Raw genomic sequence first — 83,779 nt, forward strand, 5'->3', positions numbered from 1 at the left:
TCTTGTGATGATGTAGAATTAAATATCAAAAGGGGAAGTAAATTAGAATTTAGATTGACTTATGATGATAGTAAAGAAATAGAAGCTATTGTTTGTATTATTCCAGGCGGTGCTGAAGATATGAATAACTATATTTATGTCGATGATTACTTGGCTAGAAATTATAATGTTGCTATTATTAATATTAACTATCATTGCATAGGAAATAGACCTCATTTGGGTTCTAGTTTTTATTTAGATGATATAGATAAAATTATTTTGGATACTAGCTTAAAAACTATCAATTTAAACCATATAAATGTTTTTGATATAAATTCTTATGAAAATCTAAATAATGCTTTTATAAGAATAGATCAAGAAATTCAAAAATTAAAATTAAATCAAAAACTAAATCAAAACTATAAATTAAGAACGCATGTAAGCTTTTTACCATCTAAAAATGAATATCAAAATTTTGGCATAATGCAAGCTATGGATATTTTAAATGCTATTTTTTATATAAAAGAAAATTCTCCATTTAAACTAATGGGGGGGGGTATTAGAACGATTTTGTTTGGAAATTCATATGGCGGATATTTAGCAAATTTATGTGCAAAAATAGCTCCTTGGAGTATTGATTTTATATTAGATAATTCTTCTTTTGTTAATTTGTTTGGAAATATTTTTAGACTTATAGGTTTTGGAAAAGAAATCGATTTTACTAGATATCATGGAACATATGATGATACTTTATTTAAAAATATATTTTTATATTTAAGTGATAAAACTTATTGGAATAATAATAAATTTTCAAAAAAATATTTTTCAAATGCTAGAAAAATCATAAGAGAACCATTAAACAAAGAACATCTAATAATACAAAGCTTATACCCAAATCCAAAATATATTTTATATCATAGTATTTTTGATGAAAGATCTCCTTTTGAAAATAAGGAAAATTTTGTACATATTTTAAAAGAATTAAATTTTAAAGTAGAATTTTTCGCTGTTTCACAAGTTGATAATAAGTTTATTAAAAATTTAAATCATGGAATGGGATTGAGCACAAAATTATTTTTTAAAAAACATTTATTGCAAATATTAAAAGAACCTTTGCAAGATAAAATTTGCAAGAAGGAAGTCTCATATAAATGTGATGAGCTAGTGTATACTTTCAAAGAAGAAAATCATCAAATTATTTTAAATATAACAAATTGAATATATTAAATATTTATATTTAAAAAAGTAATTTTTAAGTAGAATTGTTTTTTAAAAGAAATATTTAAAAAAAGAGATAAGATAATATCATGGCAAAAAAACAACTCTCCTTAACAAGACTTAGTTTTCCTATATTTTGGGATTTGCTTTCTAAGTATTTAACTGTGATTATCAATACCGCTATGGTGTCGCATTATTCTAATTTTCTTGTTGGTGCTATGGGCGCTGGAAATCAAATTTTAGATCTTTTTATCACTATTTTTTCATTTTTAAGTGTGGGTTGTAGTGTGCTGATCGCACAAGCAATTGGTGCAAAAGATCATGTTTTAGCAAGAAAAGTGATTCATCAAAGTTTGTTCTTAAATGCACTTTTAGGCTTTGTATGCGGTGTGCTTATTTTATGGCATGGGGAGTATTTGCTTTATCTTTTAAAAATTCCACAAGAATTGCTCAAAGATAGCGAAATTTACTTACATATGCTTGCAATTTGTTTGTTTTTTGATGCCATAGGTATTGTTTTAGCTGCTATTGTAAGGGTTTATAATATGGCTTATTGGGTCATGTTTATAGGTTTTTTGATGGATATAGTGGTGATTTGTGGAAATTATTATGTTTTGCATTATACAAAATCAGAACTTTTTGGAGTAGGGCTTAGCAATATTTTTGCGCGTATTGTTGCTATAGTGGCTTTACTTGTGATACTTTTTTACAAGCTTAAAATTCATCTTAAAATCAAAGAAATGATAAAACTTGAAAAAGAGGTATTAAAAAAGGTTTTAAATATAGGTGGATTTTCAGCAGGGGAAAATCTTTTGTGGATAGTTCAATACACTATAGCCTTTGCTTTTGTAGCAAGCTTAGGTGAGGCGAGTTTGAGTGTGCAAACGATTTATTTTCAAATTTCAATGCTTATTATGCTTATAGGACAAGCTATAAGCATAGCTAATGAAATCATAATAGGTAAATTAGTCGGTGCTAGATATGAAAATATCGCTTATAAACATACTTGGCGTGCTTTATATTTTAGTGTAATAGCGAGTGCTTTAGTGGCGTTTTTAAACTATCTTTGTCAAGATTTTACTATGCAAATTTTAGGACTTAAAGAAGAGCTAAAAAATTTAATGATACCTTTATTTGCTCTTTCAATCTTTCTTGAAATTTCACGAACTTTTAATATAGTTATGGTAAATTCCTTGCGCGCAAGTGGCGATGCTAAGTTTCCATTTTTTAGCGGACTTGTTTTTATGATGGGGGTATCTTTGCCTGTGGGTTATGTGCTTTGTTTTCATTTTAATCTTGGAATTTTAGGGGTTTGGATAGGATTTTGTGCGGATGAGTTTTTGCGTGGAATGGTAAATTCATACAGATGGAAAAGCAAAAAATGGCAAGGCAAAGCTCTAGTTTAAAATCATTTATTTATAAAGATGAGTGCTATTTTTATTCTAAAAAACGCATAAAAACTTTAAGATTAAGGCTCAATGAAAGGGGTGAATTTGTTCTTAGCATTCCTTATTTTTGCACCTTTAAAAGTGTTTATGAGTTTTTAGATAAATCAAGTTCTTGGATGAATGAGGCAAAAAAAAGATTTGAAAAAAAAGCCTTAAAGGATGATGAGTTAATTTTTTTAGCTAAAAAATATAAAATTATTTTTGATGAAAATGTCAAAAAAGCTTATTTTGATAAAGATAAAATAATTTGTCAAAATAAAGCAAAATTAGATTTATTTTTAAGACAAAATGCTAAAAAGATTTTTACTTTTTATCTTAAAAAATGGAGTAAAAAAACAGGTTTATTTTACATGCATTTAAGCATTAAAAATATGAAAACGCGTTGGGGTTCATGTAATCACAATAAAGCTTATGTTAATTTAAATTTAAAACTCATTCAAAAGAGTTTAAATGCTATTGAATATGTGGTTTTGCATGAAATATGCCACTTAAAATTCCCCAATCACAGCAAAGAATTTTACGATTTTATTGAGTATTTTATGAGTGATTTTAGGCAAAGAGAGAAAGAATTTTTAAGTTAAAAATGTTATATTTATAGTTTATTTTTCAAAAAAGGCATAATATGACTTTGGATTTTGATTTTATTTATAATGCGGATAATGATATTTTTGAATATTTATTGCGTTTTTATGCGAAAAATTACAATTATATCCTTAGTAAAGAAGAAAATACTTATCATTTTTCTATCGATGCAGATGAAGAAAATTTAAAGACTTTTTGTGATTCTTTGAATTTCATGAGTTATAGCGTTTTTTTGAAAAAATTTGATGTAAAAGCGGGGCAGGGTTTTAGCCCTTGTATACCAGAAGATAAAGAATTTTCGAAATTTTCTTATATTACGCATTTAAATTCTAATGCTTATCAAGAAAAAAAACTTTTAAACAAAAATGAATGGGGTGTGTTTTGTGAGTGTGAATTTTCAAGCAATTTATCAGAATTTGAAAAAATCAATGAAGAAAATTTCAATACTTTTTTAAATCTTGCTTTTGATTTGTTAAGTCAAGAAAAAAAGATTTATTTAAAAGATAAAAATGGCATTTATGAATTTTCTTTGTTTAAGAACGAATTTATAGGAGATTTTTTACTTCCTTGTGATATTAAAGCTATAAATTCAGTTTTTGTTTGTTCAAATGAAAATTTAAAACTTCTTGCAAGTTTGGAAAAACCTTTGATGAAGCTAAGGCTTAATGCTATGTTTAGAAAAAATCACAATCTTGATTTTAATGATTTTAAAATCAGACTTGCTAGGGATTTGTTTTGTTTTGCTTTAGGTTTAAAACTTTTTGAAAATGAATATAAATTTTTAAGCGTAAAAAAGATAGAAGAATATCAAAAAGATTTTTATATCAGTGCTTTAGATGAGCAAGTGGTGGTTTTGGAAGGCTTTGAATTTATCAATGCTAAGGCAAGAGAGCTTATTTTTTCTAAAGAAGATAAAAATATGGCGAGAATTTCTTATCTTATAAGCCGTTATAAAGAAAAGGCTTTTATTTTAGAGCTAAGTAAAGATGATGAAGATATTTTGCTTATCAACAAAGAGCTTAATTTGCTTAAACTTTGCTTACCAAAACACAGCAAAGAGCTTTATGAAGAGATCAAAAAAGATGAAATTGGTGCAAGGCTTTTAGAAAATTTTAGCAAGGAATTTCCTCTTTTAGATGAAAATTTTGAGCTTCAAAACAATTTTTATTCCTTGTTTGGCTTAGTAGGAAGAGTGCTAAATTTGGGTAAAAATTTACAAGAGAGTGCTAGCGAGCTTTTAAAAATCGCTGATGAGTCAAAAATGCCTCGTGGAGTAAAGATTGATTATCGTTTGAAAGAAGATAAAAGTTTTGATTATACAAGAACTTTAAGATCTGCTATGAGTTTTATGTTAGCAGGTGTAGATAGTGCTAATATCGCTTATGGAGCGGTTGAGAGTTTGGCTTATTTCTTGCGTGATACTTATGATGAATTAAGAGAGAAAAAGCAAAGTGACTTAGCGCTTATAAGTGGCTCTTTGTTTGAACATAAATCTTTACTTAAAAATACTTTAAAACATCTTAAAAATTGTCAGTTAAGCGATGTGCCACTTAGGATATAAGATCAAAATTTCAGGTCTAGTTCAAGGGGTGGGTTTTCGCCCCTTAGTTTATGAACTAGCTTTGAAATCAAAGCTTTTTGGAGAGGTAAGAAATGATGGTTTTGGGGTAGAAATTATTCTTGCTTGCACTCAAAAAGAATGTCAAAATTTCATAGAAAATTTAAAAAATCATCTCCCGCCTTTAGCAAGAATAGATCAGCTTATAATCACGCAAATTTCTATTTCAAACTATGAAAATTTTAGCATCACTCCTTCTTTAGAGAATACAAAAAGCACGCCTATGTTAAGTGATTTTGCACTTTGTAAAGAGTGTAAAAAAGAATTTTTTGATGAAAAAAATCCGCGTTTTTTATATCCTTTTATCACTTGTACGCATTGTGGGCCAAGATTTAGCATCATTAAAAATCTCCCTTATGATAGGTGCAATACCACAATGGAAGCATTGAAAATGTGTGAGTTTTGTAAAAGTGAGTATGAAGATCCTAAAAATAGGCGTTTTCATGCCCAGCCTATAAGTTGCCCTCAGTGTAAAATCGATGTTTTTTTAAAAAATAAAAAGGGTGAAATTCTAGCTCAAGATGATGAAGCTTTTAAGACCTGTGCTAAGCTTTTAAAGCAAGGAAAAATTTTAGCTATCAAAGGCATGGGGGGATTTCATTTGATGTGCGATGCCTTTAATCTTGAAGCTATAAAGGAGCTAAGACTTAGAAAAAACCGCCCCAAAAAACCCTTTGCCTTAATGTGTAGAGATATGAGCGATGCTAAAGAGCTTTGTTTTGTGGATGAAGAGGAAGAAAAACTGCTTGGTTCTATTTTAGCTCCTATCGTGATTTTAAAAGCTAAAAAAGCCTTTTCTTTAATCGCTCCTGATGTGGATAAACTCGGCATTATGTTAGCCTATACTCCACTGCATCTTTTACTTTTTAGATATTTTGATGGGGTTTTAGTAGCAACAAGTGCAAATTTAAGTGGTGAAAGTATTATTAAAGATGAGGATAATTTGCTTAAAAAGCTTGGCAATGTTTTTGATTTTTATCTAGACTATGCAAGAGAAATTCACAATCCAAGCGATGATAGCATTGCTCAAGTTGTAAATGGAAAAACTATGTTTTTACGCACTTCAAGAGGTTTAAATCCGACTTATTTGGAAATTAAAAGCGATAAAAAAGGAGTTTTTTTAGCTTTGGGTGCGGAACTTAAAAATGAATTTGTGATTTTTTATGAAAATAAACTTTTAATTTCTCCTTATATAGGGGATTTGAAAAGTCTTGATGTGCATGAGAGATTTTTTAAACTTTTAGAATTTTTTAAACAAAATTATGATTTGAAATTTGATGCGATTTTGTGCGATAAACACCCGCATTTTAGCTATGCAAAAGAATTTGAAGAAAGGATTAAAATTTCTCATCATTATGCGCATTTTTGTGCGGCTTATTTTGAATACGAAGAAAATTTTGCAAAAGATGAAAAGGCTTTAGCTTTTATTTGTGATGGAACAGGTTATGGCGAAGATGGCAAAATTTGGGGTGGAGAAGTTTTTGTAGGAAATTTAAAAGAATATGAAAGAATTGCACATTTTGAAAATTTCACTCTTATAAATAGTGATATTAAAAATATACAAAATTTGGCTCTAAGTCTTATTTTTCATTATGATTTAGAAGATAAGGCTAAGGAGTTTTTAGCAAAAATTCCAAAAATCAAACTTGAAAATCTTAAAAAAATTTATTCTCAATCTAACTTACAAACAAGCTCTTTAGGACGCATTATCGATGCTTTTGGAAGTATTGTTTTTAACTTAGAAAAAAGTTCTTATGAAGCCCAAGTTGGCTTAATGTGTGAAGCTTTTTATGATAAAAATCTTGATTTTTCTTATAAGCTTTTTATAGAAAAAGGGCAGGCTAATTTTAAAAATTTAATCCTAGGGGCTTTACAAGATGAAAAAACTAAGGCAATTACAGGTATGTTTAATGCCTTAGCAAATTTTATCATAGATTTTAGCAAAGATTATGATTTAAAAGTGCTTTTAAGTGGAGGAGTTTTTCAAAACAAAACCTTGCTTGAAATTTTAAAAGCTAAAAATTTTGATTTTTTTGTACCTTTAAAATATCCTTGCAATGATAGCTCCATAGCCTTAGGACAAATGGTACATTTTTTAAATTTAGAAAAATAAAGCAAATATTCTAAAAACTCATAATTTTTTAATGCTTTTAAGGTTAAAATGAAACAAAAAATATAAAGGAAAGAAAATGTGTAAAGATTGCGGCTGTTCTATAAATTCAAGCCATACGCATGATCATCATCATGATCACCACCATGAAAATCCAAGCTTAAAAGAAAGTAAAACCATAGAAGTGATTTCTAAAATTTTAAGCAAAAATGATGAAGAAGCTAAGCACAATAGGGCACATTTTAATGAAGCCAACACGCTTTGTATCAATTTAATGAGTTCTCCAGGTAGTGGAAAAACTACGCTTTTAGAAAGCACGATCAAGGCTTTGAAAAATGAGCTTAAAATCGCTGTGATTGAAGGGGATTTGGAAACCAATAATGACGCTATAAGAGTAAAAAATGCTGGAGCTTTGGCGTATCAAATCACTACAGGACAAAGCTGTCATTTGGACGCTTTTATGGTGCATGAGGCTTTGCATCATTTAGCCATTGATGATGTGGATTTGCTTTTTATAGAAAATGTTGGAAATTTAGTCTGTCCTGCAAGTTATGATTTAGGAGAGCATTTAAATGTGGTTTTGCTTTCTGTTACCGAAGGAAGCGATAAACCGCAAAAATATCCTGTGATGTTTAAAAAGGCTGATATAGTTTTAATCACAAAGGCAGATTTAGCTCATCATTTTGATTTTGATGTTAAAGAGGCGACTAGGTTGATTAAAGAATTAAATCCTAGAGCAGATATTATCACCCTTGATGCAAAAAATGGCACCAATATGGAGCTTTGGTATAAGGTGCTTAAACTTAAAAAGGAGCTTTTTTAATGTGTTTGTCTATACCTTCTGAAATTTTAGAAATCGATGAGTTAAACAATGCTTTAGTACAAACTTTAGGTGTTAAAAGAAAAGTGAATTTGGATTTGATCGATGAGCCTTTGCAAAAGGGTGATTATGTTTTAATCCATGTAGGTGTTGCCATGGAAAAAATCGACAAAGAAGCCGCTTTAGAAAGTATAAAAACCTATCAAGAAATAGTAGAGAAGATGAATAGCGGCGAGATCAAAAGCGATGAAGGGGATATGGGTTTAAATGAATTTCATCGATGAATTTAGAGATAAAGACAATATTTTAGCCTTAAAAAAGCTTATAGAACAAGAACTTAAAAATCCTATTAATATCATGGAAATTTGCGGTGGGCATACGCATAGTATCATGAAATATGCTTTGCCTTCTATTTTGCCAAAGGAAATTAACTTTATCCATGGGCCAGGATGTCCTGTTTGTGTTATGCCAAGAGTTCGCATTGATACAGCTATTAAGCTAGCCTCCATGAAAGATACGATTTTTTGTACTTTAGGGGATCTTTTAAGGGTGCCTGGAAGTGAAATTTCTTTACTGGATTTAAGAGCTAAAGGGGCTGATGTTAGAGCGCTTTATTCTCCGCTTGAGGTTTTGGAAATTGCTAAGCAAAATTTAAACAAAAATATCATCTTTTTTGCTATAGGTTTTGAAACCACTACGCCTATGAGTGCTTTACTTCTTCAAAAGCTTATAGAAGAAAAAATAAATAATGTCTTTTTTCATATCAATCATATCACGGTTCCAGCACCTGTGGAAGCGATCATGAATGATGAAAATGTAAAAATCAATGCCTTTTTAGGCCCTTCTCATGTGAGTGTGATAACAGGTTATGGTATTTATGAGCCTTTAGCAGCAAAATTTAAAACCCCTATAGCGGTGAGTGGTTTTGAGCCAGTTGATATTTTAGAAAGTGTGTTAAATATCATAAAACAAAGCAATGAAGGCACTTTTAAAGTGTATAATCAATACAAAAGAGCCGTAAGCAAAGAAGGCAATGTTAAAGCACAAAATTTAGTAAAAAAATACTTTAGGGTGTGTGATTTTGAATTCCGTGGCTTAGGACTTATTAAAGATGGGGGCTTGGAGCTAAAAGAAGAATTTAGTGCTTATGATGCGAGTAAAAAATTTGATTGTACGGTGCAAAGTAAAAATGAAAGCAAAGCCTGTATTTGTGGGCAAATTTTAAGAGGTTTGGCCAAGCCTCATGATTGTAAAGTTTTTGGCAAGGCTTGTACGCCAAGAAGTCCTATAGGAAGTTGTATGGTTTCTGGCGAGGGTGCTTGTGCAGCGTATTATAAATACTCAAAGGTGAATGTATGAAAAATATTTCCTTAGCCCACGGAGGTGGTGGAGAAGAGATGAACGAGCTTTTAACTAAGCTTTTTAAGATCTTTGATAATGAAATTTTAAACGCAAATAATGATGCAGCGATTTTAGGAAATTTGGCTTTAAGCACGGATTCTTTTGTTTTAAGTCCGATTTTTTTAGATGAAGAGGTTAATATAGGTAAACTTTGTGTTTGTGGTTCTATTAACGATGTTTTGATGGTGGGTGCTAAGCCAAAATATCTAAGTTTAGGGCTTATCTTAGAAGAAGGTTTTGAGCTAGAAAAATTAGAACGCATTTTAAAAAGCATTAAAGAAGAATGTGAAAAATGCGGAGTTATGTTAGTTTGTGGCGATACTAAAGTCGTTCCTAAGGGTAAGGCAGATGAAATTTATATCAACACTACAGCCTTAGGTGAAATTATTTCTAAAAAAGAAAGTAAAAATATCAAAGCAGGGCTTAGCATACTTCTTTCAGGCGATATAGGAAGGCATGGAGCTAGTGTTTTAATCAAAAGAAATGAGTTAGAAGCTGATATTAAAAGTGATTGTAAGGCTTTGGATAAAGAGGTTTTAGAGCTTTTAGAAAAAGATATAAAGGTTGTAGCTATGAGAGATGCTACTCGTGGGGGACTTAGTGCGGTTTTAAATGAGTGGGCAAAGCAAAGTGGAAATGATCTTTTGATCTTTGAAGAAAAAATCATCATTCAAGATGAGGTTTTAGGACTTTGTGAACTTTTTGGTTACGAAGCGTATGAGCTTGCCAATGAAGGCACTTTCATACTTTGCGTGGAAAAAGAAGATGAGTTAAAAGCCTTGGAAATTCTAAAAAAATACAATGTAAATGCGAGTATTATAGGAGAAGTTTTAGAAGAGAAAAAAGCACGCGTGATCTTACAAAACGCTTATGGGGCAAAACGCTTTTTAGAAAGCCCTAAAGGCGAACTTTTACCAAGAATTTGCTAATGCACGAATTAAGTATAGTAGAATCTTTAATCGAACTTTGTGAAGAAAATGCCTTAAACAATAAGGCTTGCAATGTACAAGAAATTTATGTAAAAATCGGGCGTTTAAGCGGTATAGAAGTGGATCTTTTTAAACGTTGTTTTGAAACTTTTAAAGAAAACTCAAATATTTGTAAAAATGCTAAACTTTTTATAGAACTTGCCCCACTTGAAATTTTATGCTTAAAATGTGATCAAGCAAGCATTTTAGAAGAAAATGTTTTTAAGTGTCCTAAATGCGAAAGTATAGAATACAAAATCACACAAGGTGAGGATTTACACCTTATGCGACTTGTGATGGAGTGAAAGTAAAATCAATAAATGATTTTACTTTCTGCTTTCAAATGCTTTGATAATATCTGCTTTATATTGATAAATATCTTCTAATTTTTCTATATTATAACTTGCTCCATCCGGAAAACTAATAGATTTTTTGCTTGTATTAAAATATAATCTACATATCCACTTAGTAACTTTGCCTTGATATAAAATACTAAAATAGCTTAAAGTATCTTTGTAACTTACATCTTCAAGATTGGCGCTGACACTAGCAAGAATTGATTTTACTATATAGAAACCTTGTAATTCTTCTTCTGTTGTGACAATATCTTTACTTTCATCAATTTGCTCATCATTTTCATCATCGTTTATGTTTTGAAGATTGTTTTTAATACTTGTGATTTTTTCATAAGCTAAATCATTAATAATTTCTTTAAAAGATTTTTTAATGTAATTTTTGAATTCTTCTAAAACAGCACTAGTCATTCTTTTTTCTGTCATTTGTTTAGCAAAAAAACTTGTAAATTCATCGCTTGGATTTTCTATTTCACTTTTAAAAATTTCTTGTATACTTCGGTAATATTTTTTCTCCATAGCAATGCTTAGAATTTCATCTAAATTTAAGTCAGTGCAAATAAAACGTTTTAGATCTTTAATATCTCTAGGTTTAAGTTTTTCAAGATTAACAACTAAAAATGGTATTTTATCCATAAGATTTTGTTGTTCAATATCTGTAAAAAATCTATATTCAATACCATTGGTAAGAATGGCAAATTTAATACTAGGATTAGTGTTAAAATATCTTACAAGCTGATTGTTATGATTATCTAAATTTTCAGTATGGTTTTTAGCTTCAATTAAAATAAAAGGTTTTGAATCTTTGAAAATAGCATAATCCACTTTTTAGCCTTTTTTAGTTCCTATATCTGCTGTATATTCTGGCACAACAATACTAGGGTTAAAAACATCATAACCCAATGTTTTTAAAAAGGGCATTATAAAAGTCATTTTTGTAGCTTCTTCAGTATTGACAAGTGTTTTGCGTTCAGCTATTGTTTCAACGATGGCATTTAATTGATTTTCAAAATCCATTTTCACTCCTTTTGTCTTTAATAAAAGTATTATAGCAACATTTTTTAGTTTTATAATAAAAAAAGTGATTTTAATTTTTATAATTTTACTATTTAGCTTTTCAAAATCCTTGCAAGTTTAAGCAAATTTGAAATCAAAAATTCTTTTTTTACGAGCTTAGAATTGGTTTTAAGCTCGTATTCGCATTTAAGCAAAAGGTTAAAAATTTCTTTATAATGTTTGATTTTTAAGCTAAAAGCTTGTTCGTTTAAATTTTGTGCTACTTGAGGCGGAGGAGTATAACCTAAGAGTTCTTTAAAATCCACTTTCCCATAAATTTTAGCATAAAGAGCAATTTTAAAAAGACGGTAAAAGGCAGAACTTAAAGAGTTAATCAAAGCAATTTCATTAAAATTATCCAAAATCTTCTCAAGCTCATTTTTAAAATCGGCTCTTTTTAAAATCTTTTCAAAGAAGCTTTCAAAACTTCCTATGTTTAAGCTATAACAATATTGCTCTATGGTTTTTTCATCCACTCTTAAGCCGCTGAATTTATTAAGCTCGCTAGCAGCAAGATACAAATTCTCATCAAAGCTTGTAAAAAGGGTAAATAAAGCATTTTGAGTGATTTCTATATGGAGTTGTTTTGCTTTTATGCTTAAAAGCTCTATCCCTTCTCTTGCGTTATTGGCCTTGAAAAAACGCACAAAATTAGGAGAAAAGATTTTTTCTATATCGCTTTGTTTAGAGCTTTCATCGTAAAGTTCTAAAAGTAAGAAATTGTCTTTATTATTTTTACAAAGCTCAACTAAAACTTTAAGTTCTTTTGTGGGAATTTTTTTAGAAGTTTTGATTTCTAAAAGCTTTTTTTCGCTAAAAAGCGAACCTCCGCTTAGAAAATCACTTGCACGAGTAAAGCTGTATTCTTCAAAAAATAATTTTAAAATTTCATCCGCTTGGTATTTTTCCTTGATAAAATCAGCATAAAGCTCACTTTGAAAATTATCAGCTCCATAAAGAAAGAAAAAATTATCAATTTGATTTTTGGAAAGTAAATTTTGAAGTTCTTTTCTATACATTACTTTCCTTTCTAAGTCTTTGGGTGATTTTTGCATAAATTTTTGCCATGATGATGTCAGCTTCTAAAATTTGCACTTCTACGCTTTCTAGTAAATTTACCCGCGTATCATAAAGGATGATATCAGCTCCTTTGATCTCATCATCAAGTTTTGCTATACAAATTCCATCATTTTGCACTATTAGGGCTTTAAATTTTTTGCCTATATTTTTAGCTGCCCATCTCGCAAATTTTCTATCCATAAAATCATAAGCGACTTTATCAGTCTCTCTTTCAAGCACGCTAAGGTTTTCGCAAGTGCTTTGTATATTTAAAAGTAGGTAATTAAAAAGTTTTTCATCTTTTTTTTGTTTAGCTTTTAAAAGTCTATGTAAGATAAGATCAGAATACCTGCGTATAGGACTTGTAAAATGTGAGTATTTGTCAAAACCTAAACCAAAATGCCCCCCGTTTTCGCTAGAATACTCTGCCTTTTTTTGAGCTTTAATGATGAGTTTATCCACTTCCGCTCTTAAGCCAAGCTCATCGGCTAAAGCTTGTATATCGCGTATAAGCTCAGGCAGGTTAGGTTTTAGTTTTACATCGATTCCAAGCTCTAAAAGTTCATTTAAAAGTCTATCTATCTTTTTCATATCTGCACTAGAGTGATTTCTAAAAACACCTACATCGATGAGTTTTGCTGCGGCTTTATTGGCTAAAAGCATACAATCTTCGATCAAATTATGCGAAGGCGTGTCTTTTTCAAAAACTGTGCTTTTTAGACTTAAGTTTTCATCTAGATTCATTCTTAATTCTTCGGTGCGAAATTCAAAGGCATTTTTAAGACGCATTTTGCGTAAATTTTTTGTGATTTCAAAAAGCTCATAAAGCCATGAAAGCTCTTTTAAATCAGGTTTTTGTATCAAAATTTCATCAACTTCATCATAATTAAAACGGCGTTTTGAGTTGATAATACCTTCAAAAAGTTCTTCTTTTATGACTTTATTTTCATGATCGAGTGTGATTTTAAAACAATACGCTAAGCGATCTAAATGAGGCTTTAAAGAACAGATATTTTCACTCAAAGGACGAGGTAGCATAGGTATAGCAATATGTGGAAAATAAATAGAAAATCCACGATTTCTTGCTTCTTTATCTATAGCGCTATAAGCATAAACATACTCGCTCACATCGGCGATTGCGACATAGAGTTCGCGTTTTTGAGTGTCAAAATAAATCGCATCATCAAAATCTTTTGCATGTATAGGATCTATGGTGCAAAAAGGCAAAGTTCTTAGATCTAAGCGATTTTCATACATGCTTGCATCAACGCTATCTCCATTAGCTAGAGCTTCTTTGATACAAGCATCGCTAAATTCGTTATTTTTATTAAAAAGAGCTAAGGAGATTTTTTCATCTACGCTTTCATCATCGATGTGCCCTAAAACTTCTATGATGTTGTTATCTTGATTTTCTATTTTTAAAATTGTCCCTAAAGGTAGTGCTTTTAGAGATTTTTGCGAGGCTTTTAAGGCGGTGCTTAATCCTGTTTTGATATTCATCCCAAGCACGGCTTCGCCGTATCTTTTGGTGATAACAAGTGAGGTTTCATTAGCTCTTTTTAAAACCAAAACCACTTTAGCACTAGGGCGTTTTTTCTTTAAGGGGAGTAATTTAGCAGCAACGATATCTTTGTAATTTGCTCCTTTTAAATTTTTATTTTCTATAAGCAAATCTTTTTTAAAACTCTCATCAAAACACTGTAAAAATCCTGTGCCCTTGCTCGAAATATCAAGGGTTCCAAAAACATAGCCATTATTAAGATAGTATCTATTTTTGTGTTCTTTGATGATGTTATTAGCTAGAAGCTCTCTTAGAATTTGTTTAAATTCATTGCTAACTTCATGAGCACTTATGCCGTAATTAAGATTGTTTAAAAATTCTTTCACTGCTTTACTTTATGTAAATTTTCTTGAGAATTCTTGCATAAAGTTTATAAAAAAAATATGAAATTTAAAACTTTATTGTTATAATAAGCTCTTTAATTTTGAATTTATTAAGGAGTAAAATAATGGCTGTTACAGTTTATTATGACAAAGACTGTGATTTAAGTTTGATTAAATCAAAAAAAGTGGCAATTATAGGCTTTGGATCTCAAGGACATGCTCATGCTATGAATTTAAGAGACAATGGGGTTAATGTTGTCATCGGGCTTCGTGAAGATGGGGCAAGTTTTTCTAAAGCAAAAAGTGCAGGTTTTGAAGTGATGAGCGTAAGCGAAGCTTCGAAAGTAGCAGATGTGATTATGATTTTAGCTCCTGATGAAATTCAAGCAGATATTTTTAATGTCGAAATAAAACCAAATTTAAGTGAAGGCAAGGCTATAGCTTTTGCACACGGTTTTAATATCCATTATGGTCAAATTGTTGTTCCAAAAGGTGTAGATGTTATCATGATAGCACCTAAAGCACCAGGTCATACAGTAAGAAATGAATTTACTCTAGGTGGTGGCACTCCTTGTTTGATAGCGATTCATCAAGATGAGAGCAAAAATGCTAAAAATTTAGCCTTAAGTTATGCAAGTGCGATCGGGGGTGGACGTACAGGTATTATAGAAACAACCTTTAAAGCCGAAACAGAAACAGATCTTTTTGGTGAGCAAGCTGTGCTTTGTGGTGGACTTAGTGCTTTGATCCAAGCAGGATTTGAAACTTTAGTTGAAGCAGGATATGAGCCTGAAATGGCTTATTTTGAGTGTTTACATGAGATAAAACTTATCGTAGATTTGATCTATCAAGGTGGAATTGCAGATATGCGTTATTCTATTTCAAACACTGCAGAATATGGCGATTATATCACAGGACCAAAAATTATCACTGAAGAAACTAAAAAAGCTATGAAGGGCGTTTTAAAAGATATACAAGATGGAAATTTTGCTAAAGATTTTATTTTAGAACGCCGTGCAGGTTTTGCAAGAATGCATGCAGAACGCAAAAATATGAACAATTCTTTAATCGAGCAAACAGGCCGCAATTTACGCGCAATGATGCCTTGGATTAGTGCTAAAAAATTAATCGATAAAGATAAGAACTAAAATTGTCAAAAAAACTGATTCAAATCAAGCGTTATTTAATCATCGCTATACTTTTTTTAATATGCGTGATTTTATTTTTGGGAATTTTGATTCAATATCAAGATTCTCAAAATGCATTAAAATTCGCTCAAAATTCTAGTAAAAATATAACAATAGAACCCAAGCAAGAAAATATATCCAATGAAAATCATTTGGGTATTTTTAAAGAAATTCCTTATAAAGACGAAAATGATAATTTTCAAGAAAACAATCAAAGCATTTTAGAAGAGCAAATAAAAGATTTAAATTTAAGTAGTATTATAGATGGAAATTTAAGCAAAATAGATGAAAATTTAAGCCTTGTAGTAGAACAAAATTTAAGCAAGGAAGAAAATCTTACAAAAGATATGAATTTAAGTAAAACAAAACAAGCCCGCCTTGCTATCATTATAGATGATATGGCGAACATAAGTCAAGTTAGGGCTTTACAGGCATTAAAACTCAAACTTATCCCTTCATTTTTTCCACCCGATAAAAATCATATCGATACCCCAAAACTTGCTCTAAAATTTGATTTTTATATGGTGCATTTGCCTTTAGCGGCGATGAATTATACTAAGCCTGAGCTTGATACCTTAAATCCAAGCGATAGTGAAAAGCGTATTTTTAAAAAAATACAACAAGTGAAAAAAGATTTTAAAGATTTAAAATTTATCAACAATCATACAGGAAGCTTATTTACAAGTGATGAAAAAGCAATGAAAAAACTTTATAAAGCCTTTGAAAAAGAAGAATTGATTTTTGTAGATTCTAAAACCATAGCAAGCTCTAAAGCGCCTAAAGTGGCTAAGGCTTTGGGGCAAATTTATATACAAAGAGATGTGTTTTTAGACAATCGCGATGATGTTGCTTATATCAAAAATCAACTCATAGAAGCGGTAAGGCTTGCTAAGCAAAAAGGCTTTGCGATAGCTATAGGACATCCTAGAAAAAATACTTTTAAAGCCTTAGAGCAAAGCAAAGATTTGCTTAAAAGTGTTGAGTTAGTGTATTTAAGTGAGATTTATGCAAAGTGAACTACCAAGCGCTTATCTAGAGCTTTTTAAAGAGTTGAAAAATCTTCCTAAAAAACTTTATTATAAAGGAAATTTAAAACTCTTAGAACAAAGAAAGATAGCCATTATAGGCTCTAGGCGTATGAGCACTTACACTAAAAATTGCGTTTTTGAGCTTTCAAATTTGCTTAAAAATTCAAAGATAAGTGTTGTAAGCGGAGGTGCTTTGGGTGTTGATATCAGTGCAAGTATGGCGGCTATGCCAAGCACTATAGGGGTTTTTGCCAATGGTCTTGATGAAATTTATCCTAGAAGCAATGAAAAAATTATAAAACAAATTTATGAAAATGCTTTGGCTTTAAGCGAAAACGAATCCTACTATAAGCCTAAGCCTTATGATTTTTTACTTAGAAATAGGCTGATTGTCGCTTTGAGTGAAGCCGTTGTTGTTGCGCAAGCAGATTTGCAAAGCGGCTCCATGCAAAGTGCAAGACTTGCTTTGGAGCTTAATAAACCTTTATATGTTTTACCCCAACGCAAAAATGAAAGCGATGGGACAAATTTACTCTTACAAGAAAAAAATGCGAATTTGCTTTTAGATTTTAAAGAATTTGCAAGTTGTTTTGGGGTTATAGAAGAAGAAAAGGATGAATTTTTAGACTTTTGTAGACAGGGCGTAAGCGTGGATGAGGCAACTCAAATTTATGGAGAAAAAGTCTATGAGTACGAGCTTGAAGGAAAAATTTCCATAGAAGGTCTTTTTATAAGGGTTTTGGTATGAGAGCTTTGGCCTTAGATGTGGGTTTAAAGCGTATAGGCGTGGCGCTTTGTATAGATAAAATCGCCATTCCTTTAGAAGGTATAATCAGAAAAAACCGCAACCAAGCTGCAAATGAAGTTAAAAATTTACTTCAAATTCATGATATTTCTTTATTGATTGTAGGTATTCCTAAGGGAGGATCGAGCGAAGAAGAAATGACAAGGCGTATCAAGCATTTTGTATCTTTGCTTGAATTCGATAAAGAAATTCGCTTTGTAGATGAAAGCGGAACAAGTAAAGAAGCTTTAGGATATGGTGTGGCTAATACACGCAAAAAAGATGCCAAGCTAGACTCTTTAGCAGCTTTAATCATGATAAAGGATTATTTTGGAATATAATCTAGCCGGTATTTATAATGATAAAGAACTTGAAAATCTTAAAAATTCTTTTAAATTGCCCAAAAAAATATGCTGTTTTATAAATCGCCTAAAATGTGATAATTTAACACTTGAAAGAGAATTTCAAGATTTGAATTTAGAGTATGAAAAGCTTAATGAGTACTGCTATCTTTTTAAGGCTTGTGATAAAAGTATTTTAAGCTCTATGCAAGCTTTTAATGAATTTAAATTTTATATACAAAATTATGCTTCTTATTTGTGCGCTTTAAATTTGGATGTAAAGGCAGGGCAGAGTGTTTTAGATATGTGTGCAGCACCTGGTGGAAAAAGTATCAATCTTGCTAATTTTATGCAAAATGAAGGTTATCTAGCTTGCAATGAAGCAAGTAAAGATAGGTTTTTTACCTTGCAAAAGAATTTGAAAAATTATGGAGTAAAAGCTCGAGTTTTTATGAAAGATGGTAAAAATATAGGAAATTTATGCCCTTTAAAATTTGATAAAATTTTACTTGATACACCTTGTTCTACTTTAGCAAAAATGGGTTTAGAATTAGAAAAAAGTTCTAAAGAGATTAAAAACATAGCTAAACTTCAAAAAAAACTTTTACATTCTGCACTCAAGGCTTTAAAAGTAGGTGGAGAGCTTGTTTATAGTACTTGCACTTTTACCAAAGAGGAAAATGAAGAAGTGATAGAAAATGCTTTAAAAAGTGATTTTGATATAGAGCTTTTGGATATAAATTTAGAAAATGCTTTGGCAAAAAATGGGCAAAGTAGCGAATTTGAAGCGATTTCTAAATGTAAACGCATTTTACCTTGTGAAGAATACGACGGATTTTTTATTGCTAAATTAAGGAAAAATTGATTTTAATTCTTTAAGGCTAAGTTCGCATAGAAGCTAAAATTTTATTATATATTAAAATTATTCACATCTTCAAGTAAATTCACAAAAAAACTTAAAAAACAATAAATGTTTTTTTGGAAAATTTAAAACTTAAAGTCCTATTTTTAGGGCTTTGAAAAGAAAATCACATCGTGAAAAGCCTGTGAATAAAAAATAAATTTTTTAAAACTTAAAAAGATAATTTCACTCGTAATTTCTAATTTTTTCTAGCTTAGGTGCTATAACAAAACGACAATAGCTTTGATTGGGATTGTGTATAAAATAATGCTGATGATAATCTTCTGCTTTGTAATATTTTTGAAGTTTATAAATTTGTGTGACAATCGGAAGTGAAAAATTAACTTGTTCTTTTTTTATAAAATCTTCTATGGTATTTTTATCGCTTTGGTTTTCATAAAAAATTGCCGAACGATATTGAATTCCTATATCAGCTCCTTGTTTGTCAAAGCTAGTTGGATCATGAATTTTAAAAAATAAGCTTAAGATTTGTTCTAAGGAAATTTTGGCTTCATTGTAAATGATTTTAACCACTTCTATATTGCCATCGCCATTACAAACACTTTCATAGCTAGGATTGTCATTTCCACCTGTGTAGCCTACTTCAGTGTGTATAATGCCTTCAAAATTTTCAAAAGCAGCTTCTACACACCAAAAACATCCACCACCTAAAATGATATTTTTCATAAAGAATTTCCTTAAAGATTTAGCCTATAAAAGGCTAAATAAAGAATTTATTTGTAGTTTTTAATCGCTTTTTCTAAAATTTCAACAGCAGCTTTTTCATCTTTGAAATCTTGCACTTTTACCCATTTGTTAGGTTCTAAGATTTTATAAGTTTCAAAGAAATTTTTGATTTTATTTAGAGTTGCTTGTGGTAAATCAGTATAGGTTTTGATATTGTCATATCTTGCGTCGATTTTAGAATTTGGCACAGCAAGAAGTTTTTCATCCATTCCACTTTCATCTTCCATGATTAAAACACCGATTAAACGACATGGAATAACTGCGCCTGCTTGGATAGGGTATTCATTTAAGACTAAGATATCCACAGGATCGCCATCATCAGCTAAGGTATTTGCGATAAAACCATAATTTGCTGGATAAAACATCGCGCTAGCCATAACGCGATCCACCATGATCGCACCGCTATCTTTATCGATTTCGTATTTAATACTTGAGCCGTATGGAATTTCAATTACAGCATTGATTTTGTTTGGAATATCTCCGATTTTGATTTTGCTTAAGTCCATTTTTTATCCTTATATACTTTGAATTTTTTTAATCAACTCTTTCATATCAGCAACGATAGGTTCGATAGTGCGTTCTCCATCGATGATGAAATGAAGTTTTTTCTTTTGGTAAAAAGAAATGATTTCTTCTAGTGGCTCGGTATACACTTTCATTCTATTATAAAACACTTCTTCGTTGTCATCTGCGCCACGACTTCTTCCTAAAACGCGATCTTTAGCTACTTGTTCACTCACTCTTACTTCGATTACGCCTTTTAGACAAATTTCATTTTGCTCGCTTAAAACTTTATCAAATTCTACCATTTGCTCCACACTTCTTGGATAGCCATCGATAATAACTGTTTTTGTAGGAGCAGCTTTTAGCGCTGAAACTATAGTATTTACAACTACATCTAATGGAACTAAATTTCCCTTAGAAATAAAACCATCTATGGTTTTGCCAAGTTCACTTCCGCTTGCTACTTCCGCTCTTAAAAGATCTCCTGTAGAATAATGAGTAACATCCGCATCAGCTTGTGCAATCAAACTAGCATCTGTAGTTTTTCCGCTTCCTGGTGCACCTATAATTAAAAATAATTCTTTCATTTTATATTCTCCCTTAATTTGATTCCTAATTCTCTCATGGCTTCATTGCTAGCAGCTGAAGGAGCATCCGTCATCAAGCATTGTGCTCTTTGAGTTTTTGGGAATGCTATAACTTCTCTTATGCTATTTGCTCCTGTTACTAGCATGATAAGTCTATCAAGCCCTATAGCAATACCTCCATGTGGTGGAGCGCCAAAACTTAGAGCATCAAGTAAAAATCCAAATTTTTCTTTTTGCTGTTCTTCATCGATATTGAGTAATTTAAAAACTTTTTGCTGGATATCATTTTTATGAATTCTTATGCTACCACCACCCAGTTCAACGCCATTAAGTACAACATCATAAGCGATAGATGATATTTCTTCTAAGTCGGCCTCATCGATATTTTTTGGCATAGTGAAAGGGTGGTGCATTGCAGAATAACTTCCATCATCATTTTGTTCAAACATAGGAAAATCAACTACCCATAAAAATTCCAAAGCATCAGGGTTGATTAAATTAAGTTCTCCAGCTAGGAAAATTCTAAACCTTCCCATATAATCAAGCACAGTTTTTTTAACCCCTGCGCCAAAAAATACCACATCGCCTACTTCAAGTTCACAACGCTTAATAAGTTCGTTTAAATCCTCTTCGTTAAAAAATTTGCAAAGTGGACCTTTAAGCCCATCTTCTTTAACTTGTATAAAGGCTAAGCCTTGAGCTCCAAATTTGCGTACAAATTCTTCAAATCTTTGCATTTGTCTTTTTGAAAAGATAGTATCACCCTTTGGAACGCGTAAAGCTTTGACACGATTTTTTTTGCTATCTTTGGCAATATTTGCAAAAATTTCATTATTTGACTTTGCAAAGATATCTATAACATCGATCAGTTTTAAATCAAAACGCAAATCAGGCTTATCACTTCCGTAGTTTTCCATAGCCTCTTTGTAAGGCATTTGTCTAAAAGGGATTTGAATTTCTTTACCACAAGCTTTAAAAATATCTTTTAAAAAGGTTTCAGCCGTAGCAATCACATCTTTTTGCTCGCAAAAACTCATTTCAACATCAATTTGTGTAAATTCAGGCTGACGATCTGCTCTTAAATCTTCATCTCTAAAGCATTTAGCAATTTGAAAATAACGATCAAAGCCGCTACACATTAAAAGTTGTTTGAAAAGTTGTGGGCTTTGAGGAAGAGCATAAAATTCTCCTTGATGTACGCGTGATGGTACAAGATAATCTCTTGCTCCTTCTGGAGTGGCTTTGGTTAAGATGGGGGTTTCAACTTCTAAAAATCCCATATTTGCTAAAGAATTTCTAGCAGCTATACAAGCTTTGGAGCGTAGGGCAAAATTTTCATAAAGCTTAGGATTTCTTAAATCTAAAAAGCGGTACTTAAGGCGTAATTCTTCATTTACACTTTCATCACCTATGCCAAAAGGAGGGACAGCACTTTCATTTTCGATAATGAGCTTGCTTACTACTACTTCAATTTCACCGGTTTTTAATTTAGGATTTGTAAGTCCTTCTCCTCGGGGTCGAATTTTTCCTTCCGCTATTAAAACAAATTCATTTCTTGTGCGAGAGGCTATTTCATGAGCTTCTTTGCTATCATTTGGATCGCATACAAGTTGGATAATACCACTACGATCTCTTAAATCAATAAAAATTACGCCGCCATGATCTCGGTAGCTATTAACCCAGCCGCAAAGTTTAACCACTTCGCCTATGTGGGTAGAATTTAAGTCTGTATTGTAATGACTTCGCAAAATTTTTCCTTGAAAATTAATTTTTTTAACATATAAGTTAAAATTATAATATTTTTATTCTTTTGCTTAGCTAAGATTTGTTATAATTTTTTATGCAAAATAAAATAGATTATAAAAACATTAAAAAAATCGGACTTGCGGCGCGTCCTAATTCAAATTTAGACAAGGAAATTTTGATTCTAAAAGAAATTTTAGAAAAAAAAGGTGTGGAGCTTTTGCTCTATAAGGAAAGTTCTGAAATTGTAAAATTACCAAAATACGACCTTGATACATTGTTTGAGCTTTCAGATTTTGTAATTTCTTTGGGTGGTGATGGAACTTTGATTTCTTTATGCCGAAAAGCTTGCGAGTATAATAAAGCGGTTTTAGGAATTCATGCGGGTCATTTAGGATTTTTAACAGATTTTAAGGTGGATGAAGCTGAAGTTTTTTTTGAAGCTTTTTTCAGGGGAGAATTTAGGGTAGAAAATCCTTTTTTATTGAGTATTATTTTAGAAAGTAATGATGGTCAAATCATGCAAAAATTTGCTTTTAATGATGTAGTGATCAGCAAGGATAGAAAAGCTTCTATGGCGCATATAGAGGTATTTCGCAAAGCTAAAAAATTTAACGAATATTTTGGAGATGGTCTTATAGTAGCCACTCCAGCAGGTTCTACAGCATACAATTTAAGTGCAAATGGGCCTATAGTTTATACTTTAGCGCAAGCTTTTATACTTACGCCCGTTTGTTCGCATTCTTTAACCCAACGCCCTATAGTACTGCCTAAGGGCTTTGATCTTGAAATAGGCGCAAAAGATTGTATTTTTAGTATAGATGGACAAGAAAATTATAAAATGAATGATTTTAAAAGCGTTAAAGTGGGGCTTAGTGATAAAAGTGTGGCACTTATACATCCTAAAAATCGAGATTATTTTCAAATATTAAGAGAAAAATTAAATTGGGGACATTGATGATAAATAGAGTTTTGATGAAAGAAAATCTTGGCTTTAAAGAGGTTGAGCTTGAAATTTCTCAAGGACTTACAGTCTTTACGGGTTTAAGCGGGGCGGGAAAGTCTGTACTCTTTAAGGGTATATTGTCTGCTTTTGCATTAAGCGAGAGTGAGGCAAAGCTTGTTGAGATTGAGCTTGATGATAAGATAGATTTAGAAGAATACGGCATAGAAGGTGAAGAGGAAAATGTTTTTAAGCTTTTAAAGGATAAAAATACAAAATATTTCATCAATAATCAAAGTATTTCAAAAAAAAGTTTGATTCATTTGAGTAAAAAATTTATTAAATATCTAAGTGCTAAAGAAATCAATGAATTTAGCAATGAGAAATTTTTAAATCTCTTAGATGCTTTAGAATGTGCGAAAAATCCTGAATTTGAAGATTTTTTATCTCATTTTAAAGATGATTATAAACAATGGCTTCAAATTTCAGAAGAATTGACTACAATTTTAGAAGAAGAAAAAAGGATTGAAGAGCTTAAAGAATTAGCAAGCACGCAGATTGAAAGAATTTCTAAAATCAATCCTAAAGTCGGAGAATACGAAGAGCTTTTAAATCTTAAAAAGAAATTATCAAAAAAAGACAAAATAGAAGCAGCTTGGGAAAAGGCAAGTGCTATTTTTGAATTAGAAAAAGTAGTTATTGATGCTTTAAATCTTAGCGAAAAAGATACGAGTTTTTTTAGTGAATGTTTAAACGAACTTCGCATCATAGCTGAAAATGAAAAAATCGAAGATTTGGATTTTGATATAGAAGAAGTACTCAATAGAATCGAGGATTTATCCTCTTTAATCAAGCGTTATGAGAGTATAGAAAATGCTTTAGAGGTATTGGAAAATAAAAAAAATGAACTCGCTCATTATGATAATTTAAGCTTTGAAAAAAAAGAACTTGAAAAAAAACTAGAAAAAATCGAAAAGAAAATCAATCAAAGTACTCAGTTATTAACTCAAGCTCGTATGCAAAATTTAAAAACTTTAGAGGATTTTTTAAACGATTATCTAAAAAACCTTTATATGAAAAATGTGAGTTTGGAATTAGTAGATACTTCAAAAATCACTTCTTTGGGAAAAGATGAGATCAAATTAAGTATCAATGCTGCAAATTTAAAAAATTTAAGTTCAGGTGAGCTTAATCGTTTAAGACTTGCTTTTATCGCGACTGAGTGTAGAATTTTAAATTCAGGCACAGGGATAATATTTTTAGATGAGATTGATGCTAATTTAAGTGGCAAAGAAGCGATGAGTATAGCCAATGTTTTAAATGAGCTTTCTGCTTTTTATCAAATTTTTGCTATATCTCACTTACCGCAGCTTTCTTCAAAAGCTCATAATCATTTTTTGGTTGAAAAAAATGCTTCTTGTAGCACGGTTAAAAAACTTAAAGATAAAGAGAGAATTAAAGAATTAGCAAGAATGATAAGCGGCGAGACTATTACAGATGAAGCTTTGGAATTTGCTAAAACTTTGTTTAAAGCTTAAGCGGAATTTTTATTTGTTTGTGTTAGAATTGGGATTTTTTTAATTTTATTATAAAGATTTAGTTTTAAAAAAGGTATTTTATAGATTATGAATAAAAAAATTTTGCTGATCGATGATAATAAAATGCTTGGAAAGCTTTTAGCTAAAAAGATACAAACTACTTTAAATCATGAAGTTGATATTGTTTTTAGCCTTGCTGAAGTTAAGGCATTGCCCAATGATGAGTATTTTTTAACTTTTGCAGATTTATGCTTGCCTGATGCACCTAATGGGGAAGTGGTGGATTATGTTTTGGCAAAAAATTGGCCTGTTATTGTATTAACCGCGAGCAACGATAAAGCTACAAGAGATAAATTTATGGATAAAGATATTTTAGATTATATCTTTAAAGAAAGCGATACCTGTATAGATCAGATTATAGATTCTATTGTCAAGCTTGAGCGTTATGCTAAGACTAAGGTTATCTTAGCCCTAAGTAAACTTCCTGAACGTAATGAAATAAAAAAAATTCTCACACAAAGAAAATTTAATGTTTTGGCCGCTGCTCATGGTGAGGAAGCGATGAGTTATTTAAATGACAATAGCGATGTGAAGCTTATTATCGCTGATGCGAACATGCCTGTTATTAGCGGAAGTGAGCTTTTAAGCGAAGTAAGAGCGCGTTTTAGTGATGATGAATTGGGTGTAATTATTTTAGGTGATAAAGATGATGCTTTAGAGGCTAGTTTGCTTGTAAGTGGAGCTAATGAGTATTTGGTAAAACCCTTAAGTAAAGAAAGTTTAAATTGTCGCTTGGATAAATGTCTTCATTATATGGCCAATATGCAGTTTTTAAGCATTTATAACAATCTTGATCCTATTTCCGGGATAAAAAATTCCAATGCTTTATTGAGTTGCGTTGAAGATTATTTAAATGAAATTGTAAGCAAAGAAGAAGAATTTGCTTTTGCATTCTTAGATATAGATAATTTAAGAAATTTAAACGAAGAATACGGCTATGAAGTAGGGGATAAAATTATTAAAATTTGCGCTGATGAGATTGTTAATGAAACCAAAGGGCGTGATATTGTGGGTAGATATAGTGCTGAAAAAATTTGCATAGTATTAAAGAATATTTCGCAAGAAAGGGCGATTAAAATTCTTTCTCGTATTCGAGTCAATATAAAAAAAGTTGGAATTTTAGTCAATTTAGATGAAGTCTTTTTTACTGCTTCTATAGGGGTAGTTTTTGCTAAGAGTGGAGATAAATTTGAAATCTTAGTCGATAAAGCTTCAAAAGCACTTTCGCAAGCTAAGGCTAATGGTAAAGATAGAGTAGAAGTATGTTCTTAAATCTTGAATTTAAAGATGGTCTAAAGATCATCGATACTCATTGTCATTTAGATAGTGAAGTATTTAAAGAGGATTTAGATGAGCTTTTAAAGCATTCATTTGATAATGGTATAGAAAAAATCATCATACCAGGTGCAGATATTAAAGATTTACCTTATGCAGCAGAACTTGCTAGCAAATATGAAAATGTATTTTTTGCCGCAGGTGTGCATCCTTATGAGCTAGAAGGTTTTGATGAGAAAATTTTAAGAGCATATTTGCAAGACGAAAAATGCGTGGCCGTAGGTGAATGTGGACTTGATTATTTTCGTTTTAAAAGTGAAGATTTAAAAGAGAGAGAAAAAGAAAAAGAGGAGCAAAAAAGACTTTTTGTAGCTCAACTTGAGCTAGCTAAAGAATTTAAAAAGCCTGTTATTATCCATTCTCGCGAAGCAAATAACGATACTTATGAAATTTTACACGATCATTCTAAAGATCTTGTTGGAGGGGTTTTGCATTGTTTTAACGCAAGCGAACATTTATTGCGTCTTAGTGATGATGGATTTTATTTTGGAATCGGTGGTGTTTTAACATTTAAAAATGCTAAGAATTTAGTAAATATTTTACCACGAATTCCAAAAGATAGATTGTTGCTAGAAACCGATGCTCCCTATCTTACTCCAGAGCCTTATCGTGGTAAAAGGAATGAGCCTTTATTGACTCAATTTGTAGCCAATAAAATGAGTGAAATTCTTGATTTACCAAGGCAAGAGCTTTTAAGGATTTGCTTGGAAAATTCTTACAGATTATTTTTTAAAGGTTAAATATGAAAAAAATTATATTTTGTTTTATTTTATTTTATAACTTTCTTTTTGCACAAACTACCACTCCTGAATTTTATGAAAGACAAATGAGTGTTTTAAGAAATTTAGACATTGATCCAAGTTTTATCAGTGATTTAGCTTTTGTGCAAAGTCAGCAGGATTTAAGATCAAAGCATGCTCCGACTTTGATTGATGGTATACAAAATTTCTCAAAAGTTACTCCTATGATAAGAAAAATTCTAGCACAACAAGAAGTTCCTGAAGAAATTTTATATCTAGCTATGGTAGAATCAGGATTAAAAGCGCATAGCGTTTCTAATGCTAAGGCAGTAGGTGTGTGGCAATTTATGCAACCCACGGCAAGAAATTTAGGACTTAGGATTGATGCTTATGTTGATGAAAGACGCGATCCTGTAAAATCTACATATGCCGCGGTTCATTATCTAAAAAGCTTAAAAGAAGAATTTGGGAAATGGTATTTAGCACTTTTAGCTTATAATTGTGGAAATGGGAAATTGCGTCAAGCAATAAAGCAAGCAGGAAGTGATGATTTAAGAGTATTAATCGATCCTGATAAAAAATATCTTTCTTTAGAAACTAGAAATTTTATACGCAAAATTTTAACTTTAGCTTTCTTGGCTAATGATAGGGATTTTTTACTTGATAAAGATGGAGCTTTGGTTAATTATGCTTTAAATAACGATTTTGCAAAGGTTGATACTCCTTCTTCGGTCGCATTAAAAGATTTGGCTAAAAATTTAAATATGGATTTGGCAACTTTTAAAAAATATAATCCACATTTTAAACATGGTTTTACTCCTCCAGGTAAGGGGTATTATATGTATATTCCTTTAAATAAAGTAGCTTTTTTTGATAAAAATTTTAAAGTTGAAAAGCTTGCAAAAGTAGATACAACCATACCTATGACTAAAATTTATGTTGTAAAATCAGGCGATTCTTTATATAAAATCGCTAAAAAATATAATACTAGCGTAGAGCAAATTCGAGAATTAAATAAAATTGCCAAAAATCACTTAAGTATCAATCAAAAATTAATCATACCTATTAAGGAGAATAAAAATGCAAACTATAAAACAAAAGCTAAAGAAAACTTTACCCAAGTTGTTAGCCGCTAGTTTAGTTGCAACTTTTTCTAGCGGATGCTTCGGAGGTCTTTTTTCTAGCGTAGGTTCAGCACAAATATATTATCCAAGTAATGATTTTCATAGTAGTCCTTCAGGATCCGGAAGTAAAGGGACTATGAAACCTTATACTATAAATGGTAAAACTTATTATCCAACTGTTGTATCAGTGGGTGAAACAGCAGATGGTATAGCAAGTTGGTATGGACCGGGCTTTCATGGTAAAAAAACTTCTAATGGTGAAACTTATAATCAAAATGGTTTAACCGCAGCTCACAAAACTTTACCTATGAATACCATTTTAAAGGTAACCAACCTAAACAATAACCGCCAAGTTACCGTGCGTGTTAACGATAGGGGTCCTTTTGTAAATAACAGAATTATAGATCTTTCTAAGGGTGCTGCAAGTCAAATCGATATGATTGCTGCAGGAACAGCTCCTGTGAGACTTGAGGTTATAGGTTTTGGTTCGGCTAATTCAGGTAATAATGTCGTTCATTCAAATATAAATTATGGAGCTAGTGGCGGAATTGCAAATAATGGTCAAATTTATGAAGGTGGAAATTTTATGGTGCAAATTGGAGCGTTTAAAAATCCATCAGGAGCTCAAACTATAGCATCTAGATATAAAACTTATAGAACCTATTCTTCAACCATACGCAAAAGTTCGGTTGATGGCTTGAGTCGCGTTTTCTTGACAGGATTTAGAAGTGAAGAAGAGGCAAGAGATTTTGCAGCAAGTGGTGCATTTGCTGGTGCTTTTGTTGTGCGTGAGTAAAAAATGATAGAATTGATATTTTTAGATGTAGATGGTTGTCTTACAGATGGTAAAATCATCTACACTTCCAATGGAAGTGTGATTAAAGAATTTGATGTTAAAGATGGCGCAGCTATAGAAGCTTGGATTAAGCTGGGTAAAAAAATTGCTATTATCACTGGAAGAAATTGTCCTTGTGTGAGTGCTCGTGCTAAGGATTTGAAAATAGAAATTGTACATCAGGGTGTTAAAGATAAATTAACTTGTGCTAAAAAAATTTTAGAAGAGCTGAATTTAGATTTTTCTCAATGTGCGGCTATAGGGGATTATTTTAACGATAAAAATTTACTTGAAAATGTTGGCCTTAGTTTTAAGCCTAAGGATGCACATAGGGATTTAAAAGTTGATATCACACTTGATAAAAAAGGCGGAAAAGCAGCTGTGGCTCAAATGATAGAGTATATTATAAAGAAAAATGATATGCAAGAGGAATGGGATAAGCTTTGGCTATAAGAATTTTTGGAATTTTGATCGCTCTTTTTACTATTACTTTTACAATTTTAAGTTTGCAAGATCCTTATTCTTTAAATATTAAATCCTATGCTTTAAATTTTAAAAATATCGAAGCTTCCGATTTAAATGCTTACGAGCTTAATGCAAGCAATGTAAAATCATACTATAAAGCGCAATCTTGGGCGCGTTATACAGACAAAGATGAGTTTGATAATTTTGTCAATTTTAATTTGGATTTTAATTTAAGTGCAAATAAATTGGAACTTAAAGGCAAGGAGATGGATAAGGTTTTGCTTGAAGGCAATGTTACCTACATAGGTTTAAATAATACAAAAATTTTTGCTGATAAAGTAGAGTATGCGCCTAAAAATAAAATTTTAAGCACCAATACAGGATTTAAAGCTTTGATAAATGGAAGCATTATTAACGGAAATACTTTAAACTACGATGTAGAAAAGAAAATTTTACAAGTTCAAGGAGTGAATGCGTGGTTAGAAAGATAATTTTATTTTTGATGAGTATCAGTATATCTTTAGCTAGCCAGATAGAGGTTAAGGCCTTAAATTTTTATTCGGATGAAAATAAGGGTGAAAGCATACTCAGTGGCAATGTTGAAATCATAAGAGGTGATGATATTTTAACTGCTGAAAAAGTGATTATATATACAGATAAAAATCGCAAACCTATGCGTTACGAAGCTGTGCAAAATGCTAATTTTAAAATTGTTTTAAAGGGAAAAACTTATAAGGGGAGTGGAGATAAATTTATTTATAATGTGGCTAAAGATATTTATGAAATTGATGGAAATGCTTTTATTAATGAACTTGAAAGTAATCAAAAGCTTTATGGTGATAGGATAATAGTAGATAAGAGAAATAATGTTTATCGTGTTGAAAGCAAGGATAAAAAGCCTGCTCGATTTATATTTGATTTAGAGCAAAAATGATAATAAGTGCTAAATTTATCACCTCTTTAGACAAATTTGATAAAAATTTTGCATCCCATTTTAGTGAAGTGGCATTTTTAGGAAGATCAAATGTGGGGAAAAGTTCTTTAATTAATTCTTTATGTAAGCAAAAAAAGCTTGCTAAGAGTTCTGCTACACCTGGAAAAACGCAATTGATTAATATTTTTGAAGTTTTATGTAAGAAGGATGAGGATAAATTTAGTATCCATTTTATTGATTTACCCGGTTTTGGTTATGCGAAAGTTTCAAAAAATCTAAAAGAAATATGGAATAAAAATTTAGATGAGTTTTTAAAATTAAGAAGTTCGATTAAACTTTTTGTGCATTTGATTGATTCAAGACATACAAATTTGGATATTGATTTAAATTTGGACAAGTATTTAAAAAGTTTTTTAAAACCTGATCAAAGAGTATTAAAAGTGTTTACAAAATGCGATAAACTCAATCAAAGTGAAAAAGCTAAACTTAAAAATAGTTTCAAAGACGCTATTTTAATATCCAATTTAAACAAAATGGGTCTTGATGATTTAGAACATGAAGTTATTAAGCAAACTTTAGGTTTATAAAATGAGAAAAACTATCAGTGCTTATAAGGTAAAACTGAATGGAAGTTATGTTTTTTTAGGTTTTTTGTGTATCTTATATCAAATTTTAGGCTCTGTTTTTCTTTATATGCCTTTGCTTTACGGTGTATTTTTTTGTTATATGTATTTTCTTTTAGAAGAAAGGCAAAAAACCTTTAACAAACTTGATTTTAGGTGGTATTTTTCTTTATTTTTTTTATTTTTTACAGATATAACTTATGATTTTTTTCTCTTTTCTTCTTGGCTTGCCTTTGTTATTTTTTATTATACTTGTGCAGATTGGATTAAAACAAATTTAAAAATAGGAAAAATTATTCCTATCATACTTGTCCTTTGTGTTTATGCTTTTATTTTTATTTTAGATGCTATTTTTTCGTATGTAGGAGATCAAGAGTTTAAAATGCCAAATTTTGGCTATATGATATCGATTATGTTTGAGTGTTTGTTTGCTTATATGTTATTTAGGAGTAAGTTCTAATGAGAATGCGTTTGGTTGTTGGCTTTATATTATTGTTTTTTATATTTTTATTAAGCCGTGTGTATTATTTAAGTATAAAATCAAATGTGTATTATGAAGAACTTGCCAAACAAAATGCTATAAAAACTGAATTTATAGTCCCAACTCGCGGACAAATTTTAGATCGCAATGGCACTCCTTTGGCGATTAATGATTTGGGTTTTAGTATTTCTATTAAGCCTTATTTAACTCTAAAAAGGGCAAATAGAGGTGTATTAGAAAAAGAATTAAATCAACTTCAAGGATTTTTTCCTGATTTAAACACTACTAAGCTTGCTGAATTTTATAAGAGGAATGACTCTTATTATAATCAAGATTTTATTAAAATCATAGACTTTATACCTTCGCAAGAAATGATGAAGCATTATTCAGAACTCAATTTAAATCAAAACATACGCATAGATCCTGCAGTGCAAAGAAAATATCCTTTTGGAAAACTAGCTTCGCATATCATAGGCTATGTAGGCAAGGCAGATTTGCAAGATATTAAAGAAAATGAAATTTCAAAGCTTACCAATTTTACAGGAAAGAGTGGGATAGAGCGTTATTATAATGATGTTTTGCAAGGAGAAAAAGGAACTAAGATTTATAAGGTTAATGCCTTAAATCAAGAAGTGGAGCAACTCTCCTATACTTCGGCACTTTCTAATGATATAGAACTTACCATAGATATAGAACTTCAAAGCTTTTTAACGCAACTTTTTGAGGGTAATGCGGGTGCTGCTATTATTATGGATATTAGCGATGGTTCTATTTTGGCAGCAGGAAGCTTTCCTGAATACGATTTAAATCCTTTTGTAACCGGAATTTCTTATAAAGAATGGGACGAGCTTTCTAATAATCTTGATCATCCTTTTACAAATAAACTTATCAATGGATATTATCCTCCAGGTTCTGTTGTTAAAATGGGTGTTGGTTTGTCTTTTTTAAATTCAAAAAGTATCAATCCCTCAACCCAATTTTTTTGTAATGGTAGTATAGAGCTTGGCGGGAGATTTTTTCGTTGTTGGAATAGAGCAGGGCATGGAGCTGTAGATTTAAAACATGCGATAAAAGCAAGTTGTGATGTTTATTTTTACGATGGAAGTTTGCAAGTGGGTATAGATCAAATAAGTCGTACTTTATCACGCATAGGCTTTGGAGCTAAAACCGGTGTGGATTTACCTAATGAATTTGTGGGAATTTTGCCAAGTAGAGAATGGAAAATGCAAAGATATAAACAAGCTTGGTTTCAAGGTGATACCTTAAATACTTCCATAGGGCAAGGAAATTTCTTGGCTACACCTATGCAGATTGCTAGATATACAGCTCAAATTGCAAAAGGTGCTGAAGTTGTACCTCACTTTCTAAAAAGTGTAGAAAATAACAATACTATCACAGAAGATAAAGCGCAAGATAGTAATGAAATTTTCACCCTTTTTGAAAAAAGTCAACTCCCCTATATAAGAGATGCGATGTATGCGGTTGCTAATGAGCAAGGAGGTACTTCTTATCATTATTTGCGCAATTTAGAAGTAAAAGTTGCTGCTAAAACAGGAACTGCACAGGTGGTGGGTTTTTCTCAAGCTGATAAAAATAGGGTTGATGAAAAGCAACTTAGATATTATACAAGATCGCACGCTTGGGTAACTTCTTATGCACCTTATTCTAAACCGCGTTATGTGGTTACTGTTTTAGTAGAACATGGTGGAAGAACGATAAGCTCAGGTGTTGCTACAGCAAAGATCTATCAAAAAATGATAGAACTTGGATATTTTAAACCGGAAAATAAAGCTAATAGCCTAAAAAAGAACTAGAAAAAATATTATTTTTCTAAGATTTCTTTTTGTTAAACCGCTTTAGTTCTTTCTTTGAGCCATTTTAAAGCTTTTAAATTATCATGAAGCTTAGGAGAGAGTTTTTCATAAACTTCTTTATGATAAGTATTAATCCACGCTTTTTCTTTGGCATCTAATAAGGTTTTATCGATACAACTGATTTCAAAAGGGCAAAGCGTTAAGGGTTTAAAATATAAAAATTCACCAAAATCTTTGTTTTTGGGATTTTCTATTTTTGCATTAACAACCAAATTTTCAAGCCTAATACCCCATTTTCCTGTTCTATAAATTCCAGGTTCTATAGAAGTTAACATACCTTCTTTAGCCTTTGTTTTTTCAAGCACAGGGCTAAAATAAGAAAGAGTTTGCGGACCTTCGTGAACATTTAAAAAATAACCCACCCCATGACCAGTGCCGTGTGTATAATCAAGCTGTTCTTGCCACAAAGGAGCTCTTGTGATAGCATCAAGCAAAGGCATGGCAATATCTTTTGGAAAAATAGTACTTGCTATGGCTATGTGTGCTTTTAAAACTAGGGTATAATCATGAATTTGTTCCTCGTTTAACTCACCTATAGCTACAACTCTAGTAATATCCGTGGTGCCATTTTTATATTGCCCACCCGAATCTATAAGCAATAATCCATTTTTTTGGATATAAGAAAAGCTTTCTTTTTCGGCTTTATAATGCGGTAAAGCTGCATTAGCGTTAAATCCTGCTATGGTAGAAAAACTATTGCTAATATAATAAGGACTTTGAGATCTAAATTCAGTGATTTTAGTATCGATATCAAGCTCGCTGATTTGTGTATTATTTTTGATATTTTCTTCAAGCCAAGTAAAAAATTTACATAAAGCCACTCCATCTTCTATCATGGCATTTTGTATATGTGCGATTTCCTTATCTGTCTTGATAGCTTTTAAATGGGTGCTAGGATTGATCTCTTCTAAAATTTCAACGCTTTTATCTAAAATTTCAATGAGTAAAGTAGTTGTTTTTGAAGGCTCAATGAGTAAATTTGTATTTTGGAGTTTTTTAAGCTCATCTTGAATTTTATTATATTCCTTAAGACAAATTCCATCTAAATTTAATTTTTTTTCAAGTTCAAAGTCAATTTTTTCCCTATCTATAAAAAGCAAAGCCTTTCCTTCCAAGATTAGTAAATGACTTAAAAATATAGGATTATAGCATACATCATTTCCTCTTAAATTAGTAATCCATGCTATATCATCAAGACTGGAAATAAGATGATTTTTTGCTTGTAGTTTGTTCATTTTTTCACGCACTAATAATAGTTTTTCTTTTCTAGAATAGGAGCAATATTCTAATTCATGTTCATAAACCTTATTTTTAGGTAACGCAGGACGATCTTCCCAAATGAGGCTGATTAAATCGATATTTTTTAGCTCGGCTTTGCAGTTTTTTTGTATTTCTTTTTGTAAAGATAAGGATAAAACTGAAAAATCTATACCTAAATTTTGCTCCTCATTTAAATTTTCTTTTAGCCATTTTAAAAAGGTATTATTTGCATCTTGTTTTTGTAAAAGTATGCCACTACCTTCTAATTCCTTTTGTGCTTGAATCCAATACCTTCCATCTGTCCATAAAAAAGCATCTTGAGAAGTGATGATTAAGCTTCCAGCAGAGCCCTTAAAGCCACTTACAAAAGCTCTGCTTTGATAAAAGCTAGGCAAATACTCATTTAAATGCGGATCAGCACTTAGGATCAAATAAGCGTCAAGTTTTTCTTTTATCATAAATTGTCTGATTTTTTCAACTCTTATTTTACGAATATTCATTTTTTTCCTTTTAAATTTGCATTATTTTATAAATCTTTTTATCAAAATAACATTATAGCCTTTATAGATAAAAAGCTATAGTATTTATTTTAGTTTTGCTAGGGAAATAAAAGAAAGCGTTAGTTTTAAATGAAGATTTAAACTTGTTGTATTGTCAATTTCAAATTTGTGAATTTGATAGTGCAAGTCTGAATTTTCTAATTGTTTCATAAAGGAAAGTATTGGACTAAAATCACCAAAAATATTGAGTGAAATTTTACGATAAGAATTTTCTTCTGATTGCAACCACTCTATATTAGAGATCCAAAGATTATTTTCAAGAGCTAGATTTTGCAAATTTTTAATGTATGTTTCATGGTTTTTATTAAAAACATTAAGATAGTTTTCATAACTTTTTATTTTATCTTGGATAAAAACAAGCTCTTTTTCAAGTTGTTTTATTTGTTGGTTTAAATCTTGATTTGTCGTGATTATTTTATCCATATCATTACTTTGAATGAAAAATTCATGATTAAAAAAGCTTTTTAAGTAAGAATGGTAAAAATGAAAAGAGAGTAATATTGCTAGGAGTATGGTTGTAAGATATATTAAAATTTTCTCCCTAGAACTTAGATTTTCTAAAAATTGCTCAATTTGATTCATTATAATGCTCTTAAAGTGATTTCGTGCAAGGATTTATCTTGTGAGATAAGACTAAATTGGGGACTTGTAAATTGAAGTGCTTTATTAAAATCCTCTTCGTTGCTAAATTTTATAGTGATAAGGGTTTTATCTATCATGAGATTAGAAATTCTTAAAGAATGATCATTTAGCCATGCAATAGCCTTTGTTAAAATCAAAATTGTATTTTTATCCGCTTTAAAATTTTGCGTAATTTTAGATAATTGTTCAGAGTATTTTTCTAATAAAAGATTTTGAGTTTGAATTTCTAATTGAAGTTGTTCTATATTGGCCTTAAGTTTTTGGCTTTGTTTTTCTTGAATTTCATAGATTTTATTTTGTGAAATTTCATTTTGTATATGTGTTGTTTTGGCATTTTGGTATTGCGCAAAGTCAATTAATGATAAAACTACAATACTGATTATAAAACTTAGAGCAAATAAGAAAATAAATTTAAAATACCAAGGAAGATATTTTTTATAGTGTTTGATAAAATTAGCATTTTTATCAAGATGGTGAATGCTATGTTTTGAAAGTGCGATTTTATCTTCTTGAATCATTTTAAAAGGAAGTTTTGCTTTTGCACTTATAAGATTGAAAATTTCATGAGCTTTTGTGCTTAGCAGTATTTTACTTTCATAGTGTTGTAAAAGCTCTAAAATACGGCTTTTGTTTATAAATTCTTCTATATTATCACAAAAATCGAGTGTTTTAAAAGTTTTAAATTTACCTTGCTCGTAAAAACATAAAAATACTTTTTGCGGTTTTATTTCCAAGATACAAAAATTCTCTTCTTTGATTTTATTTTCCAAAAATAAGCTTTGAAAGACGAGGGGTTGGGGAAAACAAAATTGAGTTTTGGGTAGTTTTGCAACCCGTGCTAAAAAACAATGATAAATTTGATCTTGTTTTAAAAAAGCCAATTGATATTCAAAAGGATTTTGAAGATCGCATTCTTTTGTTAGCTCTTTAAAAAGGTCATCTTCTTCAAAATTGCCATTTTTTTGTTTGTAGATAAGATTTTCAAAACTTATAAAATGAGCTTTATTCTTCATAATTTAGAATTTTTTTAAGAAAAATTTCATCTTTTTGCCAATTTTTCTTTACAATGACAAAAAGCTTTAAGAGTACTTTGTTTTGAATGAGTTTTGAAATTTTAAATCTCGCATCTTTTCCTATTCTTTTAAGCGTCGTTCCATCTTTTCCTATAAGCATGGCTTTATGGGAATTTGTATCGGTGATAATTTGCGCATCAATGATAAAAAGATTGGATGTTTCTTTGGTATTTTTTATCATAATTTCACAAGAATAAGGCAATTCTTCGCTTAAATTTTCATAAATACTTTCAAGTATAAATTCTCTAAAAATATCTTTTTGAGAACTAGGTGTTAAAAATTCACTATCATAAAAATACTCATGTTCAGGTAAGAGCTTGCACAACTCATTTAGCAGTGGTTTTTGGTAGTTTTTTTTCTTGCAAGAATAGGGCAAGATAGCTTTAAAATACTTGCTAAATTTTGCATATTCATTGAGTTTTTTTAAAAGTGTGCCATTATCAGCTAGATCTACTTTGTTAAGAACGATGATATGAGGAACTTTAGGGTTTAAGCTTAGGAAATTTTCATAATCTTTTACACTATCAAAAATACTAGCAACAAACAAGATAACATCGCAATCACCCATAGATTTTATAGCGCTTTGGATAAGAAATTGATTAAGCGTTGCTTTGCTTTCATGAAGACCAGGTGTATCTATAAAGATGATCTGATCTTCACCATTCATGACTATAGCTTTGATTTTACGCCTTGTGGCATTTTGTTTGTGAGAAACTAGGGCGATTTTTTCTTCTAGCAAGGAATTAATTAAAGTGCTTTTTCCCGCATTGGTACGCCCTATGATGCTAACAAAGCCACTTTTCACAAAATATACCTTGCAAGATCTTTATTTTCTATAATATCTCCAAGTTTTTCTTCCACCATTTTTTTATCAACTACGAATTTTTTACCCGCATACTCATCTGCTTCAAAGCTTAAATCTTCAAGCAATTTTTCTATAACTGTATGCAAGCGTCTAGCACCTATATCTTGCATTTCTTCATTGGCTTTAGAAGCAATTTTTGCAATCTCTTTAATCGCTTCATCATCAAATTCAAGTTCTAAATTCTCAGTTTTTAAAAGCTGTTCATATTGTTTTAAAAGTGAATTTTTAGGGCGTGTTAGAATTTCATAAAGTGCTTTATCATCAAGACTATCTAGCTCTACTCTTAAAGGAAAACGACCTTGAAGTTCAGGGATTAAATCGCTTGGTTTGCTAAGATGGAAAGCTCCTGCTGCGATAAAAAGGATATGATCGGTTTTTAAAGTGCCGATCTTTGTTTGTACGCTTGAGCCTTCAACTATAGGAAGTAAATCTCTTTGAACACCCTCTTTGCTTGGATCTTGGCGATTTGAATTTCCACTTGAAACCGCAATTTTATCAATCTCATCTATAAAAATAATCCCTTCATTTTCCGCTCTTTTTAAGGCTTCACTTTTGATACTTTCTTGATCTAGGATTTTTTCTCCTGCTTCGTTTTTTAAAGCATTTTTAGCGTCTTTGATTTTCATTTCTTTTTTGACTTTTTTACTGCCAACGCCTATAACCTTAACTATATCTTGCATTGCTCCCATTTCAGGCGGTAAATTAGGATTTGTATCAAACATGTTTTGTGAAATTTCTATCTCTATCACGCTTTCATCTAAATCCCCATTTCTAAGTTTTGTCCTCATTTTTTCAAGGCTATTTTTATATTCTTCTTGTTTTTCATCACTGATGCCTTTAGGTAAAGGGGGAAGAAGTTTTTCTAAAATTTTATTTTCTATAAATTCATCGATTTTATCTTTATTTTTTTCTCTTTGTTCATTTTTTACCAAATTTAAAGCTGCATTTGCAAGATCTCTTACCATGCTTTCTACATCACGACCTACAAAGCCTACCTCTGTGTATTTACTCGCTTCGATTTTAATAAAAGGAAAGCCCATCATCTTAGCCAAACGCCTTGCAATTTCAGTCTTACCCACACCCGTTGATCCTATCATAAGGATATTTTTTGGCACTATATCATCTTGGAGTTCAGGGCTAAGCTGCATTCTTCGGTAGCGGTTTCTTAGGGCTATTGCTATAATTTTTTTAGCTTTTTTTTGTCCTATGATATAATCATCTAAAAATTTAACGATTTCTTTAGGAGTTAAATTCATTTTTCATCCTCAATTACATAAGTTTTTATATTGGTATTGGTATAAATGCAAATTTCACCCGCGATTTGAAGACTTGATTTGACTAGTTCTTCTTCATCCAAATTTGCATGTTTTGCCAAAGCTCTGGCAGCTGAAAGTGCATAGTTTCCACCACTTCCTATAGCTGCGATTTGTCCATCTTCAGGTTCAACTACATCGCCTGTACCTGAAAGTAAGAAAATATGATTTCTATCAAGCACTAGCATCATAGCCTCAAGTTTTCTTAGATATTTATCTTTTCGCCATTCTTTAGAAAAATCAATCGCTGCCTTTAAAAGATCACCCTTAGAGCTTTGAAGTAGGTTTTCAAACATATCAAAAAGATTAAAAGCATCAGCTGTGGATCCTGCAAAACCTGCTAAAACTTTGCCGTTGTTGAGTTTTCTAATCTTTACAGCATTGCCTTTTAGCACCGTATTTCCAAAGCTTACTTGTCCATCTCCGCCAATTACGGATTTATTTTTACCTTTGTAAGCTAAAATCGTTGTTGCGTGAAACATTATTCTGCCTTTATATTTATGTTAAATTTAGCATGGATTGCGTGTCCAAGTTTTACGCTAACTTCGTGAGTTCCAAGGCTTTTTAAGGTATCGCATTCTAAGCTTTTTTTATCGATTTCTATATGGCTTTGTTCTTTTAAAGCATGAGCGATTTCATCTTTAGTTACCCCACCAAACAAGCTTCCATTAGCTCCTACAGGCTTTGAAATTTCAAGTGTAACTTTGCTAAGTTCTTCTTTTAGTTTTTCTAAATTTGCAAGTTCAAAGCGTAAATTCTCCGCTTCTTTTTTCTTATCACTTTCGTATTTTCTTAAAACTTCATTTGTTGCTGCCTTAGCAAAGCCTTTAGCAATGAGAAAATTTTGACCATAACCATCTTTTACTTCTTTGATTTCGCCTGCTTTTCCAAGAGCTTTAACATCTTTGATTAATAATACTTTCATTTTTTAATCCTTGTTTAAAATTTTCTTCCGTTTTTTCCTGCAATAATAAAACGCAAAGCATTCAGTTTAATAAAGCCTGCTGCGTCTTTTTGATTATACACTTCATCTTCTTCAAAGGTACAATAAGCTGCATTAAATAAACTATCATTAGCACTTTCTCGGCCTATAACCATTACATTACCTTTGTAAAGTTCAAGTTTTACTCTACCATTGGCATGTTTTTGAGATTCGTCGATTAGAGCTTGAAGCATCATTCTTTCAGGCGAGAACCAATAACCATTATAAATCAAACTTGCATATTTTGGCATAAGTTCATCTTTTAAATGCGCAGCTTCTCTATCTAGTGTGATGCTTTCAATTGCACGGTGTGCTTTTAAGAGTATAGTTCCTCCTGGTGTTTCATAGCAGCCACGACTTTTCATTCCTACATAGCGATTTTCTACTATATCAAGGCGTCCTATGCCATGTTTTGCACCAAGCTCATTAAGCTTGCTTAAAAGCCCAGCAGGGCTTAAATGCTCTCCATTGATGGCAACTAAATCTCCCTTTTGAAAATCAAGTTCTATAATCTCACTTTCATTCGGTGCTTCTTTTGGACTTTTACTCCATCTCCACATATCCTCTTCAGGTGCGTGTGCAGGATCTTCTAAAACAAGTCCTTCATAAGAAATATGAAGCAAATTTGCATCCATAGAATAAGGAGATTTCCCTTTTTTCTTAGAAATATCAATACCATGTTTTTGAGCATAAGCTAAGAGTTTTTCGCGGCTATTTAAATCCCATTCACGCCAAGGAGCAATGATTTTTAAGTCAGGATTAAAGGCTAAATAACCTAATTCAAAACGCACCTGATCATTTCCTTTTCCCGTAGCCCCATGACTTACCGCATCAGCTCCTGTTTGCAGGGCAATTTGTGCTTGAGTTTTTGCAATCAAAGGTCTTGCTATGCTAGTTCCAAGTAAGTATTCACCCTCATAAATAGTATTGGCTCTAAACATAGGAAATACATAATCTTTAACAAATTCTTCTCTTAAATCTTTAATGAAAACATTTTCTTCTTTAATCCCTAATGAAAGAGCTTTTTTTCTAGCAGGTTCGAGCTCTTCGCCCTGTCCAATATCTGCTGTAAAAGTTACTACTTCGCATTTGTATTCATCTTGAAGCCATTTTAAAATAATACTTGTATCAAGTCCGCCAGAATATGCCAAAACGACTTTTTTTACTTCATTTTTCATAGAGTATCCTTTGTCAATATTGATTTAATTGTCAAATTGTATCTAAAATTCATTAAAGAAAAGTTTTTAAATTGATGAAGAAAAGTTAGTCAAAGCAAAATGGGTTTCAAAAATTTAATTTTTTTGGTAAAATTCCATTATGAGAGTAGATAAATTTTTAAATGCGGTTAATATTACTAAAAGAAGAGCTATTTCTGAAGATATGTGTAGAAGTGGTGTAGTGGGGATTAATGGAGTGATAGTAAAGGCGAGCAAAGAGGTTAAGGTAGGAGATATTATCAGTTTGCATTTTACTGATTATACGCAAGAATATAAGGTTTTAGCTTTGCCCACTACTAAAAATATTCCAAAAAATGCACAAAGTGAATATGTGGTGAAGTTATGAAAGAATTTATTCTAGCTAAAAATGAACTCAATACCATGCTTCAAACTTTACCAAAACAAGGTGTTGTTTTATTACAAGGAGAATTAGCTAGTGGTAAAACAAGCCTAGTGCAAGCTTGGGTTAGTTTTTTAAATTTAGATGAGAAAGTAGATTCTCCCACCTTTTCTATCATGCAAAAATATGAAAATCAAGATATATGTATTTATCATTATGATATATATCAAGAGGGTTTAGAAGGACTTTTAAAAAATGGTTTGTTTGAGAATTTTTTTGAAGAGGGTTTACATTTGGTTGAATGGGGAGATGAGAATTTAAAAAAAGCTTTGCTAAAACTTGGAATTCCTAGCTTGGAAATAAAAATCAGTGTAGAAGATGATAAAAGAAAGTATGTAATTTATGAGTAAACTAGAAATTGTAAATTTAGAAAAAATTATTAAAAAAACAAAGATTATCCAAGGCATATCCTTAGAATTAAATAGTGGTGAGGTTGTGGGACTTTTAGGGCCTAATGGAGCAGGAAAAACAACTACATTTTATATGATATGTGGACTAATATCTCCAAGTAGTGGAAAAGTGCTTTTAGATGGTTTAGATGTGACAAAAGATCCTTTAAACAAAAGAGCTAGATCAGGGATAGGTTATTTACCTCAAGAAAGTAGTATTTTTAAGGATTTAAGCGTTGAAGATAATTTGCTTTTAGCTGCTCAAATTTTTTACAAGGATAAGAAAATTTTACATGAAAAAGTGGAGCAAATGCTCGAGCTTTTAAGTATAGAACCTATTCGCTTAAGAAAAGGCTTAAGCTTAAGCGGTGGAGAAAGAAGACGATGTGAAATTGCAAGATCTTTGATGTGTGAGCCTAAATTTTTGCTTCTTGATGAGCCTTTTGCGGGGGTGGATCCTATTGCAGTGGCTGAAATTCAAAGTCTTATCAATGAACTTAAAAAGCTTGATATTGGAATTTTAATTACTGATCATAATGTTCGCGAAACTTTAGCAATTTGCGATAGAGCTTATGTAATAAGATCAGGCTCTTTACTTGCAAGTGGAAATGCTGAAGAAATAGCAAATAATAAAGATGTTAAAAAATATTATTTAGGAGCGGAGTTTAAACTCCTTGATTGATGTTAAGGCAAAAGACTACCCAGGCTCCTAAAACTAAGATTTCTCAAACTCTGCGTTCGTGGTTGCCTATATTACAAGCAAATATAGAAGATTTAAAAGAAAATTTAGACAAATTCGCAGAAGAAAACCCTTTTTTAAGCGTTCAAGAACCCATTCAAACACACGAGCATAATAAAAATTATTTTGATTCTTTTTATAAACGCAACGCAAATTCGGCATTTGTGGATAATAAAGGTCTTGCCACAAAAAGCGTATATGAACTTCTTAATGAACAGATTATACCCCCTCTTTTTCCTACAAGTAAATCTCAAGAACTTGCAGGCAAAATCGTAGAATGTTTAAATCATGAGGGATATTTTGAATACGATGAAGAAATTTTAAAAGATTATGATATAAATGAATTAGAGCGCATAAGAGCAAGATTTAAATTTCTTGATCCTGTGGGAGTGGGAGCAAAAGATTATAAAGAAGCTTTTTTATTTGCGCTAGAAAATATAGAACTTGATGCAGAGCTTTATGATTTTTGTAAAATGCTTATTCAGGATTTTGAAAATATACAAAATTACACTAAAGAGCCTTTATATAAGGAAGCATTAGCGATTTTTAAGCGTTTTAGCATACCGCCTTTTTTGGAGTATTTTGAAGATTCTCGTGTTATTATACCCGATATCTTTGTTTATAGGGAAAATAATGAAATCAAGGTAAAAATCAATGATGATTATTATCCTGAAATTTCCATTGAAACTGATGGTTTAACTCACGAATACTTAAATCACTACATCAAAGAAGCAAAAAATTTAGTTGATGCTTTAATGATGAGAAAAGCAACGCTTTATAAAATAGGACTCATGATAGTAGAATACCAATACGATTTTTTCATGGGTAAGGATATTAAACCTATGACTTTTAAAGACTTAGCTCTTGATTTAGAGCGCAATGCTTCAACTATTTCAAGAGCAGTGGCAAATAAATACCTAAGTTGTGATAGAGGGCTTATCCCTTTGCGTGATTTTTTTGCTTTTGCACTTGATGAAGAGGGCGAGACTTCAAATGTGGGCGTTAAGGATTTTGTTGCAAATTTGGTTAAAAATGAAAATCGCTCAAAACCTTTAAGTGATAGTAAAATCCTAGAGTTGATTAAAAAAGAATTTAAAGTCGATATAGGACGACGCACTATTACTAAATATCGCAAACACTTAAATATACCAAGTTCAACGGATAGAAAAAAATTATATGAACTTGAAGGATAATGCTTAAATTTATCATTTCTTTAATCTTGCAAATCAAAAATATAAAAATACACTGAATTTGTATGAATGTTATTTTAATGTATATTTTAATATTTATTGGTATATTATTTTAACTATATGTTTTTTTTATTTAAAATTGTGCTATAATCACAATAATTTTTAAATTTATTCCATAAAAGGAGTTAAAATGGACTTTTTAACCAGTCTAGATGAGAGTATTCAGTTTTTGATACAAATCATCATTGTTTTAATTTGTCTTTTTTACGGTGCAAAAAAAGGTGGTATAGCTCTTGGCTTACTCGGTGGTATAGGTATTTTAATGCTTGTTTTTGCTTTTCATATAAAACCTGGAAAGCCCGCTATAGATGTAATGCTTACTATCTTAGCTGTGGTTGTTGCAAGTGCGACTTTACAAGCAAGTGGCGGTCTTGATGTAATGCTTCAAATAGCTGAAAGAATTTTAAGACGCAATCCTAAATTCTTAACCATTTTAGCTCCCTTTGTAACTTGCTTTTTAACCATACTTTGTGGGACAGGACATGTGGTTTATACTATTATGCCTATTATTTATGACATAGCGATTAAAAATGGAATTCGTCCAGAACGCCCTATGGCAGCAGCTTCTATATCTTCACAAATGGGTATTATTGCAAGTCCTGTTTCTGTTGCAGTTGTGAGTTTAACAGCTTTGCTTTTAAATGCAGAACATAAATTAGCAGGTTTTGATGGCTATATCAATCTTCTTCAAATTACTATACCTAGTACGCTTTTTGGTGTTTTATGTGTGGGAATTTTTTCTTGGTTTAGAGGAAAAGATTTGGATAAAGATGAGGTTTTTCAAGAAAAACTTAAAGATCCTGAATTTAAAAAATATGTTTATGGTGATTCTAAAACACTTTTAGGTGTTCAACTTCCAAAAAGCAATTGGATTGCAATGTGGATTTTCTTAGGAGCTATTGCTTTAGTGGCTTTATTAGGTATATTTGATTCTTTACGCCCAAATTGGGGACAAGTTGTAAAAAATGGTATTCCTCAAGTAGATGCTTTAGGCAATCCTAAAATGGATATTTTATCTATGGTTTCAGTGATTCAAATGTTCATGCTTTTAGCAGGTTCTTTGATTATTATCTTTACTAAAACAGATGTAAAAAAAATCGGCTCAAATGAGATTTTTAAATCCGGTATGATAGCTCTTGTTGCAGTTTTTGGAATTTCTTGGATGGCTGATACTATGTTTGCTGTTCATACTCCTATGATGAAAAAAGCTCTTGGAGATGTAGTTGTAGATTATCCTTGGACTTATGCAATCATGCTTTTACTTATTTCAAAATTTGTAAACTCTCAAGCAGCAGCTATTGCAGCTTTTGTTCCTTTGGCCTTAGGAATAGGTGTTGAACCAGGTGTGATTGTGGCTTTTGCGGCAGCTTGCTATGGGTATTATATTTTACCAACTTATCCAAGTGACTTAGCGACTATACAATTTGATAGATCGGGTACGACTCATATAGGTAAATTTGTTATCAATCATAGTTTTATTTTACCAGGTCTTATAGGTGTGATTAGTTCTTGTGTTGCGGGATATTTCTTAGCTTTAGCAGCAGGATATCTTTAATATTTTGCAGGATTTTTCCTGCAAAATAAAAATACTATAAATCTTTTAATTTATTGATCTCATCTCTTAAAGTCGCTGCTTTTTCAAATTCGAGCGCTTTAGCAGCTTCAAGCATTTGTTTACGAAGCTCTTTTACGATTTTAGCTCTTTCATTAGCAGGCATTTTTTCAAATTTTTTACCTTTGCGATAAATTTCTCCTAAGTTTTCTTCATTTTTTAAACTTTCTTCGATGTGTCGCTTGACTGAAGTTGGGGTGATGTTATGTTTTTGATTGTAAGCTTCTTGAAGTTTGCGACGCTCATTTGTAGTATCCATAGCTTCTTGCATGGATTTTGTAATCTTTTTGCAAAAGAGTAAAACTTTACCATTGACATTTCTAGCAGCTCTTCCCATGGTTTGGATTAAACTTGTAGTGCTTCTTAAAAAACCCTCCTTATCTGCGTCCATAATGGCAATAAGCGAAACCTCAGGCAAATCAAGTCCTTCTCTAAGTAAATTTATACCTATTAACATATCAAAAGCACCGCTTCTTAAGCCTCTTATGATTTCATTGCGTTCTATTGCATCAATATCTGAATGCATGTATTTTACTTTAATACCAAGTTCTAAATAATACCTTGTAAGCTCTTCAGCTAGTTTTTTAGTCAACACAGTAACTAAAACGCGTTCGTTTCTTTGTATAACTTTTTTGGCTTCATCAAATAAAATTTCAACTTGATTATCGCTATCTTTAAGTTCTATCAAAGGATCAAGTAATCCTGTTGGACGCATAATTTGATGAAAGATATTTTCCTTACTAAGTTCAAGCTCAAGCGGGGCAGGGGTGGCTGAAACAAAAAGAAACTGACAATCTTTATGGATAAATTCATCAAACATTAAAGGACGATTATCAAGAGCTGATGGAAGACGAAAACCATAATCTACCAAGGTTTGTTTTCTGCTTCTATCTCCTGCAAACATACCTCTAAATTGTGGTAAAGAAACATGGCTTTCATCGACTATAACAAGAAATTTCCTATTTTTAATCGCAAAATAATCAAAAAGTGTATAAGGCGTATCGCCTTCTTTAAGCCCTGTTAAATGTCTAGCATAATTTTCAACGCCTTTGCACATCCCTGTGCTTGTAAGCATTTCAAGATCAAATTCAACGCGTTGTTTAAGGCGTTGGTATTCTACAAGCTTGTTTTCATGTTCAAATTGCGCCAAACGCTCATTAAGTTCTATCTTTATATCTTTAATAGCTTGCTTTAATCTAGTTTCTCCTACACTAAATTGACTTGTAGGATAAAGTATGAAGCGTTTTAAATCTTTGCCTTTTTTATTTTCTAAAACATTATAATGATACATTGCATCCAGTTCATCACCAAAAAATTCAAGTCTTACTACTTCATCTTCGTAATAAGCAGGATAAATATCTATAATATCACCTTGTACGCGAAAATCAGCACGATCAAAGAAATTATCATTTCTTTTATAACCCATGTCTACAAGTTTCTTTAAAAGTTCTTTTTGTGAAATTTGCATGTCTAGTTCAAAGATTAAAACCATTCCTATGTATTCATTTGGATTTCCAAGTCCATAATTAGCCGAGACACTAGCGATACAAACCACATCCTCATAGCTTAAAAGCGAAGCAGTTGCGCTAAGTCTTAAGCGTTCTAGATCCTCATTTGTGGAGCTATCTTTTTCTATAAAAACATCGGTGCGCGGTATATAAGCTTCAGGCTGATAATAATCATAATAAGAAATAAAATATTCCACATGGTTCTTAGAAAAAAAACCTTTAAATTCGCTATAAAGCTGGGCGCAAAGGCTTTTGTTATGACTCATGATAAGGGTTGGCATATTGAGTTCTTTTATGACATTTGCCATGGTAAAAGTCTTTCCGCTTCCTGTTACGCCGAGTAGGGTTTGATATTTATTACCTTTTTTTATGCTTTTGACAATACCTTGTATTGCTTGTTCTTGATCAGGACTTGGTTTAAAATCGCTTGTAAGTTCTAACATTTTCCCACTTTTTGAAAGTTTTTTAGAAAAATTCTAAAAGAAAATGCTTTAATTAAAAATTAATTGACTATAAAAAACCTAAATTTAAATTTTTTTTTGCTACAATTACAAAAAATATTTTTATTTTAAATTTCTATAGCAGAAGGCAAATTTATGTTTGATGAAAAAATTATTAACACAATGTCAGATAAAGTCAATGAGTTGATTGAAAAATACAACGAAGTGTGCGAAGCAAATGAAAATTTAAGAAACGAACTTGTAAGCGTAAAAGCGCAAAATGAAGCAAAGAGTAATCAAATCATGCGTTTGGAAGAAGAGCTTAAGTCTCGCAATATAGAAAGTGAAGATATTTTCAAAAAAATAGAGGCTGTACTTGGCAAGTGATAATTTAAAACAAGTTATTATCAATGTTTCTGCAAAGGATTTCATTGTTAAATGCAGTGGAGAATTTGCAAATTTTTTAGAAGATGATATCGCTCTTATTTCTGGTGGGACTAAAAAAATAGAATTAAAGCGTTTCGTCGATGCTTTTGTAAAAAAAAGCTATGAGAATTATATCTTAGAAAGAGAACTTAAAAAACTTATAAAAGCGATCAATGAAGAACTCCCTGTAAAATGAAAAAGGCTTTTACTCTCTTAGAGCTTGTTTTTGTGATATTGATTTTGGGGATATTGGCAAGTTTAAGCTTCTCTTTTGCCAATCAAAATAAAAACGATGCGAAATTATTAAAATTGAAAATAGATTATGAAATGCTAAATTCAGCCCTATCCCTTATGCGTACTCAAGTTGAACTCAAACAAATCAGTTCTTTTTCTCCTAATCTTGATGAAGCAAAAATCAACACTCAAAAAGAAAAACTTTTTTACTGCCAAACTAGTCAAAATTGCACCTATTCTTTGCTTCATACACCTATTTATTCTAGTTTTAATGCTTGGATGAAAACAGCACCCAATCGATATAGATTTTTTTTAAATACAAAAGAATGGGTTGATTTTTTTTATAATGCTGATTTTGCTATTTTAGAATGTTTGAGTGAAAAATATTGTAAAGAATTATTATGAGATATTATGAATTAGCGGTTTTTGGATTTTATTTGCAAAATTTAACCTTTCATAGTAAGGAAGAAATTCCAGCTTTAAGAGAGGTGATTATTGATTTAAAAAATAAAAAAAATCTTAGAGCTTTAGTATTGAAAGAATGCCAAAAGCCCGAATTTCAGACAAAAGAGATTAAAGAAATTACATCTTTTTCATTAAGCTGTGTACAATTTGAATTGGCGAAATTTATTTCGTATTATTATTCTTCAAAGCTAGGTTTTGTATTAGGACTTTTTTCTACTTATCAAACTTACACTTGTGATCTGATTAAAATAGAAAATGAACCCAAATTAAGCCAAAAACAAAAAGAAGCTTTGGAATTTATAAAAGCTAATCCCACTTCTTTGCTTTTTGCAGATACAGGTAGTGGAAAAACTGAAATTTATATTTGCTTAATAAAACAATATTTAGAGCAAGGAAAACAAGTTTTACTTTTAATGCCAGAAATTTCTCTTACTCCACAGATGCAAAAGCGCTTAGAGGTGTATTTTAAAGATAAATTTTTTCTATGGCATTCTAAAATTTCAAAGAAAAAAAAGCAAGAAAATTTAGAGCGTTTTTGCAAGGGTGAAGCACTTTTGGTCGCAGGAGCAAGATCGGCTTTATTTTTACCTTTTGTAAATTTAGGGCTTATTATAGTGGATGAAGAGCATGATAATTCTTACAAAGCGTCTAATCAACCCTATATTAATGCTAGAGATTTAGCGCTTTTTTTAGGCTCGAAATTTGATATCAAAGTGCTTTTGGGCTCAGCTACTCCTTCTTTAACGAGTTTTTATAAGCAAAAGAGTTTTAGGCTTAAGGGTACTTTTTTTGAAAGCAAAAAACATTTTTTATATGATGAAAATGAACTAGACATAACTCCTATGCTTTTAGGTGAGTTGAAAAAAAGCTTGGAAAATCAAAAGCAAGCTATCATTTTCTTACCTGCTAGGGCTAATTTTAGACAAATTGTATGTAAAGATTGTGGGCAAACTATAAAATGTCCTTTTTGTTCTATTGCTATGAGTTTGCATAAAAAAAGAAATGTTTTAAAGTGTCATTATTGTAATTATACTTCTTTAATAGAGCAAAATTGTCCTAGCTGTCAAGGTGCAATGCTAGAGGCTAGGAAGATGGGCACGGCAGAATTGCAAGAGCTTTTGCAAGAAGCTTTACCTCTAGCAAGGATAGCCAAATTTGACAGCGATGAGATTACGAGTATTCGAAAGCTTAATGCTGTTTTGAAAGATTTTAATGAAAATAAGATCGATATACTTATAGGAACTTCTATGCTTGCTAAAGGACATGATTATCATAGTGTGGATTTGAGTGTTATCTTGGGGCTTGATGAGTATCTATTTCGACCTAATTTTAAGGCAAGTGAAGAAACTTTAGCTTTGGCTATGCAAGTAGCAGGAAGAGCAGGGCGCAAAGGTGAGGGAAGGGTACTTTTGCAAACTAAAAATAGGAATTTCTTTGAAAGATATATAGAGGATTATGATAGCTTTTTGCAAGATGAATTAGAAAACAGAAAAGATCTTTATCCTCCTTTTAAGCGTCTTTTGAGAATTGTCATCGAAGATAAAGAACAAAAGCAGGCTCAAAATTTATGTCAGAAATTAGTTGATCAGATTAGTGGCACTTTAAAAGTTGAAATCATAGGATATGGAGCTTGCAGCATAGAAATGCTAAAAGGACAATATCGTTTTTATATATTGCTTCGTAGTGATTTTTATAAGGTCTTAATTAAGATACAAGAATATGCTTTAAATTTTAAAAATGTTAGTGTAGATATAGATCCTATTGATTTTTTATAGGATTGATTTCCAAATCACTCATAAAATCAATCTCACACCAATTACCTTTGATTTCCACAGCTTTTGCATTTTTGTATTTGTCAATTAAAATTTGTAAAAAACTTGTCATGTACATATTCTTAAAATCTTTTCCATCATAAGTCAAATTCTTATCAAGACTATCGTAAGTTTTTATAACCTCCTTTAGAAAAAGATATGAAAACTTAAATAAGCCTGTATATTGACCTTGAATTTCATCATAAGTTTTAGCTTTTTTGCCAAGCTCTACAATAAAACCATCTTTTAATTTTAAAGTTTCAGCATCATCAAGTGGATTTTCAAATCGTTTTTCCCATAGTTCTTTCCAATCTTTATCCACAATAACAGCAAAATCTTCTTTTGCTTCTTTTAATTTTTCTATGCTATTCTTAAAATAAACTATATCAGCATAAGAGATGATTAAATCTTGTTTATCTTCGATGCATTTTTGTAAAAAATCTCTAGCGCAAAATAAAGTTTGCACCATATTTGTTTTATCATAGTTTTCATTTTTATAAAATGTTACTAAATCATAACTTTGATTTATATAAGTCCTTAAAACATCAAATAAATATCCACCTACTACACATATTTCATCGATATTGTTTTCTTTTAAGGCTTGAATTTCATAATCTATTATTTTTTTATTTTTATATTCAACCATACATTTTGGTTGATTTTTTGTTAAAGGCATTAGCCTTGATCCAAAACCTGCCGCTAAAATAATTGCTTTCATTTTTCTTCCTTAATCAAATCAAGCCATTCTTTTAAAATTTGAACATTGTTTAATCCATCTTCTCTTTCGATATGCCACATTATACCAAAAATATTTTCATACTTATGTTTAAAAGCTTCTATAGTTTTATCTTTTGCAAAGCATAAGGGCTCAAGTTCATCTCCCAGTCTAGCAATTGCAAAATTGTGAAAAGAATTACTTATAAATTTTTCTTCTAAAAAAAATATTTCATGTTTGCTTACATGATTTACATAGGGGCTTATACAACTATTAAAATAATGAGCTATTATTTGAGCCCCTCTACAAATACCTAAAAGTGGAATTTTTTCTTTTAAGCAAGCTTCTATGACTTGTATTTCATAAGAATCCCTTTTTTTAGACATTGCATTAGGATTTAAAAAATTTAAATCATTACCACCACTTAGTATCACAGCTTTTACAAGATCTTTGTAGCGAGAAAAATCTATTTCATAGCTAAGCGGAAGGGGAATAAAATTTTTAAATAAATCTTTATTAAATAATTCTCCCCAATCTTTTGCCAAACATTCTCTTTCCTCATAATAACTTTCATTGCAAATAAGCCTTTGGGTAATACCTATAAACAAAATATTTGCTCACTTTCACATTCAATATTTATTTTTTTAGCCTTTAAATATTTTTCAAAATTTTCTTCCCCAACTCCTATAACAGCAGGCATTCCAAGCTCTGAAGCACGAATAGCCATATGTGAGTTAGCACCCCCATAGCATGTGATAAGTCCTGCTATATTTTTTGTAAATAAATAATCATATCCAGGATCTGCTGCATAGATTAAAACAATTTTTCCTTCTAAATCTTTATCATTTTCTTTGGCTGTAAATGCGGTTATACTTTTTTGTGTGATAAAATTTGGAATAATACTATGATTATAAAAAGAAAAAATTTCCTCAGTATTGCAAAGTAAGGAAGGAAGTTTTATAGCTTGTGTGAGTTTATATTCTTTTTTATTTCGAGCAATCTCTTCTAAAAATTGCTCTCTTGGATTTATAGAATAAAGACTAGAATAAAGATTTAAAATACTTTTGATATCAAGATGAGCCAGATCTTCTTTTTTGATATCATAATATTTACCTAATTCTTCAATATAAACTATAGCTTTAGAAAGCAATCTGGTAAATTCAAACTTAAGCAATTCTCTGCCTTCGATAGACTGTTTTAAAAAATCAAAAAATTCACAAGCACTAATTTCTAATCCATGTTCTTTAAGTAGAGTATTTAAAGCTTTCATCTTTTCTTCTGGAAGAATAAAAGCTTTATCTTCTAAATAAACATTATTATCTTTTTGATTTATTTCAAAATAAAGCTCAAAATTTTCGTCATATCTTGGAGATAAGATGTTATAAGTTCCCGCTCTTAAGTGTCCAAATTCTATCAAAAATTGATTTTTAGTACAAGAGTTAAGATTATTTGTTTGCTTACTTAAATTTTTACTCACTGTATTAAGTGAATTTAAAAAATCATTTTTTTCTTCTTTGCTTATGAAATTAATCTCAACTAAAGAATTTAAAAGTTGCATTGCCACAAATGCAGCTCTAGCTACTCCTGCAAAAGGTAAAGTTCCATAACGCTTACACTCTTCAATAAGCCAATAAATTTTATCGATTAAAGAAAAATTTGAATCAATAATACCGTCATATCTTTCTTTTAATCTGTAAGCTTTCTTTATATCTTTTAAGTAAAGTCCCGATTGGGGATTAATAATCTTATTTGTAAGTTCTAGTAATGAAAATTCTAATCTTTTAAGCTCATTTTCATTAAAACCGTGATTTAAAAGCTCTTGTAATTTTTTAGAACTGTTAAAATCATAACAAGAATAAACGATATCAAATTCAATTTTATCATGTAATTCATGGTTTTTATTAAGTTTATCTAAGTAGAAATTGACAAGTTTTTGTGCAATATTTTCATCTAATTTTTTAGGTATGAAAGAATTAAAAGATAATCTTACATCTACATAAGGAATGCCCAAAAAAGAATGAATCAAAGGATGAGATCTTAAATCTTTGTAGCCATAATTGTCTCTTTGATACGCCCATATATTATCTGTAATGATTTCTTTATATAAACTAAAAGCTAAACGCTTTGGTCTTAAACCAATGATTTCAGCAGGATTCCAATCGGGCATTACTCCAAAAAGTGCTTTTTCTCCTAACACTCTAGGACGCAAATTTTGCAAAGAAATAAAACGCTTATAAAATCTTTGCAAAGCTTCTTTTGGTAAAGCATTAAATAAATTTTCTTTTTCTTGCATCACTAAAGGTCTTACCTGTAAACAAAAAAGCTCTTCTTTATTGTCTTTAAAGGCAAATGCAAATTCAACATCTAAAAAACAACAATCATATAAAGATTCTAATTCTTTTATAAGCTCTATAATCTTCTGGAGTTTGATATCTTTAAAATCCAAATGCTCTCTATAGTGATAGTAAGTTTTTGCACTCTTACTGCTTCCATCTGTAATGGAATTATTTGAACCATTTTCATCATATTGAAGGCAAAAATAAGGAGAAAAATTATCCTTATCGACGCTAAAACCAACACCACAAAGTGTAATATTTTCAAGCATAGGTTGGATTAAAATTTCATCACTTTTTGATGGCATGGAATTAGCAACTTTATATAAAGCTTTTAATAATTCATCTTTAGAATTCGCATCGATATTTGCCAAGGAAAGAAAAGCTCCCGCATTGGAGTTTTTCATACTATCTTCGCTTAAAGAAGAACTTCTTATGATGAGTTTATTGGCTTTTAAAGCTTGAATATCACTTAAAATTTTCTCTTCATTTAATATTAATTCTTCAAGCGAAGTCAAGACCAAAGGTAGAATTTTTGCTTTTTTTAATTTTGTTTGTAAATTTTTTAAATTTTGTGCTTTGGTTTTGAAATTTAACTCCGCCATTTTTTTCCTTGTTATATTTTTTTAGCACTCCAACAACGAGTGGTATATTTTATACTAAATTCTTTAGGAAGTCTTTGTGAAATTTTATCACTAATTTTATTAAATAATTCATTTCCTTCTTCTGTCTCCAAATCCCAATAAGGATTTTTAACACTTTTCCACGCATTAATATAATTTTCGATACTTTGATGAAAATAAAAATCTTCTTCAATATAGACAATATTATCAAAAAGATCCTTGCGGCTTTCTATAATTGGTCTTTGATCTTCTCTTCTGGTTCCTCTAGTATAATTTGGTACAAATTCTATGATAGTATCTTCAGCTATTTTTTGTATAGGATCATTTAAATCTCTATGATTCCACATACAAGAAAAATATCCCTCTGATTTTAACAGACGATGTGTTTCCTTCAAGGCTTCATTTCTATCCATTACATTAAAACTACTACCAAAAGTCACCCAATCAAATTCGCTATTTTGGAGTGTCGAATTCAAACCTGTTGCTCTAACCCATTCTATCTTTTCACCTTTAGTTCTTTCTATACCAATTTCACGCATAGCATCATTTGGTTCTACAGATACTACCTTACATCCTCTTTCTAAAAGCATGATACTTAAATTTCCAGTTCCTGCACCAATATCAGCTACTTTAATATCGTTTTTTCCGACTAAACTTATCAACATATCTATAGTCTTTGGAGCATAATTTGGTCTATAGCTATAAAATTTAGCATGTTTGGTATAATCCCACACTTGTTCTACTAGTTTTTGCATTTTGTTTCCCTTTTTCTATCTTCGACAAGCTTGATAAAAAAAAGGGAAAATATTTTATGCTTTTCTAGCTGTCCATGCCCTTATTTTATAAGGAATTTCTATACTCTGCATATGAGAAATTTTAGACTCAATCATATCTAAAATTTCTTTCCATCTTTTTTTACCTGCTTGTGCTTGTATATCATTTACAGAATGCCAAGCTCCAAGATAACGATCTTTATCCCAAAGCTCTTTATAATCACACTCCATAAAAAAGCAGTCTACGAAATCTCCTGTTGAAACAAGAATTTCTTCCCATTTTTTAACATTTTGAGTACCACTACTTACACGAGCAAGCTCTGGAATAATATGTTTAATCTCCTTTTCAATTTCATCAAAAACCGAACCCTCTACAATGTGGCGAGGATTCCAAATCGCAGTGAAATACCCCCCCCTGTTAATATACGATTAAATTCCGGAAGAGATTTTTTGGGATCCGTCCAATGGAAAGAACTGGCCATGATAACCCAATCAGCTTGATTGTCTTTCATCCGAGTTTCTTCACCGCTTCCTTGGTGCCAAGAAATATTCGACAAATTTTGTGTAAATTTTCGCCCTTCTTCACGCATATTATCATTTGGTTCTATGGCATCGATTTGACACTCAAACATTTCTCCTAGCATTTTGGTAAGCTTTCCTGTGCCAGCACCCACTTCAACAATATTTAAATTTTTAATATTTTTATTTTTGTCATTGATACAAGCTATAAGCTTTTCAAGCAAAAATGGACTGTAAGCAGGTCTATTGTGATAATGCTTTGCTACCTCTGTAAAATCCCCCTGTTTCATAGCATTTCCTTTCTCTAAATTAAAGTATAATTATATCTTTATTTGTTTAATTTATATTATTTTTTTATAATTCTATATCTTTATAAAAATATCTTCTTTTCTATACAATTTTATTCTTTTTCATCTAATTTTTTACATATTTTTTCAAATTCTTGATAGTATTTCCAAGAAGCTATAATATTGGGATGAGATTGTTTAACATTATTTAATTCTTTGTTAAAAATTTCTTTAAATTCTAATGCCAAAGTTTTATTTTTGCTAAAATATAATAATACATCTTCCTCTTTCATCATTGAATCTTCTGTATGTTCGATTGTTTTGTGAATTGCTTGCAGAAATTCATAGAGATAGTTTTTAATTTGTTTAAAGAAAAGAGTATTTTTTTCTAGTTTTTCCAAGTCACTTTTATCTATATATACGCTCATATCGTTTGATAAATCGTTATTTAAAATCTCATTTATAATATTGATTTTTTGCGAGTTTTTATGAGGTCTATCTAAAATAATAGCAATGCTTGTAGAAGTATCAATGCTAGCATTTGGATTATTGTTGGGAGACTTAATGGAAAAGATGTTGCTTAAATCTTTCTGATTTGCATATAAGGTAATGGGAAAAAGATAGCGTATATATCCTCTAAATTCTTGAATTTTAAATAAATTTTCACTTTCTTTTAGACAAGGTGGAGTAAAGCCAAATCTAAAAGCTAAATCTTCCATTGTTTGAAAAGCATTTTTTGTTTTAATTTTTTCCATATCTAGATAATATATATACTCTTGATTGAAATATTTTGATAGATAATTTATGATAAAAACACTGTAATTTAATTCTTCCAGATTAATTTTTATTTCAGGTTTTTTATGGTTTAAAAAATTAATATAATTTCTATAGTCATAAGTTAGATCAAATTCATTTTGAAAGTTTCTTTGAACTTTACTCCAGTCTCTTCCCCAATTATGTTTTAAAATTCCTATCGGATCACGGATTCCACAGATCACTTTTGAATGAGGATCCAATAAAGCCAAATACTTTTCAAGATTAATTATATTTAGTTCCGAAATGTTTATGGCTTGATCGGATATATTTTTATCATTTAGGCACATGTAATTAATACAATATCTTTCCTTTGCGTCATAGGGTAACATCCAAGAAGCAAGACAAAAAACATTACATGCTTCATTCAGGTATCTTAAAAAGGCTGCAGCACCTACGCCATGTGGAGAAATATAGATAAATTTATAATGTTTAGGTAAGGGTAAATTTAAATCCCAAGCTAATTCTGCACAATGCCTACTTGCATCTGTATCGATATAATTTGGATTTAGTAAAGGTGGATAAGGGTGATTGGTATAATTTTCTTGAAATTCTTTAGAATTTAGCCATTCGCAGATGATTTCAATATTTTCTAAAGCAAAGTTATAAAAATTTTCATTATTTGAATTTTTTAATGCTTTAAGTAGAATTTGTGCCTGATCAGGACTTAACATTTGTTTTAAAATTTTTAAAATTTGTTCCAAGATATCCCTCTCCCTATCTTTTTTAAATTTATTTTTATGTGTTTAAGGCTTGCAAAATTCTATCGACTTTTTCATCAAGTAAATCAAGCTTAGAATTATCCAAGATAAGATCGGCATTAGGCTCATCATAATTTATATCTATGCCCACTACATTAGATATTTTCCCACTTAATGCTTTACTATAAAGCCTTTTTTTATCACGCTTCTTCAACTCTTCGATATCGCACTTAATATAAATTTCATAATAGTTTTTTAAAGTTTTCCTATTATATCTATAAATTTCATCCCACATGGAAATAGCACTTACGATAACTAACATATTCTGAGAGCTGAGAAAATGTGCAAATTTTGAACGTTTTATAGATACTTCAATACGACTTTGTTTATCATATTTATAATATCCTAAAAGCTCTCTAAATTCATCACCGTCAAGATAAATAATGTTGTCATATTTTTCTTTTAATTTTTGATATAAAGCTTCTGCAATGCAGCTTTTTCCACTTCCCGCTAGGCCAGTTAACCAAATAACTCCACCTTTTGTGATAAATTGCATTATTTTCCCTTTAAAAATTTATTGTGTTATACTAAAATCTATTTTAAAATTCTAACAAAATTAAACTATAATTAAAGCAAAAAATAGCTAAAATTTTAAAATTACTTATAATAAAGAAGCTTAAAAATGGAATATAAAAGATTTAAAACAAGACAAATTAAAGTAGGTGATGTTTTAATAGGTGGTGATGCACCTATTTCAGTACAATCCATGCTTTTTACTAAAACAAGAGATATTGAAGGATCTTTAGAGCAACTCAATCGCCTTTATTTTACAGGAGCTAATATCGTGCGTTTGGCATGTTTGGATATGGCGGATGCAAGAGCTTTAAAAGAGATTAAGGCAAAAAGTCCTTTGCCTTTGATCGTAGATATACATTTTAATCACAATTTAGCTGTATTTTGTGCTGAATTTATTGATGGAGTTCGTATAAATCCAGGCAATATAGGCTCAAAAGAAAATATTAAAGACGTGGTAAAAGCTTGCAAGGAGCGAGGTATTCCTATACGTATAGGCGTAAATCACGGTTCTATAGAAAAAGAATTCAGTGATAAATATGGATATGGCGTAGACGCAATGCTAGAAAGCGCGTTGTATAATATCAAGCTTTTAGAGGATTTGGATTTTTTTGATATAAAAATTTCAATGAAAACCTCTGATGCTCAAAAGACCATAGAAGCCTATGAAAGATTAAGACCGCTTTGTGATTATCCTTTTCATTTAGGAGTAACAGAAGCAGGGACTAAATTTCATAGCACAATAAAAAGTTCTATCGCTTTGGGAAATTTGCTTCTTAAAGGTATAGGTGATACCATGAGAGTTTCAATGACGGGTGAGCTCGAAGAAGAAATCAAAGTTGCAAGAGCAATTTTACAAGATAGCGGGGTGCAAAAAAGTGGAGTTAATATCATCTCATGCCCAACTTGTGGAAGAATTCAAAGTGATTTAATCAGTGCTATTAAAATCGTAGAAGAAAAAACTAAACATATTAAAGAGCCTCTAAATATCAGTGTTATGGGCTGTGTTGTTAATGCTTTAGGTGAGGCTAAGGGCGCTGATGTGGCTATAGCTTTTGGAAAAAATCAAGGACTTGTTATAAGACATGGAGAAGTGGTGGCAAAACTCAAAGAAAATGAGCTTGTGGATAGATTTTTAGCTGAAGTAGAAGATGAGGTTAAGAGTAGAGAGATAAAAGAATAGATTTTATTTTAATTATAGATATTTAAAATAAAATCGCAATAAAATTTAAGTCCTTATTTTAAGGACTTAAATTATAAGTTTATTTAAAAAGGCCATATAGCTTCTATGACTTTGCTTCCCCAAGGTTTTCTAGTGCTTCTATCCACTTCACCTTCAGTTTTGTAAAGAATTTTTGCATCTGCTATATATCTACTATCTATAGTATTATCTTGACCGATATCATAAGGACGAATCACACCGCTAAGTTGTATGATTTGTTTTTCTCCATTGATCAAAAGCTCTCTTGAACCCTCAATAAAATAATTACCATTAGACAAAATTTTAATCACGCGAGTTGAAATCGTAGTGTTAAAACTTTCATTGCGACTTTGAGTGCCTGTTCCTTGGTAGTTGTTAGTACTATTGGTTTGAAAGCCTATATTAGAATAAGCATTTACTTTATCGATCGCAGTTCCAAGTAAGCCACTTCCACCTGTTAAAGCTCCTCCTCCTAAATTGGAAGTATTGGTTCTACTTGTGGCCTTATTGGCTTGAGTGCTTTGAGTAGTGCTTTCTTGGATAACCACAGTAACTAAATCATTTACATTCATTGCTTTTTTATCAGAGAATAAAGGATTATCGCCTTTTCCAAAAAGCGATCCAGGAGAAGTTTCTACATTGTTGCTTTGTTTAGGTGCAAGCTCTTCTACATAAGCAGGAGGTTTCATAGAAATTTGCGGATCTACTGTTGCAGAACATCCAAAAAATGCAAAAGGTAACACATAGAATAAAACTTTTTTCATTTTCGTCCTTTAAATGATGAAATTTCATTTTTATTTGTTAAAATAGTTTTTCAAGTAAGTATAAAGCAAAGAGTGTTCCACTTTTTAAAACCAAGGAGAAAATAATGGCAAATCTTTATTTGATGAGATCTAGGAGTGATGAGTTAAATACATTAGTCACCACGAAATTATTGAAAAACTATAGCAAGATATATAAAAATATAGCTATTTACTGTCCTGTGATTTATGTACATCGTATCCCTGTTTTGCAAGGATGGCTTGAGGAATTTGATATTAAGCAAACTTTGAAAAATGCTTATAGTTTTACTTTTAGAGAAGCTATGGAAGAATTTAGCAAAGATCCGCATAGTTTTTTCAATACTATCTTAGAAGAGTATGAGGAATTAAATCGTAAATATGATTTTGTTCTTGTTAATAGTTTTTGCGAATTTGGAATACTTGATGGTTTTGATTTGAGTATAAAATTGGCTAAAAATCTTAACACTCCTATAGCGGCTATTATTAATAATGAGGATAAATTAATAGCTCAAAAATATTTTGATGAAGCTTTAGATGGTAGAGATTATGCTTTGATTAGTGAAAATTTTAATTTTGAAGAAATGCATAAGTTGCAAGCTTATGATTTTATGACTCCGCATCGTTTTAAATATGAACTCATTAAAAAAAGTGTTAAAAATAAAAAAACCGTTGTTTTACCAGAAAGCAATGATGAAAGAATTTTAAAAGCAGTTGAAATTTTACTTAAAAGTAGTGTAGTGGATCTTATTTTATTGGGCGATGAGCAAGATATCAAACAAAAAGCCGATGAATTGGCACTTGATTTAACCGCAGTAAAAATACTCAATCCGCTTCATTCAGAATATAACGAAGAATTTGCCACTTTGTTATATGAAGCAAGAAAATCTAAAGGAATGAGCCTTGAAGAGGCTAAAGAATTGGTTAAAGATAGGACTTATTTTGGAACCTTGTTGATACATAGTGGGAAAGCTGATGCTATGGTAAGTGGAGCATCTACTACGACAGCTGAAACTATTCGTCCTGCGCTTCAGATTATCAAAACTCAAGAGGGTGTTGACTCTGTTTCGGGAATTTTCTTTATGGGGCTTGATGATAAGGTTTTAGCTTTTGCAGACTGTGCTGTAAATCCAAATCCAAATGCCGAGCAACTCGCCACTAGTGCTTATGTAAGTGCTATGACTGCAAAGTCTTTTGGTATCGAGCCAAGGATAGCTTTGCTTTCTTATTCTAGTGGAGATAGCGGTAAGGGTGAGAGTGTAGATCTTGTTAAAGAAGCTTTAAGAATTGCTAAAGAAAAATATCCAGAATTAAATATCGATGGCCCTATGCAATTTGATTGTGCTTATGATCCTAAAACTGCTGCTAAAAAAATGCCAAATTCTAAGATAGCAGGTAATGTAAATGTATATATCTTTCCTGATCTTGACGCTGCAAATATTTGCTATAAGGCTGTGCAAAGAACAGCAAATGCTTTGGCAATCGGTCCTATTTTGCAAGGACTTAAAAAACCTGTAAATGATTTAAGTCGTGGATGTTTGGTTGATGATATAGTAGATACGGTTATTTTAAGTGCTATACAAGCACAATAAGAAAGGAAAGTGAATGAAGATTTTAGTTTTAAATTCAGGCTCTTCATCTGTTAAATTTAAATTTTTTGATGATAAAGTGGTTAAAGCCAGTGGTTTGGTAGAAAAAATTGGAGAAGAAAAATCAAAAGTCATACTAAAAAATGCCTTAAATGATGAAACATTCGAAAGAGAACTTCCTATAAAAAATCACGAACATGGATTGCAAATTGTCAACGAGCTTTTTAAAGAATCTGGAATTTTGGAAGATTTAAATGCTTTAGATGGCTGTGGTCATCGCATAGTGCATGGAGGAAGAAATTTAAGCGAGCATTGTTTAGTGGATGATTATGTTCTTAAAGAGATAGATAGGGTTAGTATTTTTGCTCCTTTGCATAATCCTGCGCATTTAGCAGGTATAAAAACAATGATCAAAGCTGCACCTAGTGTTGCTAATGCAGCTATTTTTGATACAGCTTTTCATCGCACTATGCCTGATTTTGCTTATATGTATGCTTTGCCTTATGATTTTTATGATAAGCACAATATAAGAAGATATGGTTTCCATGGTACTTCTCACGCTTTTGTGAGTGCTAGGGCAGCCCAATTACTTGGAAAAAATAAAGAGGATTTAAACGCAATTTCAGCACATCTTGGAAATGGTGCGAGTGTTTGTGCTATTGAGGGAGGTAAAAGTATAGACACTTCCATGGGTTTTACTCCTCTTGAAGGTCTTGTTATGGGAACTCGCTGTGGTGATTTAGACCCTGCAATTTTGCCATTTATTAGCCATCTTAAGGGTTTAACAATAGAAGAAATTGATACTTTGCTTAATAAAAAAAGCGGACTTTATGGAATTTGCGGTTCTAACGATTTTAGAGATATAGGAGCAAAAATCGAGCAAGGTGATGATAGGGCACGTTTAGCTTTTGATATGTTTTGTTATCGCCTTTTAAAATATATAGGGGCTTATTTTACGGTTTTACCTAGAACTGACGCTATTATTTTTACAGGCGGTATAGGTGAAAATGCTGTTTTAGTTCGCCAAAAAGTTTGTGAAAGATTATCTCATCTTGGTGTTGAGCTTGATATAGAATTAAACAACAAAAAAGCAAGCTGTGAAAGAATGATTAGTACTGCCAATTCTAAGGTAAAGATTTTTATCGTTCCTACAGATGAAGAACTTGAGATTGCCAGAATCACAGAAGAGTTGATAAACAAAAGCTAAGAGCTTTTGTTTTAACCCAAATTTAATTTTCTTTAGATAGTATTTTAAACTAAAAATTTAAAAGTGTAAAAATATGAAAAAATTTAAAGATTTTAGTTGTAATTTTCTTTTTAAGATATCCGATCAACCTGTTCTTTTGCGTGATTTGCTTGAGGCTAATGCTTTGTTTAATGATGGAATGCTTGTGGATCCTTCCAAGCTTAATTTTAATTTTAAAATTTTAAATTCTTATATATATTTTGGAATTTTTTGTGCTTTGGTTTTATTACCATTATTACTCATTACGCATTATCTTTTTACTCGCCTTGATTTTCATATCAGTATTATCAGCGCTGTAGCGGTTACCGCATGTGTTTTTATTTCTTATGATATTTTTAAGGTTTATGCTCGTAAAATGATTTCAAAAAAATTAATACAAAAAGCATGGGCTTTGCACTTTCCTTATTTTTCATATGAAAAATATTCTATTATGGCTGGAAATTTTTATAAAGAAGCCTTAAAAGAAGAAATTCCAAAGGCAAATTTAGAACAATATGTTTTAGAAAAAATCATTCATTCTAAATAATCTAAAATTTGATTTTGAAAGCGCATGATTTCTAAGCGTCTTTTTAAATCTTTATTTTCTTCATCAAGTACGCTTTCTTCTACTCTTAAAGTGGCAATTTCTCGGCTAAGATAGTAAATTTGATTTCTTATATAAATTTGTGGTACAAATAAAACAAGAGCAAAGCTGACAAATAATACGGCAAAAAGTAAGTGATTGAAATTGAGATTTTTATCTTCTTTAGTAGCATTACTAAATCCTTCTAGTAATACATTTTTAACCTTTTGTGTATCTTCATCATGTTCTGTTTTAATGGGTTGAATTTCGGATTTTTCAATCTCTATTTTTACTTCTTGAGTTTGTATTTTTTTTTGTAAATTTTCTAGACTTTGTTTTATATCGGGTTTTGGGTCAGTTTGCGTGGGTTGAATCTTGTTATTTTGTATTTTTTTGATTTCTATTTGCTTGTCTGTATGCAAATGTTTTTCTTGAGTATTGTGTGTGTTTTTATTTTGTATACCTTGAATTTCTTTTTTTTTCAGAAAAGAAAAAAGTTTTTTTGTTTTTTTCTTTTTTGATTCTTGATTTTTGTTTTTTTCTTTTATTTTGGAAAAAATTTTTTTAGCTAAAGACTGCTTTTCTTCCAATTTAACATTTATCAAATCTTCTTTTAAGTATATATTTGATTTTTTTGTATATTCTAACTCATAGTCTTCTTCTATTTCATCCAAGAAATGATTTGAGCGTTTTTTAAAGCGGCGTCTTAAAATATCATCACTAGAGATTTCTTCTTTTAAATCATCATCTAAAGGCTTACCTTGATTAACAGCGCGAGAAAATTTAAGCATTTTCTGGCGTATGTTTTGTTTTTCTTTTAAGAAATCATCATCTAGCATTATTTTTCCATATTTTTAAAATGAAACAGGCGCATTTTTGCACAACTTGAACGAGAATTAATCATAATTTCTTCTTTGCTTGGAGTTATAGCTTTTTTGCTTATAATTTCTCCTAAAGAATGATTGTTTCCACATTCGCACCTAAAAGCTCTTTCATCACAGATACAATTTTTAGCCCATTTTTTAAAATAGTTTTTTACTATCCTATCTTCTAAAGAATGAAAGCAAATGATAGCTAGAATACAATTTTTTAATTTAATTTTTTCTAATTTTTCTAAAAAATTTTTTAAAACTTCAAGTTCTTGATTGACTTCTATTCTAATAGCTTGAAAAACTAGGGTTGCTTTAGAAACACTTCTGTGATTTTGTTTTGTTTTTCCTATTATTTCGTAAAGTTCTTTAGCACTTTTTATTTTATTTTTTTGTCTTTCTTGGCAAATTTTTTGAGCGATAAAGTACCCATCATTTAATTCCCCATATTTTTTGAAAATATCACTCAATTGCTCTTGGGTATAATTATTAATAATCTCAAAAGCTGAAATTTTAGCATCTTGATTCATTCTCATGTCTAAAAAATCAGAATGAAGATTAAAGCCTCGTTTGTTATTGTCAAGTTGATAAGAAGATACTCCAATATCAGCTAAAATGCCTTTGAGATCGTTCAGTTTATCGTGTGAAATTTGGTCTAAAATTTGACTAAAATTACTTAATACAAATTCTGTTCTATCTTTAAAATCATGAAGACGCTTTTTAGAAAATTCAAGCGCTTCTTTGTCTTGGTCGCATGCTATAAGTTTAAGGTTTGGATGATCTTTAAGTAAGGATTCGCTATGGCCACCAAAACCCAAAGTACAATCTAAAAAATATCCTGAGTTTAGTTTTTCAAATGCTTGATTTACCTCATTGAGCAAAACGGGAATGTGTGGAATTTTCAAATCCTATATCCTATAAAATTTTTATAAGCTATAATTATAACGAAATTTTAACTAAAATCAAAATGAAAATATTTAACAAAAAACCACTAATTAAACTCTAATTAAACACTTCTGCGATAAAATATGTAGTTTAATTTTTATCAAGGAATGATATGCTTACTTGGATGCAACATCACAAAAAATATCTTGTTGTTACTATATGGATTAGCACCATAGCTTTTGTTGGAGCTGGGTTTTTAGGTTGGGGTGCTTATGATTTTAATCTTAATAGAAGTTCGAGTGTTGCTGTAGTTGGAGATGAAAAAATCAATTATAATGAATTTAATGTAAGATATAATCAGATTTTTAATTATTACAATCAAATTAGCAACGGTGGCTTAAATGAGGAGAGTGCTAAGCAATTGGGAATTGAAAATGCTGCATTAAGCTCTTTGGTTGAAGATAAGCTTTTGTTAAATTTTGCTAAAGATTTGGGATTAGGTTCAAGTGAAAATGAAGTTATTCAAGCACTTGCTGAAACTAAAGCCTTTCAAGATCCTTCAGGTGATTTTAATAAAACAATTTATTATGAACTTTTGAATGCAAACAATATGACTCCAAAAGAATATGAGAAAACTCTTTCAAATGAAATTATTATCGGCAAACTAGAACAAATATTCAATCTCCCTCAAACAGATGAAGAGTTGAAAATGCTAGGAGCTAGTTATTTTATGCAAGATTCTTTAAATATAGCAAAACTAGAGCAAGATAAAGAAAATATAAAAGTTAATGAAGAAGAGCTTAAAAAGCTTTGGAATGAACACAAAGAAGATTATAAGACAAAAAAAGTATATGAGATTTCTACTTATTATCTACCGGTGGATATGCAAAAAATTGATGATAGTAAGCTAGAAGAATTTTATAATAATGAAAATAATAAATTTAAATATAAAGATTTTAGTGGCAAAATCATGAGTTTTGAAGCTGCTAAAAAGGATGTTGCTAAAGATTATGCTTTAGCACAGCTTAAAAACATAGCTAATGCTAAATTTTTGGAATTGAAAGAAGGTAAAGATAAATTCCAAAAGGATGAAAATATCACAGATTCAGATGTTTACTATCCACTTGAGGCTTTATCTCGGGCAAAAAATGGAGATGTGTTAAGACCGAGTGAATATCAAAATGGTTATATTATTATCAAGCTTAACAAAACCAATCCTGTAAGAACTAAGACTTTTAATGAGGCTAGAGAAGAGCTTATGCCTATTTATATCAGCGAACAGGTGAAAAAGAATTTAGAAGAAAAAGCTAAGCAAAATTTAGAAAATTTTAGCGGAACTAATATAGGTTTCGTAAGCAGGGATACTGTAAGAAATGATGCTAAAATTAGTAATATATTAAATGAAGCAGAATTTAGTTATTTTCTAATGAATGTTTTTAATTCTGATCAAAATCGTTCTTATGTTATTTTAAATGAAGATAAGGCTATACTTTATAAAATTAATAAGCAAAAGCTTGATATGAATCCTGAAAAATTTCAGCAATATCGCACAATGCTTAATCAAAATTTACAAAGTTTAAAAGCTAATGAAATGAAGCAGGAGTTAATCGAAGAGCTTAAAAAAACATATCCAATAAAAATTTATTATAAAGGTAAATAATTTTGAATATATTAGGAATTGACTTAGGTTCAACACAAACTTGTGCCATTGTCGCTCAAAAAGATGAGGAAGGTTTAAAAATTATTGGTTTTGCAAAAGCAAAAACCAATGGTGTAAAAAAAGGCGCTATTACCAATATCGAGCTTGCTTCAAAATCGATCGAGGAAGCAGTTAGAAATGCAGAGATGATGAGCGGTGTTCATTATGATAAAGTAGTGGTTTCTATTTCGGGCGCTTATACTAAAAGTGTTGATAGTATAGGTGTAGTAAATATACCAAATCATGAAATAGGCATCAAAGAAATTCATCGTGCGGTAAGCACAGCCAAACACACTGCAAATCTTCCGAGTGGTTATGAAATTATTCATGTTTTACCTTATAATTTTAAGGTAAATGATTTAGAACATGTAGATGATCCTTTGGGTATGAGCGGAAATCGCTTGGAGGTTTCGACTCATATAGTTATTTCTCAAGAATCTCATATTAAAAATTTAAAAAAAGCTGTTGAGTTGGCTGATTTAAGAGTTGATAATATAGTCCTTTCTGGCTATGCTTCAGCTATAGCTTGTTTAGATGATAGTGAAAAAGAACTAGGTGCTGTTTTGATTGATATGGGTGGAGCGATCTGCGATATGGTTGTTCATACTGGAAATTCAATTCGTTATAATGATTGCTTGCAAATTGGATCGATTAATATTACTCAAGATTTATCGATGGCTTTGCACACTCCTTTAAAAGAAGCTGAGAAAATTAAATTAAATTATGCAGCCCTTTCTCAACAACCTAATGCATTGATACAAATTCCTTCTATGGGAGATGAAAGAAAAGTAAATGAAGTTTCTTTAGATATCATCTCAAATGTAATCTATGCAAGAGCTGAAGAAACTTTAATGATTTTAGCCAAAATTTTAAGCGACAATCGTTATGCAAATAGCATAGGGGGTGGCGTTGTATTAACAGGCGGAATGACTAAATTAGCAGGTATTGATGAATTAGCTCCTGCAACTTTTGATAATCGTTCTGTTAGACTTGCTACTGCTAGAAAAGATTTAATTACTGGGTTTAGTGAAATTTTTAATGATCCTGAAAATACTTGTGCTATAGGACTTTGTTTATATGGTGCGGGTTATTTTACGCCTTATGAACTTGATTCAAATGAAAAGTTAAGATATAAAGGGGAGATAGAAAATTATAACCGCCAAATTAGACAAGAAATAATTCCACAAAAAGAAGTGGAAAATGAAACAAAATCTGATTTTTTTGGCGAAAATTTGCAAGAAAATGATACAATAATAATACAAGAACAATTAGATTTTAAAGAGCCAAAAGAGAAAAAGCCTAGTGTTTTTTCAAATATTTGGCATAAAATAATGAATCAATTTTAACAAGGAGAAAGTTTTTATGAGCGAATTTTTAGTAGAAGAGATGCAACATAATAAAGGCGCTAAAATTAAAGTTATAGGCTGCGGTGGTGGCGGTGGAAATATGATTAATCATATGGTCAAGATGGGCTTAAATGACCTCGATTTAATCGCGGCTAATACTGATGCACAAGCTATTTCAAATTCATTAGCAAAAACCAAAATTCAACTTGGCGAGAAAAAAACAAAAGGCTTGGGTGCGGGCATGCTACCAGAGGTTGGAGCAGAGAGTGCTAGAGAAAGCTTTGAAGAGATTAAAGCTAGTCTTAGCCAAAGTGATATCGTTTTTATTGCTTCAGGTTTTGGTGGTGGCACAGGAACGGGTGCTACTCCAGTAATCGCACAAGCAGCTAAAGAAATAGGTGCTTTAACTGTTTCTGTTGTAACTATGCCTTTTGCTTTTGAAGGGAAACAAAGAAAAAAACTTGCTGAAAACGGACTCCTTGAATTGAAAAAAGAAAGTGATTCTATCCTTGTAATTCAAAACGAAAAGCTTTTAAGCATTATCGATAAAAAAGCAGGAATTAAAGATGCTTTTAAATTAGTTGATGATATTTTGGCGCGTGCTGTTAAGGGTATGGTGTCTATACTTTTAGACAATGGTGATATCAATGTTGACTTTGCTGATGTTAGAACCATAATGAGCCATCGTGGTTTAGCGCTTATGGGCGTAGGCAGTGCTAGCGGTGAAAATGCTATCGAAGAGGCTCTTTCTAATGCCATAGAATCTCCATTATTAGATGGTATGGATATTAAAGGAGCTAAAGGGGTTATTTTACATTTTAAAACAAGTTCTAATTGCTCTTTAATTGAAATTTCTGCTGCTGCAAATAATATAGAAGAAATTGTTGATGAAAATGCAAAGATTATTTTTGGTTCTACTACAGATGATAGCATGGAAGATAGGGTAGAAGTGACCATTATTGCCACAGGATTTGAAGATAGAGACAGCATAGCTAAAAAAGCCGCTGAAGAAGCTGAAACTCCTAAGAAAAATCCTTATTTAAATCTTAGAAAAGTAAGTGGTGGTTTTGATGAAGAGATAATGGCTCAAATTGAAACTCCTACTTTCTTACGCCGCCAAATGGACTAAAATAGAATATTTTTAAGCAAGATTTTTACTTAAGTCTTGCTTTTTTAAAATTTTTACTATTTATTTTAAAATATTTTTTACCCATATTCCTAGAAAGAAAACTCTTATTTCTTGGGCAAAGAGATGAATGTTGCTGCTTTTTAAGCGATTTAATGATACTTTTGGTTTTTTAGTATAATTCCTTGTAAAAACACAATATGATGCAAATTATCATTCAGTATTTTATTTCTACTTGCTTAATCCCCTAAAATTCATTCTTTTTAAAAGTTGGAACACTCTTTGCTTTATAGATTAAAAATATCAAAATTTATAGGTGAAAAATATGCAAAATGGATATTATCAAGCAACGGGTGGGATGGTAACTCAGTTTAATAAACTTGATGTTATTACAAACAATCTTGCCAATATTAACACGAGTGGTTACAAAAGAGATGATGTAGTAATTGCAGATTTTAAAAGGATTTTTAAAGAAACTCAGGATGAGTTGCCTATAGAAAATCACACAAGAGATGCATCAAGATTTGTCAATACTACCATAGATGGCGTTCCTCAAGTTTCTCAAGGATATACAGATTTTAGTTTAGGTTCTTTAAAAACGACTAATAACCCTTTGGATTTGGCCATTACTAGAGAGGATGCTTTTTATTTAGTTCAAACAAAGGATGGTGAAATAAGATTAAGTAAAGATGGAAATTTTCAACTTAACGAAGAGGGATATTTAGTCAATAAACAAGGATATAGAATTTTAAGCAGTGATTATTTTAATAATCCTCAAAATGCAGGAATTCGTCTTCCTAATGGTGCGGTTTATATCAATGTAGATAAAAACGGAAGTATTGAGGTAGATGGCGTTCAAAATGCGAGATTATTTATCGCTCAAGTAGATGATATAAGAGCTTTGCAAAAAGATGGGGATAATGTTTATAGGATAGATGATTTAACGCGTATTAGAGATTTGGATAATTCTAATGCAGTGCGTCAAGGTTTTTCTCAAGGCTCTAATGTCAATCCAGTAACCGAAATGGTAGGACTTATAGAGGCAAATAGAATGGTAGAAATGTATCAAAAAGTTATGACAGCTCATATGGATGACTTAAACCAAGAAGCTATCAATAAACTTGCAGCCGTTAAATAAAATAATATAAAATAAATTAAAGGATAAAAAATGATGAGATCACTTCATACTGCTGCTACGGGAATGGTAGCGCAGCAAACACAAATTGATGTTACTTCAAACAATATTGCAAATGTTAACACAGCAGGTTTTAAAAAGGGTCGTGCTGAATTTGCTGATCTAATGTATCAAGTTATGAAATACGCAGGAACTTCAACTTCAGCCACAACACTTTCTCCATCGGGCATAGAAGTGGGTATTGGTGTGCGTCCAACAGCAGTGACAAAGGTTTTTACTGAAGGTAATTTAAAGGCTACAAGCACAGATAGTCTTGATATGGCAATTGCGGGAAATGGTTTTTTTCAAATTCAACTTCCTGATGGCACGATAGCTTATACAAGAAATGGACAATTTACAAAAGATAATGAGGGAAATATCGTTAATGCAGATGGTTATAGACTTTTACCTGAAATGACTATACCAGAGGGTGCAACTGCGATTAATGTGGCTACTGATGGCACAGTTTCTGTAATGCTTCCAGGAGAACAACAAGAAACACAAATCGGTCAAGTTGAGCTTGTACAATTTATCAACCCAGCTGGACTTCATTCTATGGGAGATAATCTTTATCTTGAAACAGGGGCAAGCGGTGCACCTGTAGCAGGTATAGCAACCCAAGATGGACTTGGAACAATAAGACATGGCTTTATAGAGTTAAGCAACGTGCAGCTTGTTGAAGAGATGACAGATCTTATCACAGGACAAAGAGCTTACGAAGCAGGTTCAAAAGCTATTACGACGAGTGATGATATGCTTGGAATTGTCAATCAATTAAAAAGATAATTTAAATTAATTATATAAATTTATGGTATTTTTATGCCATAAATTTTTCTCATATTAATTCACTTAAAATTTCATGTACTTACTAAAATCATGGTATAAAAATGAAAATAAATAATATTCTGCTGCAATAATAATTTTTAATTCTTTTTTGAAAATAAATTTATATAATATCAAAGATATGGATTTAAGAAATTTATCAATAAATAAAGCAAAGCGTTTAAAAATTTACGCTTTGCTTTTTATTTAGCAAGAATAGCAAGTTTTAAATTCGTATGCAGTTGGACGCGCTTCAACAGGCCAAACTTGAGTTTCAAATTTCAAATGTTGATAATCATCTATAAAAATATCGCTCATTACAGGTTTTAAGAAAGCGTTGTAACGAATTAAAGCTTCAAGACTTCCTCTTAGAGTGTGTGGTAGTTGCTCTATGCCTTTTTCACGAATTTCATCTAAAGTAAGATCAAATAAGTTTTCATCCATAGGTCCTACAGGAATGGTTTTGTTTTTGATTCCATCAAGTCCTGCCATTAAAAGACTAACAAAAGCTAGATAAGGATTAGCGGTGCTATCAGGGAAACGAATTTCAACACGAGCTGAATTCTTACCTATACCATAAGGCACGCGACAACTTGCACTTCTATTTTGGCAAGAATAAGTTAAAATACAAGGAGCTTCAAAACCTGGAACTATTCTTTTGTATGAATTTGAGCTTGGATTAGTAAAAGCTGCAACAGAACGAGCATTTTTTAAAACCCCACCTATGTAATTAATAGCAGTTTGGCTAAGTCCTCCATAACCTTCTTTGTCATAGAATAAATTCACACCATCTTTCCATAGACTCATATGAACATGCATACCATTTCCATTGTCACCATAAAGAGGCTTTGGCATAAAAGTTGCAGTTTTGCCATTTAAATGAGCTACCATTTTGACAATATATTTGTAGATTTGTACATTATCTGCAGCCTCCACAAGTGTGCCAAAATTTACTCCAATTTCCGCTTGCCCTTGTGCAACTTCGTGATGGTGAACAAAGGTTTTAAGTCCTACTTTTTCAAGAGTTTGAACCATTTCAGAGCGAATATCTACCAAAGAATCTATAGGTTGAACAGGAAAATATCCGCCTTTGTTTCGTGGACGATGACCTGTATTGTAGCTATCTGCGAAATCTTTATCATCATTCCACTCTCCTTCTTCTGTATCCACTTCATATTTAGAACAATGAGTTGTATCTACAATTTTTACACTGTCAAAAACAAAAAATTCATTTTCAGGCCCAAAATAAGCAGTATCAGCTATGCCACTATTTTTAAGATGTTCCATTGCTTTTTTTGCTATACTTCTTGGACATTTTTCATACATTTGTCCTTTATAAATGTCATAAACATCGCAAAAAACTATAATAGTAGAATCAGCTGTAAAAGGATCTAAAAATGCACTTTGCGCATCAGGTTTTAAAATCATATCTGATTTTTCAATAGGTTGCCATCCATGAATTGAACTACCATCAAATGGAATTCCTGCTTCAAAAGTTTCTTCGCTAATTGCATGAAGATTATAGGTGATATGATGCCAAGTTCCTATCATATCAGTAAAGCGAAAATCTACAAAAAGAACTTCGTTTTGTTTACAAAAATCAAAGAATTCATTAACATTGTTAACAAATTTGCCCATCTTTTACTCCTTCTTTAAGATAATTTATGAAAATTGTATCATATTTTTTTTAATTCAGGTTTAATTAATATATTTTTTTAATCATTTTTTGAAATTTACTTACAAAACTATGAAAATTTAAATTTATATTTTCATTTTAGATAAATTTGATTATAATCGTAGTACTAAAACAAAATCTAGGTTTAAAAAAGGAAAAAGATGACTCAAGAAGAACTTGACGCCTTGATGAATGGTGATGTAAATTTTGATGAGGATGCAGAGTCTAACATTAAAAGCGAAACAGAGTCTCACAATATAGAATCTGAAGAAGGATTAATGCTAGAAGATGTAAAGGTGTCTGATTATAAACCAGATCCTAGTGTTGTATGGCCACCACCACCACCAAATCAAGAACATAAGGTAGTTCATCAACTTGATGATGTTACTAAAGACAGTGAGTTAAAAGCTACTGAGATGATGGATAAGCTAGAAAGTATCAATAATTTCTTTGCAGATTCTGAAAATTTGTTTAGTGAGATTGATAAAGTATTAGCTAAAAATATTGAAATATTTTCAAAACTAAATGAGAAATTTCCAAATGTTGTCAGTTTTAATGAAGCTTTGCAGTTAAATTCAAAAGTGAAAAAAACAAGTCAAGAAATTATTGATAAGTTGCAATGTGGACAAGATGAAGTAATGATGGCAATGGATGCTATGCAATATCAAGATATTCACCGTCAAAAAATAGAGCGCGTTATCAATGTAATGCGTGCCTTGAGTCGCTATATGAGTTCTTTGTTTGAAGGTAGGATTGATGATAAGAAACGAGTGAGTTCTGCAGTTCATATTGAAGGTGATTCTACTACTGATATTGTAAGCAATGATGATATAGAAGCGCTTATAGCAAGTTTGGGTCAAAAATGATTATTCCAGAGATTGTAGCTCCTGCGGGAAATTTTGCAAAATTAAAAATCGCTTTAGCTTATGGAGCTGATGCAGTTTACGCAGGGGTAAATAATTTTTCTTTGCGCTCTCGCACTGCTAGAGAATTTAATTATGAGAGTTTTGAAGAAGCTATTGAGTATACCCACCAAAGAGGCAAAAAGGTTTATGTTACTTTAAATGGTTTTCACTTGGGTGGACAAATAGAATCTTTAAAAAAACATATTTTAAAGCTTAAAGAGATGAAACCCGATGCTTTTATAGTAGCTTCAGTGGGTGCAATGGCTTTGGTTCGAGAGTTAGCTCCTGAAATAGCCTTGCATGTATCTACTCAAGCTAATGTTTTAAACTATCTTGACGCAAGAGTTTATAAAAATATGGGTGCAAAACGAGTAGTTATCGCAAGAGAGTTGGGTCTTAAAGATGCTAAAAGTTTAAAAGAAAATTGCGATATTGAGCTAGAAGCTTTTGTGCATGGATCGATGTGTTTTGCTTACTCGGGTCGCTGTTTGATCAGCTCGGTTCAAAGCGGAAGAATGAGTAATCGTGGCTCTTGTGCTAATGATTGTAGATTTAATTACGAACTTTATGCAAAAAATCCTGAAAATGGAGTACTTTTTCGTTTAGAAGAAGATGAAAATGGTACCCATGTATTTAACTCTAAAGACTTAAATTTATGCTCTTACATAGAAAAAATTATGAAAGAAGATTGCATAAGCGCATTTAAAATAGAGGGCCGTACTAAAAGTGAGTATTATGTTGCACTTACAACTAGAACTTACAAAATGGCCATACAAGATGTTTTAGAAGGTAAATTTGAGGCAAGTAAGTATGAAAAAGAAATTGCTACGCTTAAAAATCGCGGTTTTACAGACGGTTATCTTGTCTCACGCCCTTTAGAAAAAGCAGATACACAAAATCACGATACGAGCATAGAAGAGGGTACTCATCAAGTACATGCTATCGTTGAGGATGGAGAGTATTTTAAATGCAAGGGCAAGGTTGTTTTAAACAAAGCTTATGAAATTTTAATGCCTTTAGGTGATGAAATTGAGACTTGTGATAATAAATTGGGTAAGATTTATAAAAAAGAAGATAAATATTTTGTAGAATTTAAAAAACTTATTTCTAAAAACAATAAAGAATTCAACGAAATTCATAGCGGAAACGAAAACGAAATCAAAATGCCAAATAAAATCAGCAGTTTTAGTTTTTTAAGAAAGGAAATTGGATGAAATTTGTATCAATTATGATGGGAAGCAAGAGTGATTATGAAATCATGAGCGAATGTGCCAAAACGCTTGAAAAATTTGGTGTAAAATATGAACTCATTATCAGTTCTGCTCACCGTAGTCCAAAGCGAACTAAGGAATATATTAAAGAAGCAGAAGAAAAAGGAGCTAAAGTTTTTATCGCAGCTGCTGGGATGGCAGCGCATTTAGCAGGAGCAGTTGCAGCTTATACAACCAAACCTGTTTTGGGAGTACCTATGCCTGGAAGTGCTTTAGCGAGTATGGATTCTTTATTTTCAACCGTGCAAATGCCAGGTGGAATTCCTGTGGGAACTTTAGCAGTTGGCAAAGCAGGAGCTAAAAATGCAGCTTATTTAGCTATGCAAATTCTTGCTCTTAATGATGAAACTTTAGCAAAAGCTTTAAAGCAAGATAGAAAAAATCAAGAAGAAAACTTAATCAGTGATTCTAAGAGTGTAGAAGTTTTATTGTAAAAAAGGATGAAAATGCAAACTTATTTAGAGCTCCAAGAATTTTGTAAACTTGTGCATTTAAATGAAGATGTTGTAAAGGGAATGATGGCAAATGGTGCTTTAAATTTCAAAGAAGAAGAGGGAAAAATTTATATCGAAGCAAACCAAGGAACTTTTAGCGTTGTTCCAAGTGCTTCTAACTCAAAGCCTGCTATGGTAAATTCTATGACTTTGGCAGGAGAAAGCTTTGTAGAAAAGACTATAGGAACAATTTTAAATTTGCATGAGAAGGTTTTAGATGCAAAGGATGAAACTCTTGATGCTTTAAAAAATGAAAATAAATTTTTAAAAGATGCACTTTATTCAATGCAAGAGCTTTATGATGAAGATAGAAAAACTATTGAAACTTTAAATCATGAATTAAAACACGCCCGAGAAGAAATAGAATTTTTAAAACGTAAATATAAGCTTATGTGGAGTAAGACGGCTGAAATTTTTGGGGCAAGAACTGAGCCTGATTTGGAAATGAAAAAAGATGAAAATTCTAGTACAGCAAATGAAAAATTAAATGAAAATAAAGAAGGTTAAAATGACTTTTTCTCAGATGATATTAAATTTACAAGAGTTTTGGCAAAAACAAGGTTGTGCAATCATGCAGCCTTACGATATGCCAGCAGGAGCTGGAACTTTCCATCCAGCAACTTTTTTAAGAAGTCTAGGTAAAAAACCTTGGGCTACAGCTTATGTGGCTCCTTCTCGTCGTCCAACAGATGGAAGATATGGAGAAAATCCTAATCGTCTTGGGGCTTATTATCAATTTCAAGTCCTAATGAAGCCAAGTCCTGATAATATTCAAGAGCTTTATTTAAAAAGCCTTGAAAATTTAGGTTTTGATCTTAAAAGCCATGATGTGCGTTTTGTTGAAGACAATTGGGAGAGTCCAAGTCTTGGCGCTTGGGGTCTTGGTTGGGAAGTTTGGCTTGATGGTATGGAAGTAACTCAATTTACCTATTTTCAACAAGTTGGTGGAATCGCAGTAGATTTGGTAAGTGCTGAAATCACTTATGGGCTTGAAAGAATTGCTATGTATCTCCAAAATGTAGATAATGTTTATGATATTGTTTGGAGCGAATTTAATGGGGAAAAAATTAAATACGCAGATGTGCATAAGCGCAGCGAGTATGAATTTAGTAAATATAATTTTGAAATCAGCAATGTAGATTTTTTAAATCAGCAATTTGAAGATACTTATAAAGAATGTAAAAGTATTTTAGAACAGGGATTGGCTTTGCCTGCTTATGATTATTGTATGCTTGCAGCTCATACTTTTAACTTGCTTGATGCAAGGGGTGCTATTTCTGTTGCACAAAGACAAGATTATATGCTAAAAATTCGCGAGCTTTCGAAAACTTGTGCTGAAATTTATAAGAAAAATTTAGATGAAACTGATTGAAATTTATAATTTTTTAGACAAGCTAAGCCCTTTTGAAACTCAAGAAATTTGGGATAATAGCGGTCTTTTACTTGGGAATTTTAACGATGAAATTCATAATGTTTATCTAAGCCTTGATATAGATGAGCAGTTGATCCAAAATGCAGAAGAAAATTCCTTATTTATCACGCATCATCCTTTAATTTTTAAAGGCTTGAAGGATTTGGCAAATTCAGCCTATCCTAGAGCTTTTGTTAAGGAAATGCTTAGAAAAAATCTTTCTTTAATTTCTATGCATACTAATTTTGATATTAGCCATTTAAATACTTATTTTATAGAAGAAATTTTGGGATTTGAAATTTCTTCTAAAAATAAATTTTTAGCTTATATAGATGTAGATATGAGTTTTGAAGAGCTTTGTATTATGGTTAAAAAGCGTTTAAATTTAGAAATTCTAAGAACAAGTTTTTGTGGAAAAGAATATTTGAAACGCTTAGCTGTTTGCACAGGGAGTGGGGGAGATTTGTTAAATGAAGTTAAGGCAGATTGCTATTTAAGTGGCGATTTTAAATACCATCAAGCCTTAGAAGCCATAAGCAATCATCTAAATTTGATTGATTTAGGACATTTTGAGAGCGAACGCTATTTTGCTCAATGTTTAGCAAAACACTTGAAAAATTTGCCGCTAAAAGTTATAATAACAGTTTCAAAAAATCCATTTCAATATTTTTAAGGAAAATAAATGAATAAATATCTCGAACAATTAGTGCTTTTATCAAAAATAGATCAAGAAATTGACAGCTTTGAACCGAAGATGGAAAGTATTAGCAAGACTTTAAAAGATGCTGAAAATAAGATTGCTAAATTTAATGTTGAATTAAATAATTTAGAAAATGAAATTCAAGATGTAGAAAATCAAAAAGTTCAAAATAATGCTCATATTTCAGAGTTTTCAGCTAAAATCAAAGAGCTTTCTAAAAAGAGTGGAGCTGTTAAGACAGAAAAAGAAGCAAATGCTTTAAAAATCGAAGAAGATATCGCTAAAGAGCAGCTTGATGCGGCTAATGATGAGATTGTTCGTTTGGATAAAATTTTAGAAAATAAAGAGCTTTTCAAAAAAGAACTTTTGGAAGAAAGAGCAAAAGAGGAGCAAAATTTAGATGAAATAAGAGTAAGCATTAGTTCTCAAATGGATGGCTTGGAGAAAGAAAGAATGAATGTTTATACTAAAAAGACTAAATTAGTTGCAGAGATGAATCAAAAAGTTTTAAGCTTTTATGAAAAGATTAGAAAATGGGCTAAAAATACAGCCGTAGTTCCCGTTAAAAAACAGGCTTGTTATGGCTGCTTTATGAAAATTTATGATAAAACTTATTTATCAGTGATTAAGGGTGAAGAGATTATAACTTGTCCTCATTGTGGAAGAATTTTATATAAAGAGCAAGAAGATCAAAATTGATTTTTCTTTATTATATTTTAGTGTGGATAGCTTTTTTACTCTGCGCTATCCCACTTTTTTTACTTTCTTTATTTAAGCCAAAATATAAATATAGCTTAAAGGCTAGATTTTTTCTCTTTCGTAATATATCTCAAAAAAGATCGGATGTGCATTTTCATGTTTGCTCATATGGAGAAGCAAGAAGTGTCAAAGAGCTTGTTTTAAGATTTGATTCAAGAATTACGACTATTACACAGACGGGTTATGATTATGCTAAAGAAATTTGCAATAAGGTAAATTATCTTGCTTTTGAAAATTGGATTCCATTTTGGCTCAAACCTAGCAAGGTATTAGTGATTTTTGAAGCCGAGTATTGGTTAATGCTCGTTTTTATAGCAAAGCTTCAAAAAAGTAAGGTTATTTTGCTAAATGCTAGAATTTCAGATAATTCATATGCAAGCTATAAAAAATTTAGATTTTTTTATAAGAAAATTTTTTGTTATATAGATGAAGTTTTTGCACAAAGTGAGGTGGATAAAATAAGATTAGAAGATTTGGGTGCTAAAAATGTTAAAATTTTTTCAAATATTAAATCCAAATTGCAAATATTTCCTACACAAAAATACCTTAAACCTAAGCAAAAATTGATTATTTTTGCAAGCACTCATAAGGGTGAAGAAGAACTTTTACTCAAGCATTATAAAATGGATAAACAAGAGAAATTAATCATCGCTCCAAGGCATCCTGAGCGTTTTTTAGAAGTGGAACAATTATTGCACGATAAAGGTTTAAAATTTGATAAATTTAGTTTATTGCAAAATGAAGATAAAAAATTTAATCAAGATATTTTATTATTAGATTGTTTGGGTGAGCTTGTAAATTTTTACGCCATTTCAGATGTAGTTGTACTGGGAGGTTCTTTTTTTGAGGGGATAGGAGGACATAATCCCATAGAGGTGGCTCATTTTAATAATGTATTGATAAGTGGGATTTATATACATAATCAAAAAAGTTTATTTCAAGAAGTGGATAATGTCTATTTTTGTGAAGACTTAAAAGAACTTGATGGTATAATTCATAATTACAATTTAAAAGCAAAAATAGCACAAAATAATGATTTATCAACCATAATACAAGCTATACAGGAAGGTATTGATGCAAGAAAAAGCATATAAACTTTTAGCTTTGCAAGAAAATATTTCAAACCGCGAAGCAAAAGATTTGATAGATAAGGGTTGCGTTTTTTCTCATGGTAAAAAGGTAGTTGTAGCAAGAGCTTTGATGAGTGATAAGACGAAATTTAGCATTGTAAAAACTAGCAAGCCTAAAGTAATTTTTGAAGATGAAAATATCATAGCCATAAATAAACCCTATGCTTATATCAGTGAAGAACTTGAAAAAAAATTCAATGCAAAGTTACTTAACCGTCTTGATAAAGAAACTAGTGGTGTTATACTGCTTTGTAAAAATGAAGATTTTCGAAAAATATGCATTGAAGAGTTTAAAAAACAAAGAGTTTATAAAAGCTATATAGCTGTTTTGGATGGAATTTTAGCAGAAGAAATTGAGATTGATGAGCCTATATTAACCATAAAAACTAAGAATGGAGCTTTGAGCAAAATTTCTAAAGAGGGTTTAAGCGCGGTCAGTATTTTTACTCCTATTATGATGCAAGCTAAAAAAACTTTGGCTAAAATTATCATTAAAACAGGCAGAACCCATCAAATAAGAGTGCATGCTAAATTTATCAAGCATGGAATTATAGGAGATGAAAAATATGCTAAAATTTCAAGTGATAGGATGTATTTGCATAGTCATGAAATTCGAATTTTAAATTATCAATTTAAGGCAGAATTAGATTCTAGCTTTTCAAAGCTTGGTTTTGAGATAAAAAATTTAGATTTTTAAAGCCATTTAAGAAAAGATTTTGTATAATACTCAACTTAAAATTTAAAAATAATAGAAAGGTAATAAAGTGTTTGAATTAGTCAGCGAATCTTTTAAATCAGCGATTAATAAACTTCGTTTTGTTGATGATGAAAAAGCGCTTAAAAATGCTTTAGATACCTTAAAAAAAGCCTTACTAAAAGCAGATGTACACCATAAAGTGGTTAAAGATTTGCTTTTGCTTATTGAAGAAGATGTTAAAAAAAATGGCATAGGACAAAAGCAATTTTTAGAAGCTATTAAAACCAATTTAGAAAATATTTTGAATGCTGATGGAAAAAATCAAGGTTTTGTTTTTGCTACTAAGCCTCCAACTGTTGTTTTAATGGTGGGTCTACAAGGTGGAGGTAAAACCACAAGTACGGTTAAGCTTGCCAACTATCTAAAACTTCGCAATAAAAAAGTTTTAATAGCTGCTTGTGATTTACAGCGTTTGGCTGCAGTAGAGCAACTTAAACAGCTTTGTGAAGCTAATGAGTTAGATCTTTTTTATATCGAAAATGAAAAAGATCCGATTAAAGTGGCACAACAAGCTTTAGAAAAAGCAAAAAATTCTATGGCAGATGTATTGCTAGTCGATACTGCAGGAAGATTGGCTATTGATGAGGCTTTAATGAATGAATTAAAAGCGGTAAAAAATGTTTTAAATCCAGATGAAATTTTCTATGTCGCTGATGCTATGAGTGGACAAGATGGTGTTAAAACAGCCTCAAGTTTCAATGAGCTTTTGGGTATTACAGGAGTTATTTTATCTAAATTTGATGCAGATACCAAAGGGGGTATAGCTTTAGGTATTACGAAGCAAATTGGAATCCCTTTAAGATTTGTAGGCGTGGGTGAAAAGATAGCGGATTTAGAAATTTTTATTCCTGAAAGAATAGTTAATCGTATAATGGGTGAAGGCGATTTGGCAACTTTAGCTGAAAAAACTGCGGCCATTATCGATGAAAAAGAGGCTAAGAAATTAAATCAAAAAATCAAAAAAGGCGAGTTTAATTTCAATGATTTTTTAACTCAAATGGAAAGTGTTAAAAAATTGGGTAGTATGAAGTCTATTATAGGAATGATACCTGGACTTTCTAATGTTGCTTCAAGTGTAAAAGATCTTGATTTGGATAATTCTAAAGAAATTATACATATTAAAGCCATGATTTCATCTATGACGCCAAAAGAAAGAGAAAATCCAGATTTACTTAATAATGCTAGAAAGCGTCGTATAGCAGAAGGCGCTGGATTGTCTCAAGTTGAAGTTAATCGCTTTTTAAAACAATTTGCAAATGCTGCTAAACTTGCTAAGAGATTTTCAGGAAAAAAGGGTATGGATAGTTTAATGCAAATGATGAATCAAGCTAGAAGACAATTTTAGATTTTTTATCTATAAATACTTTTAATAGTATCTATAGTTAAAAAATTTTTATTTTTAAGGAGTGTATATGACAGTAATTAGACTTACAAGAATGGGAAGAACTAAAAGACCATTTTATCGTATAGTAGTAACAGATAGTAGAAAACGTCGTGATGGCGGATGGATAGAAAGCATTGGATATTATAATCCTATGGTTGAGCCTGAAGTGGTAAAATTTGACTCTGAGCGTCTAGCTTATTGGAAAAGCGTTGGTGCAAAACTTAGTGATAAAGTAGCTTCTATTACTAGTAAATAAATTTCATGGTAGAAAATTTTTTAAGAGAATACGCTAAACTCATAGCAGATTATCCGGATAAAATTGCAACAGAAAAAATAAAGCTTGATGAAAATTTTGCTGAAATCATACTTTATGCTGATAAAATTGATACCGGTAAGCTTATCGGCAAAAATGGAAAAATGATCAATGCAATAAAAACAGTTGTCTCAGCTTGTAAAAGCAAAGATTCAATGAGTTATCGTGTAACGGTTAAAGCACTTGAGTGAAAGAAATTTTATTCAAGTTGCCAAACTTGGAAAAACTGTTGGACTTAAAGGGTATTTAAAACTTTACAACCTAAGTGACTTTATCCAGCAATTTAAAAAAGGAGCTTCTTTTTTCACTGAAAATGGCAAAAGTCAGTTGAAAATTAAACACTACAATTTAGCTAACTCTTCTGTTTTGTTTGAAGGTTATGAGAATGTTGAAGCTGCAAAACAGCTTATTAATCTAATTCTTTATCAAAGTATTGAAGCTACAAGACAAACTTGCATATTGAAAAAGGATGAATTTTTTTATTTTGATATTTTAAAATGCGAAGTATTCGATGATGAGCGAAGGTTGGGGAAAGTGGTGGATATTCTTGAAGTAGGAGATTCTTATTTATTTGAAATTCAAAGCGATCAAGAGTTAATTGATAAAGCTTATGCTAAAACTTTTTTTATTCCCTATATTGATAAATATGTCAATAAAATTGATATAGAAAAATATTCTATTTTTTGCACCAAAGATGCTTTTTTAATCTTAGAAAATTCATGAAGTTTAGTTTTGTTTCTTTATTTCCCAATTTGCTTGAATTTTATTTTAAAGATTCTATTCTTGCCCGAGCAATTCAAAAAGAGCTTTTTCAACTCGACTTTTTAAACCCAAGAGATTTTACAGATAATATTTATCATAAAGTAGATGATTATAAAATTGGCGGTGGAGCTGGTTTGTTAATGCAAATTAAACCTCTTTATAACACTTTAAAATTTATCAAAGATAGTGAAAAAGATCCTTATTTTATTTTTCTAAATCCAAGTGGAAAAACTTTCAATCAAAAAGATGCAAAAAGATTAAGCAAGAAAGAAAATATTGTTTTTGTTTGTGGGAGATATGAAGGCATTGATGAAAGAGTAATAGAAATTTTTGCTAATGAAGTGTTTAGCATAGGAGATTTTATTTTAACGGGCGGAGAACTTCCAGCGCTTACTCTTTGTGATGCTATTGCAAGAAATATCAATGGAGTTTTGGGTAATGCTTGCAGCCTGGAAGAGGAAAGTTTCGAAAATGATTTATTAGAAGCTCCTTCATTTGCAAAACCTTTTATTTTTGAACAAAATTTTAAGAAATTTTATACTCCTTCAGAGTTTTTAAAGGGTAATCACGCTAAAATTGCGACTTTAAAAACTACTTTAGCGTCTTGCAAAACGAAATTTTTTCGTCCAGATTTATTTTTAGAGCATGAACGCAAAAAATAAGGAATTTTTTATGAAAAATAAATACATAGAACAATTTGAAGCAAAACAAATTGAGGGAAAAAATGTTCCAGAATTTCGTGCTGGCGATACTTTAAGACTTGCAATTCGCATCAAAGAGGGCGATAAAACTAGAATTCAAAATTTTGAAGGAATTTGTATAGCTAGAAGAGGTAATGGTGTAGATGAAACCTTTATCGTTCGCAAAATGGGTGCTAATAATGTTGGCGTAGAAAGAATTTTTCCAATTTATAGCGAAAGTTTAGAGAGTATTACTGTTGTAAGAAAAGGTCGTGTTCGTCGTGCTAGATTGTTCTATCTTAGAGATAGACGCGGTAAAGCAGCACGTATTAAAGAACTTAAAAAATAATCTGCAAAATTATTATTTTGCAGATTTAGCATCTTTCTGTTTTTTAAATAAATATATTTTAACTAATTTATAAAATTTATTATTTAGTTATTATTGTT

At 31.0% G+C, this 83,779-nt stretch carries 85 protein-coding genes and 2 pseudogenes; 60 read left to right on the forward strand and 27 right to left on the reverse strand.

Annotation, left to right across the window (positions count from 1 at the left end; genetic code table 11):
* From CCO88_RS00390 to hypA, 10 genes are all read left to right on the forward strand, one after another.
* Positions 1-1,197: DUF2920 family protein (locus CCO88_RS00390; protein WP_002781689.1), on the forward strand; the 1,197-nt coding region annotated here is incomplete at its 5' end.
* An 89-nt stretch (positions 1,198-1,286) separates the two neighbouring features.
* Positions 1,287-2,603, forward strand: coding sequence for an MATE family efflux transporter (locus tag CCO88_RS00395; protein ID WP_002799852.1), 1,317 nt, complete (start codon positions 1,287-1,289; stop codon positions 2,601-2,603).
* On the forward strand, positions 2,579-3,226 hold the full coding sequence (locus tag CCO88_RS00400) for a M48 family metallopeptidase (RefSeq protein WP_025443323.1): 648 nt from the start codon (positions 2,579-2,581) through the stop codon (positions 3,224-3,226). Before CCO88_RS00395 ends, CCO88_RS00400 begins: the two co-directional genes overlap by 25 nt.
* Before the next feature lie 41 nt (positions 3,227-3,267).
* The gene (locus tag CCO88_RS00405) at positions 3,268-4,788 is read left to right on the forward strand and encodes a hypothetical protein (protein ID WP_002781684.1); all 1,521 of its coding nucleotides are present in this window, start codon (positions 3,268-3,270) and stop codon (positions 4,786-4,788) included.
* Positions 4,769-6,958: a carbamoyltransferase HypF gene (hypF, locus tag CCO88_RS00410; RefSeq protein WP_002815163.1), complete on the forward strand. Its 2,190-nt coding sequence runs from the start codon at positions 4,769-4,771 to the stop codon at positions 6,956-6,958. Before CCO88_RS00405 ends, hypF begins: the two co-directional genes overlap by 20 nt.
* Positions 6,959-7,034: 76 nt before the next feature.
* Entirely contained in the window at positions 7,035-7,778 is a 744-nt protein-coding gene (gene hypB, locus CCO88_RS00415; RefSeq protein WP_002785900.1) for a hydrogenase nickel incorporation protein HypB, read from the forward strand.
* Complete coding sequence (locus CCO88_RS00420; RefSeq protein WP_002784272.1) at positions 7,778-8,059, forward strand: HypC/HybG/HupF family hydrogenase formation chaperone; 282 nt, start codon at positions 7,778-7,780, stop codon at positions 8,057-8,059. Before hypB ends, CCO88_RS00420 begins: the two co-directional genes overlap by 1 nt.
* Complete coding sequence (gene hypD / locus CCO88_RS00425) at positions 8,043-9,134, forward strand: hydrogenase formation protein HypD (protein ID WP_002839007.1); 1,092 nt, start codon at positions 8,043-8,045, stop codon at positions 9,132-9,134. Before CCO88_RS00420 ends, hypD begins: the two co-directional genes overlap by 17 nt.
* Positions 9,131-10,105 (forward strand): hydrogenase expression/formation protein HypE, encoded by a 975-nt coding sequence (hypE, locus tag CCO88_RS00430; RefSeq protein ID WP_002806719.1) that lies wholly within the window; start codon positions 9,131-9,133, stop codon positions 10,103-10,105. The genes hypD and hypE overlap by 4 nt, the downstream gene beginning before the upstream one ends.
* Positions 10,105-10,449, forward strand: a complete 345-nt coding sequence (gene hypA / locus CCO88_RS00435) for a hydrogenase maturation nickel metallochaperone HypA (RefSeq protein ID WP_002781676.1) — start codon at positions 10,105-10,107, stop codon at positions 10,447-10,449. Before hypE ends, hypA begins: the two co-directional genes overlap by 1 nt.
* Before the next feature lie 21 nt (positions 10,450-10,470).
* On the opposite strand, the pseudogene CCO88_RS00440 reads toward hypA, so the two are convergent.
* The 3 genes and pseudogenes from CCO88_RS00440 to CCO88_RS00450 all read right to left on the reverse strand — a co-directional run bounded on the left by CCO88_RS00440 (position 10,471) and on the right by CCO88_RS00450 (position 14,499).
* Positions 10,471-11,514: pseudogene (locus CCO88_RS00440) on the reverse strand (type I restriction endonuclease).
* Positions 11,515-11,606: 92 nt separating this feature from the next.
* Entirely contained in the window at positions 11,607-12,572 is a 966-nt protein-coding gene (locus CCO88_RS00445) for a DNA polymerase III subunit delta (RefSeq protein WP_002781666.1), read from the reverse strand.
* The gene (locus CCO88_RS00450; RefSeq protein ID WP_002839008.1) at positions 12,565-14,499 is read right to left on the reverse strand and encodes an RNB domain-containing ribonuclease; all 1,935 of its coding nucleotides are present in this window, start codon (positions 14,497-14,499) and stop codon (positions 12,565-12,567) included. Before CCO88_RS00450 ends, CCO88_RS00445 begins: the two co-directional genes overlap by 8 nt.
* A gap of 122 nt (positions 14,500-14,621) precedes the next feature.
* Here CCO88_RS00450 and ilvC point away from each other — a divergent pair, with 122 nt between their 5' ends.
* The 5 genes from ilvC to CCO88_RS00475 are packed head-to-tail and all read left to right on the forward strand — an operon-like array spanning position 14,622 to position 18,701.
* Positions 14,622-15,644 carry a ketol-acid reductoisomerase gene (ilvC, locus tag CCO88_RS00455; RefSeq protein ID WP_002806714.1) on the forward strand — a complete coding sequence of 341 codons (1,023 nt, stop codon included), beginning with the start codon at positions 14,622-14,624 and terminating at the stop codon, positions 15,642-15,644.
* Between the two features lie 2 nt (positions 15,645-15,646).
* Positions 15,647-16,699, forward strand: a complete 1,053-nt coding sequence (locus CCO88_RS00460; protein ID WP_002776371.1) for a divergent polysaccharide deacetylase family protein — start codon at positions 15,647-15,649, stop codon at positions 16,697-16,699.
* The gene (locus CCO88_RS00465) at positions 16,689-17,459 is read left to right on the forward strand and encodes a DNA-processing protein DprA (RefSeq protein WP_002815152.1); all 771 of its coding nucleotides are present in this window, start codon (positions 16,689-16,691) and stop codon (positions 17,457-17,459) included. Before CCO88_RS00460 ends, CCO88_RS00465 begins: the two co-directional genes overlap by 11 nt.
* Complete coding sequence (ruvX, locus tag CCO88_RS00470; RefSeq protein WP_002776373.1) at positions 17,456-17,836, forward strand: Holliday junction resolvase RuvX; 381 nt, start codon at positions 17,456-17,458, stop codon at positions 17,834-17,836. Before CCO88_RS00465 ends, ruvX begins: the two co-directional genes overlap by 4 nt.
* A gap of 10 nt (positions 17,837-17,846) precedes the next feature.
* Entirely contained in the window at positions 17,847-18,701 is an 855-nt protein-coding gene (locus CCO88_RS00475; protein WP_370450124.1) for an RsmB/NOP family class I SAM-dependent RNA methyltransferase, read from the forward strand.
* A gap of 222 nt (positions 18,702-18,923) precedes the next feature.
* On the opposite strand, the gene msrA is transcribed toward CCO88_RS00475, so the two are convergent.
* The 4 genes from msrA to aspS are packed head-to-tail and all read right to left on the reverse strand — an operon-like array spanning position 18,924 to position 22,323.
* Positions 18,924-19,424 (reverse strand): peptide-methionine (S)-S-oxide reductase MsrA, encoded by a 501-nt coding sequence (gene msrA / locus CCO88_RS00480; protein WP_002776375.1) that lies wholly within the window; start codon positions 19,422-19,424, stop codon positions 18,924-18,926.
* 47 nt (positions 19,425-19,471) lie between these two features.
* Complete coding sequence (gene ppa, locus CCO88_RS00485; protein WP_002776378.1) at positions 19,472-19,990, reverse strand: inorganic diphosphatase; 519 nt, start codon at positions 19,988-19,990, stop codon at positions 19,472-19,474.
* A gap of 9 nt (positions 19,991-19,999) precedes the next feature.
* Positions 20,000-20,575 (reverse strand): adenylate kinase, encoded by a 576-nt coding sequence (locus CCO88_RS00490; RefSeq protein ID WP_002781658.1) that lies wholly within the window; start codon positions 20,573-20,575, stop codon positions 20,000-20,002.
* Positions 20,572-22,323, reverse strand: coding sequence for an aspartate--tRNA ligase (aspS, locus tag CCO88_RS00495; RefSeq protein ID WP_002781656.1), 1,752 nt, complete (start codon positions 22,321-22,323; stop codon positions 20,572-20,574). Before aspS ends, CCO88_RS00490 begins: the two co-directional genes overlap by 4 nt.
* Before the next feature lie 92 nt (positions 22,324-22,415).
* Between aspS and CCO88_RS00500 the strand changes: the two genes are divergently transcribed.
* The 12 genes from CCO88_RS00500 to mrdA all read left to right on the forward strand — a co-directional run bounded on the left by CCO88_RS00500 (position 22,416) and on the right by mrdA (position 33,210).
* Positions 22,416-23,276, forward strand: coding sequence for an NAD(+) kinase (locus CCO88_RS00500; RefSeq protein ID WP_002776381.1), 861 nt, complete (start codon positions 22,416-22,418; stop codon positions 23,274-23,276).
* Positions 23,276-24,799 (forward strand): AAA family ATPase, encoded by a 1,524-nt coding sequence (locus CCO88_RS00505; RefSeq protein WP_002784256.1) that lies wholly within the window; start codon positions 23,276-23,278, stop codon positions 24,797-24,799. Before CCO88_RS00500 ends, CCO88_RS00505 begins: the two co-directional genes overlap by 1 nt.
* Before the next feature lie 87 nt (positions 24,800-24,886).
* Positions 24,887-26,131, forward strand: a complete 1,245-nt coding sequence (gene cbrR, locus CCO88_RS00510) for a bile resistance response regulator CbrR (protein WP_002781652.1) — start codon at positions 24,887-24,889, stop codon at positions 26,129-26,131.
* Entirely contained in the window at positions 26,122-26,934 is an 813-nt protein-coding gene (locus tag CCO88_RS00515; RefSeq protein WP_002839009.1) for a TatD family hydrolase, read from the forward strand. The genes cbrR and CCO88_RS00515 overlap by 10 nt, the downstream gene beginning before the upstream one ends.
* Positions 26,935-26,936: 2 nt before the next feature.
* Positions 26,937-28,070, forward strand: a complete 1,134-nt coding sequence (locus CCO88_RS00520) for a lytic transglycosylase domain-containing protein (protein WP_002781648.1) — start codon at positions 26,937-26,939, stop codon at positions 28,068-28,070.
* A complete protein-coding gene (locus CCO88_RS00525; RefSeq protein ID WP_002776386.1) occupies positions 28,015-28,854 on the forward strand; it encodes a septal ring lytic transglycosylase RlpA family protein in 840 nt (279 codons plus the stop codon). Before CCO88_RS00520 ends, CCO88_RS00525 begins: the two co-directional genes overlap by 56 nt.
* A 3-nt stretch (positions 28,855-28,857) precedes the next feature.
* Positions 28,858-29,346 carry an HAD-IIIA family hydrolase gene (locus tag CCO88_RS00530; RefSeq protein ID WP_002776387.1) on the forward strand — a complete coding sequence of 163 codons (489 nt, stop codon included), beginning with the start codon at positions 28,858-28,860 and terminating at the stop codon, positions 29,344-29,346.
* On the forward strand, positions 29,337-29,849 hold the full coding sequence (locus CCO88_RS00535) for a hypothetical protein (RefSeq protein WP_002776388.1): 513 nt from the start codon (positions 29,337-29,339) through the stop codon (positions 29,847-29,849). The genes CCO88_RS00530 and CCO88_RS00535 overlap by 10 nt, the downstream gene beginning before the upstream one ends.
* Before the next feature lie 11 nt (positions 29,850-29,860).
* Positions 29,861-30,292: a lipopolysaccharide transport periplasmic protein LptA gene (gene lptA, locus CCO88_RS00540; RefSeq protein ID WP_002776390.1), complete on the forward strand. Its 432-nt coding sequence runs from the start codon at positions 29,861-29,863 to the stop codon at positions 30,290-30,292.
* Positions 30,289-30,879 (forward strand): ribosome biogenesis GTP-binding protein YihA/YsxC, encoded by a 591-nt coding sequence (yihA, locus tag CCO88_RS00545; protein ID WP_002781644.1) that lies wholly within the window; start codon positions 30,289-30,291, stop codon positions 30,877-30,879. Before lptA ends, yihA begins: the two co-directional genes overlap by 4 nt.
* Before the next feature lies 1 nt (position 30,880).
* Positions 30,881-31,375 carry a hypothetical protein gene (locus tag CCO88_RS00550; protein ID WP_002781642.1) on the forward strand — a complete coding sequence of 165 codons (495 nt, stop codon included), beginning with the start codon at positions 30,881-30,883 and terminating at the stop codon, positions 31,373-31,375.
* Positions 31,375-33,210 carry a penicillin-binding protein 2 gene (gene mrdA / locus CCO88_RS00555; RefSeq protein ID WP_002799877.1) on the forward strand — a complete coding sequence of 612 codons (1,836 nt, stop codon included), beginning with the start codon at positions 31,375-31,377 and terminating at the stop codon, positions 33,208-33,210. Before CCO88_RS00550 ends, mrdA begins: the two co-directional genes overlap by 1 nt.
* Before the next feature lie 32 nt (positions 33,211-33,242).
* Here mrdA and CCO88_RS00560 read toward each other — a convergent pair whose 3' ends face one another.
* The 8 genes from CCO88_RS00560 to CCO88_RS00595 form a co-directional block, all read right to left on the reverse strand.
* A complete protein-coding gene (locus CCO88_RS00560; protein WP_002781637.1) occupies positions 33,243-35,030 on the reverse strand; it encodes an aminopeptidase P family protein in 1,788 nt (595 codons plus the stop codon).
* 84 nt (positions 35,031-35,114) lie between these two features.
* On the reverse strand, positions 35,115-35,672 hold the full coding sequence (locus CCO88_RS00565; RefSeq protein ID WP_002776400.1) for a hypothetical protein: 558 nt from the start codon (positions 35,670-35,672) through the stop codon (positions 35,115-35,117).
* Positions 35,672-36,745, reverse strand: coding sequence for a hypothetical protein (locus CCO88_RS00570; protein WP_002781635.1), 1,074 nt, complete (start codon positions 36,743-36,745; stop codon positions 35,672-35,674). Before CCO88_RS00570 ends, CCO88_RS00565 begins: the two co-directional genes overlap by 1 nt.
* Positions 36,735-37,610: a GTPase Era gene (gene era / locus CCO88_RS00575; RefSeq protein ID WP_002776404.1), complete on the reverse strand. Its 876-nt coding sequence runs from the start codon at positions 37,608-37,610 to the stop codon at positions 36,735-36,737. The genes CCO88_RS00570 and era overlap by 11 nt, the downstream gene beginning before the upstream one ends.
* The gene (gene hslU / locus CCO88_RS00580) at positions 37,607-38,926 is read right to left on the reverse strand and encodes an ATP-dependent protease ATPase subunit HslU (RefSeq protein ID WP_002839012.1); all 1,320 of its coding nucleotides are present in this window, start codon (positions 38,924-38,926) and stop codon (positions 37,607-37,609) included. Before hslU ends, era begins: the two co-directional genes overlap by 4 nt.
* Positions 38,923-39,465 (reverse strand): ATP-dependent protease subunit HslV, encoded by a 543-nt coding sequence (hslV, locus tag CCO88_RS00585; protein ID WP_002776411.1) that lies wholly within the window; start codon positions 39,463-39,465, stop codon positions 38,923-38,925. Before hslV ends, hslU begins: the two co-directional genes overlap by 4 nt.
* Positions 39,465-39,908 (reverse strand): 50S ribosomal protein L9, encoded by a 444-nt coding sequence (rplI, locus tag CCO88_RS00590; RefSeq protein ID WP_002787396.1) that lies wholly within the window; start codon positions 39,906-39,908, stop codon positions 39,465-39,467. The genes hslV and rplI overlap by 1 nt, the downstream gene beginning before the upstream one ends.
* Positions 39,909-39,922: 14 nt before the next feature.
* Positions 39,923-41,143, reverse strand: coding sequence for an argininosuccinate synthase (locus CCO88_RS00595; protein ID WP_002806695.1), 1,221 nt, complete (start codon positions 41,141-41,143; stop codon positions 39,923-39,925).
* A 139-nt stretch (positions 41,144-41,282) separates the two neighbouring features.
* On the opposite strand from CCO88_RS00595, the gene CCO88_RS00600 reads away from it, so the two are divergent.
* The 5 genes from CCO88_RS00600 (at position 41,283) to CCO88_RS00620 (ending at position 45,515) form a co-directional block, all read left to right on the forward strand.
* Positions 41,283-41,528 carry an RNA-binding S4 domain-containing protein gene (locus tag CCO88_RS00600; RefSeq protein WP_002776417.1) on the forward strand — a complete coding sequence of 82 codons (246 nt, stop codon included), beginning with the start codon at positions 41,283-41,285 and terminating at the stop codon, positions 41,526-41,528.
* Positions 41,525-41,932 carry a tRNA (adenosine(37)-N6)-threonylcarbamoyltransferase complex ATPase subunit type 1 TsaE gene (gene tsaE / locus CCO88_RS00605; protein ID WP_002781616.1) on the forward strand — a complete coding sequence of 136 codons (408 nt, stop codon included), beginning with the start codon at positions 41,525-41,527 and terminating at the stop codon, positions 41,930-41,932. Before CCO88_RS00600 ends, tsaE begins: the two co-directional genes overlap by 4 nt.
* Positions 41,925-42,653, forward strand: a complete 729-nt coding sequence (gene lptB, locus CCO88_RS00610; RefSeq protein ID WP_002781615.1) for an LPS export ABC transporter ATP-binding protein — start codon at positions 41,925-41,927, stop codon at positions 42,651-42,653. The genes tsaE and lptB overlap by 8 nt, the downstream gene beginning before the upstream one ends.
* The gene (locus CCO88_RS00615) at positions 42,653-43,903 is read left to right on the forward strand and encodes an RNA polymerase factor sigma-54 (RefSeq protein WP_002781614.1); all 1,251 of its coding nucleotides are present in this window, start codon (positions 42,653-42,655) and stop codon (positions 43,901-43,903) included. The genes lptB and CCO88_RS00615 overlap by 1 nt, the downstream gene beginning before the upstream one ends.
* A 187-nt stretch (positions 43,904-44,090) precedes the next feature.
* Positions 44,091-45,515: an anaerobic C4-dicarboxylate transporter gene (locus CCO88_RS00620; RefSeq protein ID WP_002776421.1), complete on the forward strand. Its 1,425-nt coding sequence runs from the start codon at positions 44,091-44,093 to the stop codon at positions 45,513-45,515.
* 34 nt (positions 45,516-45,549) lie between these two features.
* Here CCO88_RS00620 and uvrB read toward each other — a convergent pair whose 3' ends face one another.
* The gene (gene uvrB, locus CCO88_RS00625) at positions 45,550-47,523 is read right to left on the reverse strand and encodes an excinuclease ABC subunit UvrB (protein WP_002789903.1); all 1,974 of its coding nucleotides are present in this window, start codon (positions 47,521-47,523) and stop codon (positions 45,550-45,552) included.
* A gap of 153 nt (positions 47,524-47,676) precedes the next feature.
* Between uvrB and CCO88_RS00630 the strand changes: the two genes are divergently transcribed.
* Genes CCO88_RS00630 through CCO88_RS00645 form a run of 4 tightly spaced genes read left to right on the forward strand, consistent with a single transcriptional unit; the run spans position 47,677 to position 50,420 of the window.
* Positions 47,677-47,907: a hypothetical protein gene (locus CCO88_RS00630; RefSeq protein WP_002776426.1), complete on the forward strand. Its 231-nt coding sequence runs from the start codon at positions 47,677-47,679 to the stop codon at positions 47,905-47,907.
* Complete coding sequence (locus CCO88_RS00635; protein ID WP_002776428.1) at positions 47,897-48,142, forward strand: hypothetical protein; 246 nt, start codon at positions 47,897-47,899, stop codon at positions 48,140-48,142. The genes CCO88_RS00630 and CCO88_RS00635 overlap by 11 nt, the downstream gene beginning before the upstream one ends.
* The gene (locus CCO88_RS00640) at positions 48,139-48,585 is read left to right on the forward strand and encodes a type II secretion system protein (protein ID WP_002776437.1); all 447 of its coding nucleotides are present in this window, start codon (positions 48,139-48,141) and stop codon (positions 48,583-48,585) included. The genes CCO88_RS00635 and CCO88_RS00640 overlap by 4 nt, the downstream gene beginning before the upstream one ends.
* Positions 48,582-50,420, forward strand: coding sequence for a primosomal protein N' (locus tag CCO88_RS00645; RefSeq protein WP_002839015.1), 1,839 nt, complete (start codon positions 48,582-48,584; stop codon positions 50,418-50,420). The genes CCO88_RS00640 and CCO88_RS00645 overlap by 4 nt, the downstream gene beginning before the upstream one ends.
* Here the strand turns inward: CCO88_RS00645 and CCO88_RS00650 are convergent.
* The 7 genes and pseudogenes from CCO88_RS00650 to CCO88_RS00680 all read right to left on the reverse strand — a co-directional run bounded on the left by CCO88_RS00650 (position 50,404) and on the right by CCO88_RS00680 (position 57,776).
* Positions 50,404-51,174 (reverse strand): phosphocholine cytidylyltransferase family protein, encoded by a 771-nt coding sequence (locus tag CCO88_RS00650; RefSeq protein ID WP_002781608.1) that lies wholly within the window; start codon positions 51,172-51,174, stop codon positions 50,404-50,406. The two genes, CCO88_RS00645 and CCO88_RS00650, sit on opposite strands and share 17 nt — an antisense overlap.
* On the reverse strand, positions 51,171-51,779 hold the full coding sequence (locus CCO88_RS00655) for a gamma-glutamyl-CDP-amidate hydrolase (RefSeq protein WP_002781606.1): 609 nt from the start codon (positions 51,777-51,779) through the stop codon (positions 51,171-51,173). The genes CCO88_RS00650 and CCO88_RS00655 overlap by 4 nt, the downstream gene beginning before the upstream one ends.
* Positions 51,770-54,109, reverse strand: a complete 2,340-nt coding sequence (locus CCO88_RS00660) for a PEP-utilizing enzyme (RefSeq protein WP_002781604.1) — start codon at positions 54,107-54,109, stop codon at positions 51,770-51,772. Before CCO88_RS00660 ends, CCO88_RS00655 begins: the two co-directional genes overlap by 10 nt.
* An 11-nt stretch (positions 54,110-54,120) precedes the next feature.
* Positions 54,121-54,882, reverse strand: a complete 762-nt coding sequence (locus tag CCO88_RS00665; protein WP_002781602.1) for a class I SAM-dependent methyltransferase — start codon at positions 54,880-54,882, stop codon at positions 54,121-54,123.
* Positions 54,883-54,936: 54 nt separating this feature from the next.
* A pseudogene (locus CCO88_RS00670) lies at positions 54,937-55,709 on the reverse strand (class I SAM-dependent methyltransferase).
* A gap of 110 nt (positions 55,710-55,819) precedes the next feature.
* Complete coding sequence (locus CCO88_RS00675) at positions 55,820-57,223, reverse strand: DUF2972 domain-containing protein (RefSeq protein WP_002781600.1); 1,404 nt, start codon at positions 57,221-57,223, stop codon at positions 55,820-55,822.
* 34 nt (positions 57,224-57,257) lie between these two features.
* On the reverse strand, positions 57,258-57,776 hold the full coding sequence (locus CCO88_RS00680; protein WP_002781598.1) for an adenylyl-sulfate kinase: 519 nt from the start codon (positions 57,774-57,776) through the stop codon (positions 57,258-57,260).
* A gap of 126 nt (positions 57,777-57,902) precedes the next feature.
* On the opposite strand from CCO88_RS00680, the gene ispG reads away from it, so the two are divergent.
* Complete coding sequence (gene ispG, locus CCO88_RS00685; RefSeq protein ID WP_002781595.1) at positions 57,903-58,976, forward strand: flavodoxin-dependent (E)-4-hydroxy-3-methylbut-2-enyl-diphosphate synthase; 1,074 nt, start codon at positions 57,903-57,905, stop codon at positions 58,974-58,976.
* 83 nt (positions 58,977-59,059) lie between these two features.
* On the opposite strand, the gene flgH is transcribed toward ispG, so the two are convergent.
* Complete coding sequence (flgH, locus tag CCO88_RS00690) at positions 59,060-59,758, reverse strand: flagellar basal body L-ring protein FlgH (RefSeq protein WP_002776446.1); 699 nt, start codon at positions 59,756-59,758, stop codon at positions 59,060-59,062.
* A 101-nt stretch (positions 59,759-59,859) separates the two neighbouring features.
* Between flgH and pta the strand changes: the two genes are divergently transcribed.
* The 3 genes from pta to CCO88_RS00705 all read left to right on the forward strand — a co-directional run bounded on the left by pta (position 59,860) and on the right by CCO88_RS00705 (position 63,134).
* Entirely contained in the window at positions 59,860-61,365 is a 1,506-nt protein-coding gene (pta, locus tag CCO88_RS00695; RefSeq protein ID WP_072217742.1) for a phosphate acetyltransferase, read from the forward strand.
* Positions 61,366-61,378: 13 nt separating this feature from the next.
* The gene (locus CCO88_RS00700) at positions 61,379-62,569 is read left to right on the forward strand and encodes an acetate kinase (protein ID WP_002814330.1); all 1,191 of its coding nucleotides are present in this window, start codon (positions 61,379-61,381) and stop codon (positions 62,567-62,569) included.
* A 73-nt stretch (positions 62,570-62,642) separates the two neighbouring features.
* Positions 62,643-63,134 (forward strand): hypothetical protein, encoded by a 492-nt coding sequence (locus CCO88_RS00705; RefSeq protein WP_002776453.1) that lies wholly within the window; start codon positions 62,643-62,645, stop codon positions 63,132-63,134.
* Here CCO88_RS00705 and CCO88_RS00710 read toward each other — a convergent pair.
* A complete protein-coding gene (locus CCO88_RS00710) occupies positions 63,122-64,009 on the reverse strand; it encodes a hypothetical protein (protein WP_002806684.1) in 888 nt (295 codons plus the stop codon). The genes CCO88_RS00705 and CCO88_RS00710 overlap by 13 nt on opposite strands.
* Entirely contained in the window at positions 64,009-64,944 is a 936-nt protein-coding gene (gene rsmH, locus CCO88_RS00715) for a 16S rRNA (cytosine(1402)-N(4))-methyltransferase RsmH (RefSeq protein ID WP_002781583.1), read from the reverse strand. The genes CCO88_RS00710 and rsmH overlap by 1 nt, the downstream gene beginning before the upstream one ends.
* Before the next feature lie 152 nt (positions 64,945-65,096).
* Here rsmH and CCO88_RS00720 point away from each other — a divergent pair, with 152 nt between their 5' ends.
* The 5 genes from CCO88_RS00720 to flgG all read left to right on the forward strand — a co-directional run bounded on the left by CCO88_RS00720 (position 65,097) and on the right by flgG (position 71,055).
* Positions 65,097-66,584: a peptidylprolyl isomerase gene (locus CCO88_RS00720; RefSeq protein WP_002787401.1), complete on the forward strand. Its 1,488-nt coding sequence runs from the start codon at positions 65,097-65,099 to the stop codon at positions 66,582-66,584.
* Positions 66,581-67,969 (forward strand): cell division protein FtsA, encoded by a 1,389-nt coding sequence (gene ftsA, locus CCO88_RS00725; protein ID WP_072212064.1) that lies wholly within the window; start codon positions 66,581-66,583, stop codon positions 67,967-67,969. Before CCO88_RS00720 ends, ftsA begins: the two co-directional genes overlap by 4 nt.
* A gap of 16 nt (positions 67,970-67,985) precedes the next feature.
* Positions 67,986-69,098 carry a cell division protein FtsZ gene (gene ftsZ / locus CCO88_RS00730; RefSeq protein ID WP_002781577.1) on the forward strand — a complete coding sequence of 371 codons (1,113 nt, stop codon included), beginning with the start codon at positions 67,986-67,988 and terminating at the stop codon, positions 69,096-69,098.
* A 322-nt stretch (positions 69,099-69,420) separates the two neighbouring features.
* Positions 69,421-70,233, forward strand: a complete 813-nt coding sequence (locus tag CCO88_RS00735) for a flagellar hook-basal body protein (RefSeq protein ID WP_002776464.1) — start codon at positions 69,421-69,423, stop codon at positions 70,231-70,233.
* Positions 70,234-70,263: 30 nt separating this feature from the next.
* Positions 70,264-71,055 (forward strand): flagellar basal-body rod protein FlgG, encoded by a 792-nt coding sequence (gene flgG, locus CCO88_RS00740; RefSeq protein WP_002776471.1) that lies wholly within the window; start codon positions 70,264-70,266, stop codon positions 71,053-71,055.
* A 243-nt stretch (positions 71,056-71,298) separates the two neighbouring features.
* Here flgG and glnA read toward each other — a convergent pair whose 3' ends face one another.
* Positions 71,299-72,729 (reverse strand): type I glutamate--ammonia ligase, encoded by a 1,431-nt coding sequence (glnA, locus tag CCO88_RS00745; RefSeq protein ID WP_002781574.1) that lies wholly within the window; start codon positions 72,727-72,729, stop codon positions 71,299-71,301.
* Positions 72,730-72,927: 198 nt separating this feature from the next.
* On the opposite strand from glnA, the gene CCO88_RS00750 reads away from it, so the two are divergent.
* The 15 genes from CCO88_RS00750 to rplS all read left to right on the forward strand — a co-directional run bounded on the left by CCO88_RS00750 (position 72,928) and on the right by rplS (position 83,681).
* On the forward strand, positions 72,928-73,632 hold the full coding sequence (locus CCO88_RS00750) for a chemotaxis protein (protein ID WP_002776477.1): 705 nt from the start codon (positions 72,928-72,930) through the stop codon (positions 73,630-73,632).
* Positions 73,629-74,885: a peptidase U32 family protein gene (locus tag CCO88_RS00755; protein ID WP_002784219.1), complete on the forward strand. Its 1,257-nt coding sequence runs from the start codon at positions 73,629-73,631 to the stop codon at positions 74,883-74,885. The genes CCO88_RS00750 and CCO88_RS00755 overlap by 4 nt, the downstream gene beginning before the upstream one ends.
* Positions 74,882-75,376: a 5-(carboxyamino)imidazole ribonucleotide mutase gene (gene purE / locus CCO88_RS00760; RefSeq protein ID WP_002784218.1), complete on the forward strand. Its 495-nt coding sequence runs from the start codon at positions 74,882-74,884 to the stop codon at positions 75,374-75,376. Before CCO88_RS00755 ends, purE begins: the two co-directional genes overlap by 4 nt.
* A 12-nt stretch (positions 75,377-75,388) precedes the next feature.
* On the forward strand, positions 75,389-75,943 hold the full coding sequence (locus CCO88_RS00765) for a DUF3972 domain-containing protein (RefSeq protein WP_002776483.1): 555 nt from the start codon (positions 75,389-75,391) through the stop codon (positions 75,941-75,943).
* 1 nt (position 75,944) lies between these two features.
* Positions 75,945-76,808: a glycine--tRNA ligase subunit alpha gene (glyQ, locus tag CCO88_RS00770; protein WP_002781572.1), complete on the forward strand. Its 864-nt coding sequence runs from the start codon at positions 75,945-75,947 to the stop codon at positions 76,806-76,808.
* Complete coding sequence (locus tag CCO88_RS00775; RefSeq protein WP_002839023.1) at positions 76,795-77,520, forward strand: Nif3-like dinuclear metal center hexameric protein; 726 nt, start codon at positions 76,795-76,797, stop codon at positions 77,518-77,520. Before glyQ ends, CCO88_RS00775 begins: the two co-directional genes overlap by 14 nt.
* Before the next feature lie 9 nt (positions 77,521-77,529).
* On the forward strand, positions 77,530-78,246 hold the full coding sequence (locus CCO88_RS00780; protein WP_002776489.1) for a zinc ribbon domain-containing protein: 717 nt from the start codon (positions 77,530-77,532) through the stop codon (positions 78,244-78,246).
* The gene (gene waaA / locus CCO88_RS00785; RefSeq protein WP_002781567.1) at positions 78,243-79,400 is read left to right on the forward strand and encodes a lipid IV(A) 3-deoxy-D-manno-octulosonic acid transferase; all 1,158 of its coding nucleotides are present in this window, start codon (positions 78,243-78,245) and stop codon (positions 79,398-79,400) included. The genes CCO88_RS00780 and waaA overlap by 4 nt, the downstream gene beginning before the upstream one ends.
* Positions 79,381-80,133: an RluA family pseudouridine synthase gene (locus tag CCO88_RS00790; RefSeq protein ID WP_002781565.1), complete on the forward strand. Its 753-nt coding sequence runs from the start codon at positions 79,381-79,383 to the stop codon at positions 80,131-80,133. Before waaA ends, CCO88_RS00790 begins: the two co-directional genes overlap by 20 nt.
* Before the next feature lie 67 nt (positions 80,134-80,200).
* Positions 80,201-81,538 (forward strand): signal recognition particle protein, encoded by a 1,338-nt coding sequence (gene ffh, locus CCO88_RS00795; RefSeq protein WP_002785945.1) that lies wholly within the window; start codon positions 80,201-80,203, stop codon positions 81,536-81,538.
* A gap of 67 nt (positions 81,539-81,605) precedes the next feature.
* Positions 81,606-81,833, forward strand: coding sequence for a 30S ribosomal protein S16 (gene rpsP, locus CCO88_RS00800; RefSeq protein WP_002776499.1), 228 nt, complete (start codon positions 81,606-81,608; stop codon positions 81,831-81,833).
* A gap of 5 nt (positions 81,834-81,838) precedes the next feature.
* Entirely contained in the window at positions 81,839-82,081 is a 243-nt protein-coding gene (locus CCO88_RS00805) for a KH domain-containing protein (protein WP_002776501.1), read from the forward strand.
* Positions 82,074-82,613, forward strand: a complete 540-nt coding sequence (rimM, locus tag CCO88_RS00810; RefSeq protein ID WP_002781561.1) for a ribosome maturation factor RimM — start codon at positions 82,074-82,076, stop codon at positions 82,611-82,613. Before CCO88_RS00805 ends, rimM begins: the two co-directional genes overlap by 8 nt.
* Positions 82,610-83,314 (forward strand): tRNA (guanosine(37)-N1)-methyltransferase TrmD, encoded by a 705-nt coding sequence (gene trmD, locus CCO88_RS00815; RefSeq protein ID WP_002781559.1) that lies wholly within the window; start codon positions 82,610-82,612, stop codon positions 83,312-83,314. Before rimM ends, trmD begins: the two co-directional genes overlap by 4 nt.
* 10 nt (positions 83,315-83,324) lie before the next feature.
* Complete coding sequence (gene rplS / locus CCO88_RS00820) at positions 83,325-83,681, forward strand: 50S ribosomal protein L19 (protein ID WP_002776507.1); 357 nt, start codon at positions 83,325-83,327, stop codon at positions 83,679-83,681.
* Positions 83,682-83,779 lie beyond the last annotated feature (98 nt).

This window comes from Campylobacter coli LMG 9860 (assembly GCF_000254135.1).
Lineage (GTDB): Bacteria > Campylobacterota > Campylobacteria > Campylobacterales > Campylobacteraceae > Campylobacter_D > Campylobacter_D coli.

Excerpts from the sequence above, each read along its gene's own strand:
- CCO88_RS00395 (WP_002799852.1), top strand. The coding sequence starts at position 1,287 with ATGGCAAAAAAACAACTCTCCTTAACAAGACTTAGTTTTCCTATATTT.
- CCO88_RS00400 (WP_025443323.1), top strand. The coding sequence starts at position 2,579 with ATGGCAAGGCAAAGCTCTAGTTTAAAATCATTTATTTATAAAGATGAG.
- CCO88_RS00405 (WP_002781684.1), top strand. The coding sequence starts at position 3,268 with ATGACTTTGGATTTTGATTTTATTTATAATGCGGATAATGATATTTTT.
- hypF (WP_002815163.1), top strand. The coding sequence starts at position 4,769 with ATGTGCCACTTAGGATATAAGATCAAAATTTCAGGTCTAGTTCAAGGG.
- hypB (WP_002785900.1), top strand. The coding sequence starts at position 7,035 with ATGTGTAAAGATTGCGGCTGTTCTATAAATTCAAGCCATACGCATGAT.
- CCO88_RS00420 (WP_002784272.1), top strand. The coding sequence starts at position 7,778 with ATGTGTTTGTCTATACCTTCTGAAATTTTAGAAATCGATGAGTTAAAC.
- hypD (WP_002839007.1), top strand. The coding sequence starts at position 8,043 with ATGAATTTCATCGATGAATTTAGAGATAAAGACAATATTTTAGCCTTA.
- hypE (WP_002806719.1), top strand. The coding sequence starts at position 9,131 with ATGAAAAATATTTCCTTAGCCCACGGAGGTGGTGGAGAAGAGATGAAC.
- hypA (WP_002781676.1), top strand. The coding sequence starts at position 10,105 with ATGCACGAATTAAGTATAGTAGAATCTTTAATCGAACTTTGTGAAGAA.
- CCO88_RS00445 (WP_002781666.1), bottom strand. The coding sequence starts at position 12,572 with ATGTATAGAAAAGAACTTCAAAATTTACTTTCCAAAAATCAAATTGAT.
- ilvC (WP_002806714.1), top strand. The coding sequence starts at position 14,622 with ATGGCTGTTACAGTTTATTATGACAAAGACTGTGATTTAAGTTTGATT.
- CCO88_RS00465 (WP_002815152.1), top strand. The coding sequence starts at position 16,689 with ATGCAAAGTGAACTACCAAGCGCTTATCTAGAGCTTTTTAAAGAGTTG.
- ruvX (WP_002776373.1), top strand. The coding sequence starts at position 17,456 with ATGAGAGCTTTGGCCTTAGATGTGGGTTTAAAGCGTATAGGCGTGGCG.
- msrA (WP_002776375.1), bottom strand. The coding sequence starts at position 19,424 with ATGAAAAATATCATTTTAGGTGGTGGATGTTTTTGGTGTGTAGAAGCT.
- ppa (WP_002776378.1), bottom strand. The coding sequence starts at position 19,990 with ATGGACTTAAGCAAAATCAAAATCGGAGATATTCCAAACAAAATCAAT.
- CCO88_RS00490 (WP_002781658.1), bottom strand. The coding sequence starts at position 20,575 with ATGAAAGAATTATTTTTAATTATAGGTGCACCAGGAAGCGGAAAAACT.
- CCO88_RS00500 (WP_002776381.1), top strand. The coding sequence starts at position 22,416 with ATGCAAAATAAAATAGATTATAAAAACATTAAAAAAATCGGACTTGCG.
- CCO88_RS00505 (WP_002784256.1), top strand. The coding sequence starts at position 23,276 with ATGATAAATAGAGTTTTGATGAAAGAAAATCTTGGCTTTAAAGAGGTT.
- cbrR (WP_002781652.1), top strand. The coding sequence starts at position 24,887 with ATGAATAAAAAAATTTTGCTGATCGATGATAATAAAATGCTTGGAAAG.
- CCO88_RS00515 (WP_002839009.1), top strand. The coding sequence starts at position 26,122 with ATGTTCTTAAATCTTGAATTTAAAGATGGTCTAAAGATCATCGATACT.
- CCO88_RS00520 (WP_002781648.1), top strand. The coding sequence starts at position 26,937 with ATGAAAAAAATTATATTTTGTTTTATTTTATTTTATAACTTTCTTTTT.
- CCO88_RS00525 (WP_002776386.1), top strand. The coding sequence starts at position 28,015 with ATGCAAACTATAAAACAAAAGCTAAAGAAAACTTTACCCAAGTTGTTA.
- CCO88_RS00530 (WP_002776387.1), top strand. The coding sequence starts at position 28,858 with ATGATAGAATTGATATTTTTAGATGTAGATGGTTGTCTTACAGATGGT.
- lptA (WP_002776390.1), top strand. The coding sequence starts at position 29,861 with ATGAGTATCAGTATATCTTTAGCTAGCCAGATAGAGGTTAAGGCCTTA.
- yihA (WP_002781644.1), top strand. The coding sequence starts at position 30,289 with ATGATAATAAGTGCTAAATTTATCACCTCTTTAGACAAATTTGATAAA.
- CCO88_RS00550 (WP_002781642.1), top strand. The coding sequence starts at position 30,881 with ATGAGAAAAACTATCAGTGCTTATAAGGTAAAACTGAATGGAAGTTAT.
- mrdA (WP_002799877.1), top strand. The coding sequence starts at position 31,375 with ATGAGAATGCGTTTGGTTGTTGGCTTTATATTATTGTTTTTTATATTT.
- CCO88_RS00560 (WP_002781637.1), bottom strand. The coding sequence starts at position 35,030 with ATGAATATTCGTAAAATAAGAGTTGAAAAAATCAGACAATTTATGATA.
- CCO88_RS00565 (WP_002776400.1), bottom strand. The coding sequence starts at position 35,672 with ATGAATCAAATTGAGCAATTTTTAGAAAATCTAAGTTCTAGGGAGAAA.
- CCO88_RS00570 (WP_002781635.1), bottom strand. The coding sequence starts at position 36,745 with ATGAAGAATAAAGCTCATTTTATAAGTTTTGAAAATCTTATCTACAAA.
- hslU (WP_002839012.1), bottom strand. The coding sequence starts at position 38,926 with ATGAATTTAACTCCTAAAGAAATCGTTAAATTTTTAGATGATTATATC.
- hslV (WP_002776411.1), bottom strand. The coding sequence starts at position 39,465 with ATGTTTCACGCAACAACGATTTTAGCTTACAAAGGTAAAAATAAATCC.
- rplI (WP_002787396.1), bottom strand. The coding sequence starts at position 39,908 with ATGAAAGTATTATTAATCAAAGATGTTAAAGCTCTTGGAAAAGCAGGC.
- CCO88_RS00595 (WP_002806695.1), bottom strand. The coding sequence starts at position 41,143 with ATGAAAAATGAAGTAAAAAAAGTCGTTTTGGCATATTCTGGCGGACTT.
- CCO88_RS00600 (WP_002776417.1), top strand. The coding sequence starts at position 41,283 with ATGAGAGTAGATAAATTTTTAAATGCGGTTAATATTACTAAAAGAAGA.
- tsaE (WP_002781616.1), top strand. The coding sequence starts at position 41,525 with ATGAAAGAATTTATTCTAGCTAAAAATGAACTCAATACCATGCTTCAA.
- lptB (WP_002781615.1), top strand. The coding sequence starts at position 41,925 with ATGAGTAAACTAGAAATTGTAAATTTAGAAAAAATTATTAAAAAAACA.
- CCO88_RS00615 (WP_002781614.1), top strand. The coding sequence starts at position 42,653 with ATGTTAAGGCAAAAGACTACCCAGGCTCCTAAAACTAAGATTTCTCAA.
- CCO88_RS00620 (WP_002776421.1), top strand. The coding sequence starts at position 44,091 with ATGGACTTTTTAACCAGTCTAGATGAGAGTATTCAGTTTTTGATACAA.
- uvrB (WP_002789903.1), bottom strand. The coding sequence starts at position 47,523 with ATGTTAGAACTTACAAGCGATTTTAAACCAAGTCCTGATCAAGAACAA.
- CCO88_RS00630 (WP_002776426.1), top strand. The coding sequence starts at position 47,677 with ATGTTTGATGAAAAAATTATTAACACAATGTCAGATAAAGTCAATGAG.
- CCO88_RS00640 (WP_002776437.1), top strand. The coding sequence starts at position 48,139 with ATGAAAAAGGCTTTTACTCTCTTAGAGCTTGTTTTTGTGATATTGATT.
- CCO88_RS00645 (WP_002839015.1), top strand. The coding sequence starts at position 48,582 with ATGAGATATTATGAATTAGCGGTTTTTGGATTTTATTTGCAAAATTTA.
- CCO88_RS00650 (WP_002781608.1), bottom strand. The coding sequence starts at position 51,174 with ATGAAAGCAATTATTTTAGCGGCAGGTTTTGGATCAAGGCTAATGCCT.
- CCO88_RS00660 (WP_002781604.1), bottom strand. The coding sequence starts at position 54,109 with ATGGCGGAGTTAAATTTCAAAACCAAAGCACAAAATTTAAAAAATTTA.
- CCO88_RS00665 (WP_002781602.1), bottom strand. The coding sequence starts at position 54,882 with ATGCAAAAACTAGTAGAACAAGTGTGGGATTATACCAAACATGCTAAA.
- CCO88_RS00680 (WP_002781598.1), bottom strand. The coding sequence starts at position 57,776 with ATGCAATTTATCACAAAAGGTGGAGTTATTTGGTTAACTGGCCTAGCG.
- ispG (WP_002781595.1), top strand. The coding sequence starts at position 57,903 with ATGGAATATAAAAGATTTAAAACAAGACAAATTAAAGTAGGTGATGTT.
- flgH (WP_002776446.1), bottom strand. The coding sequence starts at position 59,758 with ATGAAAAAAGTTTTATTCTATGTGTTACCTTTTGCATTTTTTGGATGT.
- CCO88_RS00700 (WP_002814330.1), top strand. The coding sequence starts at position 61,379 with ATGAAGATTTTAGTTTTAAATTCAGGCTCTTCATCTGTTAAATTTAAA.
- CCO88_RS00705 (WP_002776453.1), top strand. The coding sequence starts at position 62,643 with ATGAAAAAATTTAAAGATTTTAGTTGTAATTTTCTTTTTAAGATATCC.
- CCO88_RS00710 (WP_002806684.1), bottom strand. The coding sequence starts at position 64,009 with ATGCTAGATGATGATTTCTTAAAAGAAAAACAAAACATACGCCAGAAA.
- CCO88_RS00720 (WP_002787401.1), top strand. The coding sequence starts at position 65,097 with ATGCTTACTTGGATGCAACATCACAAAAAATATCTTGTTGTTACTATA.
- ftsZ (WP_002781577.1), top strand. The coding sequence starts at position 67,986 with ATGAGCGAATTTTTAGTAGAAGAGATGCAACATAATAAAGGCGCTAAA.
- CCO88_RS00735 (WP_002776464.1), top strand. The coding sequence starts at position 69,421 with ATGCAAAATGGATATTATCAAGCAACGGGTGGGATGGTAACTCAGTTT.
- flgG (WP_002776471.1), top strand. The coding sequence starts at position 70,264 with ATGATGAGATCACTTCATACTGCTGCTACGGGAATGGTAGCGCAGCAA.
- glnA (WP_002781574.1), bottom strand. The coding sequence starts at position 72,729 with ATGGGCAAATTTGTTAACAATGTTAATGAATTCTTTGATTTTTGTAAA.
- CCO88_RS00750 (WP_002776477.1), top strand. The coding sequence starts at position 72,928 with ATGACTCAAGAAGAACTTGACGCCTTGATGAATGGTGATGTAAATTTT.
- CCO88_RS00755 (WP_002784219.1), top strand. The coding sequence starts at position 73,629 with ATGATTATTCCAGAGATTGTAGCTCCTGCGGGAAATTTTGCAAAATTA.
- purE (WP_002784218.1), top strand. The coding sequence starts at position 74,882 with ATGAAATTTGTATCAATTATGATGGGAAGCAAGAGTGATTATGAAATC.
- CCO88_RS00765 (WP_002776483.1), top strand. The coding sequence starts at position 75,389 with ATGCAAACTTATTTAGAGCTCCAAGAATTTTGTAAACTTGTGCATTTA.
- glyQ (WP_002781572.1), top strand. The coding sequence starts at position 75,945 with ATGACTTTTTCTCAGATGATATTAAATTTACAAGAGTTTTGGCAAAAA.
- CCO88_RS00775 (WP_002839023.1), top strand. The coding sequence starts at position 76,795 with ATGAAACTGATTGAAATTTATAATTTTTTAGACAAGCTAAGCCCTTTT.
- CCO88_RS00780 (WP_002776489.1), top strand. The coding sequence starts at position 77,530 with ATGAATAAATATCTCGAACAATTAGTGCTTTTATCAAAAATAGATCAA.
- CCO88_RS00790 (WP_002781565.1), top strand. The coding sequence starts at position 79,381 with ATGCAAGAAAAAGCATATAAACTTTTAGCTTTGCAAGAAAATATTTCA.
- rpsP (WP_002776499.1), top strand. The coding sequence starts at position 81,606 with ATGACAGTAATTAGACTTACAAGAATGGGAAGAACTAAAAGACCATTT.
- CCO88_RS00805 (WP_002776501.1), top strand. The coding sequence starts at position 81,839 with ATGGTAGAAAATTTTTTAAGAGAATACGCTAAACTCATAGCAGATTAT.
- trmD (WP_002781559.1), top strand. The coding sequence starts at position 82,610 with ATGAAGTTTAGTTTTGTTTCTTTATTTCCCAATTTGCTTGAATTTTAT.
- rplS (WP_002776507.1), top strand. The coding sequence starts at position 83,325 with ATGAAAAATAAATACATAGAACAATTTGAAGCAAAACAAATTGAGGGA.